This window comes from Rhizobium freirei PRF 81, from assembly GCF_000359745.1.
Taxonomy (GTDB): Bacteria; Pseudomonadota; Alphaproteobacteria; order Rhizobiales; family Rhizobiaceae; genus Rhizobium; species Rhizobium freirei.
Window position 1 is genome coordinate 57,672 of record NZ_AQHN01000055.1, and the last position, 113,956, is coordinate 171,627.

The window sequence follows — 113,956 nt, forward strand, 5'->3', positions numbered from 1 at the left end:
ACGATGTCCCATGACCCCTGATGCCGAATTCGCAACCATCGACGCCGTCCGCGACTTCAATCGCTTCTACACGAACTTTCTCGGCGTCCTGAACAAGGCCTATCTCGACAGTCCCTACACGCTGACGGATGTGCGCGTCCTGTTCGAAGTCGGCTTTCGCGGCGGCGTCGCCGCTTCCACGCTGACGCGCGAACTGCATCTCGATCCCGCCTATCTCAGCCGCATCGTCAAACGCTTCCGTGAAGACGGCTTGATCGAAACGAAGCCCGATCCCGATGATGCGCGCAGCCAGGTCATTAACGTCACCGAGAAGGGACAGGCTCAGTTTCAGGAATTCGTCCGCCGCTCCCGCGCCCAGATCTCCGAATATTTCGACAGGCTTGCCATGGGTGAGCCCGAACGGATCGTCGAAGCGATGCGGACAATCCAGAATACGCTCGGCGCAAACCGCGCCTCTCCGCCACCGGCCGTCATCCGCCACCACCGGCATGGCGACATCGGCTGGATCGTGCAAAGTCAGGCGCGCTTCTACTGCGGAGAACTCGGCTGGGATCACCGTTTCGAGGCTCTCGCCGCCGAAGTCGCCGGCAAATTCCTGGCCAACTTCAATCCGGAGAAGGAGCGGTGCTGGATCGCCGAGCGGGGCGGCCTGAATATCGGCTCCGTCATGATCGCCGACGGCGGCAACGGCGTCGCCAAGCTCCGGCTGCTCTATGTCGACAAGATGGCCCGCGGCCTCGGCCTCGGCAAACTGCTGGTCGACGAATGCATCCGCTTCTCCCGCGAGGCTGGCTATACGAAGCTTTCACTCTGGACGAACGATGTCCTCGATACCGCGCGGGCCATCTACATCAAGGCCGGCTTCAAGCTCGTAGCAGAGGAAAAACATCGCATGTTCGGCCCGGAATTGAACGGTCAGACCTGGGAACTCGACCTGTAGCGCACGCCAGTCATGCTGCGACGCAAAATTCGCTTGATTTGGAAACGATCATTTCCTAAAAGAGTCGCATGACGACGGACATCATCGACATCGCCCCCAAACTTCGCGGCCGCCCGCGGGAATTCGATATGGACGCAGCTCTCGACGAAGCGCTGCGGGTCTTTTCGGAACGTGGCTATTACGCTGCTTCGATCAGCGAGCTGACCGAGGCTATGGGCCTGACGGCCGGCAGCGTCTACAAGGCGTTCGGCGACAAGCGCGGTGTATTCCTCGCCGCCTTCGGCCGCTATCGCCAAGTCCGCCAGCGGTTGATCGACGAGGCCCTCGCCACGGCGCCGAATGGATATGAAAAGCTGCGCACCTTGGTGAGGTTCTTCGCTGAGGCATCGTGTGGAGAGATCGGTCGTCGCGGCTGCCTTGTGGTCGGCAGCGCCACCGAACTTGCGCTTTTCGATGAGGAAGTCGCGAGCCGTGTCGGCGTGGCGTTCGACGTCGACGAGAAACGCATTCTGGATCTTATTCACCTCGGCCATTCGGATGGATCCGTGGCGAAACATATCGACCCGGAAAGGACTGCCTGCGCCCTACTTGCTCTCACCAAAGGCATGCGCGTGATCGGAAAGACCGGCCGCGAGAGCGAGCATATGCTCGCCGTCGCCGAGACGGCCATGAAATTACTGAACTGATTTTTCATCGAATTATGGGGCTCCCCCCGCCCGCATCGAGGATAAGACATGTCTGCAACTGCCGCCGCCGGACAGGAGAGCACGCCGCTCCCCGAAAAGACCATTTCGCCGCTTCTGACGTTCATGTTCGCCGCCGCCTGCGGGCTCGTGGCCGCCAATCTATATTATGGCCAGCCGCTCGCCGGCCCCATCAGCCAGTCGCTCGGCTTTACGCCCGCCGCCACCGGCCTCATCGTCACGCTGACGCAGATCGGCTACGGCCTCGGCCTGTTGCTGATCGTCCCGCTCGGCGACCTTTTGGAAAATCGCAGGCTCGTCCTGACGCTGGTAGCGCTGTCAGCCGTTGCGCTGGTCGGTGCGGCCTTCGCCTCGTCGCCGTCGCTGTTCCTGCTCGCTTCGCTCTGCATCGGCCTTGCTTCCGTTGCGGTGCAGGTCCTCGTGCCCTTCGCCGCCCATATGGCGCCGGACGCCAGCCGCGGCGCCGTCGTCGGCAATGTCATGAGCGGCCTGCTCTGCGGCATCATGCTCGCTCGCCCCGCTGCAAGCTTTCTGTCTGAGCTTCTGTCCTGGCACGCGGTCTATATCATCTCGGCCGGCATCATGATCGCTCTGATCGTCATCCTGCGCGCAGCCCTGCCGACCCGCGTGCCACACACGAAGCTGCACTATGGACAGCTGCTGTCCTCCATGGGGCATCTCGCGCTTCACACCCCTGTCCTGCAGCGGCGCGCACTCTATCAGGCATGCATGTTCGGCGCCTTCAGCCTCTTCTGGACGACGACGCCGCTGCTGCTGGCAAGCCCTGCCTTCGGCCTGACGCAAAACGGCATCGCCCTCTTCGCCCTTGCCGGTGCAGCAGGTGCCGTCGCTTCGCCGATTGCCGGACGCGTTGCGGACCGCGGCTGGACGAAGCTCGCCACCACCTTCGCTCTGATGCTTGCGATCGTCGCTTTCCTGATCGGCCATTTTTCCGGTGGCGGCTCGTTGACGGCGCTGATCATGCTGACGCTGTCAGGCATCATGCTCGATTTCGGCGTCCAGACCAATCTCGTGCTTGGCCAGCGCGCCATCTTCGCGCTCAGCGCCGAACATCGCAGCCGCCTCAACGGGCTCTATATGGCGACCTTCTTTGCCGGCGGCGCCCTCGGCTCGGCGCTCGGCGGCTGGGCCTATGCCACCGGCGGGTGGAACATGGCGTCCTGGATCGGCGTCGCCTTCCCGGTCGTTGCTCTGCTCGCCTTCCTGACCGAGCGCAAAAACTGATCAGAACGGCTGCGGCACAGCCTGCCGTAGCCAGTCGCATTCGTTGAGCCCGGCCGCAGCGAAGGGATCGACCAGCGTGCCGGAAACGATCGCCGCCAGGATCTGCGGCGCCGGCGGCACCCTGGCGATGGTCGCGACCAACCGGTCGCGGATCCACGCCAGAGCGGCCGAGTCCGATTGGTAAAAGGGCGTGAATGCGGCCGAAAGCAATTGGAACAGCCGTACATGCGTCCGCCGCGCTTTGGCATAGGCTGACAACGCCGCCTCCAGACTGTCATGCCCGGCAAGCGCATGAGCCAGTACGGCCACATCGAGCAACGCCATGTTGGCGCCCTGCCCGAGCTGAGGGCTGGTGGAGTGGGCGGCATCGCCGACAAAGACAGTCCGCCCGCTATAGGGCATCATTACCGTGCGATGGGCGTAGCGCGCCAGCGTCAGCTGGTCCCAATCCTTAAGCTGCTCCAGCAACGGCTCGCATTCCGGCCAGTAGCCGCGGATCGTATCCTTCCAGCGATCGAGTCCGCGCTTGCGCACCTCATCCGCATCAGCAACCTTCAGGCTCCAGAACAATGCCGCCTGCCTCGGCATATCCGGCTTTCTGCTGCCGACGGGCAGAACGCCGATCATCACGCTCGCCTTATCATAGCGTTGGGTCAGCGCCGCCTGATCCACAAGGCCATCCGGACAATCGAGCGTCGCCCAGAAGGCGCCGTAGGTGAGACCCCGTGAGGATGGCGCGACAGGCGACGCCGCCACCAGCTCCGAACGTGCGCCGCTTGCGTCGATGACGAGATCATAGGGACCAAGACGCTCGCCGCCTTCGATGGAGAGATAGCTTCCGCTGCCCTGCTCCACGACGCCGACAACGCGCTGTCCCGTATGGATCGGATGCCGCCGCGCGGAGACCTCATCGTAAAGCGTATCGAACAGTGCGGCGCGATGGACGCCGAGCCCGTATCGGCCGCCCGGCAACGCATTGTAGCGCACATCGAGAACGATGCGGCCGCGAGTGGTTTCCGTACCGAACAATCGGTCGATCCGATTGCCGGCCGCATGAATCGCCGGGCCGAGCCCAAGCGACTCAAGTACGGTCAGCCCAGTCGGCTGCAGCATCAGCGCCGAACCGACCGGCGCAGGGTTGTCGAAGCGTTCGATAATGTCGGTCGTATGACCGGCACGGGTGAGAAAGAGAGAAGCGGCAAGGCCGGCAGGGCCGGCGCCGACAATGGCGATCTTCAGAGGCTTCACTGCAGGGCTCAGTCCGGCGATTGGTCGAAACGGGCTCTCGCGGCCTTGACGGCCTCGTGATTGGCCTCGGCCCAGTTCAAAAGCTGCGCCAGCGGCACATAGAGCGAATAGCCGAGATCGGTCATGCGATATTCGACGCTCGGCGGCTTGGTGGGGAATACCTCGCGGGCGATATAGCCGTCGCGCTGCAAATCGCGTAGCGTCTGCGTCAGCATGCGCTGGGAAATATCGGGCACCAGCCGGCGCAATTCGCCGAAGCGATAGGGCCGCTTCGCCAATGTTTCCAGCAGCAGCACCGACCATTTCCCGCCGATCTGCGAGATCAGATCGCGCACCGGACAATTGCCGAAATCGAGATTGCTGAGATCGACGTCGCGTAGTGGTGGCTCCACGCTGCGCAGATTGACGACGGTGCTGGCGCTCATGCCGGTTCCCTTTTGGTAACTTGGAGCCGAAAAACTGCCTCCTTTACACCTCGAAGTCAATTCCTATTCTAGTGCTAGTCTCTTTTTGAGAGCAACAGAACCGCTGCAAATCCGCAGCGGTCAAACAAGGAAAAAGTCATGAGCAGCACCCTTCTCGTCACCGGCGCCGCCGGTCAGCTTGGCCAGCGCATCATTCATCACCTGCTGGAGACTTATAAGGTCGCGCCCGGCCGCATCATTGCCGCTACCCGCAGCCCCGAGAAGCTTGCCGACCTGGCCGCCAAGGGCGTGGTGACCCGCAAGGCAGATTTCGATGACGCCGCCACCCTGCCGGCCGCTTTCGCCGGTGTCGACCTGTTGCTGATCATCAGCACTGATGCACTCGCCGTCCCGGGTCTGCGCCTGAAGCAGCAGACGGCTGCGGTCGAAGCCGCGAAGAAAGCCGGCGTGAAGCACATTCTCTACACCTCCATGCCGGCGCCGGAAGGTTCGCTCGTGAGCTTCGCACCCGACCACCTCGGCACCGAAAACGCCATCAAGGCCAGCGGCATCGGCTATACGATCCTGCGCGACGCCTGGTATTTCGACAACTACTTGCTCGGTCTGCCGCACAGCCTCGAAGTCGGCAAGTGGTACACCGCGACCGGCAATGGCCGCGTCAGCAACATCAGCCGCAACGATTGCGCTCTCGCCATCGCCGCAGCACTGGCGTCCGATGAGACCGAAAACGCCACCTATACGCTGACTGGCTCCACGGCCTTCACGATCGAGGACGTCGCAAGCGTCGTCAGCAAGATCACCGGCCGTCCGCTTGAGGTCGTGCAGGTCAATGACGAACAGTTCGCCGCCGGCCTCACCGGTGCCGGCCTGCCGAAATTCGTGGTCGACATGCTTGTCTCCGCCGACGCCAACACCCGCGCCGGCAAATTCGACATCCTCACGAACGATTTCAACAAGCTGACCGGCAAGGAGCCGCAAACGCTGCGCAGCTTCGTCGAGGAACACAAGGCCGCATTGGCCGGCTGAGTTTTAGGAGGTCAGGTGAAGCTTCATTTGCCGCATCTTTGTGCGTGGCCCCTCACCCCAGCCCTCTCCCCGCTTGCGGGGAGAGGGAGCTTTCGCCCTTCAATCGTGAACTCTAACCAAATGAGATAAGCACCGTTCGCGCGCTGTCGTCCCTTCTCCCCGCAAGCGGGGAGAAGGCTAGGATGAGGGGCCAGGCACTATGGCGCGTCAGCGACGCCGTCGCCTGACCAGCACCAAGCCTATCCTTATCCAACCACCTGCCCACACGCCCGGCGGAAACGGCGCACCGTCTCGGCCATGCCATATTCCAGCGCATCCGCCGTCAGTCCGTGGCCGATCGACGTTTCCGCAAGCTTCGGAATACGCTTGAGGAGCGCCGGTAGGTTGGCGACCGTCAGATCGTGACCGGCATTGACATCGAGGCCGTTGGCGAAGGCGGCGTCGGCGGTCTTGCCGAGCATCTCCAGAAAGACAGCAGCCTTTTCCGGATCATCATAGCAGCCGCCATAAGGGCCGGTGTAAAGCTCGATGCGATCGGCACCGACCTCCTTGGCGATCTTCACCGCGTCGATATCGCCGTCGCCATCGGCAAACAGCGAAACGCGGCAGCCGATCGTCTTGTACCTGGCAACGACCTCGGCCAGCAGTTTACGGTTCTTGCGAAAGTCCCAACCATGATCCGATGTCGCCTGCGTGGGATCGTCCGGCACGAGCGTCACCTGCTCGGGCTCGGCCGAAGCGCAGAGATCGAAGAACTCATCGGTCGGATAGCCCTCGATGTTGAACTCCGCCTCCGGAAACTCGTCGTCGATCAGTGCGCGGATCTCAGGCAGATCGGAAAAGCGGATATGCCGCTGATCCGGGCGCGGATGAACGGTCAGACCGCTGGCGCCGGCGGCAAGCGCGATACGGCCAAGCCCGGTGACGCTCGGCCAGGGAAGGTCGCGCCGATTGCGCAGCATCGCTATGGCGTTGAGGTTCACGGAAAGCTTGGCGGGCATGATCGAAATCCCTGATTTTCAAAGCGGATGATAACAGCCGTTTTATGCCATTATGCCCAGCAAAACCAACGAGATTCCGACATCAATCCATGCAAAACTTTGATAGGCGCCCCGCACAAGTGTCCCCGCCTGACGATGGATCTGTGGAGAAGCCTGAAGTCGTATCAGCGAACGATCGTCAGCGTTTCGGCGGCACGGGTAATCGCCGTGTAAAGCCAGCGCTCGCGGGTATCGCGAAACGCCCAGCTCTCATCGAACAGCACGACATTGTTCCATTGCGAACCCTGCGCCTTGTGCACTGTCAATGCGTAGCCGTAGTCGAATTCGTCATAGCGCTTGCGCGTCGACCATGGAATCTCGCCCTCGACATCCTCAAAGGCCTGCTTCAAGAGCTTGATCTTCGCAGCGCCCCGATCCATGTCGTCATCTTCCGGGCGGATCAAAAGGTTGATGCCCGGCTTGGTGGTTTCCCTGGAAGAGGTCATGACCTGCCAGAGCGAGCCGTTAAGCAGCCCCTTGGCGGGATCGTTGCGCAGGCAGACCAGCTTGTCGCCGGATTGCGGATAGTCTGCCGTAAAGCCTTTCAACTCGCGCAGACGCTGATTATAGCGCCGGCGAGTCCTGTTGGTGCCGACCAATACCTGATCGGCCTCCATCACCAACGGCTGCGTGACCTCGTTCTTCGAGATCACCTGCGCGGTGCCGTAGTCGCCGTGCATGATCTCCTTGCCCTCGCGCACCTGCATGGCGAGCTGGATGATCGGATTGTCGCGGGCCTGACGATGAATATCCGTCAGCAGATAATCCGGCTCCTCATTCGTGAAGAAACCGCCGCCGGAAACCGGCGGGAGCTGTCCGGGATCGCCGAGCACCAGAATGGGCGTCCCGAAGCTCATCAAATCCTTGCCGAGCGCTTCGTCCACCATCGAGCATTCGTCGACGATGATGAGCGCTGCCTTGGCAACCGGGCTCTGGCGGTTGATGGTGAACATCGGGGCGATCGAGGTCTTGCCCGTCTCTTCGTCCTCGACAGCCTCTTCGCCGCGCGGCCGGTAGATCAGCGAGTGGATGGTCTTGGCGTTCGAGGCGCCGCGCGAGCGCAGCACCTGCGCCGCCTTGCCGGTGAAGGCCGCAAACAGCACGTCGCCGTCCACATGCTCGGCAAAATGCCGCGCAAGCGTCGTTTTGCCCGTGCCGGCATAGCCGAACAGACGGAACAGCGGCGAGCGCCCTTCCTTCAGCCACTTGGCGACGGCCTGGAGCGCTTCATCTTGTTGCGGCGCGAATTGCATAGGCGGAATTGGCAGGATTCGGCCGCAGGAAGCAAGCAGTAAAAAATACCCGGCGGATAGGGAATAAAATCAGGAGTGCCGGTGTCTCATGTCCGGCAACGCAAAACGCGACGCCTGAGCAATTATTATTCACCACCCGAGGAGAAACATCATGAAGACCGTGAGATTCCTGGCCGCGCTCGCTGCAGCATCGGCCTTTGCCACAGTCGCTTTCGCTGCAGAGCCCGTCAAGACGGTCGAAAGCGCCAAAGGCAAGGTCCTTGCCGGCGAAAACGGCAAGACCCTCTATACCTTCAAGAACGACAAGGCTGGCGAATCCAATTGCAACGGCGATTGCGCAAAAGCCTGGCCACCCTTCATGGCCGATAGCAAAGCCAAGGCCGAGGGTGCATATTCGATCATTACCCGCAAGGACGGGATGAAACAGTGGGCAAAGGACGGCATGCCGCTCTACTTCTTCTCCAAGGACGCAAAATCAGGTGATGTCGCCGGCGACGGCTTCAAGGGCGTCTGGAATGCCGCACGGCCCTGACCGGACCGAAAACGGCGCGGCGGGAGCCTCCCCCGCGCCGGATGGTTTCGAGGCGGAGGTGCTGGCGCTCCTCCCCTCGCTGCGGCGCTATTCGCGCAGCCTCACCCGCTCGGATGCCGATGGCGAAGACCTGCTTCAGGATTGCGTCGAAAAGGTTCTGACCCGGCGCGGCCAATGGCGGGGACTGAACCTGCGCGGCTGGGTCCTTACCATCATGACCAATCTCTATCGCAACGGACTGCGCCAGCAGGGCAATCGCAATTTCATCGACATTGATGAAAACAGCCAGTTGGCCGCAGCGGAAACCGACAACGACCCGCTGCAACGGTCACGCCTGGAAACGGCCTTGAACAGCCTCGGCGAAGACTATCGAGCGGTGCTGATGCTCGTCGTCGTCGAAGGTTACAGCTATCAGGATGTCGCCGACATGCTCGATATCCCGATCGGCACCGTCATGTCGCGCCTGTCGCGCGCGCGCCAGAAGATGACCAGCCTGCTGAATGCAGACAATGTTGTCACGCTTCGGAGACCAAGATGAACGAAAACAACCCGACCGTGACCGAAGCGGACCTTCACGCCTTTGCCGATGGCTTGCTATCGCCGGAAAAGCAGGCGGAATTGCAGGCATGGCTGACCGAAAACCCCGAGGACGCCGCCGCCGTTGCGGCATGGCAGGCGCAGAACGATGACATCCGGGCGATGTTCTCTCCTTATGCAAAAGCAAAGGACGGCGATACGGACCTTATTTCGAAGAACAGAAGCACATCGTCCGAACAGGCAATTGCACCACAACGAAGCCGTCGGCTGATGCTGCTTGCTGCCTCATTCGCGCTGTTCTTCGCCGGTGCCGCGGCTGGCCACTTCGGCCCTGATCTTTTCGCCCGGCCCGAAATGCGGCTGACCGCAATCGAAGCCCTGCCGCAGCAGGCGCATTCGGCCTTCGTGGTCTATGCCAGCGATGTCCGCCATCCGGTCGAAGTCGGCGCGGATCAGGAGGCACACCTCGCCACCTGGCTCGGCAAACGCATGAATATCGCCGGCCTCAAGGTGCCGAGCCTGCAGAAACTGGGCTTCCAGCTGGTCGGCGGCCGGCTGCTGCCGATCAACGGCACGCCAGGCGCCCTGTTCATGTATGAAAATGCCAGCGGCCAGCGCCTGACGGTGCTGTTGGGGCACAATAGCGGCAACACCACGACGAGCTTCCGTTTCGCCAGCAGCGGCGCCGTCGAAACCTTCTACTGGATCGATGGTGATCTCGGCTATGCCGTGACGGGCGAGATTTCACGCGACATGCTGCGGCAAGTGGCGGACGAGTGCTACAAGCAGTTCTCTTCTTAGGTTGCCCAGAGCGGTAAAGGCGCCCCTCGGATTGCTTTAGCGCTGCGGATCGTTTTCCAGCGTGATCGGTTTGCCATGCGGCGTCGCCTCCGCCGCGCGCTGCCAGCTTTGCTGCAAAGCCAGGACCGCATCCGCATCGGCGACGCCCTTCGACACCAGCAGGCCTGACAGCGCCGCCACCCAGCGATCGAAATAATCGCTGCCATCAGCCGCGCAGCCCGGCTTGTGCAGTTCCGCCGACAGCTGTTCGGCCCATTCGCTCCAGGCAAACAGGCCCTTCTCATGCAGATGCACGGTCATTGCAAAGGCATCCGCCGCCCAGGGCTCGGGAAAGACCGGCTCGCCATCGGTTGATTTCGGCAAGCCCGGCGATTGCGCCAGAGGCGATGCGGTCTCACACACGCTCAAGATAGCTCTCCCAAGCATCGATCGAGACGGTCAGCGAGGGATCGCCGCCCTCGCCCCAGATCTCGGCACCATCGAAAACGACCGTGTAGACCCATTGCGGATTTTCGCCGCGGCCGTGGGCGTTATCGTCCGGGAAGACGAACGAGCCCTGTACGGCTTCGACGACGCCCGTCTTGGCGCGGGCGTAGCGCGGCAATCTTGTATGGCCTGTCGGATTGAAGTTTTTCGTCCTCACATGATCGCCGGTGGCGAAAAGCGGTACGGTATCGACCGGCCGGTCGCAAGGCCCGCCCTTGGCCAATACGCCATCGACCATATCCGCCTTCAGAACCCGCTTCGGCACCCTACCCTGCTCAAGCGAGTGACCGGTGTACAGCTCCTCGGCGGTGGCGAAACCGTGCCGCTCAAGCAGCATGTCTATGCCCCGAGTCCAGACCTCGTAATAGCTGGCGGCAAGATAATCGGCCGGCGGAATGTTTTCGCGCGCATGCCGGCTCTCGTCTATCGTCCAGGCGCCGAAAGCGCCGCAGGAGAGCGTGATGCCAAGCGCACGTTTTTCCCATTCGGCATGGAAATAGGGTTCGTTCTGTTCCGGCGCGACCGGGCCGAAGCCCATCTGGCCGCCGAGATCGTGCGGGCCGTTCATAGCGCAGCCCCTGGCGTTTTGGCGACTGCCGTCCCGATCATGGCGTCGCGGCTGACGAGATCCGCGAGCGCCGCCTCATCCATGCCTTCGGAACCGGCCGGCCGTTCCGGGATCACCAGATAGCGAAGTTCCGCCGTCGAATCCCAGACGCGGATCTTCGTCTCCTGCGGCAACGACAGGCCGAACTCCGCAAGCACGCCGCGCGGGTCGATGACAGCACGCGAGCGATAGGCGGGCGCCTTATACCAGACGGGCGGCAGCCCGAGCACCGCCCAGGGATAGCAAGAGCAAAGCGTGCAGACGATCAGATTATGCGTCTCCGGAGTATTGAACACCGCACGCATGTGCTCGCCTTGACGGCCGGTAAAACCGAGGCTTGCAATCGCCGCTGTCGCATCGCGCCGCAGCCAGTCGGCAAAATCGGGATCGCTCCAGGCCTTCGCCACCACCCGCGCGCCGTTGCGCGGCCCGACCTTCGTCTCATAGGTCTCGACGATACGGTCGATCGCCGCCGGGTCGATCAAACCCTTTTCCGTCAGCAGCGTTTCGAGCGCCTTCACACGCGCCTGCATGTCGGAATAGTGATTGTCGTGGTGATGGTGGTGATCGTGATGATCGTCGTCATCATGCGAGTGTCCGTGGGACATGGCTGCCTCCTGTCTCTTGCCCGTTACTTTAGCATCGGCCAGAGACTGAGCACCAGCAGGACGGCCATGGTTATGTTGAACCATTTGAGCCGGACGGGATCGGACAGCCACTCACGCAGCGCAGAACCGAAGCCGGCCCAGGTCGAAACGCTCGGAAGGTTGACTGCGGCAAACGCCAGCCCGACGAGAAGGACGGTGACGAGGTAGAGCTGTTCGTTGGTGTAGGTCGCCATGGCGGTGACTGCCATCACCCAGGCCTTCGGATTGACCCATTGGAACGCGGCGGCACTCATGAAGCTCATCGGCTGTGCGGAGCCTTCGCTCTCAGTCAGGCTGCGCGACGTGCCGATCTTCCAGGCGATCCAGACAAGATAGGCGCCGCCCGCGAATTTCAGCAGGGTGTAGAGTATCGGCACGGTATGCAGCACAGCGCCGAGGCCGAGGCCGACGCCAAGCAGCAGCGACAGGAAACCAACGCCGATGCCGAGCATATGCGGGATGGTGCGCCGGAAACCGAAGTTCACGCCGGAAGCAAACAACATCATGTTGTTTGGCCCTGGGGTGATAGAGGTTGTGAATGCAAAAAGTAAAAGAGCCAGAAATGTATCCAGCGCCATAAGGCCTCCCGGGACACCGTATGTGACAAAGGGCGGCATCCAAAATTCTTGTTCATACGCGCAGAATATGAGTGTCGCGCGTCTGTGCGACATTAGTTCGCCAGCCATACGAAAGCCATAGGCTGATTGTCACCGTGACATGACGGATGTCGATTGAAATCCGTGGGGATGGACCTATCCTTCGGCTTTCTGCAGCGAGGACAGACCATGCGCGACCCCATCCCCTCAGTCACCCTTCCCTCCGGCATCATGGTTCCGGCGCTCGGCCAGGGGACATGGAATATGGGGGAGAATACCGCGACCGCCAGAGACGAGATCACCAGTCTCAAAACCGGACTCGATCTCGGCATGACGCTGATCGACACGGCGGAAATGTATGCCGACGGCGGCTCCGAGGAGATCGTCGGCAAGGCGATCGAAGGCCGGCGCGACGAGGTTTTCCTGGTCAGCAAGGTCTATCCCGCCAATGCCAGCCGCAAGGGCGCGGTCGAAGCCTGCGAACGCAGCCTGAAGCGCCTGAACACCGACCGCCTAGACCTCTATCTGCTGCATTGGCGCGGAAACTACCCGCTCGAAGAGACCGTGGAGGCTTTCGAAGGACTGAAAGCGGCGGGCAAAATCAAGGCCTGGGGCGTCTCGAATTTCGACGTTGACGATATGGACGAGCTGCTTTCCGTGCCGAACGGCGGCAATGTCGCGGCCAATCAGGTGCTCTACAATCTCGGCCGGCGCGGCATCGAATACGACCTTCTGCCGTGGTGCCAGGAGCGCAGCATTCCGATCATGGCCTATTCGCCGATCGAACAGGGCCGCCTGCTTCACCATCCAGAACTTATCCGCATCGCCAAGACCTATCAGGCCACGCCGGCCCAGATCGCCCTCGCCTTCCTTTTGGAGCGCGATGGCGTGATATCGATCCCGAAATCGTCGAACCCGCAGCGCGTCGAGGAAAACCGTGGCTCCATAGATGTCGACATGACTGACGAGGATTGGGCCATCCTCGACGCCGCCTTCCCGCCGCCATCGCGAAAGAAATCATTGGAAATGCTGTAGGTTCAGGCGGTGGCTTTCTGTTGCGCGACAATCAGTTCGATTGCCCGGAAGACGTCGATCTCCCGCCAGTCTTTGGGATCCCGATACGTCGGATAGAGCGAAAAGGCGGCGGCGGCGATCTGGTCGACAGTCCTTCGCTTCGTCCGGCGCCCGGCAAGCGTAGCCTTGGTGTAGACGCCGAAATGATCCTCGGTCACCCCCCAGCCTGCGTAGAAGGGCGCGGCATAGCAGCGAACCGGAATGCCGCGCAGCAGCGCATCGAAACCGAACTGACTCGAGACGGTCCAGACCTCGTCGACGACGTCGAGAATAGATGCCACCGATACGGCGTCATCAAGCAGCACCGCATCGCCCTTGGCAACACCATCTGTAAGATAACCCTTACGAAGTCCGGCCATAACGTCCGGATGTGTGCGAATGATACATTGAGCGCCGCTCGCCAGCCCATCGGCAAGCATCTTCTCAAAGGAAGCCTTGGAGCCTAGCGCCCTGCCAACGGAGACGTCACCAACGACCTGATCGACCATCAGGATACGACGCTTGCCGGTCCGCTCGATGCCGGGCGACCGATGAGGAAGATGATTGTATTTGGACAGCTTGTTGAGAACAATCTGATCGCGGATGGTGCGACCAAACTCTCCCGCCTCTCCGGCACCTTCAATAAGGCGCTCAAGACGCGACGGCCGGCCGGCATCGACTGGCAAGCCGAGATCGTCGATGACAATGGAGAGAGGAACGGCACCGGATTTGCCAAGCCCCATCGACCGCAGGAAACCGTCTTCCAAATGCCAATGGCGCAATCGGCGAAACCGCGCAATCCGCGCCGCGATTTTAGCCGGCGCGCGGCCGCCCCAGGAAACGATGCCGCCTATACCAGGCGACAGCGCCGAGGCAAGTCTACGCGAACCGAAATAATGTCCGAGCCAGGGAAAGTCGCCGCGGACGAAAAACGCGGCGCCGAGAGGCATATCCGCCGGTGGATGCCACGGCTTTTCGCCGATATCAGGCAAAGTCTCGCCGGCAACGACTGCCACCTTCTACCCCCGCTGCAAATAGAGCCGACAATCTGGACCGGGCATCGCAGAAATTAAGCGACGCCCGCAAACCGGTCAACGATACGGCTCTTACATCCCCTGCGAGCCGCGATTCATCGCGGCGATGCCGGTGCGGCAGACTTCGATGAGGCCGAGCGGCTTGATAATGGCGATGAACTGATCGATCTTCGAGGACTTGCCGGTGATCTCGAGAATGAAATGCTCGACGGTCGCATCCACCACCTTGGCGTGGAAGGCATCGGCCAGCCGCAACGTTTCGGCGCGGGTCTCACCGCTTCCGGTCACCTTCAGCAGCGCCACTTCGCGCTCGATCGGCCGTTCCTGGCCGAGTTCGCGGGCGCGCACGGTCAGATCGACGACGCGGTGAACGGGAACAATGCGTTCGAGCTGCGCCTTGATCTGTTCCAGCACCTGCGGCGTGCCGCGCGTAACGATGGTGATGCGCGACAGATGGGCCTGATGCTCCGTCTCCGAGACGGTAAGGCTTTCGATGTTGTAGCCGCGACCGGAGAAGAGGCCGATGACGCGAGCGAGAACGCCAGGCTCGTTGTCGACGAGTACCGAAAGCGTATGGCTCTCGGCCGCCGCGGTTTCCGGCGAAATAAAATAGGCGGAGCCCGTGGGTTGAAGGTGTGCGTTCATTATTCCTGTTCCGTTTCCTCGGTTTTGTTCGATATGCCAGAGAGATCTGCCGGGGCGCGGCTCCCGCCGCGCCCCGGGCTATCGATCAAACCAGCTGGCGGCCCTTGGCGTCGATGGCGTTGGCAACGGCCTCGTCGGTCGCTTCGTCCGGCAACAGCATCTCGTTATGCGCCTTGCCCGAGGGGATCATCGGGAAGCAGTTGGCGAGATTGGCGACGCGGCAATCAAAAATGACCGGCTTCTTGACGTCGATCATTTCCTGGATGGCGGCATCGAGCTCACCCGGCTTTTCGCAGCGCAGGCCGACGGCACCGTAGGCCTCGGCCAGCTTGACGAAATCAGGCATCGCTTCCGTATAGGAATTGGACAAGCGGTTGCCGTGCAGCAGTTGCTGCCACTGACGAACCATGCCCATGTACTGGTTGTTCAGGATGAAGATCTTGATCGGCGCGTTGTGCTGGATAGCCGCCGACATTTCCTGAATGCACATCTGGATCGAGGCATCGCCGGCAATGTCGATGACCAGGCTTTCCGGATGGGCGATTTGCACGCCAAGTGCTGCCGGCAGGCCATAGCCCATGGTCCCGAGGCCGCCCGAGGTCATCCAGCGGTTCGGCTGTTCGAAACCGAAGAACTGTGCCGCCCACATCTGGTGCTGGCCGACTTCCGTCGTGATGTAGGTGTCGCGATGCTTCGTCAGCTCGTAGAGCCGCTGGATAGCATATTGCGGCATGATGACATCGTCGCTCGGCTTGTAGGCGAAGGAATTGCGCGCACGCCAGCGGGCGATATTCCCCCACCAGTCGCCAAGCCGATCCGCCGCCGGCTTCTGCGGCAGCGCCCGCCACAGGCGAACCATGTCTTCCAGAACATTGCCGACATCGCCGAGGATGCCGATATCGACGTGAACGTTCTTGTTGATGGACGATGGGTCGATATCGATGTGGATTTTCTTCGAATTCGGCGAGAAGGCATTGAGGCGGCCGGTGATGCGGTCGTCAAAGCGCGCGCCGATACAGACCATGACGTCGCAATCATGCATCGCCATGTTGGCTTCGTAGGAACCATGCATGCCCAGCATGCCGAGCCAGTTCTTGCCCGATGCCGGATAAGCGCCGAGACCCATCAGCGTCGAGGTGATCGGGAAGCCTGTCAGCTCGACGAGTTCGCGCAGCAGCTTGGAAGCTTCCGGACCGGAGTTGACGACACCGCCGCCGGAATAGATGACCGGCTGGCGTGCATTCTTCATCAATTCGATCGCCTGGGTGATCTTGTTGAGATCACCCTGAACCTTTGGCTGATAGCTCTTCTGGGCGTCATGCGCTTCCGGCGGCGTATAGGTGCCGGTGGCAAACTGAACGTCCTTCGGAATGTCGACCACAACAGGACCAGGGCGGCCGGTCTGCGCGATGCGGAAGGCTTCATGAATAACGGCGGCCAGCTGGTTGACGTCCTTGACCAGCCAGTTGTGCTTGGTGCAAGGCCGCGTGATGCCGACCGTATCGCATTCCTGGAAAGCGTCCGAGCCGATCAGCGACGTCGGAACCTGGCCCGTCAGGCAGACGAGCGGGATCGAGTCCATCAAGGCATCCTGCAGCGGCGTGACGGCATTGGTCGCGCCCGGACCGGAGGTGACCAGCATGACGCCGACCTTGCCGGTGGAGCGGGCATAGCCTTCGGCCGCATGGCCGGCGCCCTGCTCGTGGCGGACGAGAATGTGCTGGATGTCGTCCTGCTGGAAGATCTCGTCATAGATCGGAAGCACCGCGCCGCCCGGATAACCGAAAATGTGTTCGACGCCGTTGTCCTTGAGCGCCTGCAACACGATCTCCGCGCCTGTCATTCGATTGCCGCTCGCCTGATTATCTGTGCCGGTCATACGTTTGTTCCGCTGTCTGCTGGAGGTTTGGAAAGATGAAATCTCGATTTCGGGCATAAAAAAAGGCCCCTTGGGGAGCCTGTCATCTAGCGCATGGGTGGCTGTCGCCGGATGGTTACACCATCCTGCCCATGCGCCTTCCCACCACGATAAGAACCATCGAGTTTTTCATGGGCCGAAGTGATAGACAGAAAATTTCGAAGCGTCAACGCGTGAAGCAATAAAAAATCGCGCTCGCCCCTATGCCAGATAAAAAGCACGGCTTGCCGACAGGGTTTTGTTAAGCCGCACTCCCTATGCTTTACCGTCTAACGCTTGGGGTAGCCGTTTGCTCAATAACGATCCGCAGACATCAGGCAAAGCGGAAGATGTTGATCGCCGCGATAAACTGAAGCCGGGAAATCGTTTCCTCGGTCGCGTCGTCGCGTGCAATGGCTCCAGAGCAACGATTGCAGCCGTGGCCGAAGCAGGCGGCACCGACCTGACCGAACTCTGGTCCGTGGGGAAGCTGATCTCCATCAGCGTCGGCAAGAACCGTGTTGCCGCCCTCGTTTACTCGATGAACACCCAGGGCGTCGGATGGGGCGAAGGACAGGACAATCTCTTCCGCATCGAAGTGGAATTGCTGGGCGAAGTCCGTGTAGAGCCGGATGGCCGCGAAGAATTTTCCAGCGGCATCTCCGCCTATCCCTATCTCGGCGCCATCGCGCATCGCATCCGCGCCAGCGACCTCATGCGCATCTTCGATGCCGGCAAGGACAGCAGCTGCGTCATCGGCAAGCTGACGCAGGACGAAAGCATCGACGCTTCCATCCATATTCCCTCGATGCTGTCGAAGCATTTCGCAGTCGTCGGTTCGACCGGCGTCGGCAAGTCCACGGCGGTCTCGCTGCTGCTGCACAAGGCGATCAGTGCCAATCCGAAGCTGCGCGTGCTGATCCTCGATCCGCACAATGAATTCGCCGCCGCCTTTCCCCGGCACGCCGTCGTCATCGATACCGACACGCTCGACCTGCCTTTCTGGCTGATGCGGCTGGAGGAGTTCAGCGAGGTCGTCTTCCGCGGCCGCCCGGGCGCACCCGAAGAAATCGATGCCCTGCGCGATCTCATTCCGGAGGCCAAGCGCGCCTTCCGCGGCAGCGATTCCGCCTTGATGCGCCGTCAGGCGGAAAAGGCGTCCGTAACGGCCGACACGCCGATTCCCTACCGCATGGCCGACCTGCTGGCGTTGATCGACGAGCGCATCGGCCGGCTCGAAGGCCGTCAGGAAAAGCCGCATCTGCGCTCGCTGAAGATGCGCATCATCTCGGCGATCAACGATCCGCGCTATCACTTCATGTTCTCCAACAATACGATCACCGATACGATCATGGAGACCATAGCCAAGATCTTCCGCATTCCAGGCGACGGCAAGCCGATCTGCACCTTCCAGCTCGCCGGGATACCCTCAGAAGTCATCAATTCCGTTGCCTCGGTTCTCTGCCGTATGGCGTTCGAACTGGCGCTCTGGAGCGATGGTGCAATCCACATGCTGGTCGTCTGCGAGGAAGCGCACCGCTATATCCCCGCAGATCAGAGCCTCGGCTTCTTCCCGACACGGCAGGCGATCGCCCGCATCGCCAAGGAAGGCCGCAAATACGGCGTGTCGCTCGGCATCATCACCCAGCGTCCCGGCGAACTCGACCAGACGATCCTGTCGCAGTGCTCGACACTCTTCGCCATGCGCCTGGCAAACGACCACGACCAGGAAATCATTCGTTCGGCCATACCGAACTCCTCGATCTCGACGACCAGCTTCCTGTCGTCGATCGGCAATGGCGAAGCCATCGCCTTCGGCGCCGCCATTGCCGTGCCGATGCGCATGCGCTTCGCTCGCGTCGATGAACGTTTGCTGCCGAAAGCCACCGGCAGCGTGGCAAAGGTCAGCGACGATTCGCCGGATACCGTCGACTTACGCACGATCGTCAACCGCATGCGCGCGATTTCCGGCCCCGATATCGGCTCGTTGCAGCAAGGCTACGGCGCGGCTGGCGAGACACCCGCCAATATCATTGACGATCGTGACGATATGCCGGTCGAGCAGCTTACATGGCGCCCGACGGAAGCACAGGCACCGCCAAACGAGCGTTATCGTCCGGACATGCTCCCCCGGGGCGCCGCTGCGCAGACGGCCGCACCGGTACAGACGTCGATCGACAGCAGACTTGCCGAACTGCACCGCGAATTCCGCAGCAGCGACCCGGCAACCGCACGCACCATCCCCACAAGGGAGGCACCTGCACCGCCACGGCGGGAATCCGGCCTCTCCCTGCGGGAGAGCCTTTTGAAGAAGCCGCTGAGCAGCCTTTACGACAAGGACTGACGCGGCAAATCAGGGGCTGAGCCGTTCCCAGCTCTCGTCCATCTGATTGCGAAACCAGGTCATCTGCCGCTTGGCATATTGTCGGGTCGCAGCCGCTCCGGCTTCGAGAACTTCGTCGCGCGTCATCTCGCCTTTCAGCATGGCGGCAATCTGCGACACGCCGATCGCCTTCATAACCGGCATATCGGGTGATAATTCCAGCGCCAGCAAGGATCGAACCTCGTCTTCCGCGCCCATCGCCAGCATTTTTTCAAAGCGGCCGTTGATGCGCCGATGCAGCACCTCACGATCGGGCAGCACGACGATCTTCCGCGCGCAGTCAAGATCGATCACGACAGGGCCTCGGTTGCCCTGATAGGCCGCGATGGACTGGCCGGTCGCTTCGATCACCTCCAGCGCACGAACGATGCGCTGGCCATCCTGGGGATTGAGGCTTTCCGCGACAGGAGCATCGCGGCCGGCGAGCTCGCGATGCAGGACTTCTGCGCCTTCCGCCGGAAGCCGCGCACGCAGTCGGTCGCGAATCTCCGCGGGAATAGCGGGCATGTCGGAAAGGCCACCCGTCAGCGCCTTGAAATAAAGCCCTGTTCCGCCAACGAAAACGGGCAGTCGCCCATCCCTGCGCAAGCCCTCGACAAGGTCCGTGGCCTCGCGCAGCCAAACGCCCGTCGAGTAGGCCTGCCCGGCCGGGACATGGCCGTAAAGATGATGCGGAATGCCTTCCATGTCCTCTTCGGAAGGCCGGGCGGTCAGCACGCGCAAAGTGTCATAGACCTGCATGCTGTCGGCATTGATGACCACGCCATCGTGCGAACGCGCCAATTCGACCGCGAGTGCGGACTTGCCGCTCGCGGTCGGCCCGGTTATCAGGATCGCGTCGATATTGCTCATAAGGTTTCTGCTCATGACCTTCGTTGCCACGCTTATTGCCAATCCGTCAAATCCCGTTCTTGTTCCGGCGATCGCCGAACAGGCAGCGGAAGCCGTCAAAGCCTCCGGGCTTTACTGGCTGGCCGACGGCATTGCCTGCGATATCGCGCTGCGCGACGATACCGATATCCAGGCCGCGGAAGCCAGTATCCTGGCTGTGATCGGTAATCAGCCGATCGATCTCGTCATCCAGCAAGCGGAAACCCGCCGCAAGAAGCTGCTGATTGCCGACATGGACTCGACCATGATCGGCCAGGAATGTATTGACGAACTTGCCGCCGAAGTCGGCCTCAAGGAAAAGGTGGCCGACATCACGGCCCGCGCCATGAACGGCGAGATCGCCTTCGAGCCCGCCCTGCGCGAACGCGTGGCCCTTCTGAAAGGATTGCCGATTTCCGTCGTCGACGACGTCATCGCCAAACGCATCACCCTCACTCCTGGCGGCCCCGAGCTCGTCGCTACCATGAAGGCGAAAGGCTACTACTCCGCACTCGTCTCCGGCGGCTTCACGGTCTTCACCAGCCGCGTCGCAGCAACGCTGGGCTTCGATGAGAACCGCGCCAATATCCTGCTCGACGAAAATGGCGCGCTGACCGGGCAGGTCGCGGAACCGATCCTCGGCAAGCAGGCCAAAGTGGATGCGCTGAACGAAATTGCCGAAGAACTCGGCATTTCCGCCGATGACGCTCTGGCCGTCGGCGACGGCGCCAATGATCTCGGCATGCTGCAGCTCGCCGGCTCCGGCGTCGCGCTCCACGCCAAGCCGACCGTCTCCGCACAGGCCAGGATGCGGATCGACCATGGCGATCTCACCGCTCTGCTCTACATCCAGGGTTACCGCAAGACGGATTTCATCAAACCGTAGAACGGCGCAAACCGCCGGATCGGGGGCCACCGATGATCATCGCCGAAACCGAACGCCTCGTCATCCGCAACTGGCGCGAGACGGACCGCGACCTAGCCTACGAGATCAATTCCGACGAGACCGTCATGGAATTCTTCCCCTTCCGCCGCAATCGTGCGGAAGCGGACGCCTTCTTCGACCGCGTTCACTCGATGATCGCGGAAACCGGGCTTGGGCTCTGCGCGCTGGAGCTGAAGGAAAGCGGCGAGGCAATCGGCTATTGCGGGCTGATGCGAACCGATCATCTCGAACCGTTCATTCCGGCGGGAACGGTCGAAATCGGCTGGCGGCTGGCGACCCGGCAATGGGGCAAGGGACTGGTCAGCGAGGCGGCGCACGCCCTGCTGGCTCTTGGTTTCGAAACGCTCGGCCTGAACGAGATCGTTTCCTTTGCCGTGCATAATAATGTCAGATCGACCGCGGTCATGGAGCGGATCGGCATGCATCGCGTCGAGGGCGGCGATTTCGATCACCCCGGTGTGTCGGAAACCCATTCCCATCTCAAACGCCACGTCCTCTATCGGCTGGCCGCTGCCGAGTGGCGCTCGAGACAATGACTCTTATCGAAACATCGCGACTGATCCTGCGGCCATGCTTGGCCGAGGATCGCGAGCTGTTTTTTGAACTCGGTGCCGATCCGGCCGTGCTTGAATTCTTCCCCTTCCGCCGAAGCCGCGAGGATGCCGACGCCATCTTCGCCATGATCCAAGATATCACGCCCGAGCCTGGCTTCGATCTTCTCGTCATGGTCTTGAAGCACAGCGGAGAGGCAATCGGGTTCTGCGGACTATCGAAATTGCAGCTCGAGCCTCTTTTGCCGCAGGATGCCGTGGAAATCGGCTGGCGGATATCAGCACGCCATTGGGGCAATGGCTATGCGACCGAATCCGGCAGGGCTCTTCTGCGCCATGCCTTCACCGTGCTGGAGATCGAAGAAATCCTGTCGATTGCCGTGCATGACAACAGCCGTGCGCTCGCAGCGATGGCCAAGATCGGCATGCCGCCCGATCCAAGCTGCGATTTCGACCATCCCGACATTCCGGACACGCATCCGCATCTGAAGCGCCATGTCGTCTATCGCCTGAGTGCCGCCGAGTGGCGTGCACAGCAGGCGGGACCGGCGGCACGCTGAATTCCTATTCCAGCGGAACGGCGATAAAGCGCAAGTCACCGTTTGGAGATGCGATCATCATCTGCGCATTGCGGCGACCTTCGCGCTTCAGCGAAGACACCTTGTCCGATGCAGCACCCGGCGTCTGAACGAATTCCTGCGCGACCTCGACGACGACATCGCCCGGTTTCAGACCCTTTTCGGCCGCAGCCGAACCCGGCGCGACTTCCGTAATGACCACGCCATCGACGCTGTCGGCAATGCCGAAGCTCTTGCGGTTTTCGGCGGTCAGCTTTGCAAGCTTCATCCCGAGCAGGGCCGAGCTTGCCTGGGTTTGCGGCTGAGCCTGTGGCGACTGCTGCGGGTCGCCGCCCCGGTCCTGTCCGTCCATGCCGTCATTGTCATCATCACCCTCGTCGGGATTGATGACGCCGTCATGCTTGCCGTTGCCATCCGGTGCGAGCTGCGGCTGCTTTCCCTTGTCGCTGCTTGCCGCCGCGGCCTGGTTGCTGTCCTCCAGCCGGCCAAGCGTCACCTTGACGGTCTGCTCCTTGCCGTCGCGGTAGATGACAACGTCCACTTCCTTGCCGACCGAGCTTTCGGCGACGATGCGCAACAGGTCGCGCGTCTCGTCCACCTCTTTGCCGTCGAACTTCAGGATGACGTCACCCGCCTTGATGGTGCCGTTGTCGACGGGGCCGCCCTTGATGACGCCAGCGACAAGAGCGCCCTTGGCGCTGCCGAGACCGAGGCTGTTGGCAACATCATCCGTGACCGGCTGGATGCGCACGCCGAGCCAGCCGCGGCGGGTCTCACCGAAATCCTTCAGCTGATTGACGACGCCTTCCGCCAGTTCCGACGGAACGGCAAAGCCGATGCCGATCGAGCCACCGCTCGGAGAGATGATGGCGGTGTTGATGCCGATCACCTCACCCTTCATGTTGAAGAGCGGGCCGCCAGAGTTGCCCTTGTTGATCGCCGCATCCGTCTGGATGAAATTGTCGTAGGGGCCAGCATTGATGTTGCGCCCGCGGGCCGAGACGATGCCGATGGTCACGGAACCGCCAAGGCCGAAAGGATTGCCGATCGCCATCACCCAATCGCCGATCCGCATCTTGGAGGAATCGCCGAACTTGACCGCCGTCAGCGGATGCTTCGGCTCGACCTTGAGAACCGAGAGATCGGTCTTCGTATCCGTTCCGATCAGCTTGGCTTTCAGCTTGGTGCCATTCGGAAAGATCGCCTCGATGTCGTCGGCGCCTTCGATGACGTGGTTGTTGGTGACGATATAGCCGGAGGGATCGATGACAAAGCCGGAGCCGAGCGAGCTCACCTTGCGGTTGCTGTTGTCGTCATCCCTATTGTTGAAGAAGTCCTTGAAGTAATCCCGATAGGGCGAATTATCCGGCAGCTTCGGCGTCGACGGCCCGTTTCCCTCATCCTTCACCTTTTGCGAGGTGGAAATATTGACGACGGCATCAAGCAGGCCGGAAGCCAGATCGGCAACCGAGGCAGGCCCCGCGTTCAGCGTCGGGTTCATCGGCACCGTCGGCGAGATCGCTGGCGGCGTCTGGTCGTTCGTGGTCGCCGGAGCCTGAGCGCCTGCGGCCGCGCCGCTATTCTGCACCTGAGCGAAAGCCTGCCCCGCGCGTCCTGCAACCGGGCCGGCAATCAACGCGATGCTGGCCAGCAAAGCGAACGAACGACTGAAAGGCAGGCGATTGATCGGGGCCATCAGGCATCCTCATCGAAAAAGGGAAATCTTGTATAAGCATCAACATAAGGCGGAATGATGAAGCGTGAAATCACCTTTTTGCGATATCCCCGAACCTGATCCAACCGATGGAATTCCCGACAAGGGCGACGCAGTTTCGCATAAGAAAAAGGGCCGCCGTGAGGCAGCCCTTCGATTTTTTCGGTCGACGATCAATTCGCCGGTGTCGCCGGATTGGCGAGCGCCGGTGCGCCGATGGGACTATCGAAGAACTTGAAGAAATCCGACTTGTTCGGCGGAAGGACCAGCGTCTTGCCGCCGGAGCCAAGCGCCTTGTTATAGGCAGCCATCGAACGATAGAACTCGTAGAAGTTGGGATCGCGTTTCGAGGCATCGGCGAAGATGGCGTTGCGCTCGGCTTCACCCTGACCACGCAGGACTTCCGAGTCCCTTCGCGCATCCGCGACGATTTCGACAACCTGACGGTCCGCAATCGCGCGGCGGCGCTGGCCTTCTTCGTTACCTCTGGCGCGGATCAGCTCCGCTTCCGCCAGACGTTCGGCCTTCATGCGGTCGTAGGTATTCTGCGACACCTCCTGAGACAGGTCCGTGCGGCGGATGCGGACATCCTCGATGTTGAGACCAAGCGTCTCCGCATCGCGATGCAGATCGTCACGCACTTCGGTCATCATGGAGGCGCGTTCGTTGGAGAGCGCCGCTTCGAAACCACGCAGACCGTAGACACGGCGCAGCGAGGCGTCGAGGCGGGTTCTCAGACGCGATTCCGCCGCATCACGATCGCCCGATACCGTCTCGCGGAACTTGCGGGCGTTGGTGATCTTGTAGACGACGAAAGCATCGACCTCATAGAACTTGCCGCCCGAAACCTGAACGCGGATATTGTCCAGATCGAAACGAAGCTCCTGTTGCTGGATGTACTGGACGCGGTCGGCATCCATGAAGGCGAAAGGCAGCTTGAAATAGAGGCCCGGCTCGGTCTTGACGGCGCGAATCTGGCCGAAGCGCAGCACGATGGCCTGCTCGCGGGCATTGACCACGAACACCGACGAATAGATGAGCAACAGCACCACCGCAAGCGCGATGAGAATGGTTGGCAAACGGCTGGACGTCATTATTTGGCCTCCGGCTGAGTTGCGGTAGCGGGCTTGCTCGCCTGCGGATTGGACTGCTTGCCGACTTCATTGAGCGGCAGGTAGGGAACGACGCCCTGCTTGTCGTCGATGATGACGCTGTTGGAATTGCCGATGACGGTCTCCATGGTTTCAAGGAACAGCCGCTTGCGGGTGACTTCCGGCGCCTTGGCGTATTCGTCGTAGATCGAGATGAAGCGCTGCGCCTCACCCTGCGCTTCTTTCACGACGCGATCCTTGTAGGCGGCTGCCTCTTCGCGGATCTGTGCTGCACGGCCGCGGGCCTGACCAAGCTGCTGGTTGGCGTATTGATTGGCCTCCTCGACCTGCTGGTCTTCGTTCTGCTCGGCGCGCTGCACTTCTTCGAACGCATCGGCCACTTCGCGTGGCGGCGAGACGTCCTCGATCGGAACGGCATTGATGGAAATACCAGCGCCATAACGATCCATCGTGTCCTGGATGATATTCCTCACCTGAACAGCGATTTCCTGGCGGTTGTCGCGGTAGATATCCTGGGCAGGACGGCGGCCGACGATTTCGCGCATGGCGCTTTCAGATACCTGCTGCAGGGTCTCGTCGGGGGTTTCAAGCTTGAAAAGATAGGATTGCGGATTGGTTACCGTATAGAGGACCGAAAACTGCACGTTGACGATGTTCTGATCACCGGTCAGCATCAGACCATTGGTCGAACCGGAGCTCGAACGGCCGCCGATATTGCGCTGCTGTTCAGTGACCTTGACGAACTCGATACGATCCACTGGCCAGAAATGGAAGTGCAGGCCAGGCATCGAGACCTCTTCACGCGGTTTGCCGAAACGCAGTTCCACGCCGCGCTCGTCCGGCTGTACCGTATAGATGCACTGGATCAGCCAAAAAATACCGATAATCGCAGCAATGATGAAGAAGACGCCAGCATTGAAGCCGCCAGGGACAAAGCCCTTCAGGCGGTCCTGGCCACGGCGAATAATATCCTCGAGATCCGGAGGTCCTCCATTGCCGCTTCCGCGCGGCCGGTTCGGTCCTTGCCCCCAAGGTCCCTGGTTATTTCCACCGCCGCCGCCCCATGGGCCACCGCCGCCGCCATTCTGATTGCTCCAAGGCATCAAAACCTCTTTGTTTGTTGACTCCCAGCATCGCGCCGAGCCCGCAAAATTCGCGGGTAGCAGCGATTGTTTCCCGTTATAGGTATCGACGCACCTGCTTTCAACGCAACTTCAGGAAGTTCGGCGGATTAACTGGAAAATATTTGATTTTTGGGGACAGCTTTTACGCTTTTCGCCTGAGATAAACAACGAAACGCGTCGGATAGCTGTCCTTTTCGCCGGCTGGTACGGCGAGCTCGCTTTCGACCTGCCAGAGAGCTGGATCGATAACCGGAAAGGAAGTATCTCCGTCCACGTCCGTTTCGACATGCGTGACCAGCAAGCGATCCGCCAGAGCGATCGACTGACGATAGATTTCACCGCCGCCGAGAATGCAGATCTCGTCAGCGCCGCTCTCCACCGCAAGGCGGGAAGCGATATCGACGGCCTCGTCAAGCGAATGCGCCGTCGTGACGCCTCCTGCCGAAAACCCTTCATCGCGCGTGATAATGACATTCGGCCGGCCGGGCAACGGCCGGCCGATCGATTGAAATGTCTTGCGTCCCATGATGACGGGCTTGCCGAGCGTCATCGCCTTGAACCGCTTGAGATCTGACGACAATCGCCAGGGCATGTCCCCATCACGCCCGATGATGCCGTTACGCGATACGGCGACGACAATGGTTTTGATCGGTTGGCTCATGCTTCTCCCTCGGGCAACGGTCGTCATAGCCGATGCGAATCGGGAGACGATACGGCCATACGATAGTCGCGACCCCGGATAAAAAGCACCCCTTTCCGCACGCCGTCAGCCGTTGTTCAGTCTGTCGAGTTGCCCCGCCAGCAAGCCGCCGCCTTCCCGATCTGCCGCCATCTTTCGATAGAGCCCGGCCATGCCCTTGAATATCAAAGCTGCCGGATCGTCGTCGCCGAGAAATTCGGAAATCTCCTCCATCTCGGCAACCCAGCGATAGGCCTTCGGATACATGTCAGGGATAGCATTCACCAGTTTCGCATCGAGATCCGGCAAGCTTTCCTGCAATTCCCGTTTCAACGCCTCGTCCGCTCTCGAACGGATCGCGGCAAGCAGCATGGCCGTGCCGAGGCCCGTCACGCCCTTGTTGATGCCGGCGTAGCACATTTTCAATGCCGAGGCCGCGCCGATCGGCCCATCGATGCGGCGCACCTGCAAGCCGCACTCGCCAAGCACGGCACTGCTGTCGGCCGCATCCCCGCTGATATAGAGCTTGGGTCCCTTTTGACCGGTCTTCGGCGGCCCACCGATGATGGAGCCATCGAGGACAACGCCGCAATCGCCGCCGAAGATCGCAGCGACCTGCGTCATCGTCTGCGGCGATATCGCGTTGCAGTCGATGAAGGTGGTCTTCGCGCCGCACCGGCGGATCGCGGCCGCAATCTGCTCGGCGACGGCAATGGCATTGGCCGGCGGAACGATGGAAAGGATAAGGCCTGTACCGGCAACGGCATCAAGATCGGCTGGCTCCATGCCCGCCATCTTCGCCCGCTCCACCGTCGCCGCCGAGCGGCCCTCGAGATAGGTCAGCACCCTCGCACCGCTCTCGACCAAACGCCGCGCAATGGCGCTGCCCATGGCGCCAGCTCCGATGACTGCGATATCCACGGCCGCTCTCCTTCTCCGCACAAGGATGGCGGCACCATAGCGTCTATCGTCCAGCCGAACGAGCAGAATGCCACGCGGTAACACGAAGTTTAGCATCGAAATGAAGATCCCAGTCCGCCTGATGGCTCATCCGCCGACGCGCGCCCGTGAACCTGCCTCGCAAAACCGCCATCGCCTCACGCGTTGCGGAGCACGAGGACGGCATAGATGCACAAATCCTCGCTTTCATTCCTGAAGACGCAATCCGTCGGCGGGCCGAGCTCGAGACAGTCGCCCGCCGCCATCAGGTGCTTGGCATCCCCTTCGAGAAAGGTCAGCCGCCCTTGCAGCACCCAGATCAGTTGCCGCATGAAGGCGTAAGCCGATGCGGGCATGGGAACTTCCGCGCCCGCAGGCAATTCGATGCGGACCAAATCCAGCGGCAGGTCGGATTTCGGAGAGACGTGCCGTCGCTCGTAACCTGTCTGCGGATCGACCCAGACCGGCTGCTCTTCCCTACGCAGAAATCGGCCCTGCTGCATCTCCGCGCGCGCCATCAAGGTCGACATGCTGAGACTGAAGGCGCCGGAAAGCTTGCCGAGCAGCGTCGCCGTCGGACTGCTCTCGCCGCGCTCGATCTTGTGGATCATCGCCCTGGAAACGGCCGAGCGTTCCGCCAGCTCCGTCAACGACCAGCCGCGGCTCTCACGTTCCAAACGAATGCGTGCGCCGATGCGCCTATCGATATCGTCATGCTGAGACATATGTAAACTATAGTGGACAATTACAGGAATGACAATCGAGACCAACGGTCTTCATTTGATCGCCCACACGGAAATCAAATGGCGCGGAAAGTAAGCTGAGTTTCAATCGAAACGGTCACTTATCCATTGAAATTTCACTACATTCCATCGAAGTCACGATAGCTCAGGTTTCCAGTGCTGCTCTTGGCTCGTTCGATTTTCGTAATAACATAGTGGACAGTTGTCGAAATCGGTGTATGACAGCGTAGACTGATAGGATAGGTATTCATCCAATTTAGTGGATGATCCATGGAGCCGCCGATGCAAATTCGCGATGCGAGAGATGAAGATCTCGCGGGAATAACCGCGATCTACAATGATGCCGTTGCCAATACCACCGCGATCTGGAACGAGACGCAGGTCGATATTGGCAATCGCCGGCTATGGCTGCAGGACCGGCACAAGCTGGGCTATCCGGTGCTGGTAGCGACCGACGACCATGGCACCGTAATCGGTTATGCCTCCTTCGGCGACTGGCGCGCCTTCGATGGCTATCGGCACACGGTCGAGCATTCTGTGTATGTCCGCAACGATCAATATCGCGGCGGCATCGGCAAAGCGCTGATGATCGAGCTGATCGATCGTGCTCGGGCGATCGGCAAGCATGTAATGGTCGCTGGCATCGAAGCCGGCAATGAGGCCTCGATCCGGCTGCACGAAAAGCTCGGCTTCCAGCAGGTCGGCCTGCTGCCGCAAGTCGGCACGAAGTTCGGACGCTGGCTCGATCTGGCCTTCCTGCAACTGCTGCTCGATGAGCGCACGGACCCCGACAACGGGCCGACGGCATAAAGGCGCAAACACGATGCCGATCACAGTGGCAACGCTCATTCTCGCCGGCATATCGCTCGTCTTGCAGAATGCGCTGATGGTGCGGATCACCCAGTCGGTGTCGACCGTGCTCATCACGCTGGTCATCAACTCCTCAGTCGGATTGACGGCGCTGCTCCTGATCCTGATTTCCCGCAATGGCCTCGCCGGACTTACGGAAGCAGCCGGTGCCGTTCGACCATGGGCGCTGCTGCCGGGCCTGCTGGGCTCGTTCTTCGTCTTTGCCGGTATTATGGGATACCAGCGTCTTGGCGCGGCGCCCACCATCGCCGTCCTCGTCGCCAGCCAGCTGCTGGCCGGCCTTGCATTCGACGCCGCCATATCCGGAAAGACGATGGCCGGCTTTAGCGCATGGCAGCTTGTCGGAGCATTGCTGCTCGTCAGCGGAGCCGCTCTCGTTGCAGGTCGAAACGCCTAGACAGCAACCTCGGCCGCGATCGCCGCATGCGGCTCGTAGCCGGTGACCTCGAAATCCTCGATGCGATAATCATCGATGCTGGCGGGCCGGCGCAGCAGACGCAAGGTCGGGAACGGCTTCGGCTCGCGGCTGAGCTGCTCGCGGATCGCATCCAGATGGTTGAGATAGAGGTGCACGTCACCGCCCGACCAGACCAGCTCTCCCACATCCATATCGACCTGCTGCGCGACCATGGCCAGCAAGGCCGCCTGCTGGCAGACGTTGAATGGATTGCCGAGGAAGAGATCGCAGGAGCGCTGGAAGACCATCAGGCTGAGACGCGGACGCTTGCCTCCCTCAGCCGAGATGTTCGATACGTGGAACTGATAGACCATATGGCAGGGATGCAGCGCCATATCGGCCAGCTCACCGACGTTCCAGGCATGGAAAATCATGCGGCGGCTGCTGGGATTGGTTTTCAGATCCTTGATGACCGAGGCAAGTTGATCATGCACCCTGCCCTCCGCATCGCGCCATTGCCGCCACTGCTTGCCGTAGACCGGGCCGAGATCCCCCCATTGCAAGGCAAAAGCCTCGTCCTCCAGAATCCGTTTCTCGAAAGCAACCTGATCGATATCCTCACCAGTGGCCTTGCGGTATTTGGCGAGCGGCCAATCGGTCCAGATCCGCACATTCTCCTGGAGGAGATTGCGGATGTTCGTGTCGCCGGTCAGGAACCAGAGCATCTCCTTGACCGCAAGCTTCCAATAGACGCGCTTGGTCGTGAAGATCGGGATCTGCCCTTTGGAGAGGTCGAAGCGCATCATGGCGCCGAGGCCGCTCAACGTGCCGACGCCGGTGCGGTCGATCCGACGATCGCCGTGCTCGAGCAGGTGCTCCATCAGGTCGAGATATTGATACTCCGGGTGACGAGCCATTTTCCGCTCCGAAATCGCTTGAATTTTGTGGGCAACCGAATGCGCCAACGGTTGCCCGCCGCCTGCCGGCCGATTCCCTTTTTACAATTTTAGTGACAAGCCGGCGCGAAACCAACCGCGATGCAGAGTAATTCAGGCAAATCTCGCTTGGGCCTGCGGCAAACCGATGTTTCGGCGAAGCATTTGTGACAATTGCCCTTCCCTTCGCCTGCGGAAAACACTATATCACCCTTGCCGGTCTTCGGGCCGGCTATGGCGATAAATGAGCGGTGTAATAAACCTATTGGACCCGGGGGCGGTACCCGGCGCCTCCACCAAAAACCGGCCGGCACGACGGCGACAGACCGGCTTTTGATGGGGGCGAAACAGGATCGACAAGGGTGTAAAGATCGACTTTTCGCTCGGCATTGTACCGCCGTTATCGGGCTAAAATTGTAGTTGCAAACGACAACTATGCGGAAGCTCGTCTCGCTGCTTAATCGCGGTGTGACACTTCAAATAAAGTCCTAAGGGGTCGCACTCTTAGGCGGGGTTCGAAGGCACCTGGCAACAGAAGCCTTCACCTTATCCTCCATTGCTATATTATAGTAAGACTGAGCGATGACTCGCGCACGGGGCTTTCCCCTGGGCGTCGAGCATGGCATAAGCCTTAGAAAAAGCATGGGCTAACGAAAGACAGGAAAGTATGGCGCAGGATCATATCCGCTACGATATTTTGGCACAGGACGCCCTGCGTGGAGTCATACGTAAGGTGTTGACCGAAGTTGGCGCAACCGGCCGTCTGCCCGGCGACCATCATTTCTTCATTACCTTCCTCACGGGTGCTCCGGGTGTGCGCATCTCGCAGCACCTAAAGTCGAAATATCCGGAACAGATGACCATCGTCATCCAGCATCAATTCTGGGATCTCAAAGTCACGGAAAGCCTGTTCGAGATCGGCCTCTCCTTCTCCGACGTTCCTGAAAAGCTGGTGATCCCCTTCAACGCCGTCCGAGGCTTCTACGACCCCTCCGTCAATTTCGAGCTGGAGTTCGACGTACCGTTGGCCGACGACGACGAGGAAATCACCTCCGGTGAGATCACCGCCTATCCGGTTCCGGCCGAAGGCGCTGAGGAGCAGGCGACTGCCGCCAAGGACGGCGAGGAGAAGAAGCCCGGGTCGGTGGTTTCCCTCGACGCGTTCCGCAAGAAGCAATAGGCATATCAGGGGAAGCATCTGCTTCCCCTTTCTACATGGAAAAGGGAACAGACCGATGAGCGCGGAAGTCGTCAATCTGCGTCAGTTTCGCAAAACCAAGGCCCGCTCCGAAAAGGAAAAGCAGGCCGAACAGAACCGTATCACCTTCGGCCGCACCAAGACGGAAAAGAACCTGACGAAGGCGCTCAACGACAAGGCGACGAAAGCCCACAAGGCCGGCCATATCGAGACGCCCAAGTCAGACGAATGATTGCAGTGCCTGCATAAAAAAACTTCCGAAATCAGTTGCTTACTCCTGCATTTTGAATCATTTTCAGAAGCGCCCCATCTTTTCCGATTTTGATCGACCCTCCGATGATCCGTAAACATTCCGCGACGCTGCATGGCCATCGCACGAGCTTTTCCCTTGAGGACGCCTTCTGGACAGAACTGAAGGCCATCGCCGGCGCACGCGGCATCTCGCTAGCTGCGCTTATCTCCGAAATCGACGATGGACGCGAGGCTGGCAGCAACCTCTCTTCCGCGCTCCGCCTCTACGTGCTTAAGTGGCTGAAGGATCGCAGCTAGAGCATTTCGGAAAAGTGCGAAGCGGTTTTCGCGTTAGGAACCGCGCAAAAACAATAAGTTGGAGCGTTTACCAGATTCCGTGAAAAACTGAACCGCTCCAGGTCCGTTGCAGCAAAGCCCACAACAGGCTTCCTTCCGGAGTGGCGCCAGATAACAATATCGCGCGCTGACCCTCCGTCTAAAAGGCCGGAGATCGTTCAAGGAGCTGCGCGTCGCTTCTCAATCGCGATCGACGCCGCTTCAACATGGCGCAGCGGAGACGGGCGCTACTGGGCGATCCCAGGTAGCTCATTGAAATTCAAGGGAGGCGCGGCTTTCGGCGCCTGTCCGATGGGTGCTGGCGGCTGCTGAGCGTCAGCCTTGGCGCGTGCTTCGGCGGCAGCCTTGACCTTCGCTTCCTCCTCCACCTGCTTGGCCTTGGCCTCTTCTTCCGCCTGCTTCTGCGCAGCAGCCTCCCGGGCTAGATCGCGCAGCCGCTCTTCCTCGGCACGCCGCTGCTGCTCGATGACGGCATCGCGCTGGCGTTGAGCCTCGCGCGCCACAGCCATGTATTTGTAAAGCGCCACCTCACGCCGGAGCCGCTGCTTTTCGAGCACGTTGGCCTGCAAGCGTTCGACGCGCCGACGCTCGCGCTCGAATGCACGCACGGAGAGAAAACTGGTGATGTCGGTGACATCCATCGTTCGGCCCGGCGTTGCAAGCGGCCCGGCAAAATCGAGACGCAGTGCCGGAACGGCACCGCTCTGTGCTTCGTTTCCAGGTTTGAAAGCGATGCCCAGCGATCCGCGCATGCGCTCGTCAGGCAGGCTGATTTCCGCATTACCCGAAAGCTTCGCAACATCGTTGCCGGCAACAATATTGGTCGCGCGCGCCACACCGCTGGAGATATTGAACGGTATGCTGGTCACCGACAACACCGCCTCGCCGTTGTTGAGCAGCGTCTGCACGATCGGCAAGACCTTGTCGGCGGTGATCTCGCCCTGAATCTGGTCCGTCGCCGACAGCAACGGCGGCAGAATGGAAAGATTGAGGCCGCGCACGTGCGTCTCGCCAAGCTTGATCTCGCCCGAACCACTGGCGTTTGCGGCAAGCTCGGCAATGCTCTTGCCGCTTGCCTCGACATTCGTGGCCAGGCCAAAACGACCGCTGGCGAGCGGAGCGCCATCGCGCTGCCAGGCAACCGCGGCAAGATCGGCATTGACGAGGTTGAGCTTCGTCTGAAGCAGCCCCGTGCCGTCGGAATTGGCAAACATCAGGCTGCCGTTCACCGTGCCGCCGTTCCAGCCGCCGGCCAGATCATTCAGCCGGAACTCTTCGCCCTTGTAAGCGACATTGCCGGTGAAATTCGAAATGGGACCGAAAATGCCGGGCCATACCTGCTTTGCAGAGAGCTTGACGCCGATATCCAGCCCGGTGAAGGCCGGCAATCCGAGCTTGTCCCTGGACAGATTGCCGGTCTTGGCATCCGTCATTGGCCCGTAGATCGCCTCCGCCAGCCAACCGAGATCCGCCTTGTCCAACGTCAATTCACCAGTCGCCTTGACGTTCCGTGCGTTCCTGTCGAAGGCAAGCGCGCCCGACACATTGTTGTCGGCAAGCAGGCCCTTGATGCCGGCCAATACGATCTTGTCGGGGCTCAGCGCCGCATTGGCCTGGAACTTGACCGGCAGACCGGCTCCCATCTGCGGCAGGCCGATGCCGTTCATCACGAAATAGGGGTCCAGATCCGCGCTCTCCAGCGACAGGGCGATATTGCCGTTGAGGAAGCTATCGGGGCGCACATCGACCTTGCCGTTCGCGGTGAACGAGGTCTTGTCGGTAGCGAAGGTCAGCGCCGCATCGGCAGGATCTGTGCCGCTGGCGGAGACTTTCAGCGTCAGACGGCCATTGGCATCGGCTTCGACCGGTAGCGGATCGAGACCCGCTTGACCGAAGAGGATCGACGTAACGGAGTTCTCAAGCGTTCCTTCCAGGGTTGTCGTGCCCTTGCCGGTGAAGGCGGAAAGATCGGACATACGGTAGTCGAAATTGACACGGCTGCCATTGGACACGCCGGCCAGCGTCACCGTCAGCGCATTATCCTGATCGCCGCCAAGCGTTACCGCGCCGCGAAGCGCTGTATTTCCATACCAGGCCGCATTGCGCACCAGCCGGTCCATTACGGGATGATGCGGCAGATGCTGGCGCAGCATTTCGAAGAACGGACTGGGATCGGCCGCCTTGAACGTGATTTCGCCCGAACCCTTGTAATCCGACGGCGAACCGTCAGCTCGCCCGGTCGCGGTGATCTCCGCGCCGGCGACATTGCGCACGGCAAGCTTGTCGAGCGTCAGCGAGCCATTCGCAAGGGAGAACGAGGTATCGACATTATCGGCCGGTACGCCGAAGGCAACGAACTTTCCGGCTTGCAGATGCGCAGTGATCCGGTGATCGAACAGAGACTCATCGCTGTTCTGACCGGTTAACAAGCCTGTCAACGCCCTCAAGGCGTCTAGATCGAGCGCATCGCCAGCCAGATCGACGGCGAGCTTCGGCGGGTTCTTGTCGCTTGGCGACTGACGATCGAGCCTACCCTTCAGCGTTGCCGGGCCGATGGCGATTTCCAGGTTTTCGAAACGCTGCTCTTCGTGGCGCAGACTGACGTCGGCAGAAAAGCCGGCCTGCCGCAACTGACGGATCGACGGATCGACGGATCCTACCAGCCAGGAGGCCAGTCCGGAGGGCTGGTTCGACGCGACGACCAGATTGCCGATGAAATTCGGCTCGCCCCGCAGCATCAGATTGCCGCGCGCCTCGACCTGCGTCCGTCCAGGCAACGTGCCGATCGCATGATCGATCTTCCATCCTGTTCCTGCCGGCTCTAGGTCGAGCTGGACGTCGCGGATGGTCGTGTCGCCAGCCACGATTGCCGGCAGGCGGAAGGTGGCCTTACCGGGCACCTGCGGCACTGGAATTTCGGCAGCGATCGCGATCAGGTTGTTCAGGCGCTGACGCACCGAGATCACCGGATTCCGGTTGGTCTTGCCATTGGCGCCCTTGCTGTTTCCGAGCCGGTTCACGTCGATCTGCTGGCCATCGGCGGTCAGGAGGAACTCCGGCTTCGAGCCGGTATCCAGCGTCGCCTCGCCGGTGACGACATAGGGATCATTGTCGGCGCCGACTTCGAGACGATATTCTGGAACGCGAATACGATCATTCGTCAGTTCGAAGCGGCCTTTGATACGCGGCTGCGCCTTCTGGTCGGCGGAATTGCGGGACTGCTTGTCGTTGACCCCCGCCGTGAAGGAGCCCATGTAGTCGGGCCTGCTGTCGACCAGCTTCAGCTCGCCATCGAGATCGATATTGAGCGGATGACGATCGGGCATCAGCCGCGTACGGACGCGCAAGACGCCATTGTCATCCGGCTGGCTGCTGGAAACCGTGAAACTGCCCTGCTCGCCGTCGAGCGCCGCATCCCCTTCGATGCGCCAAGGCCCGGCAAGCGACCTCGCGGACATTCCGGCATTGAGGTCGGTAACATGCCGGGTACGGCCGGACTGTTCGTCGATGAAGACGACATCCCCCTCCTCCACATGCACGCTTTCGAGCACCACCGACTTTGCGGGGATCTCGGGCTGGCTACCGCGCATCCAGTCCAGCGTGCCGTCTTTCAGCAGCCTCAGACGCACCTTCGGCTTCGACACGCGCATGTCGAATATCAGCGCTTCGCCTGAAAGAAAGGGCGCAAGCTCGGCATCCATGGAGAATTCCGCAATCTGCACCAGCGGCGTTCCATCCGCCTCCTGACCGACGCGGACATCATGCAGGGTTACGGACGGAAAAGGCAGAAGGCGGGCATCGACGGTGCCATGCACAGTCACCTTCTTACCGATGATGCGGCTTGCCTGATCCTCGAAATTCTTGCGAAAATCGGTCCAGTCTATGAAGAGCGGAGCAAGCAGTGCCACGAACAGCACCACCACAAGCAATCCACCCAGAAAAACCAGGACCCTACCCAACAACGCGCATCGTCTCCAATCTTCATTCCAAATAAACGATAATTCTTAATCTATCGGAGCACATACACCACATCGCCCCGGATACGCACGTCTCTATTGGGCCTCGCTCAAAAATCGCATCATTTTCCGAGGCCTGTCGCATGATCTTGCGCATCCTCGCCGCTTTCCGTGACATAAATTGGGAAAAGCGGCTCAGCCTATCGCCATTCGCGCGTGTAGCAAGCCAAGATCATGGGAACACTTCACTTTTCAATGCGGGCGGAATATCTTTCCGGGATTGAAGATGGCGCGGGGATCGAGCGCTTCCTTGACCTGCCGCATCACATCGACGGCATTGCCTAGTTCCTGCTCGAGAAATGCCATCTTCCCCTGCCCTATTCCGTGTTCGCCCGTGCATGTGCCATCCATGGCCAGCGCGCGGGCATTGAGGCGCGCCACGAAATCCTCGACGGCGGCGATCCCTTCCGGGGTCTTGTCGTCGAACAGGACAAGCACATGGAAGTTGCCGTCGCCGGCATGGCCGACGATCGGTGCCAGCAGTCCATGCGCCTCGATATCTGCCTGAGTCTCCGCGACGCATTCGGCAAGCCGCGAGATCGGCACGCAGACATCCGTCGATAGGGCAGCCAGCTCCGGCGCCAGCGCGCGGCATGCCCAATAGGCATCGTGACGCGCCTTCCAGAGCTTATTGCGCTCCTCCGCGTTATCAGTCCACAGAAACTCGCCGCCACCGCATTCGGCAGCAATCTCGGCGAACTGCTCCGATTGCAGCGCAACCGTCTCTTCCGTGCCGTGGAATTCGAGGAAGAGCGTCGGCTTCTCGTCGTATGTCAGGCCGGAATAGCGGTTGCAGGCCAGCATCTGCATGGCATCGAGAAGCTCGATGCGCGCAACCGGAATGCCCATCTGGATCGTCATGATGACAGCGTCGCATGCTGCCTTGATATCCGGAAAAGCGCAGGCGCCACCGGCAATCTTCTGAGGAATGCCGTGCAGGCGCAGCGTGATCGACGTCAGCACGCCGAGCGTGCCCTCGGCACCGACGAAAAGCCGGGTCAGATCGTAGCCGGCCGAGGATTTTCTGGCACGGCGGGCGGTGCGGATTTCCTCACCATCGGCGGTCACGACCGTCAGCGCCAGCACATTATCCTTCATCGTACCATAGCGCACGGCATTGGTGCCGGAGGCGCGCGTCGAAGTCATGCCGCCAATCGAGGCATTGGCGCCCGGATCGATCGGAAAGAACAATCCGGTATCGCGGAGATAGGTGTTGAGCTGCTCGCGGGTGACGCCAGGCTCAACCGTGCAATCCAGATCCTCGGCGTTGACTTCGAGAATGCGGTTCATGCGACTGAAATCGATGGAAATACCGCCTTCCGGCGCATTCACCTGCCCCTCGAGCGAAGACCCGGTGCCGAAGGGAATGACGGGAACCTTGTGCTCGGCGCAGGCCTTGACGACGGTCTGCACGTCTTCGCCCGTTTCGGCGAAAACGACGCCGTCAGGAAGTTGCGACGGAATATACGTGGTCGTATGGGCGTGCTGCGCGCGAAAGCTCTCGCCGGTCTGGAAACGCTCGCCGAAAGCCTGTTTCAGAACGCCGAGAACGGCTGCTATTCCCGCCTCGTTGCGTGTTCCCACCTTCGCATCGGCCAGCACCATAGCTCGAATCTCCCATTGCGACTATCGAAGGGCGTTAACCCTTTCGTCGGTTCTATGGGACATCGGCGCGGCGCTGTCCAGTCATGAAAAAAGTGAACTCGGCTCGGCCCTTGCCGCCGCATGGACGGCAAGTTCGGGCGGCCTCGCCGCACGCCGTGAAATCCTCAGCCGCGCACCCCCACACCGCGCACCATGCTGCTCCATGCGCCGGGCGCAATGCCGAAGGCTTTCTTGAAATGCCGGGTCAAATGGCTCTGATCGGCAAATCCTGTTGCTGCGGCGACTTGAGCGATCGGTTCGCCTTTTACGATCAGTGCTTTTGCCTGCTGCAGCCTGCGCATCAGCAGGAAACGATGCGGACTTGTGGCAAAGGCAGCGCGGAAATGCCGTGAAAGCGCGAAACGATCGAGGCCGGTGATACGCTCCAGCTCCTGGGAGTGCACACCACGCATGACATGCGCTTCGAGATAGTCGCGGGCGGCCTTTGCCTGCCCCCAGGCGATGCTGCCCAGCGGTCTCTGCGGCAGGCGCGCATGCTGCACGAGACCATCGGCCAGACGGGAAACGAAATCGTCGACGAAGAGGTCATCCAGCTCGCGATCGAGTTCGCCGAGCGCCGCCAGCAATAGGCCGGCGAGCCGGTCATCCTCCACGACGGGGTCGCCGACGAAAGGCAGACCGACGCCCGCTGCCTCCAGACATTGAAACAGTACAGAAGGTTCCAGATACAGCATGCGATAAACCAGCCCGTCGTCGGTCGCAGCCCCGCCGTCATGCAGTTCATCCGGATGAAGAATGATCACCCTGCCCGGCAGGCTATAGCGCTGCTCGCCACGGTAGCGGAATGTCTGCACGCCGCGCATGGTGACGCCGAGCGCATAGGTGTCGTGCCGATGCAGGCCGAATGCATCGCCTCGAAACTGCGCCTGGATGCGCTCGATGCCGGGATAGGCCGGCGCCGACAGGATGCGGTTGGCCTCCGGCGTCACGCACAAACGTTCAAGACCCTCGAAGATCTGTCCGGCTACATCGTCGTGCAATGTCCCATTTCCAGACTGCATGAAAGTGACCATCGATGTTCGATACCAAAATCGCGATCGTTCTGCGAAACGACCTTCAATCCTGGCAGAAGCTGAACGTAACCGCCTTCCTGACGAGCGGCATTGCCGGACAATATCCGGAAGTCATCGGCGAATCTTATCGCGATCGCGCCGGCAACGTCTATAACGCATTGTCGATCCAGCCGATCATCGTGCTGTCGGCCGATCAGGACAACATCGCTGCCATCCATCGCCGTTCGCTGGAGCGCGGCGTCACCTCCTCGCTTTTCATCGAGGAAATGTTTTCGACGGGCCATGACGCGGCCAATCGCGCTGTCTTTTCCGAATTTGCGCCCGAAGATGCCAAGGTCGTCGGCATCGCTTTACGGGCGGACAAGAAAATCGTCGACAAGATCACGAAGGGCGCAAGCATGCATGCGTGATCGGACCTAAACTGAAGCGGCCGGATCATTAGACCCGGCCGCCATCTGTCGAAAGGCTTAGCCGTTCTGCGTAATCGGCGCGATCTGGATTTCGACGCGGCGGTTCTGTGCGCGGCCGGCTTCGTTTGCATTGGATGCAACCGGCTGCGACGGGCCGAAGCCGATCGCCGACATGCGGCGCTGATCGATGCCCTGGCTGCCGAGATAGGAAGCGACCGAGCCGGCGCGGCGTTCGGACAGGTCCTGGTTATGCTGCAAGCTGCCGGTCGAATCCGTATGGCCGTTGACGTCGATCAGCGTGCGGTTGAACTTGCGCAGGACGATTGCGACGGAATTGAGGGTCGCGAAGAATTCCGGTTTGATTGCGTCCCGATCGATATCGAAGGTGATGGCAGACGGCATGTTGAGGATGATGCGGTCGCCGACGCGGGTAACCGAAACCCCGGTGCCCTGCAGCTGCGCGCGCAGCTCGGATTCCTGCTGGTCCATGTAGTTGCCAATACCGGCTCCCGCGAGCGCACCGACGCCGGCGCCGATCAGCGCGGCATTGCGGCGCGAAGACGGCGAATGACCGATGAGAAGGCCAGCGACCGCGCCAACGCCAGCGCCGATCGCCGCACCACCGGCCGTGTTCGACACCTTCTGCTCGCCCGTATAGGGATCAGTCGTGGTGCACGCGTTCAAAAAGGCTGCCGCAAGGGCAAGAATGGCAATTTTCTTGATCATAGAATCGTCGCTCTCCGGTTCGATGGCCGAAGCAGATATGAAACATTACGGCAAGATGATGAAGTGAAATTTTGGCCAGTCGGTTGTCCCCTGTGCATAGCGCATGGGACGACCTATGTACGAATCGGTTGCCGCCTGCGATCCGCGGGGCCGACATCGGCCCCGCCTCGCCCCCACCTGTGACCTCGGCAGGCGATCATAAATTGCGGAAGAGCTGCAGCGCCGTATTGTAGCTCGCATTGGCGATCGAGAGCCCTTGAAGTCCGAGTTGCACCTGGGCCTGCAGCGCCATTACCCTGCTCGACTGCTGCTCCATGTTGGCGTCCACAAGCTTGCCGACGCCGGTTGTCAGGGAATCGTTGAGATTCTTGGCGAACTCGGTCTGGAGGCTGATACGGGACTCCAGCGAGCCGAAGGCGGATCCGATCGTGTTGAGCTGCTTCAACATCCCCGTCACGGTATTGACCATATCGGTAATCGCCCCCCGCGTCGTATTCGCGTCGAGCGAAATTTCGACCTGGCCACTCGTGTTGCCGCTTTTGCTGCTGAGCAACACGTAGTTTTTGGCGGAGCCCGCTGCAGTCGCAAAGGCTGTGGAGGTCAGTACGCCATATCCGCCCGAACCGCCCGACTGATCGTCGATCAGATATCGCGCGTCCGCCGGCACGGCCGAGCCGCTGGTAGACGTTACGCCTTCGTAGTTCAGCATGCCGATCGAGACGGTTCCATTGGCGTTGCGGATGAAGGAACCGGGAACCTGATGCGGTTTGGTCGGATCGACGCCATCGCGCAATACGGTCCAGTTGACACCATTGAAGGTCGCCGATTCGCCGATGCCGCGCAGCTGCTCCTTGAGCTGGGCGATCTCATCGTTGAGCTTCGTCTTGTCGACACTTGTCTCATAAGCGCTGACAAGCTTCGATCGTATCTGCGTGACGACGCTGACCGCGCTCTCGACACCCGTGGACGCGGTATTGACCGTGGACGCGGCAAGGCCGAGCGCATCCTGTACCGCCGAAATCGCGCCGATGTCGGTGCGCGTTGAAGTGGAAATTTTCCAATAGGTGGCGTCGTCCTGGACCGTCTGCACTCGCAGACCAGACGACATTTGCCGCTCCGCATTAACCAACTTGGCCTGGGTGTCTTTCAACACTTCCAGTGCCGAATTTACGGAGGGGCTGACCCTGATGAAGGTCGAAAAGATACTCACGGCACATGAACTCCGAATGCAACAATACGCAACAAATACCAGGAAACATTGGAACCTTGCCGCAGGCGCTCATGCACGCGGGCCGATCGTGTCGGCGAACGGGGAGCCAGGCAAAAACAACACCTGAGCCCCAGCGGTTACATGCCGCTATGATTAGCAAACACACTTAATAAAATGCTAAGCCACACACATGATTTACCATAAATAAGCGTGAAGCGTGCAGAAAGCGCAACCCATCCGTGCCGACGTCATTACAGGACGCAGCCGCACTGCACAGGCCTTTTCGATCGCCTCGCGCGCGCCCTCGCCATGGTCGCAAAGCTGATCGGCGAATTCGACGATGAGAATGCCGTTCTTCGCCATGACGCCGACTAGCAGCACCAGACTGCCGCCAGCCTGTGAATGTGCACTTTTTGTTCTAGTTTCGGCCCGTTTCTTTTGCCTTTCGGGGTAGAATCATTACATTGGGCCGCATGACCATCGGACATGACGACATTCCCTTCTTTGACGAGGAGCCGGAGCATCTGGCGCCGCGCCGCCCCGCGCCGGCTGCCGGTAGCATCGGTGGCGGTATTGCCGCCCGTGCCATGGCCGCGCGCGACAGCGGCCGCCGGCCGGACTATCTCGCCGGCCTCAATCCGGAGCAAGCCGAGGCAGTCGAGACGCTTGACGGCCCCGTTCTGGTGCTTGCAGGCGCCGGCACTGGCAAGACGCGCGTACTCACCACCCGCATCGCCCATATCCTGTCTACCAATCGCGCCTTCCCCAGCCAGATCCTTGCGGTGACCTTCACCAACAAGGCGGCGCGCGAGATGAAGGAACGTATCGCGCTGCTCGTCGGCGGCGCGGTCGAGGGCATGCCCTGGCTCGGCACCTTCCACTCGATCGGCGTCAAGCTTTTGCGCCGTCATGCCGAGCTGGTCGGGCTCACCTCGAGCTTCACCATTCTCGATACCGACGATGTCATCCGCCTGATCAAGCAGCTAATCCAGGCGGAAGGGCTGGACGACAAGCGCTGGCCGGCCAAGCAGTTTGCCGGCATGATCGACACCTGGAAGAACAAGGGTCTCAGCCCCGCCGAGATTCCGGAGGGTGACGCCCGCGCCTTTGCCAACGGCAAGGGCCGCGAGCTCTACGCCGCCTACCAGAACCGCCTGAAGACATTGAACGCCTGCGACTTCGGCGATCTTCTGCTGCATCCGATCAACATGTTCCGGAAGAATCCTGATATCCTCAAGGATTATCATCAGCGCTTCCGCTATATCCTCGTCGACGAGTATCAGGACACCAATACGGCGCAGTACATGTGGCTCCGCCTGCTGGCACAGCGGCAGAAGGGCGAGCCGCAAAACGTCTGCTGCGTCGGCGACGACGACCAGTCGATCTACGGCTGGCGCGGCGCCGAAGTGGACAACATCCTGCGCTTCGAAAAGGATTTTCCGGGCGCCAAGGTCATCAAGCTCGAGCGCAACTATCGCTCGACGGAACATATTCTCGGTGCCGCCGCACATTTGATCGCCCATAACGAGGGCCGGCTCGGTAAGACGCTGTTTACCGATCGCTCCGACCCCGACGACATCAAGGTGCAGGTGCACGCCTCCTGGGATTCCGAGGAGGAAGCGCGCGCCATCGGCGAGGAGATCGAGCAGCTTCAGCGCAACAAGCACAATCTCAACGACATGGCGATCCTCGTGCGCGCCTCGTTCCAAATGCGCGAATTCGAAGACCGCTTCGTCACGCTTGGCCTGAACTACCGCGTCGTCGGCGGCCCGCGCTTCTACGAGCGCCTCGAAATCCGCGACGCCATGGCCTATTTCCGCCTTGTCTGCCAGCCGGCCGACGATCTCGCCTTCGAGCGCATCATCAACACGCCGAAGCGCGGCCTCGGCGACACCACCGTCCGCGCCCTGCACGACTATGCCCGTGTGCGCGATATCCCGATGCTGGCGGCAGCGGCCGATATCATCGAGACGGACGAGATGAAGCCGAAGGCACGCAAGGCGCTGTTCGACGTCGTGCAATCCTTCCGCCGCTGGCAGGGACTGCTTGAAAACACGCCGCATACCGAGCTTGCCGAGCAGATCCTCGAAGAGTCCGGCTATACGGACATGTGGAAGAACGACAAATCGGCCGAAGCACCGGGGCGCCTGGAAAATCTGAAGGAACTCATCCGCTCCATGGATAGTTTCGAATCCATGCGCGGCTTCCTCGAACACGTCGCCCTTGTCATGGATGCCGAGCAGAACGAAAATCTCGACGCCGTCTCCATCATGACGCTGCACTCGGCCAAGGGTCTGGAATTCGAAACCGTGTTCCTGCCCGGCTGGGAGGAAGGTCTGTTTCCGCACCAGCGCTCGCTCGACGAAAGCGGCCGCGCGGGCCTCGAAGAAGAGCGCCGCCTCGCCTATGTCGGCATCACCCGCGCCAAGCGCCGCTGCCACATCTGGTTCGTCTCCAACCGCCGCATCCACGGCCTCTGGCAATCGACCATCCCCTCTCGCTTCCTCGACGAACTGCCGGAAACGCATGTTCAGGTGGCCGAAGTCGAGCAGTCCTATGGTGGTTACGGCCGCGGCGGTTACGGCCAGTCACGCTTCGACAAGGCCGACCCCTTCGCCAACTCCTATTCCACCCCCGGCTGGAAACGCGCGCAGGCAAACCGCAACGATGCGACGCGCGACAACTGGGGCAGTCGCTCCGGCCACGCCGTTGAACGCATCGGCTATGGCGAAAGCGGCCCGAAGGTGCGCACGATCGACGGCGAGCTGGTGGCCAAATCCACCTCCTCCGAACCCTCCAAGTTCATGGTCGGCGACCGAGTCTTCCACATCAAGTTCGGCAACGGCAATGTCTCGGAGATCGAGGGCAACAAGCTGACGATCGAATTCGACCGCGCCGGGCAGAAGCGTGTGCTGGATGGGTTTGTGGAGAGGGTTTGATTGGCAGAGCTGACTATCTGGTTTGGGACCAGAGGGTCGTGTGCTGATACGAGGCGCGAGCATGGGTCCGCTGTAGGGCTCCTCATACTCCCACCTTCTCCGTCATCCTCGGGCTTGACCCGAGGATCCACGCACAAGCATTCCAATGCGACGCATTGCACCCATTAGAGCGGTGAGCACGTTGCGATTAGCGCTACAACGCCGTGGTCACTTCCGCAAACAACAGGGCCTGTGCTTGGATCCTCGGGTCAAGCCCGAGGATGACGGAGTGTGGGTATGCTGCGGTGGCAAACGAGAACTTTAATCTCTGTCCTCCGCATATAATCCCCAATCCCACCTCTTGACGACCACCCTCGCCGCTAGCACCATACACGCATGGGTGGATATACTTACATCATCACCAACCACAAACGAGGTACGCTGTATATCGGCGTCACGGCCGATCTTGAGCGCCGTATTTACGAACATCGTGAAGGTCTGACACCTGGATTCGCATAGAAATACGGCTGTACCCGCCTCGTCTGGTATGGGGCCACGCCGACATCGTTTCGGCCGTACAGCAGGAAAAGTCTCTGAAACGCTGGTATCGCCGATGGAAAATCGAACTTATTGAAAAAGCGAATCCCGATTGGCGGGATTTATATTACGAGCTCTGGTGAAGAGTCTCGCGCGTCAGCCGCCTGCGCATCCCGATCCTTGAGCCAAAGCCCGAATTCCTTGACCACGGCCACCACTTTTTCCAGGCGTGAACCGTCTTCCGTCAGCGAATATTCGACCTTCACGGGAACCGTCGGATAAACCGTGCGCTTGATGAGACCCGCTTCCTCCAGCGCGCGCAAATCGAGCGTCAGCATCCTCTGCGAGATGCCGGGCATCAGCCGCCGCAGCTCGTTGAAGCGCTGGGGTCCATCGACCAGGTAGGAGACGATCAGCAATCGCCAGCGGCCTCCCAGCAAATGCATCGCTTCCTCGACGGAGCAGCCAGTCACGGTCTTCTTCATGGTGCATACCTCATGCGTATGGCGGTATAATTTTTGTACCTAGATGTCAAACTTTTCCGTTCTTACTATTCCATACCAAGGGGATTACATGGTTCAGCGACAGTCTTTCCAAGTGAAGGCTGGCACCGGAAAACACCATGGAGCCCCCTCGTGAAACTGTATTATCTGCCCGCAAGTTGCTCGCTCTCGCCCCATATCGTCATCAACGAACTCGGCCTCGACGTCGAGCTGATCAAGGTCGATCACACCACTCACAAGACAGAGACCGGGCTGGATTTCTATGACATCAATCCGCACGGCTATGTCCCCCTTCTCGAACTCGAAGATGGCAATCTTCTGCGGGAGGGGCCGGCCATCGTCCAATATCTGGCGGATCTGAAGCCCGAGGCCGGACTGGCGCCAGCCGCCGGCACGATGGAGCGTTACAAGCTGCAGGAAATGCTCGGCTTCCTGTCGACGGAAATCCACAAGGGCTTCATTCCGCTTCTTTATGCGCGGCTGGCGGGAAACTATGTCGAGACGGCAAGGCCAAAGCTCGAAAAACGATTTCAATGGATCGACGAGCACCTCGCCGACCGCCCCTTTTTGATGGGCGATCACTTTACCGTTGCCGATGCCTATCTGTTTGCGCTGACGGGATGGGGCCAGGCCGCATGGCTCAAATCCTATTACAAAGCCGGCATCCACTTCGATGAGCTCGATCATCTCAAGGCCTGGTATGCCCGCGTCAGACAGCGCGATTCCGTACGGAAATCCATCGCCGAAGAGGGATTGGCCTTCGACTGATAGCGAAATGCTCCCTGTCGACGCTGGAAATAGCGGGGAGCATGATCACAGCTCGGAACTTGCGGGTTCCCGCATTGCTGCATTGCAAAATCCGCATCGCTAGCATGCTACCAATATGACCCTAATCGATTATATCGACCTTAGCGGCTTCGGGGTTCCGCGCCTCCCGCGGCGCCTCGGCAAGCCGCTGCCAGTTCCTCTTTCGGCCCGTTCCCGGCTCGAATATCGGAGCTGGCAACAACAAGAACCGAGGATAAAAAAGTGGCTGGACCAGCAACAAGCTCTGCGCCCACCAGCGTCCGTGCATCCGCACATCAAGGCCAGGGCAGCTACCAATTCGCGCTTATCGCACTCACCTCACTCTTTTTCATGTGGGGCTTCATCACCTGCCTGAACGACATTCTGGTGCCGCACCTGAAGAGCGTCTTTCAGCTCAATTACACCCAGTCGATGCTCATCCAGCTCTGCTTTTTCGGCGCCTATTTCATCGTGTCGCTGCCGGCAGGTGCGCTTGTGAAGCGTATTACCTATAAGTGGGGCATCGTCGTCGGTCTCTCGATCGCGGCGGTCGGCTGCGCGCTGTTCATCCCGGCCGCCAGCTATCGCGTCTATGCCCTTTTCCTCGGCGCGCTCTTCGTGCTCGCCACGGGCATCACGATCCTGCAGGTCGCCGCCAACCCCTATGTCACCGTATTGGGACCACCGGATACCGCCGCCAGCCGCCTGAACCTGACGCAGGCTTTCAATTCGCTCGGCACGACGATTGCACCCTACTTCGGCGCGATGCTGATCCTGTCTGCCGCCACCGTTGCGGCCGCCAATGCGACACCAGAGCAGATCGACGCCATGCGGCTTGCCGAAGCCGGCGCGGTGAAGCTGCCCTACCTGTTTCTGGCCGCAGCCTTTCTGCTGCTCGCCGCCATCTTTGCAGCGCTGAAGCTTCCCGAGGTCGAAGACGAAGAAGCCGTCGAACCGATGCGCGGCGGCGGCTCCGCCTGGCAGTATCGCCATCTCGTGCTCGGCGCGATCGGCATTTTTCTTTATGTCGGTGCGGAAGTCAGCATCGGCAGCTTCCTCGTCAATTTCCTCAGCCAGCCTGATATCGCCCATCTCTCCGAAGCCGATGCAGCCCGCTACGTCTCCTATTTCTGGGGCGGCGCGATGCTCGGCCGCTTCGCCGGCTCAATCATCATGCGGCAGATCGACGATGGCAAGGCGCTCGCCTTCAACGCCGCGGTAGCCATTGTCCTGCTGGTGATCACCGTGTTGACCACGGGCCATGTCGCCATGTGGTCGGTGCTGGCGATCGGCCTTTTCAACTCCATCATGTTCCCGACGATCTTCAGCCTGGCGCTGCACGGCCTCGGCAAATATACGAGCCAGGGCTCGGGCATCCTGTGCCTAGCCATCGTCGGCGGCGCCATCCTGCCGGTCATCCAGGGTGGTCTTGCCGATACGATCGGTATCCACCTCGCCTTCCTGATGCCGATCATCTGCTACGTCTATATTGCCTTCTACGGCCTCAAGGGCCACAAGCCGGCGTAAGCTCCAGCAAACAGGCAATCGCGCCTCGCCGCCATGATCGGCGGGGCGCAAAGGGCTTGATCCGAAGCGCGTCGCTTGGCATCGTGCAACGCAACAATCGGGAAGGACAGGCCTCATGAAAGCATTGCTGCTCATCGACATCCAGAACGGCTTCTGCCCCGGCGGCAACCTGCCCGTGCCGGATGGAGATCAGGTGGTGCCCGTCGCCAACAAGCTCATCGACAGCGGCAAATATGATCTGATCGTGGCCTCGCAGGACTGGCATCCGGCCGGTCACGGCAGCTTCGCCTCCGCTCATCTCGGCAAGAAGCCCTTCGAAATCGGTAGGCTCTCGGGCAAGCCGCAAATGATGTGGCCCGACCATTGCATCCAGAACACAAAAGACGCCGAGTTCCACCCCGATCTCCATGTCGATGATGCCGATTTCATTCAGCAGAAGGGTCAGAATCCCCTAGTGGACAGCTACTCCGCTTTCCGCGACAACGACCAGGCAGCCCTCACCGGTCTTGCGGCCTATCTGCGCAACAAAGGCGTCACCGCGCTCGATCTCTGCGGATTGGCAACCGATTACTGCGTGAAGTTCTCGGCTCTCGACGCCGTCGAAATGTTGCCCGGTGTGTCCGTCCGCTTCATCGAGGATGCGAGCCGCGGCATCGACCCCGCCGGCGTCAAGGCGGCAATGGAGGAAATGCGTGCGCGTGGCGTCGCGATCATCGATAGCAGAGCGGCGCTGACCTGAAAACAACCTGCGAAGGTAAAGCTTCCCTAAGGAAAATTGTGCAAACTGTTCCTGATTAACGGGATTTCGGGGCCTTCACGTGCAGTCGATTACTATCAACGGGCGGTTTCTCGGCCAGCCACTATCCGGCGTGCAGCGCTTTGCACGGGAGCTGACGCTGGCGCTCGACAGAAAGATCGCGGCAGGCGTCGTGCCGGCCGCATTGAAGGGCGCAATCTGGCGTCTGGCCGTGCCGCGCAATACGCCCGTCGACATCGGACTTTCCGCCATTGAGGTCGATTCGTTCGGCTCCGGTCCCGGTCACCTGTGGGAGCAGACGTCGCTGCTTTCGCGCTCGCGCGGCAGCCGTCTGATCGGCTTCGGCGGCAGCGGCCCGCTCCTGCATCGCCGCCAGGCGGTCGTCATTCACGACGTGACGATCTTCCGTCATCCGCAATCCTTCAAGCGCAGCTATCGCCTGCTGCACGGCGCGCTCGGCACCGTGCTGACCCGCACCGCCAAGATCGGCACCGTCTCGGAATTTTCGCGCGGGGAGATCGCCTCGGTCTTCGGCGTTTCCGTCGATGACATCGATGTCGTCTACAACGCCGTCGATCATTTCGCCGCCATTCAGCCGGATGAAACTATCGTCGAGCGGCTTGGATTGAAGACGAATGGCTTCTTCCTTCTCGTCGGCACGATGAAACCGAACAAGAACCTCGATTTTGCCATCCGCGCCTTCGAGGCGCTCGGCGACGAAAATCAGAAGCTCGTGGTTGTCGGCGGCACGGCCCCGACTGTGTTTCAATCGGAAGGCCCGCAGTCCAACGATCGGCTGCTCTTTCCCGGCCGCCTAACGGATGCTGAGATCGCCGCACTGGAACGCCACGCCACCGCCTTCGTCTTTCCAAGCCTCTATGAAGGCTTCGGTATCCCGCCGCTGGAAGCCATGACACAGGGTTGCCCGGTGCTGGCCGCCGATATCCCCGCCGTCCGCGAAGCCTCGGGCGATGCCGCGCTCTATTTCGACCCTACGCGACAGGACGAGCTCGTCAGCGCCATGCGAAGGATCGCTACGGACAATGCCCTGCGCGAGGATCTTCGCAGGCGCGGCCACGAGAATGTCGCCCGCTTTTCCTGGGATGGCAGCGCCGAACGCGTACTGTCCATGCTGGAAGCTCTCTGAAAAACCAGAGCCCTGCCAGGAAAAGGGCGCAGCGGTTTTCCGTCCGGAATGCGTAAACAAGAAGATGGGGCGTTTTCGCGATTCGAAGAAAAGCGGAAGTGCCCTAGGATCGGGCTTGCGGCCGAAACATCGTGACGAAGTAGCTGTAGAGGCCGAGCAGGCAGAAAAGCGCGCCGCCGACCACGCCGATCGAAACCGATAGCCAGAGCGAATACTCGAAGCCCGCCGTAGCCAGTACCGGCACGGCGAGACCAATGGCGGAGAGGATGACCGGCTGCCAGACGAAATCGAAAGGCAGCGACAGGAGCACCCTCACCCCGACCGCCGTCGCCACGAGCGCACCGGCCATCCCGCCGCCCATAAGGACCGCATCACTGAGCGAGCCGAAATAGCCACCAGCAAGCGTTCCAAGGTTCAGCAATACGCAATCGGCCATCGCGAGCAGGAAGATCGTGAGCAGCCGGTGCTGCAGATGCGCCGGCGTCGGCGACATGTTGAACGTCAGCGCGCGACAGGCGGAAAGGCCAATTACGAAAGGTGCGACCGCCAGGAATCCATCGCGCATGCCTGCGGAAATCACCAGCTGCGCCACGGGCTGCAACAAGGCAAAGATGCCGGCCGCAGTCATCAGCGTCAGGCCCGCCAGCAGCGAATAGTAGTCACCCAGCTGCTTCCTGAAAGCCGGGGTGGCTCCCTCGCGATCATAGGAGGCGACCACGTCCGGATATTGGATGGCCTGCAAGGCCGAAACGATCAACACGAACGGCCGCTGTAAGAGATCGAGCGCCAGCAGTGCGCCAGCCGCCCCGCCGGCCCCCAGCGCCGCCGTCAGGATCGACTTCAGACCGAGTGGCGCCAACATGCCGAGCACCGATGCGCTGGCCGCAACGCTGCCATAAACGAAATGCTTGCGCACCAGCGGCGGCTCGAATCGGGCTGCCTCGCGCAGGCTGTCGCGGGTCAGAAACGCAGCCCATAGACCATAGGCGAGATAGCCCGCCAACAGCCCGACGATCGTCGAGGTGAAACTCGGAGCAACGACTGCCCCGGCGAGCGTGCCCACGGCAAGAATGGTGGCACGCGATCCCTGCAGGCGCGAGAAGGCGCGAAACTCCTGGCGAAAGCGCAGCATGGTGAGATGCAGGTCGCTGCCGCCCTGGAGAACCGCGACAAGGCCGCCGAGTACCGCGATCTCCCGCGGAACCGAAAAGAACATCGAGGCAGAGGCCGCAACCAGGCAGATCGCCGCGCATGCAGCAAACTCGATGGTCAGCGCCTTTCGCTCCAACGCCTCGCTCCCAGGCGTTGGCCCCGGATAGAAACGGCTGCAGGCATAGCGTATCCATTCGAAGCAGAAGATTGCTGCAAACTGGCTGATGGTGATGAAAAGCGAATAGGCCGCATAATCCGCCGGCGTCAGCAGATGCGCCACTGCGATCAGCAGCCCGAAGGCCACCGCCGCCTGATAGAAATATGCCGCCAATGCCACGATCTTTGCCATGCAGTCAGCTAACAGCAAAAGATTGAGAAAAACGCTAATCCGGAACGGACAATCCGGAGCCGGATGATCGTCGCGTCCGGCAATCGCACGGATGAGGCGCCCCGTCGGCAGCGTGGAGACATTGCGCCCCTTACGTCCGTCTCGCTTCCCCGCTCATCCAGGCAATGACCGTCTCCAGGGCAGCCGATTTCCGATATCGCGGCCACACGAGGTAGAAATCGGAGGGGCCGCTCAGCGATCCCTCGATGATCTGCATAAGGCGACCCTCAGCCAAATCTCGCGCCACGAAATCGCGATTGGCAAGCACGATGCCCTGCCCGGCAATGGCAGCCTCGATGGCGTGCGATGTCTGATTGAAGCTGATGCCCTTGTAAGGAGCCTGCGCCGCGCCTCCCAAATGCCTGTCGATGAATTCCGGCCAGGAATTATGCGCATCATGGAGAAGTACGTAAGCTGCGAGTTCCTCCGATGTCTTCGGCGGCTCCCGGTCTCGTAACAGCACCGGGCTGCAGACAGCGATGATCTCCTGTTCGAAGAGCAGCTCCGTCGCCAGTCCCGGGCCGAAGGGCGGCCGCCCATAGCGGACGGCAAGATCCACTCCATCGGCCTGAAAGCCGGATATGCGCTCCGTCGCGAGAATGTGGAGATCGAGATCGGGATAGCGGGCGGTAAAGTCCGGCAGGCGCGGGATCAGCCATTTCGACGCGAATGTCGGCGTCGTGCTGATGGTGAGCCTCACGGGTTGCGGCCTGAGGTCGCCGGTCGCTTGCGCGATAATTTCAAAGGCACGCCTGATATCGGCGAAATAGCCGCGTCCTTCGCCCGTCAGGACAAGACTTCGCGGCATCCGCTCGAACAGTTTGACGCCCAGCTCCGCTTCCAACCCTCGCACCTGCTGAGCCACCGCCCCTTGCGTGACCCCGAGTTCCTCGGCGGCAAGCCTGAAGCTATGATGCCGGGCCGACACCTCGAACGCCTTGAGGCCGTTGAGAGAAGGAAGTTTGCCGACCGAACCGTCCATGCGATAGTTTTTCTACTGTCAAATAAGAGCGCAACTGCTTCGCTCACGCGCGAGAAAGATGATATTCCATCGGTAAGTTTGAGGCAATCAACTCTACCGGAACAAGACGACGGAGGAACCGAAAATGTCGATAGAAAAAGTGGCTGTTATCACCGCAGGCGGGAGCGGCATGGGTGCCGAAAGCGCCAGACGCCTTGCTGCCGATGGCTTCAAGGTGGCGATTTTGTCGTCCTCTGGAAAAGGCGAAGCGCTGGCGCAAGAGCTTGGCGGCATCGGCATCACGGGCTCCAACCAGTCGAATGACGATCTCAAGCGGTTGGTCGATGCGACGATGGAAAAATGGGGGCGAATCGATGTGCTCGTCAACAGCGCCGGCCACGGTCCGCGCGCACCGATCCTGGAAATTACCGACGAGCAATGGCATACCGGCCTCGACGTCTATCTGATGAACGTCATCCGCCCGGTCCGCCTCGTCGCTCCCATCATGCAGCAGCAGAAGTCCGGCGCGATCGTCAACATCTCCACCGCCTGGGCGTTCGAACCCTCGCCGATGTTCCCGACCTCGGCCGTATTCCGCGCGGGCCTTGCCTCCTACACGAAGATTTTCGCCGACACCTACGCCGCCGACAATGTACGGATGAACAATGTCCTGCCCGGCTGGATCGACAGCCTGCCGGCAACCGAGGAGCGCCGCGACGCCGTGCCGATGAAGCGCTACGGCACCAGCGCCGAAATCGCCGCCACCGTCGCCTTCCTCGCCTCCGACGGAGCCGGCTACATCACCGGCCAGAACCTCAAGGTCGACGGCGGCTTGACCCGCTCGGTGTAGTCTCTGCTAGAGATCGAGCCATCTCGTTTTGGCTCTCCCGAGCCTTGCCTGGGAGAGCGTTTTCGTTTGGAGTATAATGACAGAGATTAAGCCGTCCCTGACTGGCCAGCATCAGGAGTTGCGAACCTCGTAGATCGAAAGCGACGCCGCAGCCGCGACTTTTGCCGTTCGCGAATTTGCCTTTTTGCACTGCACACGTTAGAAGGCCCCCGCGAATTCAGGGGACGGAAACGGGCGGTGTGGGACGGCGCTGCCTTGGGAGGAGTGTCACTATGAACGTCATCAGCACGATTGCCACCTTGCGCGAACGACTTGCTGAGCATCGCAAGTCCGGCTGCAGGATCGGCCTGGTGCCGACCATGGGCTATCTGCACGGCGGCCATATGGAGCTGGTTTCGCGCGCCAAAGTCGAGAACGACATCGTCGTCGCCTCGATCTTCGTCAATCCGCTGCAATTCGGCGCCAACGAAGATCTGGCGAAATATCCGCGCGATCTCGAGCGCGACAGCGCCATGCTGCGCGACGCCGGCGTCGATTTCCTCTTCGCACCCGAAGTCGCAGACATGTATCCGCGCCCCATGGAAACCGTGGTCGACGTCCCGAAGCTCGGTGCGGAGTTGGAAGGCGCGGTGCGCCCCGGTCATTTTGCCGGCGTCGCGACTGTTGTCACCAAGCTCTTCAATATCGTCCAGCCCGACAGTGCCTATTTCGGCGAAAAGGATTATCAGCAGGTGGCGATCATCCGCCGCATGGTCGAAGACCTGGCGCAGCCGGTTCGTGTCGTACCGGTGCCGACCGTTCGCGATGTGGATGGCCTGGCCCTGTCCTCGCGCAACGTCTATCTCTCCAAGGAAGAGCGCGCAGCCGCCGTCGTCGTCCCCGATACATTGGCGGAAGCCGAAAGGCTCTATGGCCTTGGCGTCGACGACCCATCAGCATTCGAGGAAGCCCTGCGGGTCTTCATCGAAAAGGAGCCGCTTGCCACCGCCGAGGTCGCCGCCGTCCGCCATCCCGACACACTGGAAGAGCTGACGAAACTGCAAGGCCAGCCCGTGCTCGTCGCCCTGTTCGTGCGCATCGGCACCACCCGCCTGCTCGACAATAGGGTCATCGGTCGCAAGCCGTCGGCCAACGAAAGGAGCGCCTGAGATGAGCACCGTCGGACGCACCAAGCGCGTGACGACCGCCGCGATCGAGGCGATGAAGGGCGTGCGCCCCATCGTCAGCCTGACGGCCTATACGACGCCGATCGCCCGCCTGCTCGACCCGCATTGCGACCTGCTGCTGGTCGGCGATTCCCTCGGCATGGTACTTTACGGCATGGAGACGACGGTCGGCGTCACGATGGAGATGATGATCGCCCACGGCCAGGCCGTCATGCGCGGCGCAAAGCACGCCTGCGTCATCGTCGACCTACCCTTCGGCTCCTATCAGGAATCGAAAGAACAGGCATTTCGCAATGCCGCACGCATCCTGAAGGAGACCGGCTGCGATGGCGTGAAGCTGGAGGGCGGCGAGGAAATGGCGGAAACAGTCTCCTTTCTCACGTCTCGCGGTATCCCGGTCTTCGGCCATGTCGGGCTGATGCCGCAGCAGGTGAATACGACAGGTGGCTATCGTTCGCTCGGACGCTCGAACAAGGAAGCAGGCAAGATCCGCCGCGATGCCAAAGCGATCTCTGAAGCCGGCGCTTTCGCAATGGTGATCGAAGGCACGATCGAGCCGCTCGCCCGCGAGATCACCGCCGCCGTCGCCATTCCTACCATCGGCATCGGCGCATCCGCCGCCTGTGACGGGCAGATCCTCGTCTCCGACGACATGCTTGGCCTGTTCAACGATTTCAAGCCGCGCTTCGTCAAGCATTTTGCTCAGTTGGCGCCCGTCGTCTCGAAAGCGGCCGAAGCCTATGCCGAGGAAGTGAAAGCCCGCACCTTCCCGGCAGTGGAACACACCTTCCAGCCGAAGAAGTAAGGCTCGGTCAGCCCTTGGCAGGCTCCTTCTCAAGCAGATAGATCGCCTCGCCGAAATCCTCCATCTTGCTCATCAGCGCTGCGTGAGCATCGTGCAGGCCCTGATTGTAGTAGTATGGCCCGATCTCGGTCGTGAGGAAATCGAGCAGGAATTCGGCCGGCAATGTTCCAAGCGTCTGATCGAGTTCCTCGGAGAAGTAGCGCTGGAGACGGGCGACGATCGCCGCCTTCTCGTCCCTGGCAAAGGTGATTTTCTTCATGCTCCATATCTCCCAATTTGCAAGCAGACCCAAGCAACTGCTTCAAGAAAATCGATTAATCCATCAAGTAAATTTAATTGCTGCGTCAGCGCTCACGGCTTACAGCTCCCGCCATTGAACAGCGCGAGGGCAGATGCGCAAGGGGTGCGATGATATTGCACTTCGCGCTTGATCTACGCGCCGGACTGCAGATGCGGCATCCGGGCGAAAGCGCCGGGTTTTCCACAAAGGATAGAGCGGACGATGAGTCGCGCGGATTTTCTTGAAGGCACGAGGGGCGGCATTGCCGTCGGCCTTGCTGCGGCACCCTTCGGCGCCTTGTTTGGCGCGCTGGCCCGCGATCAAGGCATGTCGCTCGGCGAATTGACCCTGATGAGCGGCACCGTCTATGCCGGCGCCAGCCAGATGGTGGGGCTCGATCTATTCGGCCACAAGGTTGAGGCCTGGCTCATCGTGCTGTCGATCCTGGCCGTCAACTTCCGCCACGTGCTCTATTCGGCGGCGATCGCACGCTACATCAGGCACTTTTCCGTGGTGGAAAAGTTCTTCACCTTCTTCCTGCTCGTCGATCCGCAATTTGCCGAAACGATCAAGCGCCATGAGAGCGGCAAGGCGGTGACCTTCGCCTGGTACATCGGCTTTGCGGCGATGGTCTACATTCCCTGGGTGGTGATCAGCTTCATCGGCGGCCTGCTCGGGAGCCTGATCGGCGATCCGAAGGCCATCGGCCTCGATATCCTGCTGCCGATCTATTTCCTCGGCATCGTCATGGGCTTTCGCAAGCGCGACAACTTCCTGCCCGTGGTGGCCGCCAGCGCCGTGGCATCGGCCATCGCATATCGTTACGTCGGCTCGCCATGGCATGTCAGCATCGGCGCACTCGCCGGCGTAGCGCTTGCTGCGGTGCTGCCGCCGGTGAAGGCGAACCGCAAGCCTGATATCGCCCACGAAAGCCACGAGGTCTGACCATGTTCGATTTCAATCCGCACATGATCCTGCTGATTGCGGCCGCTGCCGTGGTGACCTTCTTGACGCGTATCGGCGGCTATATCCTGATCGTCAAGATGACCCGCATCCCGCCGCGCGTCGAAGCGGCGCTGAATGCCGTGCCCGCCGCCGTTCTCACGACCCTCGTCGCGCCCGCCTTCTTCATCAGCGGCTGGGATACCAAAGTGGCTATGCTCGCAGCCCTTCTTGTCGGCCTGCGCTTTCCCTCGACCTACATGCTGACCGCGGGCTGGATCATCGTCATGGCATGGCGCCATTCTATCGGCGCCTGACACGTCAAAAGACCCCATCCCGTTTTGAGTCGGGATAGGCCCCGTGCTTCTTAGTGCTTCAGCTCGAGCGTGGCATTTTCCAGCCATGCCCGGATGTCGTGATCGTGGATCAGCGGCATCAGCGCCTCGCGCGTCCGGACGTGATATTCGTTCAGCCAATGCAGCTCTTCGTGCGTCAGCAGTTCGACGAGCACCAGGCTGCGATCGATCGGGCAGAAGGTCAGCGTTTCAAAACCCAGCATCGGCATGTCGCCGCCCTCGATCTCCTCCGGATCGCGGATGTAGATCAGGTTTTCGATGCGGATGCCGAAGTGACCCGGTCGATAGTAGCCGGGTTCGTTCGACAGAATCATGCCGGGCAGCAGCTCCTGCACGGCGAGCCGCGCGATGCGCTGCGGCCCCTCATGCACGGAAAGATAGGAGCCGACGCCGTGGCCCGTGCCATGGGCGAAATCGACGCCGGCCTTCCAGAGCGCAATGCGTGCCAGCGGATCGAGATCGCAGCCGCGCGTCCCCTTGGGGAAACGTGCCGTGCTGATCGCGATCATCCCCTTCAGCACCAGCGTGAAGAGCCGCTTCTGCTCTTCGGAGACGGCGCCGATGCCGACGGTGCGGGTGATATCGGTCGTGCCATTGATGTATTGCGCGCCCGAATCGATGAGGAACAGCTCACCCGCCTGGATCAGCCGGTCGCTCGACGTCGTCACGCGATAGTGCATGATAGCGGCGTGCTCGCCCGCACCGGAGATCGTATCGAAGGAAATGTCCTTCAATGGATTCTGCATGCTTTCGCCGACACGGGCACGGCAGGCTTCCAGCCGTTCCGCTGCCGCAATCTCGGTGACCGTCCCTGGCTTGCTCGTCTCCAGCCAGTAAAGGAATTCGACCATGGCAGCGCCATCCTGCAGATGGGCGGCAGCCGAACCGTTGATTTCGGCAGCGTTCTTGCAGGCGCGCGGCAGCTTGGCAGGATCGTTGCCTTCTACGACCTCGCCGCCCTCGTGACGGATGATATCCGTGAGAGCATAGGAAGCGAGATCGGGGTCGACGAGGATGCGCCCGCCATTCGCCGAAGCAGCAGCCAGGCGCTTGGCGAGCTCAGCGGGCGGCAGCTGCTTGCAGATCTGCGTCAGATAGGCTTCGGCCTCCACCTTGGTCTTGCGCTTGTCAAGGAAAAGCTCTGCCGCACCCTCTGCATAGATGATGGCGCGAGCCAGGGGATGCGGCGTGTGCGGCACGTCGCTGCCACGGATATTGAAGATCCAGGCGACTGAAGACGGATCGGTGATCAGCACCGCCTTGAGGTTCTTTTCCTTAAGGTTGGCCGCGATGGTCGCAAGCTTGTCCTTGGCCAGAACGCCGGCCTGACCGATATCCTGAATGATGACACCGCCGAGCGGCTCGGCCGGCCGGTCCCCCCAGAGCCTGTCGAGCGGATTATGCGGGAGAAACACTAGCTTGCCGTCGATTTCGGCCAGCGCCTTTTCCAACCGCCTGACTTCGGCACCCGTATGCAGCCAAGGATCAATCCCGAGACGGAAACCCTTCGTTGCATGGCGCGGCAACCAGACATGCGGCGGCTCGTTCACCAGGTCGCCACCGGTGAAGACGGTTCGATCCACCTGCTCAGCAAGCTGCGTCACATACCGGCCGTCCACGAAAATCACGGCCTGGCTGTGTGTCACAAGCGCAACACCTGCGGAGCCAGTGAAGCCGGTAAGCCATGCGAGACGCTCCGAGCACTTGGGCACATACTCGCCCTGATACTCGTCGGCACGCGGTACGAGGAAGCCGTCAATGCCGAGATCGCCGAAAGCGGCGCGCAGGCCGGCGACGCGCTCGCGACCGAATTGCGGAGTGGACGTGACGTCGAAAGACTGAAACATGAGCTGATCCAAGACTGGTGGAGAATCCGTGAAACTGAATTGCGCCAGTATGTTAGAGCATGATTGCCGGAAGTGCGATGTGATTTTCGGGAGTGACTGAAAACTGACTGCGCGAGCGCGACTTAGGCCGCCGCCTTGCCGGATCTGTCTGAGATGCCGTTAACGAATCCGCCCATTTCATGAGCATCGCCAACCAAATATGACATCTTCACGGCACGATACATGCATATCGCGCATAGCTCCCATGAAGCCTCCCCCCTGCCACGCAAGCGGGCGAGTCGCTATATCCGCCGCATCAAACGGGTTCACGAAGAACCAGCTCAAACAAGGACTAAAGACAATGCCTATCACCCGCTCCGCATATGTTAGCCCCGCGCTGGCTGGCGAGCGTCGTACCGTACGCCATTCCGTCGGCTCGCTTCGTCAGCTCGAAGTCGAGACCTCGAAGGCAATCGGCGCAAGCCGCGGCGGTCACCGCTAAGAAGTTTACCAGCTACGCGTTCCAAGCGATCGCAGTCCGGTTCTCCTCCTCCCCCCGGATCACGATCAGAACGCTAGAGCCCGCTTGAGCACTCCTCCACACACGCTCGCGGGCAAGATCGGCGAAAGCCGGTCTCAAGGCGGTGCCTCGGCACCGCCTTTTTTATTTACCGCAATCGGCTCAGCCGGAAGCGACCGGCTCAAGGCCGGTCGAGATGGATGGTAACCCAGCCGTTCCGCCAGATGGTACGCACATGGCGCAGATTGGCACCATTGTAAGCGGCCAGCACCTTCCAGCGTTGCTCGGCGAGAATACCCGAAAGAATGACCGATCCACCCGGTGCCAGATGTGCCACCAGCTGCGGCGCCATCTTGATGAGCGGGCGCGCCAGAATATTGGCGATGATCAAGTCGAAAGGCCCGTGGCGGGAAAAGGCCGTGGAATGAAATCCCGGCGCCGTCTCCAGCGCAATACCCGAAGCGATCCCGTTGCTGCGGACATTCTCCCGCGCGACGCGGACCGCAACCGGATCGATATCGGTCGCCAGGACCGGGATGTTGCGCAGCTTGCGCACGGCGATCGCCAGAACGCCGCTGCCGGTGCCGAGATCGAGCGCGTTGCGCACGCGACGGCCGGCAAGAACCCTCTCGATCGTCTCAAGGCAGCCTGCGGTCGTGCCATGATGGCCTGTGCCGAAAGCTTGCCCGGCCTCGATCTCGATAGCGATATCGCTTGCGCCGACTTTGTCGCGATCATGCGAACCATGCACAAGGAATCGCCCGGCACGCACCGGCTTCAATCCTTCCAGCGACTTGGCGATCCAGTCGATATCGGGAATGACTTCCTTCTGGACGGACAATCCCGGAAAATTCGGCTTCAGCAGCGCCTCAAAACGGCTGCGAACGTCTTCTTCGTCGTCGGCATACAGATAGATGGAGGCTTCCCAGATATCCTTCTTTTCGTCGATCTCGGTCGTCGCGATCGGCAATTCCTCATCCTCGAAAACCGGCGTCATCAGGTCAAGGATCTGCCCTGCCTCTTTCTCGTTCGTCGTCACATAAAGGCGGATTTCGCTCAACTCGTCGTTCTTTCTTGTTCTTACTCGGCCCAATCGATCCAAGGCGGCTTCGGCGTATCGTAACCGGCTATGCTCCGAAGCAAGGTCCGTCGCATCGGCCCGAAGCGCAAAAGCAGCGGTGCAAAGAGATTGCGCGCTGCAATTGCCAGCGGATTTGTCATGGTGATCAGTCGCGTCAGGCCATACGTCTGCTTCAACACTTGTTTTACGGCGGGAATTCTCAAGGCCGAATACTCCTGTTCGCGGCCTTCCGCAATGAGCCAGGCAAGCCAGCAGGCATCTTCGATACCGAGATTCATGCCGCGCGCGCCGGCCGGCGAATGGATATGAGCGGCATCGCCTGCCAGAAACACGTTGCCTTTGGCCATCGGCTCGACATGGCGAAAATGAATGCGAAACTGCGAGGCCCAGATCCTTTCGGCAATCGCCGCGGGATGAACGATCCGGCTCTCGAAATCCTCCAGTGTCGAAATATAGCGAATGACATCGGATGCCACCGGCAAGCGGCCGATCATGCCGGGATCCAGGACTGAGACCTCGCCAAAATGCGTATCGATAGGCTCCGCATAGCGAAAATCGACGAGATAGAAATAAGCCTCCAGCGCCTCTCCCGGGAACCCTGCTCCGATAGCCTTGCGCACGACGGAATGGGCGCCATCGGCGCCGACCAGAATATCCGGGCGAACCGTCTCCATCGCACCGTCCGGATGCCGAAGCGTAACCTCCGGCCTCTGCAAATCTGCGATCTCGCCTGCCATGATCGCCGTTTGCCATTCAGGCACGATGCCGTAGCTCGCAAGCGCCGCCATCAGCAGGCGTTCCGTGTGCCCTTGGGCCAGGCCGCGAATGGCGCTGAAGCGGCCGCTCACCTGCCTTGCATCCAGCTCGAAAAGCGTCTTTTCGCCGGAATGGAAACGAAAGCGATCGATGGTCTGGGCGGCTTCGACGATGCGCTCCGCAACACCGGAAGGGGAAAGCAATGTCAGCGTGCGGGCGTTGACGCCAAGAGCGCGGCTCTCTTCAACGGGCGTCGGTCCCGAGCTGTCATCGACGATGCGTGGTGCAAAGCCACGCCGGGCAAGCTCGAGTGCCGCAGTGAGACCGGCAGGCCCGGCCCCTGCAATCAGAATGGATCTTCTTTCCTTGCCAGCCACGGGTTCCATCCAAGCCCCTATCCCTTCTTGATCAGCTTCTCCAGCTTCTTCACCGCCACATCCGGATCCTCCTGATAGGCGATGGTTCCGGCAAAACCGCCCGACGAATCCAGCAGGAAGACCGAGGCGGTGTGATCCATCGTGTAGTCACCATTCGGCTGCTTTTCATCCGCAGGCACCTTCTTGGCGTAAACCCGGAACCCCTTGATCATATCCATCACCTTGCCGGGATCACCCGAAATGCCAGTAATGCGCTTGGATACGTTGGAGACATACTGGTTCATGATTTCGGGCGTGTCGCGCTCTGGATCGACGGTTACGAAATAGGCATTGAGCTTGGTGCCCTCCGGATCGACCTTCTCCAGCCAGGCGTTCAGCTCGAACAGGGTCGTCGGGCAGACATCCGGACAATGCGTATAGCCGAAGAACACCGCCGAAGGCTTGCCGCGAAACGCTTGTTCACTGATCGGTTGGCCGCCCTGCGAGATCAGGGTGAAAGGCACACCATACGGCCCCGCTGCAGCCACATCAGGCGTCTTGCCGCCGCCGAAGCTCAGCCAGCCCAATATGCCGGCGACGATCAATACAGCCACCCAGACACCAATTCGCACGCTTCTCATGACTGCCATTCCTCATCCAACCCCGGTAACGACGCCTGAAAACCGGCAGCGTCGATCTGCCTGTCGGTGTAGCGGCTCGAAGTAGAGGACGCAATTCAACAAGGCGTGCCGAACAAGCCGAAATTGCCGCAGCAAGCGCGCTACTACTTCAAGTGCTTCAACATTCTCCCGCACCTCTCTCTCGCAAGCCCGCACAGATAAATTCTGTTTCAGTGTTAAAGCAATCCTAACCTGTCCGCGCGAACATCTATCGCAAATGTCGAGATCGACTTCGGCCATCGCCGCCGGAACGCACGGCAGACCGATTTACTTTAGAAGGGCATGACGCCCGCCGGGTGCAGCCAGGCGTTTCCCGCCGAAGCACCGGACGCTGCCGCTGCTCAAGCTGCTTCAGCCGATCTTTCTTTTCAATCGCCAGCGCCTTTTGCCAGCGGCGCCAAACGGGAAGCCTTCAATCATGACGAACGCCATCAAACAAGCCGGCGCCTATCTGGAAATCGTCTCCTTCCACCTCGGCGATCAGGAGTTCTGCATCGACATCATGGCCATCCGCGAAATCCGCGGCTGGGCGCCGGTGACGCCGATGCCGCACACGCCGCCTTACGTGCTCGGCCTGATCAACCTGCGCGGTGCCGTGATCCCGGTCATCGATATGGCTTGCCGTCTCGGCATGAAGATGACGGAGCCCTCCGAGCGTTCGGCGATCATCGTCACGGATATTGCCGGCAAGCTCGTCGGCCTTCTGGTCGAACAGGTTTCCGACATGATGACCATCAAAAGCGAGGATCTGCAGCCGGCGCCGGAAATTGTTCCGGAAGCACAGCGCGCCTTCTGCCGCGGCATCGTCGCTCTGGAAAAATCGATGGTCTGCTTCCTCAACCTCGACACGATCATTGCCGATCAGCTGGCACAAGCTGCGTAACGTCAATAAAGCACGTCGCACAAAAGTGTGCTGCGGTTTTGCGACAACGACATGCAAAAAAATCAAACACTTAAAGCGCATGTCGCGAATCTGAAAGATCGCGGCGCGCCTGAGCTCAGCACAAAAGAAAATCGCCCTGGAGCCTCGCTTCAGGGCGATCGATTTTTATGAGACCAGCATTGGCAGGGGTGTAGCCAACGCGCCAGTCATGCAGGCCGTGAACAAGCGGAAGAGTCGCTCCCCTGTTCGTCTTCGAAATTGCATCAAAAAGGTGCAGACCGAAAGCAACCAGAAGGAATTCGACAACCCAAGAGTATGACTTTTTTTGGTATTATCCTTCTATCGGTTGTCATTGAGGTATCCTGGTAACTCTATTTTGGCTTGCCGCTCTTCCATGTCACGTTCTGGCCGAACAGAGGTATCGTTGAAATCGCCATTTTGGCCGAGCCATCCGTCAGCTGGCGCGAGTGGATGAGATAGACCAACGTATCGTTCTTCTTGTCGTAGATGCGTGTGACGACCAGCTTCTTCCAGATTAGCGACAACCCGGCGCGGAACACCTCTTCGCCGCTCTGCGACAGGCTGATATTGCCGATCTCGATCGGCCCTGTCTGGCGGCAGGCGATAGAATTGTTGGAGGGATCTTCGAACCAGTTGCCCTTGCGCAACCGGTCGATAACGCTGCGATCGAAATAGGTCACATGGCAGGTGACGCCCGAAACCTCCGGATCCGGTACGGCATCGACCAGAATATCGTTACCCGTCCAGTCCACGCCAACCTTGCCGACCACCTCGGCGGAGGCGGAAACGGGCGCAAGGGTCAAGAAAGATGCAGCAATGGCGGCGCAGAATTTCAGTGAAGTCATCGATCATCCTCCAACATCAGCCGCAGGGAGCAAGAGCGGCTCCGCTAAGGTAAGATGGCAAATGACCGATGCAAGAGATTGCGAACCGCAAAGCAATGCCTGTTGAAAGGCGTCAGCGGCAATTCCCGTCGAGAAGCGCCATCGCTGAAACAATGGCGCTTCCCGGCATGAAAAGACCGCACTCACTTGCTCTCGATTGCAATCCTGCCCGTCTCCAGCAACGACTTCAGATTGGACAAGATCTTCGGCCAGCCGCCGGAGACCGCTTCGATGAACTTGGAATTCTCAAGTTCGATCGTGTGGGTGACCGTCAGCTTCACGGCGCCGTCGGCAGGCTCCAGCTCCATGACACAGCGCGACCAGCCCTCGGCTTTCAGCTCCGGCCTGAATTCATTGCGCCATTTAAAGGCGATGCGCCGCGGCGGTTCGAATTCCGCGATTTCCCCAGTGTCGGCAACTCGGCCATCGGGAAAAAGCATCTTCCACGGCGAGCCGACTTTCCAATCGGTCTCGTGCGTCATGTCGAACCAGTATTGCCTGATGAATTCCGGCGTCGTCAGCGCCGACCAGAGCTTCTCCGGCGAAGTGCGGATGAAGGTGACGTAGACGAATTTGCTTCCAGTCATGCCATTTCTCCTTGTTTCACTATTCTTGCCTGAGTGGCTTATGAACCGCTCTCGCCTTCGAGAGCCTTCTTCAATGCCGAGAGCGCGCTCAGCTGCCGGCGCTCGAATTTGCTGATCCAGCGTTCGGCAATCTCGTTGATCGGCACCGAATTGATGAAATGCAGCTTCTCCCGCCCCTGCTTCGCGGTCGATACCAGATTGGCCTCCTCCAGAATGGCGAGGTGCTTCGCCACGGCCTGTCGGGTCATGGCCAGATCTTCGCAAAGCGCATTCAGCGTCTGGCCGTTGCGCTCATGAAGCCGATCCAGCAATTGCCGCCGACTGGTATCCGCCAGAGCCTTGAAAACTGCGTCATCATTCATCGAAATACGGAACCATTTGGTTGCCTATTTCCATCTTATAGGCAACCAAATGGTTGCCTGTCAAGCGAACTTTGGGAGGTGCGGCCGTAATCGGCGGTGGCAAAATTGGCGGAAGACAATTGACAATGGCGCCATCGCATCGGATCATCGCGCCATGATCGCAATTCGTACCACGGTAATGCATCTTATCACCATCTCTCCCCTTGCAGGGCGAGTGGAAGCTGTGTTGCGCTGAGCTGACTGCGATCCATCTCAACCCTGCCGAGGCGAGCAGGGTTGAAACCTCCCTAGCTCTCCTCCCCAATACCAAGGAGAGCCCATGTCTTTCGAAGAACGAGAACCCGTTAAACGACGATCAGGCAAAGTCGGCCCGATCGAGATTCGTGCAACACGCCCGTCCGATGCCGAAGCGATAGCAGCGATCGCCAATCTTCCCGGTTTCCGCGCCGGCACCTTGCGCCTGCCCTTTCAAAGCGTCGAGGAAACCCGGGAATGGCTGGAAAAGCCCGCCCCCAACTCGACCCGCCTTGTCGCGGAGGTCAACGAACAAGTCGTCGGCAATGCCGGCCTCAACCGGCTTTCCGGACGACGGATGCACATCGGCCAGATCGGCATGGGTGTGCACGACGATTTCACGGGCTGCGGTGTCGGCTCAGCGCTTCTTGCCGCGCTTGTCGACAGCGCCGACAACTGGCTGGCGATCAAGCGCCTGGAACTGACCGTCTTCGTCGACAATGCACCGGCGATCCGGCTCTACGAGAAATTCGGCTTCGAAACCGAGGGCCGACTGCGCGCCTTTGCATTCCGCAACGGCGAATATGTGGACGCATTCACGATGGCACGCATGAGATTTTGATTGATCGAGGGCGGCAGATCATAACCATGCCGCCCTCTATTAGCCGCCGATCAGATCCAGCCACTCGTCCTCGGTCAGAACCTGGACATTGAACTCCCGGGCCTTGTCGAGCTTCGAGCCGGCGCCCGGGCCTGCCACGACGATATCCGTCTTCTTCGACACCGAGCCGGAAACCTTGGCGCCCAGGCTTTCCGCCTTGGCCTTGGCCTCGTCGCGCGTGAATTTTTCCAGCGAACCGGTAAAAACCACCGTCTTGCCGGCAACTGGGCTGCCCGATATCACCGGCTGCTCTGCCTCCTGCGGCTGAACCTGTCCCAGCAGCTTCGCGATCACGTCGGTATTGCGTGGCTCCTTGTAGAATTCGACGACGGCGCGCGCCACCACCTCGCCGATACCCTCGATATTGTTGAGATCGTTCCACGCATCGCCTGAAAGCGGGGCCGCCTCTTTCATCGCCACCTCGAAGGCTTGGTACGTCCCGTAGGAGCGTGCAAGCAGCTTGGCGGTCGTCTCGCCGACATGACGGATACCGAGCGCGAAGATGAAGCGGTGCAAGGCAATCTGCCGCCTCTCGTTGATGGCGGCATAAAGCTTGCCGACGCTGACCTTGCCGAAGCCGTCGATATTTTCCAGCTTCGCAAGCGACGATTGCTGGCGCTTCTCGAGGGTGAAGATGTCAGGCGCGGTCCTGATCTGCAGTGCCGGATCTTCGCTCTCGAAAAAGAAGTCGATCTGCTTCGAGCCCAAACCTTCGATGTCGTAGGCATTGCGCGAGACGAAATGCTTGAGATGCTCGGTCGCCTGCGCCCGGCAGATGAAGCCGCCCGTACACCGTGTTACGGCATCGACCTTGCCTGTTTTCTCGTTGATGTCCCGCACCGCATGGCTGCCGCAAACCGGGCAAACTTTCGGAAATTCATAGGAGACGCTCGATGGCTCGCGTTTCTCCATCACGACATCGACGATCTGAGGGATGACGTCGCCTGCCCGCTGCACGATCACCATGTCGCCGACGCGGATATCGCGGCCATCGCGGATCGGCTCGCCCTTGTTGCCGATACCCTTGATGTAGTCGGCATTGTGCAGCGTCGCATTGGTGACGACGACGCCGCCGACGGTGATCGGCTCCAGTCGCGCCACCGGCGTCAACGCTCCCGTGCGGCCGACCTGGATATCGATATCGACCAGCCGCGTGAATGCCTGCTCCGCCGGAAACTTGTGCGCCGTCGCCCAGCGCGGCGAGCGTGAACGGAAGCCGAGACGACCCTGCAGCTCCAGACTGTCGACCTTGTAGACGACCCCGTCGATATCGTAGTCGAGATCCGGCCGTTGCAGGCCGATCTCCTCATAGTGGCCGAGAATGTCGGCAACGGAATTCAGCCGTTCCATCAGCGGATTGACCGGGAACCCCCAGGATTTGAAGACCTGCACCATGCCGTATTGCGTATCGGAAGGTATGTCCGATATTTCTCCCCAGGCATAGGCAAAGAATTTCAGCTTGCGGCTGGCCGTCACCTTCGCATCGAGCTGACGCAGCGACCCCGCCGCCGTGTTGCGCGGGTTGACGTAGGTTTGCTTGCCCTCGGCCTCCATCTGCGCGTTCAGCGCCAGGAAGTCGCTCTTGGCCATGTAGACCTCGCCACGTACCTCGACGACAGCGGGCGCGCCCGCGGGCAGTGTCTGGGGGATTTCCTTGATGGTTCTGATATTGGCGGTGACATTTTCGCCTGTCGTGCCGTCGCCACGCGTCGCAGCACTCACCATCCGGCCGTTCTCATAGCGGATGGACATGGACAGGCCATCGATCTTCGGCTCGGCAGTGAAAGCGATCGAATTGTCCGGCAGGCGGCCGAGGAAGCGATAGACGCTGGCGACGAAATCCTCCACATCCTCCTGCGAGAACGTATTGTCGAGCGACAGCATCGGTCTTGCATGAACGACGGGGGCAAAAGTCTCCGATGGAGCGGCACCGACCCGCCGCGACGGGCTGTCGGTGCGAATCAGGGCGGGAAACCGGACCTCGATGGCGTCGTTGCGCCGCTTCAGCGCATCATAGTCCGCATCCGAGATCTCCGGCGCATCCTTGCCGTGATAAAGCGCATCGTTGCGCGCGATCTCGGCGGCCAGATAGGCGAGTGCCGCCGCCGCTTCCTCTTCGGTCAAATCCTCGACGGGCTTCTGTTCGGTGCTCATGAATCGACACTCCCCGATTTCGGAGATGTTTTAGAGCACTTCGAGAAAAAGTGCGAAGCAGTTTTCCGTTCGGAGCACTCAAAACAAAGGGAAAAATCGAACGCTGAGATAAGGCGCGTCAGCCGTTGCCCGAGAGCAAACGCTTGGCAGCCGCCCTCGCCTCTTCGGTCACCGAAGCGCCTGCAAGCATGCGGGCGATTTCCTCGGTGCGGTCCTTCGGCTCCATCGTCGCAACGCGCGTGGAAATCTTTTCCGAGCCATCCGCGACCGGTCCCTTGGAGATCAGCAGATGCGTCGCGGCGCGCGCAGCGACCTGCGGCGCATGGGTGACGGAAAGCACCTGCACACGATCGGACAGGCGCTTCAGCCGCTGGCCGATCGCATCGGCGACAGCGCCGCCGACGCCGGTGTCGATTTCGTCGAAGACGAGTGTCGGCGCCGAGCCGCGATCGGCGAGCGCTACTTTCAGCGCGAGCAGGAAGCGCGACAGCTCGCCACCGGATGCAACCTTGGTGATCGGACCTGGACGCGTGCCCGGATTGGTCTGAACATGGAACTCGACGACATCGATGCCATCAGCCGTACCGGCTTCGGGATCGCTGGTGATCTCCACCATGAAACGCGCCCGCTCGAGCTTCAGTGCCGGCAATTCCGCCATGACGGCGGCGGCAAGGGCTTCTCCCGCGTGATGGCGCTTTTCCGAGAGGCTGCGCGCTGCAACATCATATTCCGCCTTTGCGGCCGCCAGCTCGGCATCCAGGCGGGCCAGCTTTTCTTCGCCAGCATCGACATCGGCAAGATCGGAAACCATGCGCTCGGCGAGAGCCGGAAGCTCGCTGACCGGCACCGAATATTTGCGCGACGCTGCGCGCAGCGCAAATAGCCGCTCCTCGACCCGCTCAAGTTCGCGCGGATCGTATTCCGTCTTGCGCAGCGCGGTCTCTACTTCCATCTGTGCATTGGAGAGCTGGTCGAGAGCCGCGTCGAGCAGCGCCACGGTATCCTCCAGCAAGCCCGGCGCCTCATGGCTCTTGCGCTCGAGCCGGCGGACCAGCGAAGCTATATGCGGCACGGGCGAGGCATTGCCGTTCAGGAATTCCGAAGCCTCGGCGATATCGCCGGCGATGCGCTCGGCCTTCATCATCCGCGAGCGCTTTTCGGCCAGCTCGTCCTCTTCGCCGTCCTGCGGCGACAGCTTCTCCAGCTCTTCGACGGAAGCGCGCAGATAGTCGGCCTCGCGGGCCGCCCTTTCCACCTGCTCCCTGTGCTTCTTCAAGGTGCGCTCGTTATCGCGCCATGTCCTGTAAAGCCTGCCGACCCCTTGCGCCTCTTCCACAAGACCGGCGAAAGCATCGAGCAGCATGCGATGCGCATCCGTATCGACAAGCGCGCGGTCGTCGTGCTGCCCGTGAATTTCGACGAGAAGCTGCCCGATCTGACGCATGAGCTGAACGCTGAGCGCCTGATCGTTGACAAAGGCCTTGGTGCGGCCATCGGCCGATTGGACACGGCGGAAGATGAGATCGCCGTCGTCATCGATACCGTTTTCGCGCAGAAGCTTGCGGGCGGGATGTTGCGTGCCGACGTCGAAAACCGCCGTCACCTGGCCGCGGTCCTCGCCGTGACGCACGAGCCCGCCATCGCCGCGCCCGCCAAGGGCCAGCGACAGGCTGTCAAGCAGGATGGATTTGCCCGCACCCGTCTCGCCGGTCAGCACAGAAAGTCCGGACTCGAAGGCAAGATCCAGCCGCTCGATCAGAACGATATCGCGGATCGAAAGCTGGATCAGCATCTGCGCTCAATCTCACGTCCCAAGAAGAAGTTTCTTGCCCGCTCTGGAAATCCAAGAACCGGAGTTTTCGCTCGGCTCCACGCCACCCTTCTTCAGCAGCGCATAGGAATCCTTATACCAGCGGCTGTCCGGATAGTTATGGCCGAGAACGGCCGCTGCCGTCTGGGCCTCAGGCAAGATGCCCATCGCGTAATAGGCCTCGACCAGACGCGCCAAAGCTTCCTCGATCTGGTTGGTCGTCGGATACTTCTCAACGACGATGCGGAAGCGGGAGATGGCGGCAAGATAGTCCTTGCGCTCAAGATAGTAGCGTCCGACCTGCATTTCCTTGCCGGCGAGCTGGTCACGGGCAAAGCGGATCTTCTCCTGTGCGTCGCTGACATATTGCGACTTCGGATAGTTGGTGACCAGCTTGCCCATCGCCTCCATCGTCTGCTGCGCCGCACGCTGGTCCTGCGTGACGTCGACGATCTGCTTGGCATAGGACGAACCGACCAGATACTGGACGTAATCGGCATCTTCAGAGGCCGGATACTGCCGCAGGTAGCTGTTGCCTGTCTGTACGGCGTCGTCGTAGCGACCCGTACGGAACTTCACGAAGGTGCTCATCACCATCGCCTTGCGCGCCCATTCGGAGAAGGGCTGCTGCTGGTTGATGGCGTCGAACTTCTTGCCGGCCTCGGTCATGTTGCCAGCCTTGATGTTGGCAAGGCCCTGATTGTAGAGCAATTCCGGCGGATCGGTATCGACACCGAGCTTGGTGATGTCGATATCCTTCTTCGTATTACAACCGGTCACCACAGCACTGGTACCAGCCAGGAGAAGCGATACGAGCAAAGCCCGTGCTGCGATATTCATGCTTTCAGACCTTGCAAAACTCATCGGATCACTGTCCCACTAGCCGTCGTTGCAGAGACGGCGTTCTCTCGCTGGCGTTTCTAGCCGCAAAAACACCATCAGGGCAACGCATTGATGATGCATTAACGCATTTTTGTGGCAAAGACCGGATTCCGCAGGCTTTAATCACTGTTTTAACAGGGAATTTCTTTGCCGGTCTGACTGACTTTCATGTCTTGCTCCGACCAAAGACTAAGCTTGTGAGTCTCCTGTCAAAAAAAGAGCCGCTCCTCATCGGAGCGGCACTCTATTTCATCACGATTGCGAAAGATCACGCCGACCAGGGCGCGAATTCCGGGGCATTCACCGGAACGAAATCGCGGCTGTGGGCACGCTGACGCTGTGCCGAGGATTCGACCACGTCATAAGCACTCGGATCGCTCAGCAGCGCCTTCAGAGCATTCGCGTTCATCCGATGGCCGCCGCGATAGGAGCGGTAGTGGCCGATGAACTGCGCGCCCGCAAGCGCGAGATCTCCAACGGCATCGAGCGTCTTGTGACGAACGAACTCATCCTTGGCGTAACGCAGGCCCTCGACGTTGATAACCGTGTTGTCGTCGGAGATGACGACGGAATTCTCAAGCGACGAACCCAGCGCGTGGCCCGAAGCCCACAGGCGTTCGACATCGCGCATGAAGCCGAAGGTGCGGGCGCGCGACAGTTCGGTCTTGAAGGTCGCGGCGGTCAGGTCGCCTTCCCATTTCTGGCGGCCGATCAGCGGGCATTCGAAATCGATCTCGACCTCGAATCGCGTGCCGTCATACGGGCGAAACTCGCACCAGGAGCCGCCAGCCTCGATACGGACGGGCTTGGTGACGCGGATATAGCGGCGCTTGGCGCTGAGCGAGACGATGCCGACCTGCTCGATGGCTTCGATGAAGGGATAGGAGCTGCCGTCCATGATCGGCATTTCGGAGCCGGTGACTTCCACGACGACGTTATCGAGGCCGACCGCGTAGATCGCAGCCATGACATGCTCGACCGTCGCAACGGAGCGCGCCGGAGAAAAGCCGAGAACCGTGCAGAGATCCGTATTGCCGACCTGCGAGGAAACGGCGCGCAGCTCGGTCACATCGCCATTGCCATGCAGGCGCTGGAAAACGACACCGGTGCCTGCCTCAGCGGGATAGAACGTAATCGACACATTGGCGCCGGAATGAACGCCGATACCCGAAAGTGTCACAGGGTTTGCAATCGTGGTCTGAAAACCTAGCAATCCAATTGCCATATAATTCTGCCTTCGTCTGTCTGATCCATGCCGGGTGGCCATCTTCGGACGCTTACCCTTCTCGCCGGCTCAGTCTGTTAACTATCCCGCTCCGTCACATGAGTTTGTTGTCAAATGTGATTCCGCAGGCTTGCTTGGTATCTACATACGCGCCGGGGCATCGCATTCCAAATCACTGTTTCTTTCGCATTGTTACGAAAGCAGCCTATTGAATTTGTTTGATAATCTCGGATGTAGCAGCAAGTCTAAAATAGGGAAATCCGGAGCCTTGCGACCCCGGATTTCGTCAAGATGGTTAGCAACCTATTAAAAGGTCGTTCAGCATCAAGTCAGTTCGACTGGCGGCGCAGGAAGGCCGGAATCTCGAGCTGATCGTCTTCATGGCTCGCCATGCGTGCCTGCGGAGCCTGACGACCCTGGTCGTCGAGGTTGCCGCGACGCGGAGCGTAGAGGCTGGCTTCCGGCGACGGTGCACGGCGCTGCGGCGCTGCGTTCGTCGGGGCCATCATGTCATCGAAGGCCGGATCTTCTTCGCGGCGGCCGAGCGAATTGGTGATTCGCTTCAGCAGACCCATCGGTCCACGCTCTTCAGTGGCCTGGGGGGCTGCCGGCTGGGCGCGGTGTTCCATTTCGGCCTTAACGACCGGCGGGAAATCCTCGACCTTCGGCATGCGGACCTGTTCAGGAGCCTGGCGGATGATCGGCTGCTGATGCATGACAGGCGCCTGCTGCTGGGGCTGCGGCTGAACCGGAGCCTGACGGACCGGCTGAGCCTCGGGAGCTGCTGCGAAGATACGGCTCTGCGGACGGAAGTTATCTTCCGGCGCTGCGGCCTGCGGCATTACCGGCTGCTGCTGCACATGAGCCTGACGGCCCATCTGGAATTCCAGTTCGCGCTCGAGATCGGCCTCAGCCGCACGAATGGTCTGGGCAACCGGGTCCACAGTACGAGGAGCCGGAGCGGCAGCCTGTGCGATTGGGGCCTGCGCGACATGGGCAGGCTGAGCTGCGGCCGCTACCGGAGCGGCGGCCGCGGAAGGACGCATAGCCGGCTTCGCGGCCGGACGGAATTCCATGCCTCGGTCGGCAGCTTCGTTCATCGCGCGATCGATGCCGGTTGCGACGACGGAAACGCGGATGATGCCCTCAAGCGATTCGTCGAAGGTGGCGCCGAGGATGATGTTGGCGTCAGGATCGACTTCTTCGCGGATGCGGGTTGCGGCTTCGTCGACTTCGAACAGGGTGAGGTCGCGACCGCCGGTGATCGAGATCAGCAGGCCCTGAGCGCCCTTCATCGAGGTTTCGTCGAGCAGCGGGTTGGCAATGGCGGCTTCGGCAGCCTGCATTGCACGGCCCTGGCCCGAAGCCTCGCCTGTACCCATCATGGCGCGGCCCATTTCGCGCATGACCGAACGGACGTCGGCGAAGTCGAGGTTGATGAGACCTTCCTTCACCATCAGGTCGGTGATGCAGGCAACGCCCGAATAAAGGACCTGGTCGGCCATCGAGAACGCGTCGGCGAAAGTCGTCTTGTCGTTTGCGATGCGGAAGAGGTTCTGGTTCGGAATGACGATCAGCGTGTCGACCGACTTCTGCAGTTCCTGGATGCCCATTTCGGCGAGACGCATACGGCGGCCGCCTTCGAAGTGGAACGGCTTGGTCACGACGCCGACGGTCAGGATGCCCTTGTTGCGAGCGGCCTGTGCGACGACCGGTGCGGCACCCGTACCCGTGCCACCGCCCATGCCGGCGGTAACGAAACACATATGCGTGCCATTGAGGTGGTCGATGATTTCATCGATGCACTCTTCAGCGGCTGCACGGCCGACTTCCGGCTGCGAACCGGCGCCGAGGCCTTCCGTGACGTTGACGCCGAGCTGGATGATCCGCTCCGCCTTCGTCATGGTCAGCGCCTGCGCATCCGTGTTGGCGACGACGAAATCGACGCCCTGCAAGCCTGCCGTGATCATGTTGTTGACGGCATTGCCGCCACCGCCACCAACACCGAACACGGTGATTCGCGGCTTAAGCTCGGTGATATCTGGCTTATGCAGCTTGATAGTCATTGTACCCGTTCCTTCTCTTTATGGCCGCATCGCCACGCCGGCCAATTCACTCGATTTCACTTGCCTGACGCTTACCCGGAGAAACGATCTCCGGATCAGGCACTCAAAAACTCTCTTTCAACCATTGGCCGACACGGCCGATCCGGCTGTTGTTACCCCCAAGCGACGAGAGCAGACCGCTACTCGGCGCATGTGTTTCCATGTCTGCGACCTGCGGATAAATCATCAGGCCGACCGCCGTCGAAAAAGCCGGCCCCTTGGCTGCCGTCGGCAGACCGGACACGCCCATCGGACGACCGATGCGGACATTGCGGGCAAGGACCCGGCGCGCCACATCAGGCAGACCGGTCAGCTGGCTGGCGCCGCCCGTCAGGACGACACGCTTGCCGACGATCGGGCTGAAGCCCGAACGCTGGATGCGATCGCGAATGAGTTCGAGGGTTTCCTCGATACGAGCCTTGACGATGCGCGACACGAGCGCCTTCGGCACCTGCGTCGGCTGGTCACGCTCATCTTCGCCGATCGGCGGGATGGAAATCAGTTCGCGCTCTTCCGAGGAGTTGGCGAGCGCGGAGGCATGGACGACCTTCAGACGCTCCGCATCCTCGATGCGGGTGGACAGGCCGCGAGCAAGGTCCGTGGTGACGTGATGGCCGCCAAGACTGACGGCATCGGTATGCACCAGCTTACCTTCGGCAAAGACAGAGATCGTCGTCGTGCCGCCGCCCATGTCGATCGCAGCGCAGCCAAGCTCGACTTCGTCGTCGACGAGAGCGGCAAGGCCGCTTGCATAGGGTGTCGCCACCATGCCTTCGACCGAAAGATGCGCACGGTTGATGCAGAGTTCGAGGTTGCGAAGCGCTGCGCGCTCGGCAGTTACCACATGCATGTCGACGCCGAGAGCGTCGCCGAACATCGCCAGTGGATCGCGGATGCCGCGCTCGCCGTCGAGCGAGTAGCCCGTCGCCAGCGAATGCAGCACGGCACGCTCCTGGCGGACCGACTGCTGGCAGGCGGCAGCCAATACCTTTTTCAGATCGTTGGCTTCGACTTCCTGCCCGCCCAGGTCGATGGTCGCGGTGTAGATGTCGCTGCCGAGGCGACCAGCCGAGACATTGACGATCAGGCTGTCGACCGTGAGGCCGGCCATGCGCTCGGCGGCGTCGACGGAGAGCCGAACAACGCCTTCCAGCGCATCGAGGTCGGCGATGACGCCGGTCTTGATACCGCGGGAGCGTTGATGACCGATGCCGATGATCTCGATGTTATGCGTGCGGTTCGGCAGAACCTGGCTCTCTTCGCGCGGCGTCAGACGGCCGATCATGCAAACGACTTTCGTCGAGCCGATATCGAGAACCGAGACGATGTGCGACCGCTTGGAAGATAGCGGCTTCAACCGCGGCAGGCCGAAATGGGACGAACCGAATAAGCTCATGTATCCTGCCCTGCTTTCTTCAAAGCCTTGTTTCTTGCATCGACCGCGGCCTGGCGTCGAAGCGTTGCGTCCGGGGTTAATTCTATTGCGGTACGATCTGCGAGACGAAGATCCACGGCAGCGATGTCGCGCTGCAGAAGGTTCTGGTCCTTGTCGAGCTTGGTAAGCCGTGCCAGCGCGCCATCGATATTATCTTCCGGCAGCCTGACGATCACGCCATTGTCCAGGTACAAATCCCAGCGACGGCCGGCGACACGGACGAATGCCTTTACCTGAGCATGAATATCAGGCCACTTGGCAAACGCCTCCTCGACAGAAGCCGCCGAGGCCTCCGCATCACGCCCGACGAAGAGCGGCAGCTTGGCAAACTTGTTGTCGCGCAGCGGCGCAATCACGCTGCCGTCTTTCTGGATCAGCGAAAGCTCAGCGCCGTGCTGCCAGATGGCATAGGCCTTGCGCTCTTTCAGCTTCACCTCGACGGTCCTCGGATAAACCTTGCGAACCTCGACATTCTCAACCCAGGGCAGATTGGCAATCTTCTGGCGGGCAGCATCCGCATTGAGGGCCACGAGCGAGGTCGTACCATCGAGACCGAGCAGTTGCAGGATTTCGATTTCGGATGTCTCGTCGTTGCCGGAGACCTTCACGTCCTCGATTGCAAACCCGGCAGCCGACGTTGTCGCCTCCGCAACCACCTGACCGTGACCGCCGACGGACATGCCATAGAGGCCGGTTACAGCAAAGAGCATGACAGTCGCAACCGTGCCGGTGTGAGCAGGGATGTTGATGCGGCCCGAACCGAGGCTGACCAGGAAGCGAACGGCGCGACGCAGCGGGCGCGGCAGAACGAACGCATCCTCAACGTCGTCGATGGCGAGCGGGACGCGATGATGGGACCGCCTCATATTTTTGACCGTCAGCGCAAACAAGACGCGTCCTCCACCATCCACCGGAGAAATTCACCAAACGAGTAGCCGGCATGAGCGGCCATTTCGGGCACCAGCGAGGTAGGAGTCATGCCGGGCTGAGTGTTGATCTCCAGCCAGACAAGTTCACCCTCTTCGGAAAAGCGATCATCGAAACGGAAGTCAGATCGACTGACGCCGCGGCAGCCGATAGCTTCATGCGCCCTTAACGATAATGTTTGTATCTTTTGGTAAAGATTCGGTGAAATTTCCGCCGGAAGGACATGTTTTGATCCGCCTTTGGCATACTTGGCGTCGTAGTCGTAGAAGCTGTGGCCGAGCGGTACGATCTCGGTAACACCCAGAACCTTGCCTCCCATGACGCCACAGGTCAGCTCACGGCCATGAATATAGCGCTCGACCAGCACCTCATCGCCATAACGCCATTCCGAAGACGTTACGATTTGCGGCGGATGCGCCTGATCTTCCTTAACAATCACGACACCGAAGCTCGACCCTTCGCGCACCGGCTTGACAACATAAGGCGGCTTCATCGGATGCTCGCCGACGATGCGGAAACGATCCATGACGCGCGAAGCTGCAACAGGAATGCCAGCCGCAGCCGCAACCGTCTTTGCGCGAGCCTTATCCATCGCAAGCGCCGAGGCGAGCACGCCGGAATGGGTATAGGGAAGCTGCAGATACTCGAGGATACCCTGGATGGTGCCGTCTTCGCCGAAAGGCCCATGCAGCGCATTGAAGACGACATCGGGCTTCAACTCGGCCAAACGGCTGGCGACATCATGATCGACGTCGACACAAGTAACCTGAAAGCCTTCGGCTTCGAGGGCATCGGCGCATGCCTTTCCCGAGGAAAGGCTGACAGGCCTTTCCGAGGAAAATCCGCCCAAAAGGACAGCCACATGCTTGGCACCCATCAATACCCCCGACCTCACGGTCTCTGCTCTGCTTTTGCCGGGCCTCGCCTAACAGCGATTCTCGCCCCGCTTTCAATAGGTCGATTAGAACGACATTAAGGTTAATGAAGCGTTTACTTTCGTTAACTTTCAGCCGCTCTGCCGATGTCCGAATGGTTCGAATCAAACCGATCTAAAGAATTCTGCCATTAGATTCAGAGAGTTGCTACTTTTGAAATCGCTACATTTAGATTTTTCAAACAAAGAGGCCCGCATCGAAGGATCCGATGCGGGCCTGAAAGCCTTAAAAAGGCACGATGATTTTACTCGCTATCGTCGACCAATTTCCAGACGAGTCCCCCCAACGCACCCCCAACGATCGGTGCGAGCCAGAACAGCCAAAGCTGCTGCAGCGCCCAGCCGCCGACGAACAGGGCCTGACCTGTCGAGCGGGCGGGATTGACCGAGGTGTTGGTGATCGGGATGGAGATCAGGTGGATCAGCGTCAGCGCCAAGCCGATGGCGATCGGCGCGAAGCCGGCAGGCACTTTGCCGCTCGTCGATCCGAGAATCACGACGAGGAAGAACAAAGTCAGCACGATTTCGGCCACAAGAGCCGACACCATGGAGTAGCCACCGGGAGAATGCTCGCCATAACCGTTCGCGGCAAAGCCGCCGAGCTGAAAGTCAGCCTTGCCGCTGGCGATCAGATAAAGCACGGCTGCAGCGACAATGGCGCCGACAACCTGTGCGACGATATAGGGAATGAGCTGCCTACCGGGAAAACGGCCAGCCACAGTCAGACCGACCGACACGGCTGGATTGAAATGCCCACCCGATATGCCGCCAACGGCAAAGGCCATGGTCAGCACAGTCAGACCGAACGCGAAAGCGACACCAAGAAAACCGATACCGAGGCTCGGAAATGCCGCTGCGAAGATCGCGCTGCCGCAGCCGCCGAATACGAGCCAGAATGTTCCAAGAAACTCAGCTATGAGCTTTTTCTGCATGAAATATTTCCCCTTTGCCCTCAACCGCAGCGAAAATCAGCCATTTATGAAAAGATTCCGGGAAGGCCTCGCCGGAAACACGCCCACGCTGTGACAGACACTCGCCCAGTTGCTCGCGAATCAACAATTGCGGCTAAATAATAGCATGCAACCAATGATTTCTTGCGTAGTCGGCGTTTGCGTTGAACAAAAATTAGGCTAAGGACAGATTCTGTCCGCTAAGTACCCCTTAGAATAGTCCAAAATGGTGGGAACATGACTGACGCGATATCTCCTTTATCGCCGACTCCCTCGTCATCGAACAACGCTGTTGCCAATTCCCCGGCGCGTGTTCTGATCGCGAGCCTTATCGGCACAACGATCGAATTCTTCGATTTCTACGTTTATGCGACGGCGGCGGTTATCGTCTTTCCGAAGCTGTTCTTCCCTGCAAGCGATCCGACATCTGCAACGCTGCAGTCCTTCGCAACCTTTTCCATCGCCTTCTTCGCCCGTCCGATCGGCGCGATGATCTTCGGTCATTTCGGTGACCGTATCGGCCGCAAGGCGACGCTCGTCGCAGCCTTGATGACCATGGGCCTCTCGACCGTGGTGATCGGCCTGCTGCCGACCTATGCGTCGATAGGCGTCCTCGCACCGATATTGCTGGCACTTTGCCGCCTCGGCCAAGGTCTTGGTCTCGGCGGCGAATGGGGCGGCGCAGTGCTGCTCGCCACGGAAAATGCTCCGGAAGGCAAGCGCAGCTGGTACGCGATGTTCCCGCAACTCGGCGCTCCCATCGGCTTCATCTTGTCCGCCGGCCTTTTCCTCATTCTGCGCGAAAGCATGGCCGATGCGGACTTCCTCGACTATGGTTGGCGCGTCCCGTTCCTGATCAGCATCGTGCTTGTCGTCGTCGGCCTCTATGTCCGTCTGAAGATTACGGAAACCCCGGAATTCCAGCGCGCCATCGAGAAAGAAGAACGGGTTTCCGTTCCGATCGCGGTCATCTTCCGCTCGCATCTGCGCAGCCTCATCCTCGGCACCATCATCGCGGTTGCGACCTTCGTGCTGTTCTACTTGATGACGGCCTTTACGCTGAGCTGGGGCACCAGGCCTCCGGGCAACGGTCCGCTGCCGACAGGTCTTGGCTATTCGCAGGGCCAGTTCCTCGTCGTTCAGCTTGTCGGCGTCGTCTTTTTCGGCCTGACCATTCCGCTCTCCGGCCTGTTGTCGGACCGTTATTCGCGCCGTCTGGTTCTAATCCTGACGACGGTCGCCATCCTCATCTTCGGCCTGTTCTACTCGTCGCTGCTGACCGCCGGCCTTGCCGGCGCCTTCATCTGCTCGATCATCGGCCTGGCGTTGATGGGATTCACTTACGGTCCGATCGGCGCCGCGCTGGCTGCGCCCTTCCCGACCACCGTGCGCTATACCGGTGCCTCGATGACCTTCAACCTCGGCGGCATCGTCGGCGCGTCACTGGCTCCCTATATCGCCACATGGCTCGCAACCACCTATGGCCTCGTCTATGTCGGCTACTATCTAGCCGCAGCCGCCCTGCTCTCGCTGATCGGCATCCTGCTCTCGGGCAATGACGAAGTCTGAGGATTTTAGCATAACCAATTGAAAAGGCCGGGTTTTCACCCGGCCTTTTTCTTGAATCATTTTATGAAGTTCGAGCCGATCGCGGCACCGACCTATTCGGTCGTGACACCCTGGAACGGGCGCACTTCGCGGCCGGGCATGAAATGGCCGAGGCGCTTGATTTCCCATTCCAGCTTGACGCCGGAATTCTCGAAAACCTCGCGACGCACCTGTTCGCCGAGATATTCCAGGTCGTAGCCCGTCGCCTGCTCCATGTTGATCATGAAGTTGCAATGCAGCGACGACATCTGCGCACCGCCGATGACAAGACCGCGGCACCCGGCTTCGTCGATCAGCTTCCAGGCGGAAAGACCCTCGGGGTTTTTGAAGGTCGACCCACCGGTCTTCTCACGAATGGGTTGAACCGTCTCGCGGTGGGCGCGCACGGCGTCCATCTCGGCGCGGATCTTGGCGCGGTCTTCGGGATAGCCCTCGAAAAGGACATGCGTGAAGATCAAGTCCTCGGATGCATCCGAGTGCCGATAGCTGTAGCCCATCTCTGCGTTGGTCAGGACGTGCTTCTCACCCTTTCGGTCGATCGCATGCACTTCGACAACGCGTTCGCGGGTTTCAGCGCCATTGGCGCCGGCATTCATGCGCGCGGCGCCGCCGATGCTGCCTGGAATGCCGTAGAAGAAATGGAAACCGCCGATGCTGTTGTCCATCGCCATGGCCGCGACATGCTTGTCCGGGCAGATGGCGCCGGCCAGAATGCGGTTCTCGCCGGCAAGCTCGACGGCGCCGAAGCCTTTGGCCGAAAGCCTGAGAACGACACCCGGGATGCCACCATCGCGCACCAATATGTTCGATCCGACGCCGACCACGGTCAGCGGCACCTCTTCCGGCAGGATCTTCAAAAACGCGATCAGGTCGTCCGTGTCGTGCGGCTGGAACATCAGCTCCGCCAATCCGCCGGCCCGGAACCACGTGACGCGATCCATCGGCGCGTCCGGCGTGAGCCGTCCCCTGATATCCTTTACGCTGTCGCCGAGCGACGCCAGAAGCTTTTCCCCATTAACCTGTTTCATGCGGACTTACCCGAGAGGCCTTCCAATTCCTTTGGCAATGCAGCTGCCCAATATGTGATGCTGCCAGCCCCCAACAAAACCACAAAATCACCCGGTTGCGCAATCTCCGCAACCATGGCGGCAAGATCTTCCTGTGACGAGAGGTAGCGCGCGTCGCGATGCCCGCCTGCCTTGATGCGCGACACCAGCGTCTGCGAATCCGCACCTTCGATAGGGTCTTCACCAGCGGCATAGACCGGCGCCAGGAAGATGCTGTCGGCATCGTTGAAGCAGGCGGCAAATTCTTCGAAAAGGCTCGACAGACGCGTGTAGCGATGCGGCTGATGCACGGCAATGACGCGGCCGTTGCAGGCTTCTCGCGCAGCCTTCAGCACGGCCTTGATCTCGACCGGGTGATGACCATAATCGTCGAAAACCTTCACGCCGTTCCATTCGCCGGTCAGCGTGAAGCGCCGCTTGACGCCGCCGAAGGAGGCCAGCCCCTTGGCGATCGCCTCGTTGGAAATGCCGAGCCGGTTGGCAACGGCAACCGCCGCCGTCGCATTGGAGATATTGTGGCGTCCGGGCATCGGCATCACGAGATCCTTGATATGGATCACCTTGCCAGTACGGCGCCTGCGAATTTCGACATCGAACAGCGACCGCGTGCCCTCGACGCGCACATTCATGAAGCGCACGTCTGCCTGCGGGTTCTCGCCATATGTGATGACCTTGCGGTCCTCGATACGGCCCACGAGCGCCTGCACTTCCGGATGGTCGATGCACATGACGCCGAAGCCGTAGAACGGCACGTTCTCGACGAACTGCCGGAAGGCGGCGCGGACGGCATCGAAATTGCCGTAGTGGTCCAGATGCTCCGGATCGATATTGGTAACGACAGCGACGTCGGCCGGCAGCTTCAGGAAGGTGCCGTCGGATTCGTCGGCCTCGACCACCATCCACTCACCCGCGCCCATGCGCGCATTGGTGCCATAGGCATTGATGATGCCGCCATTGATGACGGTGGGATCAAGCCCGCCGGCTTCCAGAAGCGTCGCAACCAGCGATGTCGTCGTCGTCTTGCCGTGCGTACCGCCGATGGCGATCGCATTTCTGAAGCGCATGAGTTCGGCGAGCATTTCGGCACGACGCACCACCGGCAGCAGCTTCTCGCGCGCAGCAATGAGTTCCGGGTTGCTCTTCTTGATGGCAGTGGAAACAACCACGACTTCCGCGTCGCCGAGATTCTCCGCCTTGTGACCGATATGGACCGGAATGCCCTTGTCGCGCAGCCGTTGTACGTTGGCGCTTTCCGACTGGTCGGATCCCTGCACGCGATGGCCGAGGTTATGCAACACCTCGGCGATCCCGCTCATCCCGATGCCACCGATACCGATAAAATGCACAAGGCCGATTGCCTTCGGCAGCTTCATACGCCTGCCCCCTTGAATTGCTGAATTGAACGTCCCCCGGCAATAGCCTCAACCATGTCGGCAAGCAAGTTAGCCGCATCCGGCTTGCCGGCCTGCTTGGCTGCCGCCGCCATCTTGGCGAGCTTTTCCGGCATGGTCATGGAACCGCGCAGGATCGTGGAAAGCTTCTCCGGCGTCAGCTCCGATTGCGCGATGACCTTGACACCGCCGGTTGCCGCAAGCGCCGCTGCATTGGCCGCCTGATCGTGATCGAGCGCATGTGGATAGGGCACCAGGATCGCCGGACGGCCGATGACCGCCAGTTCAGATACCGTGGAAGCGCCGGAACGGCAAAGAACCAGATGCGCCGCGCCGATGCGCTCGGCCATGTCGGTGAAGAACGGCGCGACGTCGGCGCCCATCTCCAGCTTTCTGGTGCAGCTGTTGACTGTCTCCATATCCTCCGGGCGCACCTGCTGCGTGATCCGCAGCCGCCTGCGCAGCGGCTCTTCCAGCAGGCTGATGGCCGTAGGAACCGCCTTCGAGAAATACTGTGCGCCCTGGCTGCCGCCGAACACCACGAGATTGAACGGTGCATCCGGAACGGAAGGCACGTAGGGCCGCTTGGCCGCTTCGATGACGGCTGGACGCACGGGATTGCCCGTCGTGACCGTCTTCTCCGCAAATGCGCCGTCTTCGGACAGGAAACCGCCCGCAATCGCCCGCACCCGCGTTGCCAGCATCTTGTTGGCGCGGCCCATGACGGCATTCTGCTCATGCAGCATCGAAGGCACGCCCATGCGCGTCGCTGCAAGCAGCGGCGGAACTGTCGGGTAGCCGCCGAAACCGACGACGCAGACGGGCTTGATTCTCTGGATCAGCCTGCGTGCGGCGCGCATACCCGTCCACAGCTTCCACAGGGCGCCTGCAACCTTCAACGGGTTCTTCGAACCGATCGTTGCCGACGGCACCACATGGATTTCGTCGGCCGGAAATTTGCCGGCATAGCGTTCGGCGCGGCTGTCGGTGACGAGGTGCACGGAATATCCGCGCTCCTTCAGCTTATAGGCCAGCGCTTCGGCCGGAAATACGTGGCCGCCGGTTCCGCCGGCGGCAAGAAGGACAATGCCTTTACTCATAATTTTCGCTCCCGCGAAGACCCCATTACTCGGGGCATCTCCCTGATATAGGAAGTCGCCACGACCGCGTCATCAGCGCGGACCAAGCCTCCCTCATAGACCGGCGCCTGTGCAAAAGCGACCGGAGAATGAACGGGAAGTATGGGGTGGAGTAAGGGCAAGTCCACGATATTACTCCGCCGGCAATCCATGCGTTACACGGAACATGCTGCGATCCTGCGCACGCTTTTCCGGACGATGACGCGTCAGAGCCAGAATGAACCCTGCGGTCACGCAGATTGCGGTCATCGACGAACCGCCGTAGGAAATCAGCGGCAGAGTCATGCCCTTGGCCGGCAGCAGCTGCAGGTTCACGCCGATGTTGATGATCGACTGAATGCCGATCTGCAGCACCAGGCCGGCAACCGCGAAACGGTTGAAGTCGTTCTTCTCCCTGTAGGCATGCGACAGGCCGCGCAGCACAAGGAAGGCGAAGATGCAGACGAGCACCATGCAGAAGATCACGCCGAATTCTTCGGCGGCCACCGAGAAGATGAAGTCGGTATGGGCATCCGGGATGATGCGCTTGACGACGCCCTCGCCGGGACCGACGCCGAACCAGTTGCCATGGACGATCGCCTGTTTGGCGGTATCGACCTGGAAGGTGTCGCCCTCGCCGGTCATGAACTTATTCACACGTTGCGCCACGTGATCGAAGACGTAATAGGCAGCGACGAAGCCACCGGCGCCGAAGCCGCCAAGCACGATGATCCAGAGCCAGGGCATGCCGGCCATGAAGAACATGCCGCCCCAGACGGCCGTCGTCAGGATCGTCTGCCCAAGGTCCGGCTGAGCGACGAGCAGCGCGACGACGATGCCGAAGAGAATGATGGCGAAGAGATTGCCGGGAATTTCCGGCTGGCGCGCATGCTCGGCAAACAGCCAGGCGCAGACGACGACGAAAGCCGGCTTCATGAATTCCGAAGGCTGGATCGACAGCGCCGCGATATTGACCCAGCGCCGCGAGCCCTTGACCTCGATCCCGAAAAACAGTGCGAAAAGCATCATCGCCAGCGAAACGATCAGCAGAATGACCGCCGTGCGCCGTACCTGACGGGGCGTCATGAAGGAAATGCCGATCATCGCCGCGATCGCCGGGATCAGGAACAGGGCATGGCGCTTGACGAAGTGGAATGGCTCGAGCCCGATGCGCTCCGCCACCGCAGGAGACGCGGCGAAGGAGAGCATGAAACCGATGCCGATCAACAGGATGAAAAGGGCAAGGAATACACGGTCGATGGTCCAGAACCATTCGGCCAAGGCCCCACGTTCAACGCGGCTTACCATATTATTTGCCTCCAGTTGCTGAACCGATCAGCATGGTGACGCCCTCGATCGCAGCGACATGGCTGACGAACGCGTCACCCCTGACCTCGAAATTCTTATACTGATCGAAACTTGCGCAAGCCGGTGACAACATTACCGCCACAGACGGATGCTCGTCCCCGTCCGCGTCCGCGGCCGCATGCGCGACGGCTCGCTCCAGCGTGCCGGATATCTCGTATGGCACTTGCTCGCCGAGCGTCGCCGCAAAGGCCGGCGCCGCCTCGCCGATCAGATAGGCTTTGGTTATGCGCGGAAAGAGCGGCGCCAGGGTCGCAATGCCACCCTCTTTCGGCAGCCCCCCGGCAATCCAGTAGATATTCTCGTAGCTCGAAAGCGCCGGCGCCGCCGCATCCGCATTGGTCGCCTTGGAGTCGTTAATGAAAACGACGCGGTCGCGCCGCCCGACCGGCTGCATACGGTGCTTGAGGCCGGGGAAGGATTTCAATCCGGCCCGAATTTCATCGGCAGAAACGCCGACCGAAAGGCACGCCGCAATCGCTGCCGCGGCATTCTGCGCATTGTGACCGCCACGCAAGGTCTGAATGCCATCCAGATCGGCGATCTTGCTCGCTGCACCGTTCGATGCCTGCATGATACGGCTGCCCTCGGCATAAAGACCGTCCGCCAATGCATGCCGGCGCGAAATCCGTGTCACCTTGGAGCCCGCCCGCTCGACGCGATCGGCGATCAAGGAGGAGTGAATGTCATCGATACCAACGATGGCAACGCGGCTGCCCGCCACCAACCGCTCCTTGATATCGGCATAATGCTGCATGGTGCCGTGACGATCGAGATGGTCGGGCGTCAGGTTCAGCAAAATGCCCGCTGAAGGATCGAGCGTCGGCGCAAGATCGATCTGGTAGGAAGAGCATTCGACGACGTAGAAGCGGCCGGCCTTCGGCGGATCGAGCGTCAGGATCGCCGTGCCGATATTGCCGCCGAGCTGTGTATCGCGACCGCTCGATTGCAGGATATGCGCAATCAGCGCCGTTGTGGTCGACTTGCCGTTGGTGCCGGTGATGGCGATGAATGGGCAGTCCGGCACATGGGCTCGCCGCTCGCGCACGAAGAGCTCGACATCGCCGATGATCTCAACACCTGCGGCATGTGCGAGATCGACCGTCCAGTGCGGCTTCGGATGCGTCAGCGGTACGCCTGGCGACAAGACGAAGACCGACAGGGCATTCCAGTCGATCGTCCTGAGATCTGCGACGGGAATGCCCTCGGCCGCCGCCTTGCCCACGCTGTCGGGATTATCGTCCCACGCCGTGACCTCAGCGCCGCCGGCGACAAGCGCACGCGCCGTCGCAAAGCCCGAACCGCCAAGACCGAAGAGTGCGACCCGTTTTCCTTTCAGCGTGGTGACAGGGATCATCGGAGCCTCAACGCAGCTTCAGGGTGGAGAGGCCGATCATCGCCAGAATGACGGCGACGATCCAGAAACGCACGACCACCTGGCTTTCCGTCCAGCCCTTCTTCTCGAAGTGATGGTGGATAGGCGCCATCAGGAAGACTCGGCGCTTGGTCATCTTGAAGAAACCGACCTGGATGATGACCGAAAGCGCTTCGACGACGAAAAGGCCGCCGATGATCGCCATGACGATCTCGTGCTTGGTGGCAACGGCTACCGAGCCGATCATGCCGCCCAGCGCCAAGGAACCGGTATCTCCCATGAAGATTGCAGCCGGCGGCGCATTGAACCAGAGGAAGCCGAGGCCGGCGCCGATGACAGCACCGAGAACGACGGCCAATTCGCCCGTGCCCGGCACGAAATTGATCGCGAGGTAGTCGGCGAAGACGAAGTTGCCGGCGAGATAGGCGATGACGCCGAAAGAGGCAGCCGCGATCATGACCGGCACGATGGCAAGCCCGTCAAGACCGTCTGTCAGGTTGACGGCATTGCCGGCAGCGACGATGACGAAGGCGCCGAAGAATACGAAGAACATGCCGAGATTGAGCAGCAGGTTCTTGAAGAAGGGAAAGGCGACCGACGAGCCAAAAGTTGAGCCGGCGGGACCGGACGACAGCGCCGTGGTCATCATGAAGTACACGGCGATGGCCGCAATAACGAACTCGATGCCCAGGCGCGCGCGACCGGAGAAGCCCTTGTCGCTCTGCTTCGTCACTTTGAGATAATCATCATAGAAGCCGATGGCGCCGAACCCTAGCGTGACGAGCAGCGTGGCGACCACATAGACATTGGCCAGATCCGCCCACAGCAGCGACGACACGACGATGCCGGCCAAAATCATCAGGCCGCCCATGGTCGGCGTGCCGGCTTTCTTGAAGTGTGTCTGCGGACCGTCCGCGCGAATCGGCTGACCCTTGCCCTGACGCACGCGCAGAGAAGAGATGATTCGCGGTCCGAAAAGGAAAACGATCAACGCTGACGTGAACAAAGCGCCGCCGGTACGGAACGTGATGTATCTGAACAGATTGAGGAATCTGAAATGTGTACTGAAAAATTGAATATGGTCCGACAGTTCGGCTAGCCAGATCAGCATAAGAGCCCTTTCTAAAGCCCCTGATGGGTGCGGGTGCCCGTGTCGGAAAATGCGGGAAACTTGTCAAGCAAGCCCGCCACGATCTTTCCAAACCCCATTCCCAGTGACGATTTCACCATCAACACGTCGCCTGGGGCGACGGAGTTGAGCGCGAATTCCGAGAGTTCCTCCGTCGTCTCTCGATATTCGACATGAACGCTTTCCGGCAGCTCATCCCTCAAAGCCGCCATCTCCAGACCCGCCAGCCAGACATGCTCGATACCGGCAGCGAGAAGCGGTCCGGCAAGATTTGCATGCACTTGCTGGGCATAATCCCCCATTTCCAACATGTCGCCGAGCACGGCGATCCGCCTGCCCGTCCGACCGCCGATACCCGCATTCGGCAATGTCGTCGCCAGCAGCGCGACAGCCGCGCGCATGGATGCGGGATTGGCATTGTAGCTTTCGTCGATCAGCGTGAAGTAGCCGTTGCCGATCGCACGCTTGTGGCGCTGCCCCCTGCCCTTTTCCGGCTGCAGGTCGGCTAGCGCTGCGACGGCCTGGTCGAGATCCGCCTCGACGATCATGACGGCGCCGAGCACGGCAAGCGCGTTTTCGGCGATATGACGACCCGGCGCACCGATCGCCACCTCCAAGGTCTCGCCGCCAATGGTCAGCCAGAGGGTCGAGTTCTCTTCCGAAGCGTTGAATTCGGCAAGGCGCACATCGGCTTTGGCGTGCTGGCCGAAGCTATGGATGTGCTCGATGCCGGCGACCGTCGCCGCTTGCTCCAGCATCTCGAACTGGTCATTGTCGTGGTTGAGGATGGCATGCCCGCCCGGCACAACGCCGTCGAAAATCTCGGCCTTGGCGGCGGCGATTTCCCCGATGCTGCTGAAATTGCCGAGATGCGCCGGCGCGATCGTCGTGATGATGGCTACATCCGGCCGCACCATCTTTACGAGCGGCCTGATCTCCTCGGGATGGTTCATGCCGATTTCGAAAACGCCGAAATCCGTATCTTCGGGCATGCGTGCGAGAGTGAGCGGCACGCCCCAATGATTGTTGAAGGAGGCAACGGAGGCATGCACCTTGCCCGATGGCGAGAGCGCCCGGCGCAGCATCTCTTTCGTGGTCGTCTTGCCGACCGAGCCGGTGACGGCGATGATCTTGGCTTGCGTGCGCTGACGAGCCGCGACACCCAGCCGCGCCAAGGCCGCCAACACGTCATCTACGACGACCTTCGGCACGGTCAGGCTGCCCATTGCAGGCAGACGCGCCTCGCTGATGACGATAAAGGCGGCGCCATTCGCCATGGCGACATTGGCGTAGTCGTGACCATCGACACGATCGCCCTTGATGGCGAAAAAGGCCTCGCCCGGCTTGATGGAACGACTGTCTATGGAAATGCCCGTAATGCCGGCAGGCAGCGATCCGACGAAGCGGCCCGAGATTGCAGCGATCAGATCCTCAGTTGTCCATAGCCAGCTCAAGACTTCAATTCCTCCAATGCTTTGCGCAGTTCGGCATGATCGGAGAAAGGCAGCGTCACGCCGCCGATCGTCTGCCCTTCCTCATGCCCCTTGCCGGCGACGATCAGCGTGTCGCCGGATTTCAGCATGCCGACGCCCTTGCGGATCGCTTCGGCGCGATCGCCGACTTCCGTGGCGCAGGCTGCCGCGGCCATGATTTCCGCGCGAATAGTCGCCGGATCTTCGGAACGCGGATTGTCATCGGTCACGACGACCACATCGGCGAGACGGCAGGCGATTTCGCCCATGATCGGACGCTTGCCGCGATCGCGGTCGCCACCGCAGCCGAAGACGACGATGACGCGGCCCGTCGTAAACGGCCGCACCGAATTCAGGACATTTTCCAGCGCGTCCGGCTTGTGCGCGTAGTCGACATAGGCAAGCGCGCCATCATGGGTATGCCCCACGAGTTCGAGGCGGCCGGATGCGCCGACGAGCTTCTCCAGTGCCGCCATCGCAACCGGCACCGCAACGCCGGTCGAAATGGCAAGGCCCGCCGCGACAAGCGCGTTCGCGACCTGGAAATCACCGGCCAGCGGGATATGGATTTCGAAAATCTCATCGTCGACATGAACTTCGGCGATCTGCTTGTGGCGGAAATGCTCGACGCGCTTCAGCTTGAGGAAATCGCCCTTGCGTCCCACCGTGCGCACATCTTGCCCGGCGGCGCGAGCTGCAGCGATCGCCTGCTCCGACCAGGCATCATCGGCAAAAATTACCGCCGGCGCACCCTTCGGCAGCAGATCCTTGAACAGCCGCATCTTGGCGGCCATGTAGTCCTCGACCGTCGGATGGTAGTCCATGTGGTCGCGACCGAGATTGGTAAAGGCGGCAGCGGCGAGCTTGACGCCATCGAGCCGGAATTGATCGAGGCCGTGGCTGGAGGCCTCCATCGCCGCATGGGTGACGCCTTCGTCGGCAAGTTCGGCAAGCAGCGCGTGCAGCGACGCCGGATCCGGCGTCGTCAACGAGCCATAATCGTTGCGGGTCGGCGAAACCACGCCAGTCGTGCCGATCATCGCGGCCGGGTGACCGGCAAAGGCCCAGATCTGCCGGGTGAAGGACGCGACGGACGTCTTGCCTGCGGTGCCGGTCACAGCAACCATGGTCTCCGGCTGACGTCCGGAGAAACGGGAGGCGGCAATCGCAAGAAACCGGCGCGGCTCGGATACCCGCAGCACAGGCACGCCGTTGGCGGTGGCCCCGGGGCCTGCAACGATGACGGAGGCTCCGCGTGAAACGGCATCGGCAATGAAGCTTGCACCATCAGCCTTCGTTCCGGCAACGGCAACAAAGGCCATGCCCGGCGCTACCTGTCGGCTATCGGCACAAATCCCTGTTATCTCGAGATCGCCAACCGCTCCGTCAATCTGTGTGTTGAGTTCCGGAAATCCATCTCCGGCAATATCCCGCAGTTTCATCGAATGTACTTTTCGCTCTTGATCAATCCACCCTCTCGCGAATCGACCCGTGTATTCTTTCACGCTTAATAAGACGCCAGCAAGGCCGAGTTATCTTTTCCAAAGCTGGGTTGTACTCCGAGGATGGGCGCAGCCCTGGCGATGATGTCGCGGGCGATCGGCAACGCCGTAAAGGCCGAGATCGTGCCGCCGCCGCGCTCGCCGCTCTTCGGCTCGTCGATGAAGGTCATGACCATATATTGCGGATTGTCGATCGGGAACGCCGCCAGGAAGCTGTTGAAGTTCAGCGTATGCGAATAGCGCCCGTTGACGACCTTGTCGGCCGTGCCGGTCTTGCTGCCGACATTATAGCCGGGAACGCGGGCGTTGCGGCCGGAGCCACGAGTGCCGTTAAATTCGAGCAGGTAACGAACGTCGTCACTGGTGCTCTTCTTGACCACCATCTTTGCTATCGCATCGGCTTGGTCACGCGTGCGCGGCAGGAAGGTCGGCTCGATCAGCTTGCCACCATTGACCAAGGCTGCCGCCGCAACCGCGGTCTGCAATGGCGTAGTCGAGACGCCGTGGCCGAAGGAAATGGTAATCGAGTTGATCTTCTTCCAGACGCGAGGCTGGCTCGGCGCCTTCACCTCCGGCAACTCGGTATCCATCTTGTTGAGCAGGCCCAGGCGCGTCACAAATTCCTTGTGCGCGTCGATCCCGACGAGATCGGCGATCTTCGCCGTACCGATGTTGGAAGAATACTGGAAGATTTCAGGAACGCTCAGCACGCGGCGCTGGCCATGGAAGTCGTGAATGGTGAAGCCGCCGATGCGGATCGGATTCGTCGCATCGAAGGCATCGCGCAGGCTGATCTTGCCGGAATCGAGCGCCATCGCCATCGTGAAGGTCTTGAAGGTCGATCCCATTTCGAACGTGCCGTTCGTCATGCGATTGAGCCATCCCTCGCTGGCGCCTTCGTTCGGATAATTCGGATCGAAGTCGGGAGCCGAGGCCATGCCCAGCACCTCGCCTGTGTGCACGTCGATCACTGCCGCGCCGGCACCCTTCGCCTGGAAGTTCTTGACGGCGTTGACGACCGCGTCGCGGACAATGCCCTGCACACGCAGATCGATCGAAAGCTTCACCGGCTGCAGCGGCTGGTCATTGGTCATGCCGGCGGCTGCCAGATCGGCGAGGCCCTGATTGTCGATATATTTCTCCATCCCGGCAACGCCGCGATTGTCGATATTGACGTAGCCGAGAATATGCGGCGCGGTCGTGCCGCCTGGATAGAAACGGCGCTTCTCCGGGCGAAAGCCGATGCCGGGGATGCCGAGCGCCAGGATCTGGCTCTGCTGCTTCGGCGTCAGCTGCCGGCGCAGCCAGGCAAAATGCGAGTTTTTGGCAGCAAGCTTCCTGTAAGTGGATTTCGCATCGAGATCCGGCAGGACCTTGCGCAGCTCTTCGACCGCTTCATCGGGATCGATGATCTTGTTCGGCTCGGCAAACAGAGAGACGGTACGGATGTCGGTCGCCAGCAGAGCGCCATTGCGGTCGACGATATCCGGGCGCGAGGCCATCAGGCGATCCGGCGGCAGAATGCTGGAGGTGGTGTCTGGCGGCGTCATGGCGAACTGTGCGAGCCGGCCGCCGATCACGCAATAGATAGCAATGAAGCTACCCACCAGCAAAACAACGCGGCTTTTGGCCTGATTGGCCTTGCGCTTGCGCGCTCCTTCGAACCGCGAACGGGAAAAACCATCGCTCGGTCGATTGTTGCCGTCGGTGGAGAAATGCGCCTTGCTCTTCAAGACCATGATGCGAGAAAGGAAAGACATTATTCGGCCACCGATCCCGTTGCGATGTTATCGATTTCCGGTTTCTTGCGCTTGACCAAGGCGGGCGCCTTGGACCGCGGCGCCGGAGCGGACGCGACGTCGGCGATGGCCTTCCTGATCAGCGCGTCGGTCGTATCGCCATTCTTGGAGGCGGCGGCGGCATTCCCCTTGGAGCCGGCCGGCTTGCCGCCCTTGCCGCTATCCTTCGCATCCGCCACGATCGGCGGCGGCACCTGCGAGCGCAGCATCGGCAGCTCGCTCGGCTGAACGATGGACGTCGAAAGGGTCGGCTGCAGCTGAAGCTCTTTGCTGTAATTGTTGACCAGACGCTCAAGGCGGTTCGGCTGTGAGACCAGGGCCCAGTCGGCCTTGAGGAGTTCGATCGTGTCTTTCTCGAGCTTGATATCGGCCTCGAGACGGCGAACCTCTTCCAGCTTCAGCTCGGCTCGGTGCTTGATCGTATAGGTCACGCTGGCCATCGCCGTCATGACGCCAATCAGCACGATGTCAAAAGTCTTCAGCATATCAACCTCCGAGCTTTCCGAGACTGGCGAGATTGGGCAGATCGAAGATCGAGAGATCGGCGGCTTCGGCGGGTGCCGTCGTGCGAAGGCCCGCGCGCAATTTGGCCGAGCGCGCCCGCGGATTGGCTTCCGCCTCAGCATCGCTGGCCGAAACCATCGACTTACCGATGGGATCGAAGGTTGCCGCCCGCTCATGCACCATCGGCATATGACGGGATCCGGCAGCGCGACCGGAGCGATCGGCAAAGAACTTTTTGACGATCCGGTCCTCCAGGGAATGGAAGGTTACGACGACAAGGCGCCCACCCGGCTTGAGCGCGCGCTCGGCGGCAAACAGCGCCTGCGCCAGCTCGCCGAGTTCGTCGTTGACGAAGATGCGCAATGCCTGGAAGACGCGCGTGGCAGGATGGATCTTGTCCTTGGCCTTTCGCGGCGTCACGATCTCGATCAGGCCGGCAAGATCGCGAGTGGTCACGAAGGGAGCCTCGGCACGCCGCTTTTCGATGGCATGCGCAATCCGCGGCGCCTGCTTTTCCTCTCCCAGGAAGGCGAAGATCCGAATGAGATCCGCCAGCTTGGCGCGATTGACGACATCGGCGGCCGACACGCCGCTTGTCGACATGCGCATGTCCAGCGGGCCGTTCTTGTTGAAGGAAAAACCGCGCTCCGCCTCATCGATCTGCATGGAGGAGACGCCAATATCGAGCACGACGCCATCGAGGCCTTCGACGGGCGCATGATCGGAGAGCTGAGAGAACTGCGACTGAATGAGCTTGAGCCGCCCCCCATGAGCCGCAACCATCGCCTGCCCGGCCGAAATCGCCGTCGGATCGCGATCGAGCGCGATCACATCGGCACCAGCAGCCAGAATGGCCGAAGTATAGCCGCCAGCGCCGAACGTTCCGTCGAGAATGATTTTTCCAGCCGCAGGAGCCAGCGCCTCGAGCACTTCGGAAAGGAGAACCGGAATGTGACGAATCGGTCCGCCACCGGCATCAGAAGAACTTCCGCCTGAATTCGCCGCCATTCCGCTTCCCCGCTCTATTCCGAGCGCCTGCCCGCCAGCCTGCGCTCCTCTCGTGCCTGCGCCTGCAAAGCCAGAAAGGCCTCCGGTCGCCACAGTTGAAAATGATCCGCCCGACCGACAAAGGTCACTTCGCCTGAAATTCCGGTGAAGTCGCGGATGAAATCCGTGACCATCAGCCGCCCTTCCGCGTCGAGCTTCATGAAGACCCCGCCCCCATGAATGAGGAGCGACATCTGGTTCGCCGCCGGCGAAAAAGGATCGTCCGCCGCAATCTGCCGCTCGAAGCGATCGAGCAGATCGAGACCGCCGACGCTGATCGCCGGAAACACAAAATCCTGGAAGCAATACAGTTCCTGGATATTGCGCTCGGCCAGCACGGAACGAAACGCCGCCGGCACGGAGACCCGCCCCTTGGCATCGATCCGGTTGGTCGCATTTGACAGGAAGCGGCTCATGACGCGGAACACCCGTCCCCCATGATCCACGAGCAATCACACACTCGCAGACACAGTCAAAATCGGACACAGCTTCGCAAACCGAAGGAGCAGACACCCCTTCCACACCCCCAGAACGGGAGCATTCATGGCCTTGCGATGATTGGGCTCTGATTTGCCCGTATGCAGTGTTCGTTTGGGATACCATGGGACCATATGGGCGTCAATGGGATGAAGCCACGTCAGCCATGGCAACAGCTCGAATATTCATAAGCCGTTAAGTTTAACGAAAGGTTAGGATCACCTTCAGCGGGCGCCCCGAAACGGATTGTTTTCACAGGCGAAAACTCTCGCCCGCAACAATGGAAACCCCCGGAAAATCAGGGTATCCGAAGGCTCCCGAAACCGTTTTGAGGGAGTGAAAAGCGCCCTTGCGGAAGGGGGGCGTTGATTTGCCAGTTGGCCTGTAAGCCGGGTTCTGTATGGCTCCGGCCGAGGCCGGAACGTGGCAGCCATTCATCTGGGACGGCGCTTGCGCGACGCCTCTTGCAACCCACCCGGATGACCGGCCCGGAAACAGGCTGGAGCGCTTGCGCGCTCCGCGTCATCCCTATTCGGTTTTGCTCCCGGTGGGGTTTTCCGTGCCGTCGCTGTTTCCAGAGACGCGGTGGGCTCTTACCCCACCCTTTCACCCTTACCCGGTCGCAAGACCGGGCGGTTTGCTTTCTGTGGCACTTTCCCTGAGGTTGCCCTCGCCGGACGTTATCCGGCACCGTGTTTCCGTGGAGCCCGGACTTTCCTCACCCCATCGCCTTTCGGCATTGATGAAGCGCGGCTGCCCGGCCAACTGGCACTGGCTCATTAACCGAGACTTCAGGCAATTGCCACCGAAATATGCGGCTTTGCCCCGGCCTTATGTCAGCTGCGGAAATACGCTGAGAAATCCGTGCTGTAGCCTTCGTCCTTGATTCGACCTGCGAGCAGAAGCTCGGCTCCCAGCCGACCGATCTCATCGGAGCTCTTGGCAGCCATGCCGCAACCGCCCGTCAGAACCGCCACACGCCGCGAGGACGTATATCCGATCATGGGATAGCCTGATGGCGAATAGGAGACGACGCACGAATTGGTGAAAGACGGCACCCGCTTCACGCCGGGAACGAGATCATGGAATATCCGCACCAGATGTTCGCGCGCCTTGTCGCGACCGGCGGTCCGGAACCAGGCCCGCAACTCCGCCTCGGTCTCGAACTGAAGATCGTCCGGATCACCACCGATCTTGATGTAATACTTGCCGTCCGGATAACGGATCGGCGGCAGCATGTAGATGCTGTCGACATCATCGGGCTTCACCGATATCAGCGACGGCATGCCAGAAAGGGCTTCGGCCTCGGTTTCGCTGACCTCGAAGAAAGTGACCGTGCGGCCATAAACCTTCATCTCAACGGGTCGCGGCAAGAGATTCTCCGCAATGGAAAAACCGCCGGCCGCCAGCAGCACTTTTTCGGCGCTGAAAGTCTCGCCCTCGGCGGTCGTGACAACGGCGAGGCCGTCCGCGCCGCGGATCGACAGAGCAGTCTGCTTGATCACCCTCGCGCCGGCCTCTTCCGCCAGCTGCGACTGCGCCTTTACCAGCCGGCGCGGGCTGATATGGCCTGCACCTTGCGGTTCAAACACGCCTTCGCTTCCCGATGCAAAGGAGAAGAAGGGAAACTTCGCCTTGAGCCCTGCATCATCGAGGATATCGGTCCGAACGCCGAGCCGCTCGGCTGCTTCGACGACATCGCCGACGTAAGTGGTTTCGCTTCCCCGCTTCGGGCCGGTGACGAGGCAGCCAACGGGCGCATAGAACTGGATGCCGCTATCCCGTTCGATTTCCGCATAGCGGCTGATCGAACGATTTGCGAGGCGTGCCCAATCCTGGTCCGGATCGATCGTCCGCGTAATGCGGCCCTCGTCATAGTGGCTGCCGAAGACGCCCTCATGGCTGTTGCGATTCTCCGGTTCATCAGGCCCGATGACGGCAATGCCGTCCGTTTGCCTGGCGAGATGACGGGCGGCAGCCGCCCCCATCATACCGCGCCCAACGACGATGAACCTGAAATCCGCTACCATGCTACGACCCTCGCAAATGATGGTCGTTCGATAACACGGAAAACGATTCCGCCCTACCCGTTACCTGAAGCATGGCGTCAGTTCAGAAGCGCCAAGACCTTGCCGCAATACCGCTTCGAAACCGGGTTCATGCGCGTGGCACCATGACCGGCATTGTATTTGAGGATGGTGTTGCAGGTTGGGCCACCGCCGAGGTTCTGCGCCATGGCTAGATATTTCATGCCGAACTTGATGTTCGTCTCGGGATCGTAGAGCCCCTTGGCACGACCCGAATAGCCCATCAGCCGGGCCGTTGCCGGCTTGATCTGCATCAGGCCGATTTCTCCGGCGCTTCCGTGCGTTTTTGGATTGAAGTTGCTTTCGATCTGAATGACGGCCTTCGCCAGATCGACCGACACGCCGTTCTGCTTGGCATATTTGGTAATCAGCACGGAGTAGCGATTTTGCCGGACGAAGGAATCTTCGGCGCTACGCATTTCGGCTGGAACATTGGGCGTTGGAAAGCCGGTGGTGCGGCTGACGGTCTTGAGGGGGACCGTTCGCTGTTTTGCATCACGCTGTCCCGCAAAGGCACAATTATACCCCGCCAGCAGCATGCCCAGGCACGCTGCAGCCGCAACAATCAAATTTTTCATGTAGTCTTTTGTCTCCAGGCGCGGGACTGCGGACAGCCACAAGCCATCCGTCCGGTTGGAGGCAAAAAAAGCCACCGGAGTGCACAGTCCCCATTTGTCGTCTACGGCCGCGCGACACACAAACCAGACGGCGCGGCCGCCGTTCAGCGAGCGCCGTTAGACCAATGTAATGCGGAGATAATAGGGAAAAGCTGTGGCATAGCAGCGAGTTACGTGCTTTATGGACTATAGCCGGCTATGGATATCGCCGCCGGCAACCGCGCCCTTATGAAAAGCGAGGCAATGCGGACAGAAGACGATGGAGCGTATCGATCGTGGAAAAATCGGCGATGCCGTCGACGCGCTCGGGGCGAAAATGGCGCTGGAAAGTCTCGACGTCGCCCTTCAGCTTCTCCGAAAATTCGCCTGTGATTTCAGTTCCATATCCATAGAGCGAGAGCATGGACTGCAAGGCCTCTATCGGCTGCCCAACATCGCCCTTCTGGAAGAAGCGCCCGCCGGTAATGGCAGCCGGCTCAACCCAGTGCCCGACACCCGCCGCAGCAAGCCGCGCCCAGGGGAATTTTTCACCCGGATCGACCTTGCGCACGGGGGCTACATCGGAGTGCCCAAGCACCCGTTCCGGCGCGATTGCCCAGCGTTGGCCGCAATCGCGACACAGTTCGATCACCGCTTCGATCTGCGCATCAGGAAATTCAGGCAATCCGCCGGGATGGCCGGCATTGGCTATTTCAATGCCGATCGACCGTGAGTTGATGTCTGTGTCGCCATGCCACGAACTCTTGCCCGCATGCCAGGCGCGCCGCTCCTCGGGAACGAGCTGGACGATGCGTCCGTCCTCGAAAACGAAGTAGTGGCTCGACACCTGGCTCTCCGGCCGACAGAGCCAATCGAGCGCTCCTTCTGCCGTGCCCATGCCCGTATAGTGCAGAAGGATGATGTCAGGCCGACGCCCATCCCGTCGTTCGCCATGGTTCGGCGACGGCTGCACGCTCGCGCGTGCGAAATCGGCCTTAAATGCATTCATGCTGCGCGGCGTTCTTTCTCGATCTCGGCATAAGCCGCATTCAAAGCTGCCATGCGCTCATTGGCAATGGCATGGAACTCTTCCGGCACGCCGCGCGATACGAGGCGATCCGGATGATTCTCATAAACGAGACCATGGTAGCGGCGGCGGATGGTCGTAAAATCATCCTGTCGCGAAACACCCAGCACCTTGTAGGGATCGCGGCCACCGGCGCTCACATGCCGCGCCATGATCTGATCGAACCGCTCCTCGCTCATATGGAATATCTGGGCGACGTGCTGCAGGAAATCCATTTCCTTTTCATGGATCAGACCGTCCGCCTTGGCGATATGGAATAGGCCGTCGAGCACGTCTTCCAGTACAGGGCAATTCTTGGTGCAGGTCTCGCAAAGCGTCGACAGCCGCTCCGCATAGGCTTCATAGCCCGCTACGTCCTGTCGTGCCAGATTATAAAGACGGGCGACATTCTTGGCCTGGTCCGGCGGAAATTCGAAAATCTCACGAAACGCGTTGACCTCGTTTTCGGTCACAATGCCGTCGGCCTTCGCCATCTTGGCGGAAAGCGCGATGATCGCGACGGAAAAGGCCACCTTGCGGCGGGTCTCCGGATCGCCCTCGAACACGGTACGAATGGCCTCGACCACCGCCGACAGGGCATTGCCAGCGGTGCTACCAATAGCATTCAGCAATTTTTCCCAAAACGACATAAGCGGTTCCGCAGGCCCTCATAAACTATGGAACACCTTGACCAAATAATGCCCGCCATTGCAAGCCGTCCATTCGTCGCACAGCCGAAAACACTTTTCACAATTTGGTAATGATGACGTGTATCCGGCTTGCCTCTGCGGCCGAGCGCGAACACAGCCCGACCGAGCCTTGGTGGCGGAACAAACCGCGGATTTCTTAAATTCTTTACTTTACAGCCATGCCCGCCTGTCGCATCCATTCCGTCGGTAACCATCGAAATGAAGCAGCTTGACTGCAAGGAGGATCTCCATGGCCAAACAGAAAGTCGCAATGCTCACAGCCGGCGGATTGGCGCCCTGCCTTTCTTCCGCGGTTGGCGGGCTGATCCAGCGCTATACCGACGTGGCGCCGGAGATCGACATCATTGCCTATCGTTCTGGCTACCAGGGAGTTTTGCTGGCTGACAGCATCGGGGTGACGCCGGCCATGCGCGAGCGCGCCCACCTTCTGCACCGCTACGGCGGCTCGCCGATCGGCAACAGCCGCGTCAAGCTCACCAATGCCGCCGACTGCGTGAAGCGCGGCCTGGTCAAGGAAGGCGAAAACCCGCTGCGCGTCGCAGCCGAACGCCTCGCAGCCGATGGCATCACCATTCTTCACACGATCGGCGGTGACGACACCAATACGACCGCGGCCGATCTCGCCGCCTATCTTGGCGCCAACGGCTATGACCTGACCGTCGTCGGCCTGCCGAAAACGGTCGACAACGACGTCGTGCCGATCCGCCAGTCTCTCGGCGCCTGGACGGCAGCCGAAGTCGGCGCGGATTTCTTCGACAATGTCAGCAACGAACAGACGGCCGCGCCGCGCACTCTGGTCATCCATGAGGTCATGGGTCGCCACTGTGGCTGGCTGACGGCGGCGACCGCCCGCGCCTATATCCAGAAGACCAGCGCCAACGAATATGTCGAAGGCTTCATGATGAATGCCGCGATGAAAAGCATCGACGGCCTCTATCTGCCGGAAATGGCCTTCAATATCGAGGCAGAAGGCGAGCGCCTGCGGAAAATCATGGAGAAGACCGGCCAGGTGACGCTGTTCGTATCGGAAGGTGCGGCCCTCGACGCCATCGTCTCCGAGCGCGAAGCCGCCGGCGAAACCATCAAGCGCGACGCCTTCGGCCATGTGAAGATCGACACCATCAATGTCGGCGGCTGGTTCCAGAAGCAGTTTGCCTCGATCATCGGCGCCGAGCGCTCCATGGTGCAGAAATCAGGTTATTTCGCCCGCTCAGCACCGGCAAACGGCGATGATCTCCGCCTGATCCAGGGTATGGTCGACCTCGCAGTCGAAAGCGCCCTCAACAAGGTGTCCGGCGTCACCGGCCATGATGAAGGCCAGGGCGGCAAGCTGCGCGTCATCGAATTCCCCCGGATCAAGGGCGGAAAGGCATTCGATATCTCGGCACCCTGGTTCGCCGAGGTGATGGATCGCATCGGGCAGAAATACACACAAGCCTGATTGATCCGCGATCAATCGGACTGATCTGTGGTCAACCGGATTGACGGATCGTCAATCCGGTGTCTTTGCTGGCGGCGAAAAAGGAATAGGGGAGGATTCCATGTCCATCGAAACCTGGCTCGCTTTCGCCGCCGCATCCTGCATTATGCTGGCCATACCGGGGCCGACCATTCTCCTTGTCATCTCATACGCGCTTGGCCATGGCCGCAAAACAGCGCTGGCGACCGTCACCGGCGTCACGCTCGGCGACTTCACGGCAATGACCGCTTCTCTGGCCGGCCTGGGCGCCCTCCTCGCCGCTTCGGCGAGCTTGTTCACGATTCTTAAGCTGATCGGCGCAGCCTATCTCATCTTCCTTGGAATCAAGCTCTGGCGAGCCCCGATCGTGACCGGCCCGATGGGAGATAATGACAACCTTCCCGAGGAAAAACCGTTAAAGATTATGTTGCACGCCTATGTTGTAACGGCGCTTAACCCGAAGAGCATCGTCTTCTTCATCGCTTTCGTGCCGCAATTCCTCGACATGTCGAAGCCATTTCTTCAGCAAACGCTTATTTTGGAGGCAACTTTCCTCACTCTGGCGGCATTGAATTCGCTGATTTACGTCTTTGTCGCCGACATGGCGCGCGGCTTTATCCGCAAGGCAAGCGTGCAACGCGCCGTCAACCGAACCGGCGGAACCCTGTTGATTGCAGCCGGCGCAGTGACCGCGGGATACCGCCGAATGGCGGCTTGACGCCGTCCAGGGTTGCGGCGCGATCACGGATAGGTTAATGGGGATTCATAATTTTATCGATCCTGTGACCGAATTGTGAGGTCCTGTGACCGATTTGCATCGCAAATTAGGTTTGGTTTTTTCGAAAGTGACAGAATGGTAGCGATCGGATTTCCCAGCCTGAAGCGCAGCGTTGCCTTATCGGCAATGATGTGCGGCGCTCTCGCCGGGTGTGCAAGCACTCAGCAGCAGCAGACGTCTCAGGCAGAACTCCCGTCGGCACACACCAACGTGCCGCATCCGAATACGACCCCGACCGCAACTGGCGCCGCCGCGCCCGCAGGCGGCGTAGCAATGGCAGCAGTAGCACCGGGTTTCATCGGGCCGCAGCTGCCGCAACAGGTGGCAATGACAAAATCCGGCCGCGTTGCCGCCGGCACGGTCAACCAGCAGCAGATCGATGCCGCACAGTCCCGCTTCAGCCAGCCGACGGCAGCAGCGGCGAACGCTGCAAATGGGGCAAGCGTTGCCATCGCCGCCGCGACGGGCGCGCCTGCGGCCAATACGACGGCCGCGGCTGCCTATGCCGCCTCCGATGTGCCGCTCGTTCCTTCCGTCGTTGCAATTCCGATGCCGAACCCGGCGCGTCCTGGCGATGCTGCGATGATGCCGGTTTCCGGCCCCGTCGCGCAGGCGGAACCGACGATCCCGATGACGTCGGACGTGGCTGCCATCCAGGTCGCCGTGCCGACCCCGAGGCCAGATCCGGCTGCGCAAACCGAAGTTGCCTTCGCAACGCCGGCGCAGATCGGTGCTTTGCGCTATACCGATAACCGCGCGCACTACGACTTCAACTTCGACAGCACCGGGCCGACTGTCGTGCCGGCCGTCATGACCACTCAGAATTATGATTCCGACGCTCCCGCAGAGCAAAAGGGCTACGTCTCGAAGCTGATCCAGAAATACGCCAAGCTTTACGAGATCCCGGAATCACTGATCCATCGCGTCGTTCACCGCGAAAGCCGCTATAATCCGAAGGCCTACAACCGGGCGGGCTATTTCGGCCTGATGCAGATCAAATACAATACGGCCAAGTCGATGGGCTATGAAGGCCCGCCGTCCGGTCTGCTCGATGCCGAAACCAACATCAAATATGCCGCCAAATATCTGCGCGGCGCGTGGATGACGGCGGATAGCAAGGCTCAGAACAAGGAAGCCAACGCCGTCCAGCTCTACGCCCGTGGCTATTACTATGATGCCAAGCGCAAGGGTCTGTCGGACGTCGCCAACGGCAATTACTGATACTGATTTCAGCGAAACATTTTGAAAGCCGGCTAGTTTGTGGCCGGCTTTATCACATCCATGATCCGTTTCACCAGGATTTGCGGCCGATAGCCGGCCCAGGATGGTGTCAGCCCCATGCGAACCACGACCAGATTGGCTGAAGGAACGATAGCGACGATCTGGCCATCGTGGCCGCTCAGCCAGAACGTATCCGCCGGCAAGCCGAACTGCGCATTCGAGCCGCCAGGGCCTGCGAGCCAGGCCTGAACCTGTGAGTAGACGCCTTCGGACGCCGTCGTCGGCGTGCGCATGGCGCCCACGAAGCCCTCCGGCAACAGACGGCTCCCCTTCCAGACGCCATCCTGAAGCAGAAACTGCCCGAAGCGCGCCCAATCGCGCGCGTTGGCATAGAGATACGAGCTGCCGACATAGGTTCCGCGCTCATCGGCTTCGAAAACCGCGCTATGCATGCCGAGCGGCCCGAAAAGCGCCTCGCGGGGATAGGATATCGCAGCGCTCAGGTTCGGAAGCCGGTTCATCCAGAGCCGCGAAAGCAATATCCCCGTGCCGCTCGAATAGCTGAAACGTTCTCCAGGCGCTGCCACCTGACGCGCGTTAGCGGCAATATTCGTCGTATCCGGATCAAGATAGAGCATGCGGGTCACATCGGAAACGCTGCCGTAGGACTCGTTGAAGGCAAGGCCGCTCTCCATGGCAAGAAGATCGCTGAGCTTGATCTCCTTGCGCGCATCGGCGCCCCATTGCGGAAGCAGGTTTTTGTCATCGAACGACATGCGGCCAGCCAGCATGAGGCGGCCGATGATGGCGGCATTGACTGTCTTGGTCATGGACCAGCCGATCAGCGGAGTAGCCTTGCTGAAGCCGTCACCATAGGCTTCGGCGACGATATGCCCATCCTTCACCACGACGACGGTACGCATGGCCGGGCCAGCCAGATCGGGATTCGCCACGATATTGGCAAGCTTGGTGCCCTCCTCGCCCTCAGCGAGATTGACGGTATCCCCATCCGGCCAAAGCGCATCGTTCTTCGGAGACTTGAGCTTGTTCAGGAAGACGGCACTGCGCGCGGCCTGCAGATCGCCATCCGGCACCGTCGTGCAGCCGAGCGCCCCGCGATACAGAGCATAGTTCGGCGCGAACATCCCGAGGAAACGCGCCCTGACCACGCCCTCGTCCCGATCGACAGAAACCTGAATGAGCTTCAGCGCTGGATTTCCGGGAGCCTGTACATCGTCAGCCAGCACCTGGGCTGGGTCCCGCTTGGCGACGAATGTGTTCGAGCAGACAATCTTGGCGGCATAGCCATCGCCGACCTTCAGCAGTTCCGGCGGCGAAACGGAAAGCCACACGGCTCCAACTGCGACAATGATCAGCAGCAAAACAACAAGTGCCACGATCACTCTCGAAATCAAACGCATGTCACATACCCTCCAGAAGGTAGGCGGAGACAATCAGGAAACGGTGCAAGAAGAAAGCCCCATCGCCATCTGGGTTCCTGAAATATGTGCAACAGCGCATTTCCGCCGGATATTCCAACAGTCTGCGTCATCAGACTGTAGCATTGCCGGGTTACACGCCCAGAACCTTAAAAAACGGTAACAAGACTCAGATGACGGAATTCGCCCCGGATGCCGGTCTCCAGAAGAACCGGAAACTCAAGGACGCTCTGCTGCAGCATAAGGCACTCTCCAAGGCGGGCCTCTCCGAGCGCCTCTTCGGGATGCTCTTTTCCGGCCTCGTCTACCCGCAGATCTGGGAGGATCCGGATGTCGACATGCAGGCGATGGAGCTTCAGCCGCATCACCGCATCGTCACCATCGGCTCCGGCGGCTGCAACATGCTCGCCTACCTCTCCCAGAGCCCAGCCTCGATCGATGTCGTCGATCTCAACCGTCATCACATCGCGCTGAACAAGCTGAAGCTCGCAGCCTTCCGGCTGCTACCCGGCCATTCCGATCTGGTGCGCTTCTTTGCGACGCCGGATGCTGCCTCAAACAGCCAGGCCTACGACCTGCACATCGCGCCACGACTGGATGCAGCCACCGCTTCCTATTGGGATGGCCGCGATCTTTACGGCCGCCGCCGCGTTACGGTCTTCAACCGCAACATCTACAAGACCGGCCTGCTCGGCCGCTTCATCGGCGCAGCCCATGTGCTCGCGCGCCTGCATGGCGTCCGGCTCGCCAAGATGACGGAAGCCCGCACGCTGCGCGAACAGCGTCAGTTCTTCGAAAACGAAATCGCTCCGATCTTCGATCGGCGGGCGGTTCGCTGGCTGCTCGGCCGCAAGAGCTCGCTCTTCGGTCTCGGCATCCCGCCGCAGCAATATGACGAACTTGCAAGCCTTGCCGGCGACGATTCCATCTCGGCCGTACTCAAGCACCGCCTGGAAAAGCTCGCCTGTCATTTTCCGATGCGCGACAATTATTTTGCGTGGCAGGCCTTCGCGCGCCGCTATGCAGGTCAGCATCAGGGCCCGCTGCCCACCTATCTGAAGCCCGAGCATTATGCCGCAATCCGCGCCAATGCCGATCGCGTCGACGTGCACCACGCCAACTTCACCGAGCTTCTTGCCTCGAAGCCGGCCGCCTCTCGCGACCGCTACATCCTGCTCGATGCGCAGGATTGGATGACCGACGAGCAGCTCAACAGCCTCTGGGCGGAAATTACCCGCACGGCGCGCGAAGGCGCCCGCGTCATCTTCCGCACGGCAGCCGAAAAGAGCATCATCGAAGGCCGTCTTTCTCCGGCAATCCGCGATCAGTGGGTCTATTTCGAAGAGCGTTCGCAAGAGCTTAATGCGCTCGACCGTTCTGCCATCTACGGCGGCTTCCATATCTACGGGAAAAAAGCGTGAGCCAGGCGGATACCGGCATAGAGACCAGTTCCAAAAACCATGCCAGGCTGATGGACGGCATCTACCGTTATCAGCGTCATATCTACGATCTGACCCGCAAGTATTACCTCTTCGGACGCGACCGCACGATAGCGCACCTCAACGTGCCCGTCGGCGGCTCGCTGCTCGAAGTCGGTTGCGGCACAGGGCGCAACATGCTGCTGGCCTATCGGACCTTCCCTTCCGCAAGGCTCTATGGCCTGGACATCTCGCAGGAGATGCTGATTTCCGCGCGCCGGAATTTTCGCGGCCTGAAGCAGATGCCGGATTTTCGCGTCGCCGACGCCACCGCCTTTTCATCCGCCGACTTCAATGTCGATGGTTTCGACCGCGTGATGGTTTCCTACGCGTTGTCGATGATCCCCGACTGGAAAAACGCTATCGATGCGTCGCTCGATGCCGTCGCGCCCGGCGGTGAACTCCACATCGTCGATTTCGGCCAGCAGGAAGGCTTGCCGGGCTGGTTCCAGGCCCTTCTCAAGGGGTGGCTGAGGAAATTTCACGTCACCCCGCGTGCCGATCTCCTCACCGTGCTGGAGGAAAAGGCGCAGGCGCGCGGCATGTCTCTCAAGACCGAAAAGATCGGGCGGGGTTATGCCTGGCGAGCCGTGGTCGCCAAGCAAGCTTGAGCAACGGCTGCTTTTAGCGCTAAATCGCAGGCCGGAAGCTATCAAGCATAAGAATTTGCTTGAAGATAACGCATTTTTTACGTTGATATGGTGAATAAAGTGGCAAGACCAGCTGGCAACAGTATGGTCTGCCGCTCTTTCGGATTCTCGGGGACCATATTACGGAAGCCAAGTCTTGGGGCAGCAAGATCACTCGCGCCATAACAGGATACCCATGCGCCGGCTTCTGGCATGCCTACTGCCGCTCGCCCTTTTCTTGAATGGCTGCACGACGGGCTATGACGCCCTTTCGACAACGTCCCTACCTAAAACCAGGTTCAGCGATACCAAGCCGCAGGATTTCGGTCGCGATCATCCGGAACGCCACCCCATCCACGGCATCGATATCTCCAAATGGCAGGGCGATATCGATTGGAAAACCGTCAAGGGCTCCGGCGTTGCCTTCGTCTTCATCAAGGCGACGGAAGGCAAGGACCGGATCGACCCGCGCTTCACCGAATATTGGAATGAAGCGAGCGCCGCAGGACTTCTGCATGCGCCCTATCATTTCTTCTATTTCTGCTCCACCGCCGACGAACAGGCCGATTGGTTTATCCGCAACGTGCCGAAGGATGCCACGGCGCTTCCACCTGTCGTCGACGTCGAATGGAACCCCGGCTCCCCGACCTGCAAGACCAGACCGGACCCCGAAACGGTGCGAACGGAAATCAAGCGGTTCATGGATCGCCTCCAAGCCTATTATGGCAAGCGCCCGATCATCTACACATCGGTCGATTTCCACCGGCAGAACCTTGTCGGCTACTTCAAGGACTATCACTTCTGGGTTCGCTCGGTCGCAAAACATCCCAAAGAGATTTACGCGGACCGCAGCTGGGCTTTCTGGCAATATACCTCAACAGGTATCATTCCCGGCATCAAGGGCCCGACGGATATCAATGTCTTTGCCGGTTCCGAGCAAAATTGGCACAGCTGGGTGGCTGCAGTACAGAAGCAAGGAAATTCTTGAGACTGACGCCACTTCTCTCTTGCTAATGTCACAATCTTCTGTGAAAGCGACCCTATTCTATCACTAGAGAGGATCGCTCATGGACCGTGACACCATTCGACGCAGCGCGCTCGCGTTGATCTTCGCTTCAGCCATGGCCGGCTCTGCGATCGCTCAGAGTGCGGCTCCGGCAGCAGTGCCGCCCGCAAGTAGCGCCGCCACGCCGAAGCCAGCCTGCGGTGGTGATCTCGCTGCCTTCCTGGCCGGCGTGAAAGCCGAAGCGATTGCCGATGGTGCCGACGCCGCGTCCGCCGACAAGACGCTGGCCGGCGCGCAGATCGACCAGAAAGTTCTCGCCATGGACCGCAGCCAGGGCGTGTTCCGCCAGACCTTCCTCGAATTTTCGCAGCGCACCGTCAGCCAGGGCCGCCTCGATATCGGCCGCCAGAAGATGAAGCAGTATGCCGACGTCTTCGCCAAGGCTGAAAAGGACTATGGCGTTCCTCCCGGCGTCATCACCGCCTTCTGGGCCATGGAAACCGACTTCGGCGCCGTTCAGGGCAATTTCAACACCCGCAACGCCCTAGTCACCCTCGCCCACGATTGCCGCCGGCCGGAATTTTTCCGCCCGCGCCTGATTGCGCTGATCGAATTGGTACAGCGCGGCGATGTCGACCCGGCAACCACCACGGGGGCATGGGCCGGCGAAATCGGCCAGACGCAGATGCTGCCGCCCGACATCATTGCCTACGGCACCGATGGCGATGGCGACGGCCACGTCAACCTGAAGACCAGCGCGCCCGACGTCATTCTGACCACGGCGAGATTCCTCCAGCATCTCGGCTTCATGCGCGGCCAGCCCTGGTTGCAGGAGGTGTCGGTACCCGACAATCTGCCGTGGGAGAAATCCGGCATCGGCGGGCCGCTCACGGCTGGCGACTGGTTCAAGCTTGGCGTCAAGCCACGTGATGGCGATACGAATTTCGCGTCGCTGCCGGCCGCCCTCATCCTGCCGCAAGGCCGCAAGGGCCCGGCTTTCCTGACCTATCCAAACTACAACGCCTATCTCGGATGGAACCAGTCGTTCATCTACACGACCTCGGCGGCCTATTTCGCCACGCGCTTCGCCGGCGCCGCTCCCTACAACAAGGGTACGCCCGAGCCGGGCCTGAACGATGTCGACATGAAGGCGCTTCAGACGAAGCTCGTGGCGCGCGGCTACGATGTCGGCAAGATCGACGGCATTCTCGGCTCCGGCACGCGTGTCGCGATCCAGAAGGAACAGTTCCGCCTGGGCATGCCGGCCGATGGCTGGGCGACTTCGGCGCTGCTCAACGCTCTCTGAGAGCCCTTCCATATTCTGATCGAAGAGGCGGCCGGCGGGCCGCCTTTTTTGTTGCACGCATCCCATCAGGTTGCTTGCCGCTGCCGATTCCGCCCGCCGATGCAGAAAACGGGTGGAGGCGCCCCCTCTCCTAACATAGACATGCCTGAACGGGAGGAATGGCGATGACCAACGATAATCGAATGAATGCACTCACCTGGGGCCTGCTACTACTGCTCGGGCTTATCTGGGGCGGCTCGTTCTTTTTTGCCCGCATTGCCGTTCACCACGTGCCGCCCTTCACCCTGGTCCTCCTGAGATTGTCACTGGCAGCTGCGGCCCTGCATATCTATCTCGCCGGCCGCTTCGGTATCTATCAGGCGATAAGGAGCTACTGGCCGCAATTTCTGCTGCTGGGCCTGATCAACAATGCCGTGCCCCACACTTTAATCTTCTTCGGTCAAACGCAGATGGGTGCCGGGCTCGCCTCTATCCTCAATGCCACGACGCCGATCTGGACGGTCCTGATCGGCAATCAATTGACGACCGATGAGCGTCTGACTTCGGCCAAGCTCGCGGGCTGCCTCACCGGGCTGATCGGCACGGTTGTCCTGCTGGCTCCCAGCCTGAGCAATAGTGGCTCGGTGCCCTTCTGGGCGCTGCTGCTACCGATCCTCGCGGCGATCTCCTATGGGTTTGCGGCAATCTACGCAAAGCGCTTCAAGGGTATTGCGCCGCCAGTGGTCGCTGCCGGTCAATTGACGGGCTCTTCGCTCATCATGTTGCCGTTCGCCCTGATCATGGACCAGCCCTGGACCCTTGCGATACCACCGGCATCGGCAATCGCAGCCATTCTCGGCCTGGCTCTGCTGTCGACAGCCTTCGCCTATATTCTCTATTTTCGCATTATGGCGCTTGCCGGCGCCACGAACGCCTCACTCGTCACGCTGCTGGTGCCGCCGAGCGCCATGCTGCTGGGCTTCCTTTTTCTTGGCGAACGCCTCGGCTTCTCCGAGATTGCCGGCATGATGCTCATTGCCGCCGGCCTGCTTATTCTTGATGGGCGGGCCTACGCCTGGCTAAGGCGCGGCGGCGCCCATGCCTGACGTGCCCCCCGCCATGACCGTTACCGACGTCATTTCCTGCCGAAAACAGACGGCCTGGTAACATTTATTCATAATCCGTTATAGAGCTCATCGGCAGAAATTACCGCATAAAATCAACAGCCTGTGGCGAAATCGCGATTCGTAGGATCAACCGCGTGCCGCATCGCAGCAACGAATTCCCTTTCCAAGCGACACATTTTGGACATAAAACTTACCGGCTGACTGAGGAGGAAGACATGGGATTGACGCGATCCATCAACGTCCTAGTGGTCGGTGCGGCCTTTGCCTTTGTCGTGACGATGCTCTTCATCTGACGACTTCGGCAAGCTCGCAAACGATCGAACTCCGAAAGCTAACAAAACACCGATTCCATTGGAAAAGCGCATATCCGAAATGGATATGCGCTTTTTTATTAGCAGCCGCGGTGCACCTAAGCCTTACGCGGCAGCGCCGGCGCGCGCCTCCGCCTTGCGCTGAATACCCAGCCGTTCAAGAACGGCGGAAACGAGCGGCGAGCGGTTCATCGTGTAGAGATGGAATTCATGAATGCCGCGGCGGACCAGGTCCTCGATCTGCTCGGCAGCGACCTCGGCGGCGACCCTGGCACGTTCCTCTGCGTGATCATCAGTGCCCTCGAAACGCTCATCCAGCCAGGACGGAATATTGGTGCCGCAGGCACCGGCAAAACGCTTCAGCTGCGTCAGATTCTGGATGGGCATGATCCCCGGCACGATCGGGATCTTGATACCAGCGGCGCGGACGCGATCATGATAGCGCTCGAAAGCATCATTATCGAAGAAGAACTGTGTCAAAGCCCGATCGGCGCCATTATCGGCCTTGCGCTTCAGCATATCGATATCGGCTGCGGTATCGCGGCTTTCCGGATGCTTTTCCGGATAGGCCGATACGGAAATATCGAAGTCGCCGCGCTCGCGCAGAGCAGCCACCAGTTCGGCCGCATTGGCGTAACCGCCCGGATGCGGCTGGTAAGCGGAGCCAACGCCGCCCGGAGGATCGCCGCGCAGAGCGACGAAACGGCGAACGCCAGCGGCAAGAAACTCATCGATCACCCGGTGCGTATCCTCGCGCGTCGCGCCGACGCAGGTCAGATGCGATGCAGTGGTGAACGGCGTCTCATGGATCATCTTGCGTACGGCGGAAAGCGTCGGCGCCTTGGTCGAGCCGCCTGCTCCATAGGTGACCGAGACGAATTCGGGATCCCATTCGGTGAGGTCCGCAACCGTGTTCCACAGCTGCTGTTCGGCCTCCTCCGATTTCGGCGGAAAGAACTCGAAGGATATGCGGATGCCGCCCTGGGCGTTTTCCGAATTCGAAGACATATCAAACTCTCCCGGCAAGAATGGGGGACGACTGGCGGTCCTGCTCTGCTGCCATCAGCAGCCGCGGGTCCCGCGCCAGCCAGATCGTGACTGTCAGCGCCTGACCGCCTTCTTTCCCTGAATGAAGATCCTGCACCTGCTCGACATCGAGCCCCGCCAATTTCAGCCAATCCGATATGGTCTGATGCGAGAAGCCGAGACGCAGATGCGCATGTTCGTCACGCAAATACTCAAGCCCGTGCGGCGCCAGATCGATGATCACAAGCCGGCCGCCGGGCCGCAGCATTCGCGCGGCTTCAGCAACGGCGATCTCCGGCTGATCGAGAAAATGCAGCACCTGGTGGATGGCGATCAGATCGAAATCCTGTTGCTCGAGCGGCAGGTTGAAAATGTCGCCATGGCGCACCGAAGCGGCCGTGATGTTGGAGCGGTCGAGATTGGCCCGCGCGACGGCAAGCATGTCACGGCTGGCATCGATGCCGACTGCACGCCGATAATGCCCTGCCAACAGCTGCAGCATCCGGCCGGTGCCGGTGCCGAGATCGAGAAACGAATCGATCGGCTGCGGGCCGATAAGTTCAATCAAAGCCTTGTCGACATCTTCGTCGGCAACATGCAGGCGGCGCAACTCGTCCCACTCGGCGGCATTGCGGCTGAAATAGGCCTGCGCACGCTCGGAACGGATGCGCTTCACGGCAGCGAGCCGCTCCCCGTCACGCAACAGAACGGCATCCTTCTCGGCTGTGTGGCGCAGAAGGGTGCGGGCAAGCGTGACCGCCTTGCCTTCCTGCTTCAAGCGGAAATAGGCCCAGGCGCCCTCCTGGTAACGATCAATCAGGCCGGCTTCGCCAAGCAGCTTCAGATGCCGCGAGATGCGGGGCTGCGACTGGCCGAGAATTTCGGTAAGATCGGTGACGGTCAGGTCGCCGGCGGCAAGCAGTGCGAGGAGACGCAGCCGCGTCGGCTCGCCGACCGCCTTCAGCACGTCCACAACCTCATCCAAGCCGAGTTTCACCAGATCCGTCATTCGATGCCCAATCAACATATAAAGATATCTTTATGTGATTTGAGCGCGATCTGCAAGAGCCAATCGCTCGCGACGCTAATTCGACGTCGGAAATCTTTTAGTTTCTGACGAAAACGGAATATCCGGATACTCGGATGGGCAAACAAAAACCCCGAACAAGCCGGGGTTTTCGAACTGCAAAACCGAGAGGTTAGCGCGTAAGCCGCTTGTGCGCCTGGCTGCCCGGATTGAGGGCATCGGGGCCGAGACGGCGGATCTTGTCCTGCTCGTAATCCTCGAAGTTGCCTTCGAACCATTCGACATGGCCTTCGCCTTCAAAGGCTAGGATATGCGTGGCCAGACGGTCGAGGAACATGCGATCATGGCTAATGATGATGGCGCAGCCGGCGAAGTTTTCGAGCGCGCTTTCCAGCGCTCCCAGCGTTTCCGTATCAAGGTCGTTTGTGGGTTCGTCGAGCAGAAGCACGTTGCCGCCAGCCTTCAGCATCTTGGCCAGGTGGACACGGTTGCGCTGACCGCCGGAGAGATTGCCAACCTTCTGCTGCTGGTCACCGCCCTTGAAGTTAAAGGCGCCGCAATAGGCGCGCGAGTTCATGTCGAACTTGCCGAGCTTGATGATTTCGGCGCCGCCGGAGATTTCCTCCCACACGGTTTTATTGCCGTCAAGCGCATCTCGGCTCTGGTCGACATAGCTGAGATGCACCGTCTCGCCGATGCGGACCGAGCCGGAATCCGGCTTTTCCTGCCCCGTGATCATCTTGAACAGGGTCGTCTTGCCGGCGCCGTTCGGGCCGATGATGCCGACGATGCCGCCCGGCGGCAGCTTGATCGACAGATCGTTGATCAGCGTGCGGCCTTCGAAGCCCTTGGTGATGCCCTCCATCTCGATCACCACCTGGCCGAGACGCTCGCTGACCGGAATGATGATCTGCGCGTCACCGGGACGCTGATTCTCGGCAGCATCGACCAGCTGTTCGTAAGCGTTGATACGCGCCTTGGACTTGGCTTGACGGGCCTTGGGGCTGGAGGCGATCCATTCCTGTTCGCGGCTGATTGCCTTCTGACGGCCAGCTTCTTCGCGGGCTTCCTGCTGCATGCGCTTGGCCTTGGCCCGCAGATAGGCGGAATAGTTGCCTTCGTAGGGAATGCCACGGCCGCGGTCGAGTTCGAGAATCCAGCCGGTAACATTGTCGAGGAAGTAGCGATCGTGGGTGATCATCATCACGGCACCCGGATAGTCGCGCAGGTGCTTTTCCAGCCAGGCGATGGTCTCGGCGTCGAGATGGTTGGTCGGTTCGTCGAGCAGTAGCAGGTCCGGCTGAGAGAGAAGCAGGCGGCAAAGCGCGATACGGCGGCGCTCGCCGCCGGAAAGGCTGGTGACTTCGGCATCGCGCGGCGGGCAGCACAATGCTTCCATCGCCATCTCGACCTGACTTTCCAGATCCCAGAGATTCTGGCTGTCGATGATGTCCTGAAGCTTGGCGCCCTCTTCCGCCGTCTCGTCGGAATAGTTCATCATCAATTCGTTGTAGCGATTGAGGATTTCGGTTTTCTTGGCAACGCCTTCCATGACGTTTTCGAAAACCGTCTTGTTGGGATCGAGCTGGGGCTCCTGCGCCAGATACCCGATGGTGGCGCCTTCGGCCAGCCAGGCTTCGCCGGTATATTCCTTGTCGAGGCCGGCCATGATGCGCAGCACCGTCGACTTACCAGCGCCGTTCGGGCCGAGAATACCGATCTTGGCGTCAGGATAGAAGGAGAGATGGATATTCTCGAGGATCTTCTTGGCGCCATAGGACTTATTCAGTCCGGCCATATGATAAATAAACTGACGTGCCATAGCTTGGGTCACTCCACAGGCGGATAACATTGCGAATTGTGCCGCTATGTAGGCGAAACCCGGCCCTCGGGCAACGGCGAAACCTTGTCCGAGGGCATTTATCCGCGTCGTAAAAGCCGGAATAGCTTAGAAACCGGCCGCATCCACCACGCCGCGATCGCAGCCGAACGATGTGCTGCCAGCGCCCTGGATCAGCTTTGCAAGCCGCGGCTCGCTGCCCTGCTGCGGATCGATCGCGTCTTCAGACAAGCCGATCGTCAGTTCAGAGATCATCCTGACGTTACCGACCTTGCGGCAGCTCATCTTGATACGCGCATTGGCATCCTCGCCGAAGCTCTGGTCGAACGCGGCCTTGATGCTTTCCGCATCCAGCTCCTTGCCGATGTTCTTGGCGAAAAGATCGCGCACGGCAGATGTATTGAGCTCGGCGATCAGGCCGGCAGCAATGGAAAAATATTGGTCGGCGCTGAGCTTCGTGCAGGTGCCGTGCTTGATCCATTCATGCCGTTCCAGGCCGGATTGTGTGCCCGGCATGACCTTATCCAGCTTCGCCTTGACGTCCTGCGACAGCTGTACCGCCGGCAGATCCTTCCAGTCGCGGCCGCGATCCGCCTGCTTCAAGTCATCTGAAATATCGCAATATTCCTGCCGCATCGGCCAGAGACCATGCAGCGAGAAATTCGTGGCGTCATAATTGCCCGAAGACTGGTTCCGGCATTCCGCCTTCTTCTGGTTCGCCGCGCAAAATGCCGGCTCCCAGCTTGCCGCCAGGATGAAGCGCGTGCGCCCCCGGCTGTGTTCCTGCGCTGCCGCGCTCGCGACTGTCCCGATAGAAAGGAGCACAACCGCAAATACCCGAAGCAAATGCTTCATTCCACGCCTCCAATTAGAACATTATGAGAACAAATAAGCAGTTTGGCCGAGAGTATGCAACCCTGAATCACAGGACACGAGAAGATTTATTTCTGTGGGCTTCGATCCCTATCCATTGCAATCTGCCGGCAGATAAACTCCTGTCGAAATAGGAGGAACCATGCATGTTCGCCGAGACGCAACGCCTGGACAGTCCAACGGGCGCGAGGATCGCCTATCATCACGCGCCGGCATCCGGTGAGGCGCACGGCATCCTCCTGATCTCCCACGGCCTTGCCGAACATTCGCGCCGCTATGAGGCTTTTGCGCAGGCCATGGCCTCGCGCGGCTTTCATGTCTACGCACATGATCACCGCGGCCATGGCGAAACGGTCGCCGCCGATGCCCCGGCCGGCCGTTTCGCGCGCAGAGACGGCGTCGATCAGGTCATT

At 60.4% G+C, this 113,956-nt stretch carries 107 protein-coding genes, 2 other RNA genes and 2 pseudogenes (1 of these 111 running past the window's edge); 44 read left to right on the forward strand and 67 right to left on the reverse strand.

What is annotated here, in order from left to right:
• The first annotated feature begins 10 nt into the window (after positions 1–10).
• The 3 genes from RHSP_RS09915 (at position 11) to RHSP_RS09925 (ending at position 2,889) form a co-directional block, all read left to right on the forward strand.
• Positions 11–940, forward strand: coding sequence for a bifunctional helix-turn-helix transcriptional regulator/GNAT family N-acetyltransferase (locus tag RHSP_RS09915; protein WP_004115830.1), 930 nt, complete (start codon positions 11–13; stop codon positions 938–940).
• A gap of 68 nt (positions 941–1,008) precedes the next feature.
• Positions 1,009–1,626: a TetR/AcrR family transcriptional regulator gene (locus RHSP_RS09920; protein ID WP_004115832.1), complete on the forward strand. Its 618-nt coding sequence runs from the start codon at positions 1,009–1,011 to the stop codon at positions 1,624–1,626.
• A 48-nt stretch (positions 1,627–1,674) separates the two neighbouring features.
• On the forward strand, positions 1,675–2,889 hold the full coding sequence (locus RHSP_RS09925; protein ID WP_004115834.1) for an MFS transporter: 1,215 nt from the start codon (positions 1,675–1,677) through the stop codon (positions 2,887–2,889).
• Here the strand turns inward: RHSP_RS09925 and RHSP_RS09930 are convergent, their stop codons facing one another.
• Positions 2,890–4,137 carry an FAD-dependent oxidoreductase gene (locus RHSP_RS09930; protein WP_037151000.1) on the reverse strand — a complete coding sequence of 416 codons (1,248 nt, stop codon included), beginning with the start codon at positions 4,135–4,137 and terminating at the stop codon, positions 2,890–2,892.
• A gap of 8 nt (positions 4,138–4,145) precedes the next feature.
• Entirely contained in the window at positions 4,146–4,562 is a 417-nt protein-coding gene (locus RHSP_RS09935) for a winged helix-turn-helix transcriptional regulator (protein WP_037151003.1), read from the reverse strand.
• Positions 4,563–4,700: 138 nt separating this feature from the next.
• Here RHSP_RS09935 and RHSP_RS09940 point away from each other — a divergent pair, with 138 nt between their 5' ends.
• A complete protein-coding gene (locus RHSP_RS09940) occupies positions 4,701–5,588 on the forward strand; it encodes an SDR family oxidoreductase (RefSeq protein WP_004115837.1) in 888 nt (295 codons plus the stop codon).
• Positions 5,589–5,833: 245 nt separating this feature from the next.
• On the opposite strand, the gene RHSP_RS09945 is transcribed toward RHSP_RS09940, so the two are convergent.
• Both RHSP_RS09945 and RHSP_RS09950 read right to left on the reverse strand, forming a co-directional pair.
• A complete protein-coding gene (locus tag RHSP_RS09945) occupies positions 5,834–6,589 on the reverse strand; it encodes a pyridoxine 5'-phosphate synthase (RefSeq protein WP_004115843.1) in 756 nt (251 codons plus the stop codon).
• A 164-nt stretch (positions 6,590–6,753) separates the two neighbouring features.
• Entirely contained in the window at positions 6,754–7,881 is a 1,128-nt protein-coding gene (locus RHSP_RS09950; RefSeq protein ID WP_037151007.1) for an ATP-dependent DNA helicase, read from the reverse strand.
• A gap of 151 nt (positions 7,882–8,032) precedes the next feature.
• Here RHSP_RS09950 and RHSP_RS09955 point away from each other — a divergent pair, with 151 nt between their 5' ends.
• From RHSP_RS09955 to RHSP_RS09965, 3 genes are read left to right on the forward strand one after another with little or no spacing between them, the layout of a single operon-like run.
• The gene (locus RHSP_RS09955) at positions 8,033–8,413 is read left to right on the forward strand and encodes a COG4315 family predicted lipoprotein (RefSeq protein WP_004115852.1); all 381 of its coding nucleotides are present in this window, start codon (positions 8,033–8,035) and stop codon (positions 8,411–8,413) included.
• Positions 8,397–8,951 (forward strand): RNA polymerase sigma factor, encoded by a 555-nt coding sequence (locus RHSP_RS09960; RefSeq protein ID WP_004115855.1) that lies wholly within the window; start codon positions 8,397–8,399, stop codon positions 8,949–8,951. Before RHSP_RS09955 ends, RHSP_RS09960 begins: the two co-directional genes overlap by 17 nt.
• Positions 8,948–9,751, forward strand: a complete 804-nt coding sequence (locus tag RHSP_RS09965; protein WP_004115868.1) for an anti-sigma factor family protein — start codon at positions 8,948–8,950, stop codon at positions 9,749–9,751. Before RHSP_RS09960 ends, RHSP_RS09965 begins: the two co-directional genes overlap by 4 nt.
• 36 nt (positions 9,752–9,787) lie before the next feature.
• On the opposite strand, the gene RHSP_RS09970 is transcribed toward RHSP_RS09965, so the two are convergent.
• Genes RHSP_RS09970 through RHSP_RS09985 form a run of 4 tightly spaced genes read right to left on the reverse strand, consistent with a single transcriptional unit; the run spans position 9,788 to position 12,069 of the window.
• Positions 9,788–10,159, reverse strand: coding sequence for a nitrile hydratase accessory protein (locus RHSP_RS09970; protein ID WP_037151009.1), 372 nt, complete (start codon positions 10,157–10,159; stop codon positions 9,788–9,790).
• The gene (nthB, locus tag RHSP_RS09975; protein ID WP_004115873.1) at positions 10,146–10,805 is read right to left on the reverse strand and encodes a nitrile hydratase subunit beta; all 660 of its coding nucleotides are present in this window, start codon (positions 10,803–10,805) and stop codon (positions 10,146–10,148) included. The genes RHSP_RS09970 and nthB overlap by 14 nt, the downstream gene beginning before the upstream one ends.
• Complete coding sequence (nthA, locus tag RHSP_RS09980) at positions 10,802–11,452, reverse strand: nitrile hydratase subunit alpha (protein ID WP_004115875.1); 651 nt, start codon at positions 11,450–11,452, stop codon at positions 10,802–10,804. Before nthA ends, nthB begins: the two co-directional genes overlap by 4 nt.
• Positions 11,453–11,475: 23 nt before the next feature.
• On the reverse strand, positions 11,476–12,069 hold the full coding sequence (locus tag RHSP_RS09985) for a LysE family translocator (protein WP_004115878.1): 594 nt from the start codon (positions 12,067–12,069) through the stop codon (positions 11,476–11,478).
• A 207-nt stretch (positions 12,070–12,276) separates the two neighbouring features.
• Here RHSP_RS09985 and RHSP_RS09990 point away from each other — a divergent pair, with 207 nt between their 5' ends.
• Positions 12,277–13,122 (forward strand): aldo/keto reductase, encoded by an 846-nt coding sequence (locus RHSP_RS09990; protein WP_037151361.1) that lies wholly within the window; start codon positions 12,277–12,279, stop codon positions 13,120–13,122.
• Positions 13,123–13,124: 2 nt separating this feature from the next.
• On the opposite strand, the gene RHSP_RS09995 is transcribed toward RHSP_RS09990, so the two are convergent.
• The 3 genes from RHSP_RS09995 to RHSP_RS10005 form a co-directional block, all read right to left on the reverse strand.
• Complete coding sequence (locus RHSP_RS09995) at positions 13,125–14,156, reverse strand: capsular polysaccharide export protein, LipB/KpsS family (protein WP_004115884.1); 1,032 nt, start codon at positions 14,154–14,156, stop codon at positions 13,125–13,127.
• Positions 14,157–14,246: 90 nt separating this feature from the next.
• Positions 14,247–14,819 carry an acetolactate synthase small subunit gene (ilvN, locus tag RHSP_RS10000; protein WP_004115886.1) on the reverse strand — a complete coding sequence of 191 codons (573 nt, stop codon included), beginning with the start codon at positions 14,817–14,819 and terminating at the stop codon, positions 14,247–14,249.
• Positions 14,820–14,904: 85 nt separating this feature from the next.
• Positions 14,905–16,698, reverse strand: a complete 1,794-nt coding sequence (locus tag RHSP_RS10005) for an acetolactate synthase 3 large subunit (protein WP_037151011.1) — start codon at positions 16,696–16,698, stop codon at positions 14,905–14,907.
• A gap of 328 nt (positions 16,699–17,026) precedes the next feature.
• On the opposite strand from RHSP_RS10005, the gene RHSP_RS10010 reads away from it, so the two are divergent.
• A complete protein-coding gene (locus RHSP_RS10010) occupies positions 17,027–19,060 on the forward strand; it encodes an ATP-binding protein (protein ID WP_037151013.1) in 2,034 nt (677 codons plus the stop codon).
• Positions 19,061–19,069: 9 nt separating this feature from the next.
• On the opposite strand, the gene miaA is transcribed toward RHSP_RS10010, so the two are convergent.
• On the reverse strand, positions 19,070–19,966 hold the full coding sequence (gene miaA / locus RHSP_RS10015; protein WP_037151015.1) for a tRNA (adenosine(37)-N6)-dimethylallyltransferase MiaA: 897 nt from the start codon (positions 19,964–19,966) through the stop codon (positions 19,070–19,072).
• Between miaA and serB the strand changes: the two genes are divergently transcribed.
• Genes serB through RHSP_RS10030 form a run of 3 tightly spaced genes read left to right on the forward strand, consistent with a single transcriptional unit; the run spans position 19,965 to position 22,026 of the window.
• On the forward strand, positions 19,965–20,855 hold the full coding sequence (gene serB, locus RHSP_RS10020) for a phosphoserine phosphatase SerB (protein ID WP_004115896.1): 891 nt from the start codon (positions 19,965–19,967) through the stop codon (positions 20,853–20,855). The genes miaA and serB overlap by 2 nt on opposite strands.
• A gap of 32 nt (positions 20,856–20,887) precedes the next feature.
• Complete coding sequence (locus tag RHSP_RS10025) at positions 20,888–21,451, forward strand: GNAT family N-acetyltransferase (protein ID WP_004115897.1); 564 nt, start codon at positions 20,888–20,890, stop codon at positions 21,449–21,451.
• Positions 21,448–22,026, forward strand: a complete 579-nt coding sequence (locus RHSP_RS10030) for a GNAT family N-acetyltransferase (RefSeq protein WP_004115898.1) — start codon at positions 21,448–21,450, stop codon at positions 22,024–22,026. Before RHSP_RS10025 ends, RHSP_RS10030 begins: the two co-directional genes overlap by 4 nt.
• 4 nt (positions 22,027–22,030) lie before the next feature.
• Here the strand turns inward: RHSP_RS10030 and RHSP_RS10035 are convergent, their stop codons facing one another.
• From RHSP_RS10035 to RHSP_RS10060, 6 genes are all read right to left on the reverse strand, one after another.
• Positions 22,031–23,740 (reverse strand): Do family serine endopeptidase, encoded by a 1,710-nt coding sequence (locus RHSP_RS10035; protein ID WP_037151016.1) that lies wholly within the window; start codon positions 23,738–23,740, stop codon positions 22,031–22,033.
• A 191-nt stretch (positions 23,741–23,931) separates the two neighbouring features.
• Positions 23,932–24,852: a protease modulator HflC gene (hflC, locus tag RHSP_RS10040; RefSeq protein ID WP_037151017.1), complete on the reverse strand. Its 921-nt coding sequence runs from the start codon at positions 24,850–24,852 to the stop codon at positions 23,932–23,934.
• Positions 24,852–25,973, reverse strand: coding sequence for an FtsH protease activity modulator HflK (gene hflK, locus RHSP_RS10045; RefSeq protein ID WP_004115902.1), 1,122 nt, complete (start codon positions 25,971–25,973; stop codon positions 24,852–24,854). The genes hflC and hflK overlap by 1 nt, the downstream gene beginning before the upstream one ends.
• A 163-nt stretch (positions 25,974–26,136) precedes the next feature.
• Positions 26,137–26,655: a dihydrofolate reductase gene (locus RHSP_RS10050; RefSeq protein ID WP_004115905.1), complete on the reverse strand. Its 519-nt coding sequence runs from the start codon at positions 26,653–26,655 to the stop codon at positions 26,137–26,139.
• Between the two features lie 105 nt (positions 26,656–26,760).
• The gene (locus RHSP_RS10055) at positions 26,761–27,594 is read right to left on the reverse strand and encodes an NAD(P)-dependent oxidoreductase (protein WP_004115908.1); all 834 of its coding nucleotides are present in this window, start codon (positions 27,592–27,594) and stop codon (positions 26,761–26,763) included.
• A gap of 176 nt (positions 27,595–27,770) precedes the next feature.
• Complete coding sequence (locus RHSP_RS10060) at positions 27,771–28,337, reverse strand: helix-turn-helix domain-containing protein (RefSeq protein ID WP_037151018.1); 567 nt, start codon at positions 28,335–28,337, stop codon at positions 27,771–27,773.
• Between the two features lie 300 nt (positions 28,338–28,637).
• On the opposite strand from RHSP_RS10060, the gene RHSP_RS10065 reads away from it, so the two are divergent.
• Positions 28,638–29,165 (forward strand): GNAT family N-acetyltransferase, encoded by a 528-nt coding sequence (locus RHSP_RS10065; RefSeq protein WP_004115913.1) that lies wholly within the window; start codon positions 28,638–28,640, stop codon positions 29,163–29,165.
• Between the two features lie 13 nt (positions 29,166–29,178).
• Complete coding sequence (locus RHSP_RS10070; protein WP_004115915.1) at positions 29,179–29,622, forward strand: DMT family transporter; 444 nt, start codon at positions 29,179–29,181, stop codon at positions 29,620–29,622.
• Here the strand turns inward: RHSP_RS10070 and thyA are convergent.
• A complete protein-coding gene (thyA, locus tag RHSP_RS10075; protein WP_004115917.1) occupies positions 29,619–30,539 on the reverse strand; it encodes a thymidylate synthase in 921 nt (306 codons plus the stop codon). The genes RHSP_RS10070 and thyA overlap by 4 nt on opposite strands.
• A gap of 194 nt (positions 30,540–30,733) precedes the next feature.
• On the opposite strand from thyA, the gene ssrA reads away from it, so the two are divergent.
• The 4 genes from ssrA (at position 30,734) to RHSP_RS10090 (ending at position 32,304) form a co-directional block, all read left to right on the forward strand.
• Positions 30,734–31,103, forward strand: a transfer-messenger RNA (tmRNA) gene (ssrA, locus tag RHSP_RS33545).
• Positions 31,104–31,224: 121 nt separating this feature from the next.
• The gene (locus tag RHSP_RS10080; protein WP_004115919.1) at positions 31,225–31,737 is read left to right on the forward strand and encodes an SspB family protein; all 513 of its coding nucleotides are present in this window, start codon (positions 31,225–31,227) and stop codon (positions 31,735–31,737) included.
• A 55-nt stretch (positions 31,738–31,792) separates the two neighbouring features.
• Positions 31,793–31,987, forward strand: coding sequence for a DUF4169 family protein (locus tag RHSP_RS10085; RefSeq protein ID WP_037151034.1), 195 nt, complete (start codon positions 31,793–31,795; stop codon positions 31,985–31,987).
• A 104-nt stretch (positions 31,988–32,091) separates the two neighbouring features.
• Positions 32,092–32,304 carry a ribbon-helix-helix domain-containing protein gene (locus RHSP_RS10090; protein WP_037151037.1) on the forward strand — a complete coding sequence of 71 codons (213 nt, stop codon included), beginning with the start codon at positions 32,092–32,094 and terminating at the stop codon, positions 32,302–32,304.
• Positions 32,305–32,570: 266 nt separating this feature from the next.
• Here the strand turns inward: RHSP_RS10090 and RHSP_RS10095 are convergent, their stop codons facing one another.
• The 3 genes from RHSP_RS10095 to RHSP_RS10105 form a co-directional block, all read right to left on the reverse strand.
• Entirely contained in the window at positions 32,571–36,305 is a 3,735-nt protein-coding gene (locus tag RHSP_RS10095; protein WP_004115926.1) for an AsmA family protein, read from the reverse strand.
• 246 nt (positions 36,306–36,551) lie between these two features.
• Positions 36,552–37,964 (reverse strand): FAD-binding oxidoreductase, encoded by a 1,413-nt coding sequence (locus tag RHSP_RS10100; RefSeq protein ID WP_037151040.1) that lies wholly within the window; start codon positions 37,962–37,964, stop codon positions 36,552–36,554.
• Positions 37,965–38,128: 164 nt separating this feature from the next.
• On the reverse strand, positions 38,129–39,025 hold the full coding sequence (locus tag RHSP_RS10105) for an AraC family transcriptional regulator (RefSeq protein ID WP_037151363.1): 897 nt from the start codon (positions 39,023–39,025) through the stop codon (positions 38,129–38,131).
• 14 nt (positions 39,026–39,039) lie between these two features.
• On the opposite strand from RHSP_RS10105, the gene RHSP_RS10110 reads away from it, so the two are divergent.
• On the forward strand, positions 39,040–39,447 hold the full coding sequence (locus tag RHSP_RS10110) for a DUF2000 family protein (protein ID WP_004115933.1): 408 nt from the start codon (positions 39,040–39,042) through the stop codon (positions 39,445–39,447).
• A gap of 57 nt (positions 39,448–39,504) precedes the next feature.
• Here the strand turns inward: RHSP_RS10110 and RHSP_RS10115 are convergent, their stop codons facing one another.
• The 3 genes and pseudogenes from RHSP_RS10115 to RHSP_RS10125 all read right to left on the reverse strand — a co-directional run.
• The gene (locus RHSP_RS10115; RefSeq protein WP_004115938.1) at positions 39,505–40,173 is read right to left on the reverse strand and encodes a YiaD family glycine zipper/OmpA-like lipoprotein; all 669 of its coding nucleotides are present in this window, start codon (positions 40,171–40,173) and stop codon (positions 39,505–39,507) included.
• 196 nt (positions 40,174–40,369) lie between these two features.
• Positions 40,370–41,383, reverse strand: a complete 1,014-nt coding sequence (locus tag RHSP_RS10120) for a flagellin N-terminal helical domain-containing protein (protein ID WP_051074065.1) — start codon at positions 41,381–41,383, stop codon at positions 40,370–40,372.
• A gap of 249 nt (positions 41,384–41,632) precedes the next feature.
• A pseudogene (locus RHSP_RS10125) lies at positions 41,633–41,788 on the reverse strand (efflux RND transporter permease subunit); the annotation flags it as partial.
• Between the two features lie 68 nt (positions 41,789–41,856).
• Here RHSP_RS10125 and RHSP_RS10130 point away from each other — a divergent pair.
• Positions 41,857–44,322, forward strand: a complete 2,466-nt coding sequence (locus RHSP_RS10130) for an ATP-dependent helicase (RefSeq protein WP_004115965.1) — start codon at positions 41,857–41,859, stop codon at positions 44,320–44,322.
• A gap of 375 nt (positions 44,323–44,697) precedes the next feature.
• Positions 44,698–44,981, forward strand: a pseudogene (locus RHSP_RS33550) (GIY-YIG nuclease family protein).
• On the opposite strand, the gene RHSP_RS10135 reads toward RHSP_RS33550, so the two are convergent.
• Entirely contained in the window at positions 44,961–45,323 is a 363-nt protein-coding gene (locus RHSP_RS10135) for a winged helix-turn-helix transcriptional regulator (RefSeq protein WP_004115966.1), read from the reverse strand. The pseudogene RHSP_RS33550 and the gene RHSP_RS10135 overlap by 21 nt on opposite strands.
• A 150-nt stretch (positions 45,324–45,473) precedes the next feature.
• Here RHSP_RS10135 and gstA point away from each other — a divergent pair, with 150 nt between their 5' ends.
• The 4 genes from gstA (at position 45,474) to RHSP_RS10155 (ending at position 49,558) form a co-directional block, all read left to right on the forward strand.
• Positions 45,474–46,109 carry a glutathione transferase GstA gene (gene gstA, locus RHSP_RS10140; RefSeq protein ID WP_004115990.1) on the forward strand — a complete coding sequence of 212 codons (636 nt, stop codon included), beginning with the start codon at positions 45,474–45,476 and terminating at the stop codon, positions 46,107–46,109.
• 261 nt (positions 46,110–46,370) lie between these two features.
• On the forward strand, positions 46,371–47,654 hold the full coding sequence (locus tag RHSP_RS10145; RefSeq protein WP_004116000.1) for a sugar MFS transporter: 1,284 nt from the start codon (positions 46,371–46,373) through the stop codon (positions 47,652–47,654).
• 115 nt (positions 47,655–47,769) lie between these two features.
• Positions 47,770–48,393 (forward strand): bifunctional nicotinamidase/pyrazinamidase, encoded by a 624-nt coding sequence (gene pncA / locus RHSP_RS10150; protein ID WP_004116002.1) that lies wholly within the window; start codon positions 47,770–47,772, stop codon positions 48,391–48,393.
• Between the two features lie 79 nt (positions 48,394–48,472).
• The gene (locus tag RHSP_RS10155; protein WP_004116004.1) at positions 48,473–49,558 is read left to right on the forward strand and encodes a glycosyltransferase family 4 protein; all 1,086 of its coding nucleotides are present in this window, start codon (positions 48,473–48,475) and stop codon (positions 49,556–49,558) included.
• 103 nt (positions 49,559–49,661) lie between these two features.
• Here the strand turns inward: RHSP_RS10155 and RHSP_RS10160 are convergent, their stop codons facing one another.
• Both RHSP_RS10160 and gcvA read right to left on the reverse strand, forming a co-directional pair.
• On the reverse strand, positions 49,662–51,059 hold the full coding sequence (locus tag RHSP_RS10160) for a polysaccharide biosynthesis protein (protein WP_004116010.1): 1,398 nt from the start codon (positions 51,057–51,059) through the stop codon (positions 49,662–49,664).
• Positions 51,060–51,189: 130 nt separating this feature from the next.
• Positions 51,190–52,080: a transcriptional regulator GcvA gene (gene gcvA, locus RHSP_RS10165; RefSeq protein WP_004116011.1), complete on the reverse strand. Its 891-nt coding sequence runs from the start codon at positions 52,078–52,080 to the stop codon at positions 51,190–51,192.
• Positions 52,081–52,204: 124 nt separating this feature from the next.
• On the opposite strand from gcvA, the gene RHSP_RS10170 reads away from it, so the two are divergent.
• The 3 genes from RHSP_RS10170 (at position 52,205) to panB (ending at position 54,880) form a co-directional block, all read left to right on the forward strand.
• Positions 52,205–52,909, forward strand: coding sequence for an SDR family oxidoreductase (locus RHSP_RS10170; RefSeq protein WP_004116012.1), 705 nt, complete (start codon positions 52,205–52,207; stop codon positions 52,907–52,909).
• 272 nt (positions 52,910–53,181) lie between these two features.
• Complete coding sequence (gene panC / locus RHSP_RS10175) at positions 53,182–54,057, forward strand: pantoate--beta-alanine ligase (protein ID WP_004116013.1); 876 nt, start codon at positions 53,182–53,184, stop codon at positions 54,055–54,057.
• A 1-nt stretch (position 54,058) separates the two neighbouring features.
• Positions 54,059–54,880: a 3-methyl-2-oxobutanoate hydroxymethyltransferase gene (panB, locus tag RHSP_RS10180; protein WP_004116014.1), complete on the forward strand. Its 822-nt coding sequence runs from the start codon at positions 54,059–54,061 to the stop codon at positions 54,878–54,880.
• Positions 54,881–54,887: 7 nt separating this feature from the next.
• Here panB and RHSP_RS10185 read toward each other — a convergent pair whose 3' ends face one another.
• Complete coding sequence (locus RHSP_RS10185) at positions 54,888–55,139, reverse strand: DUF2164 domain-containing protein (RefSeq protein ID WP_004116015.1); 252 nt, start codon at positions 55,137–55,139, stop codon at positions 54,888–54,890.
• Positions 55,140–55,382: 243 nt separating this feature from the next.
• On the opposite strand from RHSP_RS10185, the gene RHSP_RS10190 reads away from it, so the two are divergent.
• Both RHSP_RS10190 and RHSP_RS10195 read left to right on the forward strand, forming a co-directional pair.
• The gene (locus RHSP_RS10190) at positions 55,383–56,105 is read left to right on the forward strand and encodes an AzlC family ABC transporter permease (protein WP_004116016.1); all 723 of its coding nucleotides are present in this window, start codon (positions 55,383–55,385) and stop codon (positions 56,103–56,105) included.
• Between the two features lie 2 nt (positions 56,106–56,107).
• Complete coding sequence (locus RHSP_RS10195) at positions 56,108–56,419, forward strand: AzlD family protein (RefSeq protein ID WP_004116017.1); 312 nt, start codon at positions 56,108–56,110, stop codon at positions 56,417–56,419.
• Positions 56,420–56,469: 50 nt separating this feature from the next.
• On the opposite strand, the gene RHSP_RS10200 is transcribed toward RHSP_RS10195, so the two are convergent.
• Positions 56,470–58,305, reverse strand: a complete 1,836-nt coding sequence (locus RHSP_RS10200; RefSeq protein WP_004116018.1) for an aminopeptidase P family protein — start codon at positions 58,303–58,305, stop codon at positions 56,470–56,472.
• Positions 58,306–58,645: 340 nt separating this feature from the next.
• Between RHSP_RS10200 and RHSP_RS35110 the strand changes: the two genes are divergently transcribed.
• A complete protein-coding gene (locus tag RHSP_RS35110) occupies positions 58,646–58,786 on the forward strand; it encodes a hypothetical protein (RefSeq protein WP_167332649.1) in 141 nt (46 codons plus the stop codon).
• 199 nt (positions 58,787–58,985) lie between these two features.
• Here RHSP_RS35110 and RHSP_RS10205 read toward each other — a convergent pair whose 3' ends face one another.
• Genes RHSP_RS10205 through RHSP_RS10215 form a run of 3 tightly spaced genes read right to left on the reverse strand, consistent with a single transcriptional unit; the run spans position 58,986 to position 61,638 of the window.
• Positions 58,986–59,864 carry a 50S ribosomal protein L11 methyltransferase gene (locus RHSP_RS10205; RefSeq protein ID WP_037151043.1) on the reverse strand — a complete coding sequence of 293 codons (879 nt, stop codon included), beginning with the start codon at positions 59,862–59,864 and terminating at the stop codon, positions 58,986–58,988.
• Positions 59,865–59,884: 20 nt separating this feature from the next.
• Positions 59,885–61,027 (reverse strand): FAD-dependent oxidoreductase, encoded by a 1,143-nt coding sequence (locus tag RHSP_RS10210; protein WP_004116021.1) that lies wholly within the window; start codon positions 61,025–61,027, stop codon positions 59,885–59,887.
• 8 nt (positions 61,028–61,035) lie between these two features.
• On the reverse strand, positions 61,036–61,638 hold the full coding sequence (locus RHSP_RS10215) for an SCO family protein (protein ID WP_004116023.1): 603 nt from the start codon (positions 61,636–61,638) through the stop codon (positions 61,036–61,038).
• A 457-nt stretch (positions 61,639–62,095) separates the two neighbouring features.
• On the opposite strand from RHSP_RS10215, the gene RHSP_RS10220 reads away from it, so the two are divergent.
• A complete protein-coding gene (locus tag RHSP_RS10220; RefSeq protein ID WP_004116025.1) occupies positions 62,096–62,560 on the forward strand; it encodes a chemotaxis protein CheW in 465 nt (154 codons plus the stop codon).
• Between the two features lie 371 nt (positions 62,561–62,931).
• Here the strand turns inward: RHSP_RS10220 and RHSP_RS10225 are convergent, their stop codons facing one another.
• From RHSP_RS10225 to RHSP_RS10235, 3 genes are all read right to left on the reverse strand, one after another.
• Positions 62,932–63,426, reverse strand: a complete 495-nt coding sequence (locus RHSP_RS10225; protein ID WP_004116027.1) for a CreA family protein — start codon at positions 63,424–63,426, stop codon at positions 62,932–62,934.
• Between the two features lie 182 nt (positions 63,427–63,608).
• Positions 63,609–64,052 carry an SRPBCC family protein gene (locus RHSP_RS10230; protein ID WP_004116029.1) on the reverse strand — a complete coding sequence of 148 codons (444 nt, stop codon included), beginning with the start codon at positions 64,050–64,052 and terminating at the stop codon, positions 63,609–63,611.
• 38 nt (positions 64,053–64,090) lie between these two features.
• Complete coding sequence (locus RHSP_RS10235; protein ID WP_004116031.1) at positions 64,091–64,414, reverse strand: ArsR/SmtB family transcription factor; 324 nt, start codon at positions 64,412–64,414, stop codon at positions 64,091–64,093.
• Between the two features lie 319 nt (positions 64,415–64,733).
• Between RHSP_RS10235 and RHSP_RS10240 the strand changes: the two genes are divergently transcribed.
• A complete protein-coding gene (locus RHSP_RS10240) occupies positions 64,734–65,270 on the forward strand; it encodes a GNAT family N-acetyltransferase (RefSeq protein WP_004116033.1) in 537 nt (178 codons plus the stop codon).
• 39 nt (positions 65,271–65,309) lie between these two features.
• On the opposite strand, the gene ligA is transcribed toward RHSP_RS10240, so the two are convergent.
• From ligA to aqpZ, 9 genes are all read right to left on the reverse strand, one after another.
• Positions 65,310–67,463 (reverse strand): NAD-dependent DNA ligase LigA, encoded by a 2,154-nt coding sequence (gene ligA, locus RHSP_RS10245; protein WP_004116035.1) that lies wholly within the window; start codon positions 67,461–67,463, stop codon positions 65,310–65,312.
• Positions 67,464–67,581: 118 nt separating this feature from the next.
• Entirely contained in the window at positions 67,582–69,255 is a 1,674-nt protein-coding gene (gene recN / locus RHSP_RS10250; RefSeq protein ID WP_004116037.1) for a DNA repair protein RecN, read from the reverse strand.
• A 12-nt stretch (positions 69,256–69,267) separates the two neighbouring features.
• On the reverse strand, positions 69,268–70,137 hold the full coding sequence (locus RHSP_RS10255) for an outer membrane protein assembly factor BamD (RefSeq protein ID WP_004116038.1): 870 nt from the start codon (positions 70,135–70,137) through the stop codon (positions 69,268–69,270).
• A gap of 286 nt (positions 70,138–70,423) precedes the next feature.
• The gene (gene lpxC, locus RHSP_RS10260) at positions 70,424–71,380 is read right to left on the reverse strand and encodes a UDP-3-O-acyl-N-acetylglucosamine deacetylase (protein ID WP_004116040.1); all 957 of its coding nucleotides are present in this window, start codon (positions 71,378–71,380) and stop codon (positions 70,424–70,426) included.
• Between the two features lie 329 nt (positions 71,381–71,709).
• A complete protein-coding gene (gene ftsZ / locus RHSP_RS10265; protein WP_037151049.1) occupies positions 71,710–73,446 on the reverse strand; it encodes a cell division protein FtsZ in 1,737 nt (578 codons plus the stop codon).
• Between the two features lie 103 nt (positions 73,447–73,549).
• Entirely contained in the window at positions 73,550–74,881 is a 1,332-nt protein-coding gene (ftsA, locus tag RHSP_RS10270; RefSeq protein ID WP_037151052.1) for a cell division protein FtsA, read from the reverse strand.
• Positions 74,878–75,810: a cell division protein FtsQ/DivIB gene (locus tag RHSP_RS10275; protein ID WP_004116046.1), complete on the reverse strand. Its 933-nt coding sequence runs from the start codon at positions 75,808–75,810 to the stop codon at positions 74,878–74,880. Before RHSP_RS10275 ends, ftsA begins: the two co-directional genes overlap by 4 nt.
• Positions 75,798–76,724, reverse strand: a complete 927-nt coding sequence (locus RHSP_RS10280) for a D-alanine--D-alanine ligase (RefSeq protein WP_004116047.1) — start codon at positions 76,722–76,724, stop codon at positions 75,798–75,800. The genes RHSP_RS10275 and RHSP_RS10280 overlap by 13 nt, the downstream gene beginning before the upstream one ends.
• Positions 76,725–77,026: 302 nt before the next feature.
• Positions 77,027–77,713, reverse strand: a complete 687-nt coding sequence (aqpZ, locus tag RHSP_RS10285) for an aquaporin Z (protein WP_004116048.1) — start codon at positions 77,711–77,713, stop codon at positions 77,027–77,029.
• 255 nt (positions 77,714–77,968) lie between these two features.
• Here aqpZ and RHSP_RS10290 point away from each other — a divergent pair, with 255 nt between their 5' ends.
• Complete coding sequence (locus RHSP_RS10290; RefSeq protein ID WP_004116049.1) at positions 77,969–79,300, forward strand: MFS transporter; 1,332 nt, start codon at positions 77,969–77,971, stop codon at positions 79,298–79,300.
• Positions 79,301–79,392: 92 nt separating this feature from the next.
• Here the strand turns inward: RHSP_RS10290 and murB are convergent, their stop codons facing one another.
• From murB to RHSP_RS10370, 17 genes are all read right to left on the reverse strand, one after another.
• Positions 79,393–80,367, reverse strand: a complete 975-nt coding sequence (gene murB, locus RHSP_RS10295; protein WP_004116050.1) for a UDP-N-acetylmuramate dehydrogenase — start codon at positions 80,365–80,367, stop codon at positions 79,393–79,395.
• Positions 80,364–81,779: a UDP-N-acetylmuramate--L-alanine ligase gene (gene murC, locus RHSP_RS10300; protein WP_004116051.1), complete on the reverse strand. Its 1,416-nt coding sequence runs from the start codon at positions 81,777–81,779 to the stop codon at positions 80,364–80,366. Before murC ends, murB begins: the two co-directional genes overlap by 4 nt.
• Positions 81,776–82,897, reverse strand: coding sequence for an undecaprenyldiphospho-muramoylpentapeptide beta-N-acetylglucosaminyltransferase (gene murG / locus RHSP_RS10305; protein ID WP_004116052.1), 1,122 nt, complete (start codon positions 82,895–82,897; stop codon positions 81,776–81,778). Before murG ends, murC begins: the two co-directional genes overlap by 4 nt.
• A 171-nt stretch (positions 82,898–83,068) precedes the next feature.
• The gene (gene ftsW / locus RHSP_RS10310; RefSeq protein WP_004116053.1) at positions 83,069–84,223 is read right to left on the reverse strand and encodes a putative lipid II flippase FtsW; all 1,155 of its coding nucleotides are present in this window, start codon (positions 84,221–84,223) and stop codon (positions 83,069–83,071) included.
• Between the two features lies 1 nt (position 84,224).
• Positions 84,225–85,637 carry a UDP-N-acetylmuramoyl-L-alanine--D-glutamate ligase gene (gene murD / locus RHSP_RS10315; protein ID WP_004116055.1) on the reverse strand — a complete coding sequence of 471 codons (1,413 nt, stop codon included), beginning with the start codon at positions 85,635–85,637 and terminating at the stop codon, positions 84,225–84,227.
• A 7-nt stretch (positions 85,638–85,644) separates the two neighbouring features.
• Positions 85,645–86,766: a phospho-N-acetylmuramoyl-pentapeptide-transferase gene (gene mraY, locus RHSP_RS10320; protein WP_004116058.1), complete on the reverse strand. Its 1,122-nt coding sequence runs from the start codon at positions 86,764–86,766 to the stop codon at positions 85,645–85,647.
• A gap of 11 nt (positions 86,767–86,777) precedes the next feature.
• Positions 86,778–88,238, reverse strand: coding sequence for a UDP-N-acetylmuramoylalanyl-D-glutamyl-2,6-diaminopimelate--D-alanyl-D-alanine ligase (locus RHSP_RS10325; RefSeq protein WP_004116061.1), 1,461 nt, complete (start codon positions 88,236–88,238; stop codon positions 86,778–86,780).
• A complete protein-coding gene (locus RHSP_RS10330) occupies positions 88,235–89,698 on the reverse strand; it encodes a UDP-N-acetylmuramoyl-L-alanyl-D-glutamate--2,6-diaminopimelate ligase (protein WP_004116066.1) in 1,464 nt (487 codons plus the stop codon). The genes RHSP_RS10325 and RHSP_RS10330 overlap by 4 nt, the downstream gene beginning before the upstream one ends.
• Before the next feature lie 65 nt (positions 89,699–89,763).
• Positions 89,764–91,518, reverse strand: coding sequence for a peptidoglycan D,D-transpeptidase FtsI family protein (locus tag RHSP_RS10335; protein WP_004116067.1), 1,755 nt, complete (start codon positions 91,516–91,518; stop codon positions 89,764–89,766).
• Complete coding sequence (gene ftsL / locus RHSP_RS10340) at positions 91,518–92,042, reverse strand: cell division protein FtsL (RefSeq protein WP_004116069.1); 525 nt, start codon at positions 92,040–92,042, stop codon at positions 91,518–91,520. The genes RHSP_RS10335 and ftsL overlap by 1 nt, the downstream gene beginning before the upstream one ends.
• A 1-nt stretch (position 92,043) precedes the next feature.
• Positions 92,044–93,069, reverse strand: coding sequence for a 16S rRNA (cytosine(1402)-N(4))-methyltransferase RsmH (gene rsmH, locus RHSP_RS10345; RefSeq protein ID WP_037151060.1), 1,026 nt, complete (start codon positions 93,067–93,069; stop codon positions 92,044–92,046).
• Between the two features lie 14 nt (positions 93,070–93,083).
• The gene (gene mraZ, locus RHSP_RS10350) at positions 93,084–93,524 is read right to left on the reverse strand and encodes a division/cell wall cluster transcriptional repressor MraZ (protein ID WP_037151063.1); all 441 of its coding nucleotides are present in this window, start codon (positions 93,522–93,524) and stop codon (positions 93,084–93,086) included.
• 430 nt (positions 93,525–93,954) lie between these two features.
• An RNA gene (gene rnpB, locus RHSP_RS33065) (RNase P RNA component class A) lies at positions 93,955–94,354 on the reverse strand.
• A gap of 67 nt (positions 94,355–94,421) precedes the next feature.
• The gene (locus tag RHSP_RS10355) at positions 94,422–95,615 is read right to left on the reverse strand and encodes an NAD(P)/FAD-dependent oxidoreductase (RefSeq protein ID WP_037151066.1); all 1,194 of its coding nucleotides are present in this window, start codon (positions 95,613–95,615) and stop codon (positions 94,422–94,424) included.
• Between the two features lie 77 nt (positions 95,616–95,692).
• Entirely contained in the window at positions 95,693–96,250 is a 558-nt protein-coding gene (locus RHSP_RS10360) for a lytic transglycosylase domain-containing protein (RefSeq protein ID WP_004116075.1), read from the reverse strand.
• Positions 96,251–96,515: 265 nt separating this feature from the next.
• Entirely contained in the window at positions 96,516–97,277 is a 762-nt protein-coding gene (locus RHSP_RS10365; protein ID WP_004116077.1) for an N-acetylmuramoyl-L-alanine amidase, read from the reverse strand.
• Positions 97,274–97,984 carry a J domain-containing protein gene (locus tag RHSP_RS10370; protein ID WP_004116080.1) on the reverse strand — a complete coding sequence of 237 codons (711 nt, stop codon included), beginning with the start codon at positions 97,982–97,984 and terminating at the stop codon, positions 97,274–97,276. Before RHSP_RS10370 ends, RHSP_RS10365 begins: the two co-directional genes overlap by 4 nt.
• A gap of 289 nt (positions 97,985–98,273) precedes the next feature.
• Between RHSP_RS10370 and RHSP_RS10375 the strand changes: the two genes are divergently transcribed.
• From RHSP_RS10375 to RHSP_RS10385, 3 genes are all read left to right on the forward strand, one after another.
• The gene (locus RHSP_RS10375; RefSeq protein WP_037151069.1) at positions 98,274–99,485 is read left to right on the forward strand and encodes a pyrophosphate--fructose-6-phosphate 1-phosphotransferase; all 1,212 of its coding nucleotides are present in this window, start codon (positions 98,274–98,276) and stop codon (positions 99,483–99,485) included.
• Positions 99,486–99,585: 100 nt separating this feature from the next.
• Positions 99,586–100,221: a LysE family translocator gene (locus RHSP_RS10380; RefSeq protein WP_004116086.1), complete on the forward strand. Its 636-nt coding sequence runs from the start codon at positions 99,586–99,588 to the stop codon at positions 100,219–100,221.
• Positions 100,222–100,356: 135 nt separating this feature from the next.
• Positions 100,357–101,502, forward strand: coding sequence for a lytic transglycosylase domain-containing protein (locus RHSP_RS10385; protein ID WP_037151077.1), 1,146 nt, complete (start codon positions 100,357–100,359; stop codon positions 101,500–101,502).
• Positions 101,503–101,534: 32 nt separating this feature from the next.
• On the opposite strand, the gene RHSP_RS10390 is transcribed toward RHSP_RS10385, so the two are convergent.
• Positions 101,535–102,923, reverse strand: a complete 1,389-nt coding sequence (locus RHSP_RS10390; protein WP_004116091.1) for a serine hydrolase domain-containing protein — start codon at positions 102,921–102,923, stop codon at positions 101,535–101,537.
• 191 nt (positions 102,924–103,114) lie between these two features.
• Between RHSP_RS10390 and RHSP_RS10395 the strand changes: the two genes are divergently transcribed.
• From RHSP_RS10395 to RHSP_RS34615, 6 genes are all read left to right on the forward strand, one after another.
• The gene (locus RHSP_RS10395; RefSeq protein ID WP_037151081.1) at positions 103,115–104,362 is read left to right on the forward strand and encodes a BtaA family protein; all 1,248 of its coding nucleotides are present in this window, start codon (positions 103,115–103,117) and stop codon (positions 104,360–104,362) included.
• Positions 104,359–105,030: a class I SAM-dependent methyltransferase gene (locus RHSP_RS10400; protein ID WP_004116096.1), complete on the forward strand. Its 672-nt coding sequence runs from the start codon at positions 104,359–104,361 to the stop codon at positions 105,028–105,030. Before RHSP_RS10395 ends, RHSP_RS10400 begins: the two co-directional genes overlap by 4 nt.
• Before the next feature lie 214 nt (positions 105,031–105,244).
• The gene (locus tag RHSP_RS10405) at positions 105,245–106,036 is read left to right on the forward strand and encodes a glycoside hydrolase family 25 protein (RefSeq protein ID WP_004116099.1); all 792 of its coding nucleotides are present in this window, start codon (positions 105,245–105,247) and stop codon (positions 106,034–106,036) included.
• A 79-nt stretch (positions 106,037–106,115) separates the two neighbouring features.
• Positions 106,116–107,360 (forward strand): lytic murein transglycosylase, encoded by a 1,245-nt coding sequence (locus RHSP_RS10410; RefSeq protein ID WP_004116102.1) that lies wholly within the window; start codon positions 106,116–106,118, stop codon positions 107,358–107,360.
• A 164-nt stretch (positions 107,361–107,524) separates the two neighbouring features.
• Positions 107,525–108,445, forward strand: a complete 921-nt coding sequence (locus tag RHSP_RS10415) for a DMT family transporter (protein WP_004116106.1) — start codon at positions 107,525–107,527, stop codon at positions 108,443–108,445.
• A gap of 155 nt (positions 108,446–108,600) precedes the next feature.
• Positions 108,601–108,759 (forward strand): hypothetical protein, encoded by a 159-nt coding sequence (locus RHSP_RS34615; RefSeq protein ID WP_157385335.1) that lies wholly within the window; start codon positions 108,601–108,603, stop codon positions 108,757–108,759.
• A 123-nt stretch (positions 108,760–108,882) separates the two neighbouring features.
• On the opposite strand, the gene metF is transcribed toward RHSP_RS34615, so the two are convergent.
• The 4 genes from metF to RHSP_RS10435 all read right to left on the reverse strand — a co-directional run bounded on the left by metF (position 108,883) and on the right by RHSP_RS10435 (position 113,525).
• A complete protein-coding gene (gene metF / locus RHSP_RS10420) occupies positions 108,883–109,785 on the reverse strand; it encodes a methylenetetrahydrofolate reductase [NAD(P)H] (protein ID WP_004116109.1) in 903 nt (300 codons plus the stop codon).
• A gap of 1 nt (position 109,786) precedes the next feature.
• Positions 109,787–110,812: an ArsR/SmtB family transcription factor gene (locus tag RHSP_RS10425; protein ID WP_037151083.1), complete on the reverse strand. Its 1,026-nt coding sequence runs from the start codon at positions 110,810–110,812 to the stop codon at positions 109,787–109,789.
• A 190-nt stretch (positions 110,813–111,002) separates the two neighbouring features.
• Positions 111,003–112,652 carry an energy-dependent translational throttle protein EttA gene (gene ettA / locus RHSP_RS10430; protein WP_037151086.1) on the reverse strand — a complete coding sequence of 550 codons (1,650 nt, stop codon included), beginning with the start codon at positions 112,650–112,652 and terminating at the stop codon, positions 111,003–111,005.
• A gap of 126 nt (positions 112,653–112,778) precedes the next feature.
• Complete coding sequence (locus RHSP_RS10435) at positions 112,779–113,525, reverse strand: ribonuclease T2 family protein (protein ID WP_004116117.1); 747 nt, start codon at positions 113,523–113,525, stop codon at positions 112,779–112,781.
• Positions 113,526–113,689: 164 nt separating this feature from the next.
• Here RHSP_RS10435 and RHSP_RS10440 point away from each other — a divergent pair, with 164 nt between their 5' ends.
• Positions 113,690–113,956, forward strand: the 5' portion of a protein-coding gene (locus RHSP_RS10440) for an alpha/beta fold hydrolase (RefSeq protein WP_004116121.1). It continues 666 nt past the right edge of the window; 267 of the gene's 933 nt are visible here — the first part of the coding sequence; it begins with the start codon at positions 113,690–113,692; its stop codon lies beyond the right edge, outside the window.

Excerpts from the sequence above, each read along its gene's own strand:
- RHSP_RS10030 (WP_004115898.1), top strand. The coding sequence starts at position 21,448 with ATGACTCTTATCGAAACATCGCGACTGATCCTGCGGCCATGCTTGGCC.
- lpxC (WP_004116040.1), bottom strand. The coding sequence starts at position 71,380 with ATGGCAATTGGATTGCTAGGTTTTCAGACCACGATTGCAAACCCTGTG.
- RHSP_RS10110 (WP_004115933.1), top strand. The coding sequence starts at position 39,040 with ATGTTCGATACCAAAATCGCGATCGTTCTGCGAAACGACCTTCAATCC.
- gcvA (WP_004116011.1), bottom strand. The coding sequence starts at position 52,080 with ATGGACGGTTCGGTCGGCAAACTTCCTTCTCTCAACGGCCTCAAGGCG.
- mraY (WP_004116058.1), bottom strand. The coding sequence starts at position 86,766 with ATGCTGATCTGGCTAGCCGAACTGTCGGACCATATTCAATTTTTCAGT.
- nthB (WP_004115873.1), bottom strand. The coding sequence starts at position 10,805 with ATGAACGGCCCGCACGATCTCGGCGGCCAGATGGGCTTCGGCCCGGTC.
- RHSP_RS09940 (WP_004115837.1), top strand. The coding sequence starts at position 4,701 with ATGAGCAGCACCCTTCTCGTCACCGGCGCCGCCGGTCAGCTTGGCCAG.
- RHSP_RS10330 (WP_004116066.1), bottom strand. The coding sequence starts at position 89,698 with ATGAAACTGCGGGATATTGCCGGAGATGGATTTCCGGAACTCAACACA.
- RHSP_RS09915 (WP_004115830.1), top strand. The coding sequence starts at position 11 with ATGACCCCTGATGCCGAATTCGCAACCATCGACGCCGTCCGCGACTTC.
- RHSP_RS09960 (WP_004115855.1), top strand. The coding sequence starts at position 8,397 with ATGCCGCACGGCCCTGACCGGACCGAAAACGGCGCGGCGGGAGCCTCC.
- metF (WP_004116109.1), bottom strand. The coding sequence starts at position 109,785 with ATGTCTTCGAATTCGGAAAACGCCCAGGGCGGCATCCGCATATCCTTC.
- RHSP_RS10240 (WP_004116033.1), top strand. The coding sequence starts at position 64,734 with ATGTCTTTCGAAGAACGAGAACCCGTTAAACGACGATCAGGCAAAGTC.
- RHSP_RS09990 (WP_037151361.1), top strand. The coding sequence starts at position 12,277 with ATGCGCGACCCCATCCCCTCAGTCACCCTTCCCTCCGGCATCATGGTT.
- nthA (WP_004115875.1), bottom strand. The coding sequence starts at position 11,452 with ATGTCCCACGGACACTCGCATGATGACGACGATCATCACGATCACCAC.
- RHSP_RS10410 (WP_004116102.1), top strand. The coding sequence starts at position 106,116 with ATGGACCGTGACACCATTCGACGCAGCGCGCTCGCGTTGATCTTCGCT.
- RHSP_RS10355 (WP_037151066.1), bottom strand. The coding sequence starts at position 95,615 with ATGGTAGCGGATTTCAGGTTCATCGTCGTTGGGCGCGGTATGATGGGG.
- RHSP_RS10080 (WP_004115919.1), top strand. The coding sequence starts at position 31,225 with ATGGCGCAGGATCATATCCGCTACGATATTTTGGCACAGGACGCCCTG.
- RHSP_RS10005 (WP_037151011.1), bottom strand. The coding sequence starts at position 16,698 with ATGACCGGCACAGATAATCAGGCGAGCGGCAATCGAATGACAGGCGCG.
- panC (WP_004116013.1), top strand. The coding sequence starts at position 53,182 with ATGAACGTCATCAGCACGATTGCCACCTTGCGCGAACGACTTGCTGAG.
- RHSP_RS10115 (WP_004115938.1), bottom strand. The coding sequence starts at position 40,173 with ATGATCAAGAAAATTGCCATTCTTGCCCTTGCGGCAGCCTTTTTGAAC.
- RHSP_RS10375 (WP_037151069.1), top strand. The coding sequence starts at position 98,274 with ATGGCCAAACAGAAAGTCGCAATGCTCACAGCCGGCGGATTGGCGCCC.
- RHSP_RS10235 (WP_004116031.1), bottom strand. The coding sequence starts at position 64,414 with ATGAATGATGACGCAGTTTTCAAGGCTCTGGCGGATACCAGTCGGCGG.
- RHSP_RS10130 (WP_004115965.1), top strand. The coding sequence starts at position 41,857 with ATGACCATCGGACATGACGACATTCCCTTCTTTGACGAGGAGCCGGAG.
- hflK (WP_004115902.1), bottom strand. The coding sequence starts at position 25,973 with ATGCCTTGGAGCAATCAGAATGGCGGCGGCGGTGGCCCATGGGGCGGC.
- ftsZ (WP_037151049.1), bottom strand. The coding sequence starts at position 73,446 with ATGACTATCAAGCTGCATAAGCCAGATATCACCGAGCTTAAGCCGCGA.
- RHSP_RS10215 (WP_004116023.1), bottom strand. The coding sequence starts at position 61,638 with ATGAGAAGCGTGCGAATTGGTGTCTGGGTGGCTGTATTGATCGTCGCC.
- RHSP_RS10100 (WP_037151040.1), bottom strand. The coding sequence starts at position 37,964 with ATGGTGCTGGCCGATGCGAAGGTGGGAACACGCAACGAGGCGGGAATA.
- murG (WP_004116052.1), bottom strand. The coding sequence starts at position 82,897 with ATGAGTAAAGGCATTGTCCTTCTTGCCGCCGGCGGAACCGGCGGCCAC.
- RHSP_RS10280 (WP_004116047.1), bottom strand. The coding sequence starts at position 76,724 with ATGGGTGCCAAGCATGTGGCTGTCCTTTTGGGCGGATTTTCCTCGGAA.
- RHSP_RS10230 (WP_004116029.1), bottom strand. The coding sequence starts at position 64,052 with ATGACTGGAAGCAAATTCGTCTACGTCACCTTCATCCGCACTTCGCCG.
- murB (WP_004116050.1), bottom strand. The coding sequence starts at position 80,367 with ATGAAACAGGTTAATGGGGAAAAGCTTCTGGCGTCGCTCGGCGACAGC.
- mraZ (WP_037151063.1), bottom strand. The coding sequence starts at position 93,524 with ATGAGCCGCTTCCTGTCAAATGCGACCAACCGGATCGATGCCAAGGGG.
- murC (WP_004116051.1), bottom strand. The coding sequence starts at position 81,779 with ATGAAGCTGCCGAAGGCAATCGGCCTTGTGCATTTTATCGGTATCGGT.
- rsmH (WP_037151060.1), bottom strand. The coding sequence starts at position 93,069 with ATGGCGGCGAATTCAGGCGGAAGTTCTTCTGATGCCGGTGGCGGACCG.
- RHSP_RS10335 (WP_004116067.1), bottom strand. The coding sequence starts at position 91,518 with ATGTCTTTCCTTTCTCGCATCATGGTCTTGAAGAGCAAGGCGCATTTC.
- aqpZ (WP_004116048.1), bottom strand. The coding sequence starts at position 77,713 with ATGCAGAAAAAGCTCATAGCTGAGTTTCTTGGAACATTCTGGCTCGTA.
- ftsL (WP_004116069.1), bottom strand. The coding sequence starts at position 92,042 with ATGCTGAAGACTTTTGACATCGTGCTGATTGGCGTCATGACGGCGATG.
- hflC (WP_037151017.1), bottom strand. The coding sequence starts at position 24,852 with ATGACGTCCAGCCGTTTGCCAACCATTCTCATCGCGCTTGCGGTGGTG.
- RHSP_RS10200 (WP_004116018.1), bottom strand. The coding sequence starts at position 58,305 with ATGTTTCAGTCTTTCGACGTCACGTCCACTCCGCAATTCGGTCGCGAG.
- RHSP_RS09925 (WP_004115834.1), top strand. The coding sequence starts at position 1,675 with ATGTCTGCAACTGCCGCCGCCGGACAGGAGAGCACGCCGCTCCCCGAA.
- RHSP_RS35110 (WP_167332649.1), top strand. The coding sequence starts at position 58,646 with ATGCCTATCACCCGCTCCGCATATGTTAGCCCCGCGCTGGCTGGCGAG.
- RHSP_RS10105 (WP_037151363.1), bottom strand. The coding sequence starts at position 39,025 with ATGCAGTCTGGAAATGGGACATTGCACGACGATGTAGCCGGACAGATC.
- recN (WP_004116037.1), bottom strand. The coding sequence starts at position 69,255 with ATGCTGATCCAGCTTTCGATCCGCGATATCGTTCTGATCGAGCGGCTG.
- RHSP_RS10060 (WP_037151018.1), bottom strand. The coding sequence starts at position 28,337 with ATGTCTCAGCATGACGATATCGATAGGCGCATCGGCGCACGCATTCGT.
- ligA (WP_004116035.1), bottom strand. The coding sequence starts at position 67,463 with ATGAGCACCGAACAGAAGCCCGTCGAGGATTTGACCGAAGAGGAAGCG.
- RHSP_RS09945 (WP_004115843.1), bottom strand. The coding sequence starts at position 6,589 with ATGCCCGCCAAGCTTTCCGTGAACCTCAACGCCATAGCGATGCTGCGC.
- murD (WP_004116055.1), bottom strand. The coding sequence starts at position 85,637 with ATGATCCCTGTCACCACGCTGAAAGGAAAACGGGTCGCACTCTTCGGT.
- RHSP_RS10085 (WP_037151034.1), top strand. The coding sequence starts at position 31,793 with ATGAGCGCGGAAGTCGTCAATCTGCGTCAGTTTCGCAAAACCAAGGCC.
- RHSP_RS10385 (WP_037151077.1), top strand. The coding sequence starts at position 100,357 with ATGGTAGCGATCGGATTTCCCAGCCTGAAGCGCAGCGTTGCCTTATCG.
- RHSP_RS10035 (WP_037151016.1), bottom strand. The coding sequence starts at position 23,740 with ATGGCCCCGATCAATCGCCTGCCTTTCAGTCGTTCGTTCGCTTTGCTG.
- RHSP_RS10065 (WP_004115913.1), top strand. The coding sequence starts at position 28,638 with ATGCAAATTCGCGATGCGAGAGATGAAGATCTCGCGGGAATAACCGCG.
- RHSP_RS10195 (WP_004116017.1), top strand. The coding sequence starts at position 56,108 with ATGTTCGATTTCAATCCGCACATGATCCTGCTGATTGCGGCCGCTGCC.
- RHSP_RS10290 (WP_004116049.1), top strand. The coding sequence starts at position 77,969 with ATGACTGACGCGATATCTCCTTTATCGCCGACTCCCTCGTCATCGAAC.
- RHSP_RS09985 (WP_004115878.1), bottom strand. The coding sequence starts at position 12,069 with ATGGCGCTGGATACATTTCTGGCTCTTTTACTTTTTGCATTCACAACC.
- RHSP_RS10390 (WP_004116091.1), bottom strand. The coding sequence starts at position 102,923 with ATGCGTTTGATTTCGAGAGTGATCGTGGCACTTGTTGTTTTGCTGCTG.
- ettA (WP_037151086.1), bottom strand. The coding sequence starts at position 112,652 with ATGGCACGTCAGTTTATTTATCATATGGCCGGACTGAATAAGTCCTAT.
- RHSP_RS10380 (WP_004116086.1), top strand. The coding sequence starts at position 99,586 with ATGTCCATCGAAACCTGGCTCGCTTTCGCCGCCGCATCCTGCATTATG.
- RHSP_RS09950 (WP_037151007.1), bottom strand. The coding sequence starts at position 7,881 with ATGCAATTCGCGCCGCAACAAGATGAAGCGCTCCAGGCCGTCGCCAAG.
- RHSP_RS10190 (WP_004116016.1), top strand. The coding sequence starts at position 55,383 with ATGAGTCGCGCGGATTTTCTTGAAGGCACGAGGGGCGGCATTGCCGTC.
- RHSP_RS10435 (WP_004116117.1), bottom strand. The coding sequence starts at position 113,525 with ATGAAGCATTTGCTTCGGGTATTTGCGGTTGTGCTCCTTTCTATCGGG.
- RHSP_RS10090 (WP_037151037.1), top strand. The coding sequence starts at position 32,092 with ATGATCCGTAAACATTCCGCGACGCTGCATGGCCATCGCACGAGCTTT.
- RHSP_RS10225 (WP_004116027.1), bottom strand. The coding sequence starts at position 63,426 with ATGACTTCACTGAAATTCTGCGCCGCCATTGCTGCATCTTTCTTGACC.
- RHSP_RS10255 (WP_004116038.1), bottom strand. The coding sequence starts at position 70,137 with ATGAGTTTTGCAAGGTCTGAAAGCATGAATATCGCAGCACGGGCTTTG.
- RHSP_RS10220 (WP_004116025.1), top strand. The coding sequence starts at position 62,096 with ATGACGAACGCCATCAAACAAGCCGGCGCCTATCTGGAAATCGTCTCC.
- RHSP_RS09935 (WP_037151003.1), bottom strand. The coding sequence starts at position 4,562 with ATGAGCGCCAGCACCGTCGTCAATCTGCGCAGCGTGGAGCCACCACTA.
- RHSP_RS10415 (WP_004116106.1), top strand. The coding sequence starts at position 107,525 with ATGACCAACGATAATCGAATGAATGCACTCACCTGGGGCCTGCTACTA.
- ftsA (WP_037151052.1), bottom strand. The coding sequence starts at position 74,881 with ATGAGCTTATTCGGTTCGTCCCATTTCGGCCTGCCGCGGTTGAAGCCG.
- RHSP_RS10135 (WP_004115966.1), bottom strand. The coding sequence starts at position 45,323 with ATGAAGAAGACCGTGACTGGCTGCTCCGTCGAGGAAGCGATGCATTTG.
- RHSP_RS10395 (WP_037151081.1), top strand. The coding sequence starts at position 103,115 with ATGACGGAATTCGCCCCGGATGCCGGTCTCCAGAAGAACCGGAAACTC.
- RHSP_RS09965 (WP_004115868.1), top strand. The coding sequence starts at position 8,948 with ATGAACGAAAACAACCCGACCGTGACCGAAGCGGACCTTCACGCCTTT.
- RHSP_RS10070 (WP_004115915.1), top strand. The coding sequence starts at position 29,179 with ATGCCGATCACAGTGGCAACGCTCATTCTCGCCGGCATATCGCTCGTC.
- panB (WP_004116014.1), top strand. The coding sequence starts at position 54,059 with ATGAGCACCGTCGGACGCACCAAGCGCGTGACGACCGCCGCGATCGAG.
- serB (WP_004115896.1), top strand. The coding sequence starts at position 19,965 with ATGACCTTCGTTGCCACGCTTATTGCCAATCCGTCAAATCCCGTTCTT.
- ftsW (WP_004116053.1), bottom strand. The coding sequence starts at position 84,223 with ATGGTAAGCCGCGTTGAACGTGGGGCCTTGGCCGAATGGTTCTGGACC.
- RHSP_RS10360 (WP_004116075.1), bottom strand. The coding sequence starts at position 96,250 with ATGAAAAATTTGATTGTTGCGGCTGCAGCGTGCCTGGGCATGCTGCTG.
- thyA (WP_004115917.1), bottom strand. The coding sequence starts at position 30,539 with ATGGCTCGTCACCCGGAGTATCAATATCTCGACCTGATGGAGCACCTG.
- RHSP_RS10425 (WP_037151083.1), bottom strand. The coding sequence starts at position 110,812 with ATGACGGATCTGGTGAAACTCGGCTTGGATGAGGTTGTGGACGTGCTG.
- RHSP_RS10025 (WP_004115897.1), top strand. The coding sequence starts at position 20,888 with ATGATCATCGCCGAAACCGAACGCCTCGTCATCCGCAACTGGCGCGAG.
- RHSP_RS09920 (WP_004115832.1), top strand. The coding sequence starts at position 1,009 with ATGACGACGGACATCATCGACATCGCCCCCAAACTTCGCGGCCGCCCG.
- RHSP_RS10365 (WP_004116077.1), bottom strand. The coding sequence starts at position 97,277 with ATGAATGCATTTAAGGCCGATTTCGCACGCGCGAGCGTGCAGCCGTCG.
- RHSP_RS09955 (WP_004115852.1), top strand. The coding sequence starts at position 8,033 with ATGAAGACCGTGAGATTCCTGGCCGCGCTCGCTGCAGCATCGGCCTTT.
- ilvN (WP_004115886.1), bottom strand. The coding sequence starts at position 14,819 with ATGAACGCACACCTTCAACCCACGGGCTCCGCCTATTTTATTTCGCCG.
- RHSP_RS10170 (WP_004116012.1), top strand. The coding sequence starts at position 52,205 with ATGTCGATAGAAAAAGTGGCTGTTATCACCGCAGGCGGGAGCGGCATG.
- RHSP_RS10160 (WP_004116010.1), bottom strand. The coding sequence starts at position 51,059 with ATGGCAAAGATCGTGGCATTGGCGGCATATTTCTATCAGGCGGCGGTG.
- miaA (WP_037151015.1), bottom strand. The coding sequence starts at position 19,966 with ATGAGCAGAAACCTTATGAGCAATATCGACGCGATCCTGATAACCGGG.
- RHSP_RS10405 (WP_004116099.1), top strand. The coding sequence starts at position 105,245 with ATGCGCCGGCTTCTGGCATGCCTACTGCCGCTCGCCCTTTTCTTGAAT.
- RHSP_RS10210 (WP_004116021.1), bottom strand. The coding sequence starts at position 61,027 with ATGGAACCCGTGGCTGGCAAGGAAAGAAGATCCATTCTGATTGCAGGG.
- RHSP_RS10185 (WP_004116015.1), bottom strand. The coding sequence starts at position 55,139 with ATGAAGAAAATCACCTTTGCCAGGGACGAGAAGGCGGCGATCGTCGCC.
- pncA (WP_004116002.1), top strand. The coding sequence starts at position 47,770 with ATGAAAGCATTGCTGCTCATCGACATCCAGAACGGCTTCTGCCCCGGC.
- RHSP_RS10370 (WP_004116080.1), bottom strand. The coding sequence starts at position 97,984 with ATGTCGTTTTGGGAAAAATTGCTGAATGCTATTGGTAGCACCGCTGGC.
- RHSP_RS10050 (WP_004115905.1), bottom strand. The coding sequence starts at position 26,655 with ATGAGCCAACCGATCAAAACCATTGTCGTCGCCGTATCGCGTAACGGC.